The 115,343-nt window shown below is 73.4% G+C and carries 90 protein-coding genes and 1 pseudogene (2 of these 91 running past the window's edge); 30 read left to right on the forward strand and 61 right to left on the reverse strand.

Translation table 11 applies throughout. The features are described 5' to 3' along the window. Positions 1-194, forward strand: the 3' end of a protein-coding gene (locus ABT296_RS06190; protein ID WP_351923771.1) for a 3-hydroxyacyl-CoA dehydrogenase NAD-binding domain-containing protein. 1,969 nt of this gene lie to the left of the window's left edge; 194 of the gene's 2,163 nt are visible here — the last part of the coding sequence; the start codon falls outside the window, past its left edge; its stop codon occupies positions 192-194. Further along, complete coding sequence (locus ABT296_RS06195; protein ID WP_351923773.1) at positions 187-1,203, forward strand: NAD(P)H-dependent flavin oxidoreductase; 1,017 nt, start codon at positions 187-189, stop codon at positions 1,201-1,203. The genes ABT296_RS06190 and ABT296_RS06195 overlap by 8 nt, the downstream gene beginning before the upstream one ends. A gap of 66 nt (positions 1,204-1,269) precedes the next feature. On the opposite strand, the gene ABT296_RS06200 is transcribed toward ABT296_RS06195, so the two are convergent. Then, positions 1,270-1,662, reverse strand: coding sequence for a MerR family transcriptional regulator (locus ABT296_RS06200; protein WP_351923775.1), 393 nt, complete (start codon positions 1,660-1,662; stop codon positions 1,270-1,272). Positions 1,663-2,092: 430 nt separating this feature from the next. Between ABT296_RS06200 and ABT296_RS06205 the strand changes: the two genes are divergently transcribed. After that, a complete protein-coding gene (locus tag ABT296_RS06205; protein WP_351924099.1) occupies positions 2,093-3,583 on the forward strand; it encodes a SulP family inorganic anion transporter in 1,491 nt (496 codons plus the stop codon). Here the strand turns inward: ABT296_RS06205 and ABT296_RS06210 are convergent. After that, a complete protein-coding gene (locus tag ABT296_RS06210) occupies positions 3,555-4,568 on the reverse strand; it encodes a hypothetical protein (RefSeq protein ID WP_351923777.1) in 1,014 nt (337 codons plus the stop codon). The genes ABT296_RS06205 and ABT296_RS06210 overlap by 29 nt on opposite strands. A gap of 89 nt (positions 4,569-4,657) precedes the next feature. Beyond that, on the reverse strand, positions 4,658-6,127 hold the full coding sequence (locus tag ABT296_RS06215; protein WP_351923779.1) for a hypothetical protein: 1,470 nt from the start codon (positions 6,125-6,127) through the stop codon (positions 4,658-4,660). Between the two features lie 346 nt (positions 6,128-6,473). Here ABT296_RS06215 and ABT296_RS06220 point away from each other — a divergent pair, with 346 nt between their 5' ends. Then, positions 6,474-8,054, forward strand: coding sequence for a sodium/solute symporter (locus tag ABT296_RS06220; protein WP_351923781.1), 1,581 nt, complete (start codon positions 6,474-6,476; stop codon positions 8,052-8,054). Between the two features lie 127 nt (positions 8,055-8,181). On the opposite strand, the gene ABT296_RS06225 is transcribed toward ABT296_RS06220, so the two are convergent. Further along, on the reverse strand, positions 8,182-9,147 hold the full coding sequence (locus ABT296_RS06225) for a bile acid:sodium symporter (RefSeq protein ID WP_351924101.1): 966 nt from the start codon (positions 9,145-9,147) through the stop codon (positions 8,182-8,184). Positions 9,148-9,357: 210 nt separating this feature from the next. On the opposite strand from ABT296_RS06225, the gene ABT296_RS06230 reads away from it, so the two are divergent. From ABT296_RS06230 to ABT296_RS06245, 4 genes are all read left to right on the forward strand, one after another. Further along, positions 9,358-10,245, forward strand: a complete 888-nt coding sequence (locus ABT296_RS06230) for a dioxygenase family protein (RefSeq protein ID WP_351923783.1) — start codon at positions 9,358-9,360, stop codon at positions 10,243-10,245. Between the two features lie 22 nt (positions 10,246-10,267). Then, positions 10,268-11,305, forward strand: coding sequence for a maleylacetate reductase (locus ABT296_RS06235; RefSeq protein ID WP_351924103.1), 1,038 nt, complete (start codon positions 10,268-10,270; stop codon positions 11,303-11,305). A 227-nt stretch (positions 11,306-11,532) separates the two neighbouring features. Next, positions 11,533-14,280: a helix-turn-helix transcriptional regulator gene (locus tag ABT296_RS06240; protein WP_351923785.1), complete on the forward strand. Its 2,748-nt coding sequence runs from the start codon at positions 11,533-11,535 to the stop codon at positions 14,278-14,280. 55 nt (positions 14,281-14,335) lie between these two features. Beyond that, complete coding sequence (locus tag ABT296_RS06245; RefSeq protein ID WP_351923787.1) at positions 14,336-15,058, forward strand: hypothetical protein; 723 nt, start codon at positions 14,336-14,338, stop codon at positions 15,056-15,058. 9 nt (positions 15,059-15,067) lie between these two features. Here the strand turns inward: ABT296_RS06245 and ABT296_RS06250 are convergent, their stop codons facing one another. Further along, positions 15,068-16,411, reverse strand: coding sequence for a hypothetical protein (locus ABT296_RS06250; RefSeq protein ID WP_351923789.1), 1,344 nt, complete (start codon positions 16,409-16,411; stop codon positions 15,068-15,070). A gap of 191 nt (positions 16,412-16,602) precedes the next feature. Between ABT296_RS06250 and ABT296_RS06255 the strand changes: the two genes are divergently transcribed. Further along, on the forward strand, positions 16,603-19,473 hold the full coding sequence (locus ABT296_RS06255) for an AfsR/SARP family transcriptional regulator (RefSeq protein ID WP_351923791.1): 2,871 nt from the start codon (positions 16,603-16,605) through the stop codon (positions 19,471-19,473). A 21-nt stretch (positions 19,474-19,494) separates the two neighbouring features. Here ABT296_RS06255 and ABT296_RS06260 read toward each other — a convergent pair whose 3' ends face one another. From ABT296_RS06260 to ABT296_RS06270, 3 genes are all read right to left on the reverse strand, one after another. Beyond that, the gene (locus ABT296_RS06260; RefSeq protein WP_351923793.1) at positions 19,495-21,099 is read right to left on the reverse strand and encodes a glycosyl hydrolase; all 1,605 of its coding nucleotides are present in this window, start codon (positions 21,097-21,099) and stop codon (positions 19,495-19,497) included. A 52-nt stretch (positions 21,100-21,151) separates the two neighbouring features. Further along, a complete protein-coding gene (locus tag ABT296_RS06265) occupies positions 21,152-22,018 on the reverse strand; it encodes a hypothetical protein (RefSeq protein ID WP_351923795.1) in 867 nt (288 codons plus the stop codon). An 88-nt stretch (positions 22,019-22,106) separates the two neighbouring features. Continuing rightward, positions 22,107-22,502: a DUF4913 domain-containing protein gene (locus ABT296_RS06270; RefSeq protein WP_351923797.1), complete on the reverse strand. Its 396-nt coding sequence runs from the start codon at positions 22,500-22,502 to the stop codon at positions 22,107-22,109. 157 nt (positions 22,503-22,659) lie between these two features. Between ABT296_RS06270 and ABT296_RS06275 the strand changes: the two genes are divergently transcribed. Further along, positions 22,660-24,093, forward strand: a complete 1,434-nt coding sequence (locus ABT296_RS06275; RefSeq protein ID WP_351923799.1) for a hypothetical protein — start codon at positions 22,660-22,662, stop codon at positions 24,091-24,093. A 64-nt stretch (positions 24,094-24,157) separates the two neighbouring features. On the opposite strand, the gene ABT296_RS06280 is transcribed toward ABT296_RS06275, so the two are convergent. After that, entirely contained in the window at positions 24,158-25,762 is a 1,605-nt protein-coding gene (locus tag ABT296_RS06280) for a hypothetical protein (RefSeq protein WP_351923801.1), read from the reverse strand. Positions 25,763-25,910: 148 nt separating this feature from the next. Here ABT296_RS06280 and ABT296_RS06285 point away from each other — a divergent pair, with 148 nt between their 5' ends. Further along, positions 25,911-26,297, forward strand: a complete 387-nt coding sequence (locus tag ABT296_RS06285; protein WP_351923803.1) for a DUF4913 domain-containing protein — start codon at positions 25,911-25,913, stop codon at positions 26,295-26,297. A 378-nt stretch (positions 26,298-26,675) separates the two neighbouring features. On the opposite strand, the gene ABT296_RS06290 is transcribed toward ABT296_RS06285, so the two are convergent. Continuing rightward, a complete protein-coding gene (locus ABT296_RS06290; protein WP_351923805.1) occupies positions 26,676-27,719 on the reverse strand; it encodes a C40 family peptidase in 1,044 nt (347 codons plus the stop codon). A gap of 172 nt (positions 27,720-27,891) precedes the next feature. On the opposite strand from ABT296_RS06290, the gene ABT296_RS06295 reads away from it, so the two are divergent. Both ABT296_RS06295 and ABT296_RS06300 read left to right on the forward strand, forming a co-directional pair. Beyond that, complete coding sequence (locus tag ABT296_RS06295) at positions 27,892-28,284, forward strand: hypothetical protein (RefSeq protein ID WP_351923807.1); 393 nt, start codon at positions 27,892-27,894, stop codon at positions 28,282-28,284. After that, on the forward strand, positions 28,281-29,480 hold the full coding sequence (locus ABT296_RS06300; protein WP_351923810.1) for a DUF418 domain-containing protein: 1,200 nt from the start codon (positions 28,281-28,283) through the stop codon (positions 29,478-29,480). The genes ABT296_RS06295 and ABT296_RS06300 overlap by 4 nt, the downstream gene beginning before the upstream one ends. Here ABT296_RS06300 and ABT296_RS06305 read toward each other — a convergent pair. The 8 genes from ABT296_RS06305 to ABT296_RS06340 all read right to left on the reverse strand — a co-directional run bounded on the left by ABT296_RS06305 (position 29,410) and on the right by ABT296_RS06340 (position 38,093). Next, complete coding sequence (locus ABT296_RS06305) at positions 29,410-31,194, reverse strand: type IV secretory system conjugative DNA transfer family protein (RefSeq protein ID WP_351923812.1); 1,785 nt, start codon at positions 31,192-31,194, stop codon at positions 29,410-29,412. The genes ABT296_RS06300 and ABT296_RS06305 overlap by 71 nt on opposite strands. Continuing rightward, on the reverse strand, positions 31,191-32,711 hold the full coding sequence (locus ABT296_RS06310; protein WP_502977196.1) for a putative type IV secretion/conjugal transfer ATPase: 1,521 nt from the start codon (positions 32,709-32,711) through the stop codon (positions 31,191-31,193). The genes ABT296_RS06305 and ABT296_RS06310 overlap by 4 nt, the downstream gene beginning before the upstream one ends. A gap of 197 nt (positions 32,712-32,908) precedes the next feature. Next, entirely contained in the window at positions 32,909-34,402 is a 1,494-nt protein-coding gene (locus tag ABT296_RS06315; RefSeq protein WP_351923816.1) for an SCO6880 family protein, read from the reverse strand. A gap of 178 nt (positions 34,403-34,580) precedes the next feature. Next, a complete protein-coding gene (locus ABT296_RS06320) occupies positions 34,581-35,837 on the reverse strand; it encodes a hypothetical protein (RefSeq protein WP_351923818.1) in 1,257 nt (418 codons plus the stop codon). A 1-nt stretch (position 35,838) separates the two neighbouring features. Beyond that, the gene (locus tag ABT296_RS06325) at positions 35,839-36,597 is read right to left on the reverse strand and encodes a DUF8175 domain-containg protein (protein WP_351923820.1); all 759 of its coding nucleotides are present in this window, start codon (positions 36,595-36,597) and stop codon (positions 35,839-35,841) included. A 17-nt stretch (positions 36,598-36,614) separates the two neighbouring features. Beyond that, complete coding sequence (locus ABT296_RS06330; RefSeq protein ID WP_351923822.1) at positions 36,615-36,917, reverse strand: hypothetical protein; 303 nt, start codon at positions 36,915-36,917, stop codon at positions 36,615-36,617. Positions 36,918-37,002: 85 nt separating this feature from the next. Beyond that, positions 37,003-37,266, reverse strand: a complete 264-nt coding sequence (locus tag ABT296_RS06335; protein WP_351923823.1) for a hypothetical protein — start codon at positions 37,264-37,266, stop codon at positions 37,003-37,005. Next, positions 37,263-38,093, reverse strand: a complete 831-nt coding sequence (locus ABT296_RS06340) for a hypothetical protein (RefSeq protein ID WP_351923824.1) — start codon at positions 38,091-38,093, stop codon at positions 37,263-37,265. Before ABT296_RS06340 ends, ABT296_RS06335 begins: the two co-directional genes overlap by 4 nt. A gap of 170 nt (positions 38,094-38,263) precedes the next feature. Here ABT296_RS06340 and ABT296_RS06345 point away from each other — a divergent pair, with 170 nt between their 5' ends. The 3 genes from ABT296_RS06345 (at position 38,264) to ABT296_RS06355 (ending at position 40,672) form a co-directional block, all read left to right on the forward strand. After that, the gene (locus ABT296_RS06345; RefSeq protein ID WP_351923825.1) at positions 38,264-39,058 is read left to right on the forward strand and encodes a lytic transglycosylase domain-containing protein; all 795 of its coding nucleotides are present in this window, start codon (positions 38,264-38,266) and stop codon (positions 39,056-39,058) included. A gap of 41 nt (positions 39,059-39,099) precedes the next feature. After that, positions 39,100-39,966, forward strand: coding sequence for a hypothetical protein (locus tag ABT296_RS06350; protein ID WP_351923826.1), 867 nt, complete (start codon positions 39,100-39,102; stop codon positions 39,964-39,966). Between the two features lie 160 nt (positions 39,967-40,126). Continuing rightward, complete coding sequence (locus ABT296_RS06355) at positions 40,127-40,672, forward strand: sigma-70 family RNA polymerase sigma factor (RefSeq protein WP_351923827.1); 546 nt, start codon at positions 40,127-40,129, stop codon at positions 40,670-40,672. A gap of 20 nt (positions 40,673-40,692) precedes the next feature. Here ABT296_RS06355 and ABT296_RS06360 read toward each other — a convergent pair whose 3' ends face one another. The 10 genes from ABT296_RS06360 to ABT296_RS06405 all read right to left on the reverse strand — a co-directional run bounded on the left by ABT296_RS06360 (position 40,693) and on the right by ABT296_RS06405 (position 63,702). Next, positions 40,693-43,563, reverse strand: a complete 2,871-nt coding sequence (locus ABT296_RS06360; RefSeq protein WP_351923829.1) for an AfsR/SARP family transcriptional regulator — start codon at positions 43,561-43,563, stop codon at positions 40,693-40,695. A 107-nt stretch (positions 43,564-43,670) separates the two neighbouring features. Beyond that, a complete protein-coding gene (locus tag ABT296_RS06365) occupies positions 43,671-46,451 on the reverse strand; it encodes a hypothetical protein (RefSeq protein WP_351923831.1) in 2,781 nt (926 codons plus the stop codon). A gap of 4 nt (positions 46,452-46,455) precedes the next feature. Next, a complete protein-coding gene (locus tag ABT296_RS06370) occupies positions 46,456-47,562 on the reverse strand; it encodes a hypothetical protein (protein ID WP_351923833.1) in 1,107 nt (368 codons plus the stop codon). Further along, positions 47,562-48,638: a protein kinase family protein gene (locus tag ABT296_RS06375; protein WP_351923835.1), complete on the reverse strand. Its 1,077-nt coding sequence runs from the start codon at positions 48,636-48,638 to the stop codon at positions 47,562-47,564. Before ABT296_RS06375 ends, ABT296_RS06370 begins: the two co-directional genes overlap by 1 nt. Beyond that, complete coding sequence (locus tag ABT296_RS06380) at positions 48,632-51,193, reverse strand: hypothetical protein (protein ID WP_351923837.1); 2,562 nt, start codon at positions 51,191-51,193, stop codon at positions 48,632-48,634. The genes ABT296_RS06375 and ABT296_RS06380 overlap by 7 nt, the downstream gene beginning before the upstream one ends. After that, positions 51,190-54,768 carry a tubulin-like doman-containing protein gene (locus ABT296_RS06385; protein WP_351923839.1) on the reverse strand — a complete coding sequence of 1,193 codons (3,579 nt, stop codon included), beginning with the start codon at positions 54,766-54,768 and terminating at the stop codon, positions 51,190-51,192. The genes ABT296_RS06380 and ABT296_RS06385 overlap by 4 nt, the downstream gene beginning before the upstream one ends. Positions 54,769-54,881: 113 nt before the next feature. Then, the gene (locus tag ABT296_RS06390) at positions 54,882-57,167 is read right to left on the reverse strand and encodes a vWA domain-containing protein (protein WP_351923841.1); all 2,286 of its coding nucleotides are present in this window, start codon (positions 57,165-57,167) and stop codon (positions 54,882-54,884) included. A 408-nt stretch (positions 57,168-57,575) separates the two neighbouring features. Beyond that, complete coding sequence (locus ABT296_RS06395) at positions 57,576-58,772, reverse strand: hypothetical protein (RefSeq protein ID WP_351923843.1); 1,197 nt, start codon at positions 58,770-58,772, stop codon at positions 57,576-57,578. After that, positions 58,769-61,717, reverse strand: coding sequence for a DEAD/DEAH box helicase (locus ABT296_RS06400; protein ID WP_351923845.1), 2,949 nt, complete (start codon positions 61,715-61,717; stop codon positions 58,769-58,771). The genes ABT296_RS06395 and ABT296_RS06400 overlap by 4 nt, the downstream gene beginning before the upstream one ends. Further along, positions 61,711-63,702, reverse strand: a complete 1,992-nt coding sequence (locus ABT296_RS06405; protein ID WP_351923847.1) for a phosphorylase family protein — start codon at positions 63,700-63,702, stop codon at positions 61,711-61,713. Before ABT296_RS06405 ends, ABT296_RS06400 begins: the two co-directional genes overlap by 7 nt. Positions 63,703-63,732: 30 nt before the next feature. Between ABT296_RS06405 and ABT296_RS06410 the strand changes: the two genes are divergently transcribed. Continuing rightward, positions 63,733-65,031 (forward strand): M48 family metalloprotease, encoded by a 1,299-nt coding sequence (locus tag ABT296_RS06410; RefSeq protein ID WP_351923849.1) that lies wholly within the window; start codon positions 63,733-63,735, stop codon positions 65,029-65,031. Next, positions 65,019-65,570: a GNAT family N-acetyltransferase gene (locus tag ABT296_RS06415; protein WP_351923851.1), complete on the forward strand. Its 552-nt coding sequence runs from the start codon at positions 65,019-65,021 to the stop codon at positions 65,568-65,570. The genes ABT296_RS06410 and ABT296_RS06415 overlap by 13 nt, the downstream gene beginning before the upstream one ends. Before the next feature lie 26 nt (positions 65,571-65,596). On the opposite strand, the gene ABT296_RS06420 is transcribed toward ABT296_RS06415, so the two are convergent. Then, a complete protein-coding gene (locus ABT296_RS06420) occupies positions 65,597-67,141 on the reverse strand; it encodes a M28 family metallopeptidase (protein ID WP_351923853.1) in 1,545 nt (514 codons plus the stop codon). 224 nt (positions 67,142-67,365) lie between these two features. Between ABT296_RS06420 and ABT296_RS06425 the strand changes: the two genes are divergently transcribed. After that, entirely contained in the window at positions 67,366-67,947 is a 582-nt protein-coding gene (locus ABT296_RS06425) for a TIGR04222 domain-containing membrane protein (protein WP_351923855.1), read from the forward strand. 66 nt (positions 67,948-68,013) lie between these two features. On the opposite strand, the gene ABT296_RS06430 is transcribed toward ABT296_RS06425, so the two are convergent. Beyond that, the gene (locus tag ABT296_RS06430; RefSeq protein WP_351924105.1) at positions 68,014-68,934 is read right to left on the reverse strand and encodes a GlxA family transcriptional regulator; all 921 of its coding nucleotides are present in this window, start codon (positions 68,932-68,934) and stop codon (positions 68,014-68,016) included. Positions 68,935-69,063: 129 nt separating this feature from the next. Between ABT296_RS06430 and ABT296_RS06435 the strand changes: the two genes are divergently transcribed. Further along, positions 69,064-69,657, forward strand: coding sequence for an MBL fold metallo-hydrolase (locus ABT296_RS06435; RefSeq protein ID WP_351923857.1), 594 nt, complete (start codon positions 69,064-69,066; stop codon positions 69,655-69,657). A gap of 32 nt (positions 69,658-69,689) precedes the next feature. On the opposite strand, the gene ABT296_RS06440 is transcribed toward ABT296_RS06435, so the two are convergent. The 7 genes from ABT296_RS06440 to ABT296_RS06470 all read right to left on the reverse strand — a co-directional run bounded on the left by ABT296_RS06440 (position 69,690) and on the right by ABT296_RS06470 (position 75,410). Beyond that, positions 69,690-70,034: a hypothetical protein gene (locus tag ABT296_RS06440; RefSeq protein ID WP_351923859.1), complete on the reverse strand. Its 345-nt coding sequence runs from the start codon at positions 70,032-70,034 to the stop codon at positions 69,690-69,692. A 183-nt stretch (positions 70,035-70,217) separates the two neighbouring features. Beyond that, the gene (locus ABT296_RS06445) at positions 70,218-71,228 is read right to left on the reverse strand and encodes an aldo/keto reductase (protein WP_351923861.1); all 1,011 of its coding nucleotides are present in this window, start codon (positions 71,226-71,228) and stop codon (positions 70,218-70,220) included. Positions 71,229-71,371: 143 nt separating this feature from the next. Further along, complete coding sequence (locus tag ABT296_RS06450) at positions 71,372-72,295, reverse strand: phytoene/squalene synthase family protein (RefSeq protein ID WP_351923863.1); 924 nt, start codon at positions 72,293-72,295, stop codon at positions 71,372-71,374. Further along, positions 72,292-72,516, reverse strand: coding sequence for a hypothetical protein (locus ABT296_RS06455; protein WP_351923864.1), 225 nt, complete (start codon positions 72,514-72,516; stop codon positions 72,292-72,294). The genes ABT296_RS06450 and ABT296_RS06455 overlap by 4 nt, the downstream gene beginning before the upstream one ends. 216 nt (positions 72,517-72,732) lie before the next feature. Beyond that, the gene (locus ABT296_RS06460; protein ID WP_351923866.1) at positions 72,733-73,143 is read right to left on the reverse strand and encodes a DUF6086 family protein; all 411 of its coding nucleotides are present in this window, start codon (positions 73,141-73,143) and stop codon (positions 72,733-72,735) included. A gap of 84 nt (positions 73,144-73,227) precedes the next feature. Continuing rightward, positions 73,228-74,337, reverse strand: a complete 1,110-nt coding sequence (locus ABT296_RS06465) for a hypothetical protein (protein WP_351923868.1) — start codon at positions 74,335-74,337, stop codon at positions 73,228-73,230. After that, positions 74,334-75,410: a beta propeller repeat protein gene (locus ABT296_RS06470; protein WP_351923870.1), complete on the reverse strand. Its 1,077-nt coding sequence runs from the start codon at positions 75,408-75,410 to the stop codon at positions 74,334-74,336. The genes ABT296_RS06465 and ABT296_RS06470 overlap by 4 nt, the downstream gene beginning before the upstream one ends. 269 nt (positions 75,411-75,679) lie before the next feature. On the opposite strand from ABT296_RS06470, the gene ABT296_RS06475 reads away from it, so the two are divergent. Continuing rightward, a complete protein-coding gene (locus ABT296_RS06475; protein WP_351923872.1) occupies positions 75,680-76,510 on the forward strand; it encodes a calcium-binding protein in 831 nt (276 codons plus the stop codon). A gap of 126 nt (positions 76,511-76,636) precedes the next feature. Here the strand turns inward: ABT296_RS06475 and ABT296_RS06480 are convergent, their stop codons facing one another. The 10 genes from ABT296_RS06480 to ABT296_RS06525 all read right to left on the reverse strand — a co-directional run bounded on the left by ABT296_RS06480 (position 76,637) and on the right by ABT296_RS06525 (position 87,303). Beyond that, the gene (locus ABT296_RS06480; RefSeq protein ID WP_351923874.1) at positions 76,637-77,584 is read right to left on the reverse strand and encodes a sigma-70 family RNA polymerase sigma factor; all 948 of its coding nucleotides are present in this window, start codon (positions 77,582-77,584) and stop codon (positions 76,637-76,639) included. A gap of 29 nt (positions 77,585-77,613) precedes the next feature. Continuing rightward, a complete protein-coding gene (locus ABT296_RS06485; RefSeq protein WP_351923876.1) occupies positions 77,614-78,813 on the reverse strand; it encodes an NAD(P)/FAD-dependent oxidoreductase in 1,200 nt (399 codons plus the stop codon). Positions 78,814-78,928: 115 nt separating this feature from the next. Further along, complete coding sequence (locus ABT296_RS06490) at positions 78,929-79,435, reverse strand: hypothetical protein (protein ID WP_351923878.1); 507 nt, start codon at positions 79,433-79,435, stop codon at positions 78,929-78,931. 210 nt (positions 79,436-79,645) lie between these two features. Beyond that, complete coding sequence (locus ABT296_RS06495; RefSeq protein WP_351923880.1) at positions 79,646-80,779, reverse strand: phosphotransferase enzyme family protein; 1,134 nt, start codon at positions 80,777-80,779, stop codon at positions 79,646-79,648. Next, positions 80,776-81,579: an ABC transporter ATP-binding protein gene (locus ABT296_RS06500; protein ID WP_351923882.1), complete on the reverse strand. Its 804-nt coding sequence runs from the start codon at positions 81,577-81,579 to the stop codon at positions 80,776-80,778. The genes ABT296_RS06495 and ABT296_RS06500 overlap by 4 nt, the downstream gene beginning before the upstream one ends. After that, positions 81,576-82,457, reverse strand: a complete 882-nt coding sequence (locus tag ABT296_RS06505; RefSeq protein WP_351923884.1) for an ABC transporter permease — start codon at positions 82,455-82,457, stop codon at positions 81,576-81,578. Before ABT296_RS06505 ends, ABT296_RS06500 begins: the two co-directional genes overlap by 4 nt. Further along, the gene (locus ABT296_RS06510) at positions 82,454-83,524 is read right to left on the reverse strand and encodes an ABC transporter substrate-binding protein (protein WP_351923886.1); all 1,071 of its coding nucleotides are present in this window, start codon (positions 83,522-83,524) and stop codon (positions 82,454-82,456) included. The genes ABT296_RS06505 and ABT296_RS06510 overlap by 4 nt, the downstream gene beginning before the upstream one ends. A 163-nt stretch (positions 83,525-83,687) precedes the next feature. Then, positions 83,688-84,632: an ABC transporter substrate-binding protein gene (locus tag ABT296_RS06515; RefSeq protein WP_351923888.1), complete on the reverse strand. Its 945-nt coding sequence runs from the start codon at positions 84,630-84,632 to the stop codon at positions 83,688-83,690. 66 nt (positions 84,633-84,698) lie between these two features. Further along, complete coding sequence (locus ABT296_RS06520) at positions 84,699-86,099, reverse strand: LLM class flavin-dependent oxidoreductase (RefSeq protein WP_351923890.1); 1,401 nt, start codon at positions 86,097-86,099, stop codon at positions 84,699-84,701. 493 nt (positions 86,100-86,592) lie between these two features. Further along, complete coding sequence (locus tag ABT296_RS06525; RefSeq protein ID WP_351923892.1) at positions 86,593-87,303, reverse strand: GntR family transcriptional regulator; 711 nt, start codon at positions 87,301-87,303, stop codon at positions 86,593-86,595. A 206-nt stretch (positions 87,304-87,509) separates the two neighbouring features. Between ABT296_RS06525 and ABT296_RS06530 the strand changes: the two genes are divergently transcribed. From ABT296_RS06530 to ABT296_RS06540, 3 genes are all read left to right on the forward strand, one after another. Next, positions 87,510-88,481 (forward strand): sulfurtransferase, encoded by a 972-nt coding sequence (locus tag ABT296_RS06530; RefSeq protein WP_351923894.1) that lies wholly within the window; start codon positions 87,510-87,512, stop codon positions 88,479-88,481. A gap of 115 nt (positions 88,482-88,596) precedes the next feature. After that, positions 88,597-88,977, forward strand: coding sequence for an antibiotic biosynthesis monooxygenase family protein (locus tag ABT296_RS06535; RefSeq protein ID WP_351923897.1), 381 nt, complete (start codon positions 88,597-88,599; stop codon positions 88,975-88,977). Between the two features lie 90 nt (positions 88,978-89,067). Further along, positions 89,068-89,922: an aldo/keto reductase gene (locus ABT296_RS06540; protein ID WP_351923899.1), complete on the forward strand. Its 855-nt coding sequence runs from the start codon at positions 89,068-89,070 to the stop codon at positions 89,920-89,922. Positions 89,923-90,055: 133 nt separating this feature from the next. On the opposite strand, the gene ABT296_RS06545 is transcribed toward ABT296_RS06540, so the two are convergent. Continuing rightward, positions 90,056-90,586, reverse strand: a complete 531-nt coding sequence (locus ABT296_RS06545) for a GNAT family N-acetyltransferase (protein ID WP_351923901.1) — start codon at positions 90,584-90,586, stop codon at positions 90,056-90,058. 165 nt (positions 90,587-90,751) lie between these two features. On the opposite strand from ABT296_RS06545, the gene ABT296_RS06550 reads away from it, so the two are divergent. Continuing rightward, a complete protein-coding gene (locus tag ABT296_RS06550) occupies positions 90,752-91,630 on the forward strand; it encodes an ABC transporter substrate-binding protein (RefSeq protein ID WP_351923903.1) in 879 nt (292 codons plus the stop codon). 40 nt (positions 91,631-91,670) lie between these two features. Here the strand turns inward: ABT296_RS06550 and ABT296_RS06555 are convergent, their stop codons facing one another. From ABT296_RS06555 to ABT296_RS06580, 6 genes are all read right to left on the reverse strand, one after another. Continuing rightward, positions 91,671-94,403: a SpoIIE family protein phosphatase gene (locus ABT296_RS06555; RefSeq protein ID WP_351923905.1), complete on the reverse strand. Its 2,733-nt coding sequence runs from the start codon at positions 94,401-94,403 to the stop codon at positions 91,671-91,673. Between the two features lie 130 nt (positions 94,404-94,533). Beyond that, positions 94,534-94,818 carry a pyrimidine/purine nucleoside phosphorylase gene (gene ppnP / locus ABT296_RS06560; protein ID WP_351923907.1) on the reverse strand — a complete coding sequence of 95 codons (285 nt, stop codon included), beginning with the start codon at positions 94,816-94,818 and terminating at the stop codon, positions 94,534-94,536. Between the two features lie 131 nt (positions 94,819-94,949). Beyond that, entirely contained in the window at positions 94,950-97,148 is a 2,199-nt protein-coding gene (locus ABT296_RS06565; protein ID WP_351923909.1) for a bifunctional serine/threonine-protein kinase/ABC transporter substrate-binding protein, read from the reverse strand. Next, on the reverse strand, positions 97,148-99,454 hold the full coding sequence (locus ABT296_RS06570) for a bifunctional serine/threonine-protein kinase/ABC transporter substrate-binding protein (RefSeq protein WP_351923911.1): 2,307 nt from the start codon (positions 99,452-99,454) through the stop codon (positions 97,148-97,150). Before ABT296_RS06570 ends, ABT296_RS06565 begins: the two co-directional genes overlap by 1 nt. Next, on the reverse strand, positions 99,454-100,302 hold the full coding sequence (locus tag ABT296_RS06575; protein WP_351923913.1) for a hypothetical protein: 849 nt from the start codon (positions 100,300-100,302) through the stop codon (positions 99,454-99,456). The genes ABT296_RS06570 and ABT296_RS06575 overlap by 1 nt, the downstream gene beginning before the upstream one ends. A 115-nt stretch (positions 100,303-100,417) precedes the next feature. Continuing rightward, positions 100,418-100,879: a hypothetical protein gene (locus ABT296_RS06580; RefSeq protein ID WP_351924107.1), complete on the reverse strand. Its 462-nt coding sequence runs from the start codon at positions 100,877-100,879 to the stop codon at positions 100,418-100,420. Between the two features lie 130 nt (positions 100,880-101,009). Between ABT296_RS06580 and ABT296_RS06585 the strand changes: the two genes are divergently transcribed. The 5 genes and pseudogenes from ABT296_RS06585 (at position 101,010) to ABT296_RS06605 (ending at position 107,508) form a co-directional block, all read left to right on the forward strand. Continuing rightward, positions 101,010-101,849, forward strand: coding sequence for a helix-turn-helix transcriptional regulator (locus ABT296_RS06585; RefSeq protein WP_502977197.1), 840 nt, complete (start codon positions 101,010-101,012; stop codon positions 101,847-101,849). A gap of 180 nt (positions 101,850-102,029) precedes the next feature. After that, a pseudogene (locus ABT296_RS06590) lies at positions 102,030-102,896 on the forward strand (ABC transporter ATP-binding protein); the annotation flags it as partial. 359 nt (positions 102,897-103,255) lie between these two features. Beyond that, positions 103,256-104,320 carry an iron-siderophore ABC transporter substrate-binding protein gene (locus tag ABT296_RS06595; RefSeq protein ID WP_351923917.1) on the forward strand — a complete coding sequence of 355 codons (1,065 nt, stop codon included), beginning with the start codon at positions 103,256-103,258 and terminating at the stop codon, positions 104,318-104,320. Next, positions 104,317-106,419, forward strand: coding sequence for an iron ABC transporter permease (locus tag ABT296_RS06600; RefSeq protein WP_351923919.1), 2,103 nt, complete (start codon positions 104,317-104,319; stop codon positions 106,417-106,419). Before ABT296_RS06595 ends, ABT296_RS06600 begins: the two co-directional genes overlap by 4 nt. Positions 106,420-106,458: 39 nt before the next feature. After that, entirely contained in the window at positions 106,459-107,508 is a 1,050-nt protein-coding gene (locus ABT296_RS06605) for a peptidase C39 family protein (RefSeq protein ID WP_351923921.1), read from the forward strand. A 4-nt stretch (positions 107,509-107,512) separates the two neighbouring features. On the opposite strand, the gene ABT296_RS06610 is transcribed toward ABT296_RS06605, so the two are convergent. The 7 genes in view from ABT296_RS06610 to ABT296_RS06640 are tightly spaced (at most 14 nt apart) and all read right to left on the reverse strand, a layout consistent with a single transcriptional unit that may run on beyond the window. Beyond that, positions 107,513-108,871, reverse strand: a complete 1,359-nt coding sequence (locus ABT296_RS06610) for a GH39 family glycosyl hydrolase (RefSeq protein WP_351923923.1) — start codon at positions 108,869-108,871, stop codon at positions 107,513-107,515. Further along, positions 108,868-109,677 (reverse strand): polysaccharide deacetylase family protein, encoded by an 810-nt coding sequence (locus tag ABT296_RS06615; RefSeq protein WP_502977188.1) that lies wholly within the window; start codon positions 109,675-109,677, stop codon positions 108,868-108,870. Before ABT296_RS06615 ends, ABT296_RS06610 begins: the two co-directional genes overlap by 4 nt. Next, positions 109,674-110,798 (reverse strand): GNAT family N-acetyltransferase, encoded by a 1,125-nt coding sequence (locus ABT296_RS06620; protein ID WP_351923927.1) that lies wholly within the window; start codon positions 110,796-110,798, stop codon positions 109,674-109,676. Before ABT296_RS06620 ends, ABT296_RS06615 begins: the two co-directional genes overlap by 4 nt. Positions 110,799-110,810: 12 nt before the next feature. Then, positions 110,811-111,866, reverse strand: coding sequence for a glycosyltransferase family 2 protein (locus ABT296_RS06625; protein ID WP_351923929.1), 1,056 nt, complete (start codon positions 111,864-111,866; stop codon positions 110,811-110,813). An 11-nt stretch (positions 111,867-111,877) separates the two neighbouring features. Beyond that, positions 111,878-113,308 carry a lipopolysaccharide biosynthesis protein gene (locus tag ABT296_RS06630; RefSeq protein ID WP_351923931.1) on the reverse strand — a complete coding sequence of 477 codons (1,431 nt, stop codon included), beginning with the start codon at positions 113,306-113,308 and terminating at the stop codon, positions 111,878-111,880. Positions 113,309-113,322: 14 nt separating this feature from the next. Further along, on the reverse strand, positions 113,323-113,736 hold the full coding sequence (locus tag ABT296_RS06635) for a hypothetical protein (RefSeq protein WP_351923933.1): 414 nt from the start codon (positions 113,734-113,736) through the stop codon (positions 113,323-113,325). After that, positions 113,733-115,343, reverse strand: partial view of a glycosyltransferase gene (locus ABT296_RS06640; protein WP_351923935.1) — the 3' portion only. 213 nt of this gene lie beyond the right edge of the window; 1,611 of the gene's 1,824 nt are visible here — the last part of the coding sequence; the start codon falls outside the window, past its right edge; it ends in the stop codon at positions 113,733-113,735. Before ABT296_RS06640 ends, ABT296_RS06635 begins: the two co-directional genes overlap by 4 nt.

A 115,343-nucleotide genomic window follows, 5' to 3' on the forward strand; every position in this document is an offset into this window, starting at 1 on the left:
CCAACGTCGGCTCCGTCCAGGGCATCGGCTTCCCCGCCTGGACCGGCGGCGTCCTGCAGTACGTCAACCAGTACGAGGGCGGCCTGCCCGGATTCGTCGCCCGGGCACGGGAGCTGGCCGCCTCCTACGGCGACCGGTTCCTGCCGCCGGCCTCCCTGGTGGCGCGCGCCGAACGCGGCGAGAGCTATGTCTGAGCCCGTACGGACGGCCCCCCGGCTGCGCACCCGGCTGACCGGCCTCCTCGGCATCGAACACCCCGTCGTCCAGGGCGGGATGATGTGGGTCGGCCGGGCCGAACTGGCCGCCGCCGTGTCGGAGGCGGGCGGCCTGGGCATCGTCACGGCGCTCACCCAGCCCACCCCGGCCGACCTCGCCCGCGAGATCGAGCGCACCCGCAAGCTCACCGACCGGCCCTTCGGCGTCAACCTCACCATCCTGCCGACGATCACACCGCCGCCCTACGACGAGTACCGGCGGGCGATCGTCGACTCCGGGGTGACCATCGTCGAGACCGCGGGGTCGAGTCCGGAACCGCACATGGAGTACTTCGCCGCCCACGGCGTACGGGTGATCCACAAGTGCACCAGCGTCCGGCACGCCGTCAAGGCCGAGCGGCTCGGCGTGGCCGCGGTGTCGATCGACGGATTCGAGTGCGCGGGGCACCCGGGCGAGGACGACATCCCCGGCCTGGTGCTGATCCCCGCGGCCGCCGACGCCCTGACGATCCCGTTCATCGCGTCGGGGGGACTGACCGACGGCCGCGGTCTCGCCGCCGCGCTCGCGCTCGGCGCGGACGGGATCAACATGGGCACCCGCTTCCTGTGCTCCACGGAGGCGCCGGTCGCCGAGGCGGTCAAGCGGCGGATCGTCGGATCGAGCGAGCTGGACACCCGTCTCATCTTCCGCGAACTGCGCAACACCGCCCGCGTGGCCCGCAACTCGGTCAGCGAGGAGGTCGTCCGGCTCCTCGCGGAAGGCGGTGCCTTCCCCGACGTACAGCCGCTGGTCGCGGGCGCCCGCGGACGCCGCGTCTTCGAGGACGGCGACCTGGAAGCGGGGATCTGGTCCGTGGGCCTGTCCCAGGGACTCGTCCGGGACATCGCGCCGGCCGGTGAGCTGGTCCGGCGGATCGTGGCCGAGGCGCGGGAGGAGGTCATGCGGGTGGCCGGCCTGTTCGACGTGTCACCGGCGGCCGTCGGCTGACCGGGCGCCCGGGTCGGGGGGCGACCCCTTACCCGGGCGCGGCCCCTTACCGGGGAGTCGGCCCCCTCACCCGGGCAGCCGGGCGCGCAGCGTGGCGGCGAAGTCCTCGGCGCGGGACAGCTGTACACGCAGCTTCTCCACCTGCTCCGCCGCGCCCTGTTCGTAGCCGCGCACCCGCTCCAGGAGCACCTCTCGCTCGTCCGCGGCGAGTACGGCGCCGGAGTCGAGACGGTCGGTGGCGTCGAGCAGGTCCCGCATCTGGTCCAGGGTGAAGCCGAGCGGTTTCATCCGGCGGACGACCATGAGGCGGGCGACGTCGCGCTCGGTGTAGAGGCGGAAGCCGCCCCGGGAGCGCGCGGAGGGGACGACGAGGCCGGTCTCCTCGTAGTGCCGGATGGTGCGCAGGGACAGCTCGGTGCGCGTGGCGACCTCGCCGATCTGCATGTGCTTGGCGTCCACGTCCCTGCTCCTGGCCTCGCCGGTACGACCGTCACCCCGACCGGGGCGCGCCCATCTCTACCCTAACGTTAGGGTAGAGTCGCCGGTGGTGAGGGCGGCCCACGGCTGCCCCCGTCCGTGCCGTGTCGGGCCGGTGCCGTCCCGACGAAGTCCCGATTCTCGCAGGAGACACGCGTGCGCGGGCACCTGGCGCCCGGCGCCGCGGCCTGCCCGCCGTGACCCGCGGTCCCCGGACATGAACCCGCGGCGCCCGCCGTGACACCGCCGCATCCCGGACGTGAGCCGCGCAGGCCACGTCCGTACCCGCTTTCCCCGCCGACGCCGACAGTGCGCCGGCCTCCCTCCGCACACCCCGTCCCGCCGCAGGGTGCGCACGAGCACGACAGGTTCCGAACTCTTGTCCTCCGCAACCGATGTGAACGCGGCCGCCGTGACCGCCGCCGACCGCCTGCGCGGCCTCAGGCCCGACTGGCTGTCCGACCCGAAGGTCTGGCGCACCGAGGTGCTGGCCGGTCTCGTGGTCGCCCTGGCGCTGATCCCCGAGGCGATCTCGTTCTCGATCATCGCGGGCGTCGACCCGGCGGTCGGCCTGTTCACCTCCTTCACCATGGCGGTCGTCATCGCGGTCGTCGGCGGCCGCCGCGCGATGATCTCCGCGGCGACCGGCGCCGTGGCCCTGGTCACGGCACCGCTCAACCGTGAGCACGGCCTGGGACACCTGATCGCCGCCGTCATCCTCGCCGGTGTCCTCCAGGTCGTCCTCGGCGCGCTCGGGGTGGCGAAACTGATGCGGTTCATCCCGCGCTCGGTCATGGTCGGCTTCGTCAACTCGCTCGCCGTGCTGATCTTCATGGCGCAGGTGCCCGAGATGACCGACGTGCCCTGGCCGGTGTACCCGCTGATCATCGCCGGTCTGGCGTTGATGGTGTTCTTCCCGAGGATCACGACCGCGGTCCCGGCACCCCTGGTGTCCATCGTCATCCTCACCGTCATCACCGTCGGCGCGGCCCTCGCGGTCCCGACCGTGGGGGACAAGGGCGCGCTGCCGTCCTCACTGCCCGTCCCCGGCCTGCCGGACGTGCCGTACACCTGGGACACGCTGACGACGATCGCCCCCTACGCCCTCGCCATGGCGCTGGTCGGCCTGATGGAGTCCCTGATGACCGCCAAGCTGGTCGACGACATCACCGACACCCGCTCCGACAAGACGCGCGAGTCGATCGGCCAGGGCGTCGCGAACATCGTCACCGGGTTCTTCGGAGGCATGGGCGGCTGCGCCATGATCGGCCAGACGATGATCAACGTGAAGGTCTCCGGGGCACGTACCCGGCTGTCCACCTTCCTCGCGGGCGCCTTCCTGATGGTGCTCTGTGTCGTCTTCGGGCCGGTCGTCTCCGACATCCCGATGGCCGCGCTCGTCGCCGTCATGATCATGGTGTCGTTCGCCACCTTCGACTGGCACTCGATCGCCCCCAGGACCCTGCGGCGGATGCCCGCCGGGGAGATCGCCGTCATGGCCGTCACGGTCGCGTGCGTCGTGGCCACGCACAACCTCGCCGTGGGCGTCGTCGTCGGCTCGGTCACCGCCATGGTGATCTTCGCCAAGCGCGTGGCCCACGTCGCCGACGTCACCTCCGTCACCGACCCCGACGGCGGCACGGTCGTCTACCGGGTCACCGGCGCCCTGTTCTTCGCCTCCTCCAACGACCTCGTCGGCCGGTTCGACTACGCGCGCGACCCGGAACGGGTCGTCATCGACCTGTCGGCCGCCCACATCTGGGACGCGTCGTCGGTGGCCGCGCTGGACGCCGTCGAGCACAAGTACGCCCAGCGCGGCAAGCGCGTGGAGATCGCCGGCCTGAACGACCACAGCGCACACCTGCACGGGAAGCTCACGGGCGAACTCGCCGCGGGCCACTGACGGCCTCTCCGGGCCGGGGTGCCCTGCCCCCGTTCCAGCGGTCGGCCGACACCGGCGCCCGCTCCAGGGTCCGTTCGAAGACCTCCGTGTCGAACCGGAACCGGTCGTGGGACCTCGGGGCGGGCGGATCGTCGCGCAGGGCCCCGGCCGCCACGGACCCGGCGCCGGGGAGGGCCGGCTCCGCCTCGGGGAAGGCCAGCCGGAGCCACACGCCGAACGGGAACGGCACCGGGTACGCGTCGGACCGGCCGGGCGGGGTCCAGACCTCGCCGGTCTCCGGATGCGAGGGGACGAGGAGAATCCCGGCGTCCGAGGCGGGGGCGGGCAGTTCCGGTCCGGCGAGCACGGCGTGCCGGGTCGGCGGACCGGCCGGTAGCAGTGCGTCGAGGTCGCGCTGGAACATCTCGGCCGCGAGACCGTCCGGGACGGCGACCGCCCGGCCGTCCGAAGCCAGCAGCAGATGGGCGAGCGCCTGCCCGCCCGCCGCCACCCACCGCGGACTCCAGTGCCACCGGTCGCTCGCCCCGAACGGTGACGCCCAGGGAGCGATCGGCTCGAACGGGGGCACACCGTCGTTGCGCGCCACCAGCTCCGACCACGAGCGCGGACCGTCGTGCCCGCCCGGGACGCTCCGCCGGCGCACCGCGTCCGGATCGAGCCACAGCGCCTGCCACAGCGAACAGTCGTCGATCCGGCTCGCCACCGGCAGACCGCATGCCTCGCAGGCCGTGTTCGGGCCCTCGCCCCCGTCGAGGCCGCAGCAGGCACTGCCGAGGCCCTGGGGGATCAGTACGACGCCACGCGCGTCACCCGGCGCGACGACGGACGCGCCGGACGCCGCTTCCACCGCGAACGTCCCGGAGTCCATGAGTACGGGCAGCTGGAGCCCGTTGCCGTACTGCTGATGGGCGTGGAGTGGCAGGACCACCCTGGTCAGCGGCACGGTCAACTCGGCGTCGCAGCGCGCGCACACGAAAACGTACAAACTTCCTCCGCTCGGGAAACGGAGGCATCGTCGCAGGCGGACGGGGCCGGGCCAAGGTGTTTTCGTCCGTGCTTCGGACCCTTCGGGCCCTACAGGCCCGCGTGGGTGAGCAGCCACTCCATCCGGTGCACCGGAAGGTGCGGCGAGGCCGCGGCGGCCTCGGCCACCTGGTCCGACGGGTCGGCGAGGAGTCGGTCCAGGGCGGGGAGGGGGAGGCGGGGGTGGGGTGCGACGGCCCGGCGGACGCGGGCCTCGGGGTCGGCGGCCAACTGCTCCGCGAGTTCCGGCGGGAGGTCCGGATCGCGGGGTGCGAAGGAACGGAGCCGGGGTTCGTCATCGGCGGCGAAGCGGCGCAGGGTGGACGTGGGGAAGGACAGGACCTGCGCCGTGTCCCACCAGAACGTGAACTTGTCGTTGCGCCGGTAGCGGCGCTCGATGCTCTCGGCGGTCGCGGGATCGACGAGGTGCGGGGCGGTGTGCGCCATCGTCAGGCGGACGATCTCCTCGTCGTCGAGCAGTCGGGCCACCGCGGCGTCGGGCAGGTCCGTGCCGGCGGCCGCCGAGACCCGGAAGCAGACGTACGGCGAGTCGACGTGCGGCAGCGGATCGGCGGTGACCCAGGGGAGGCGCAGGATGCGCAACTCGTTGCGGGCGGAGTGGTTCTGGAACCACTGGAGGACGGTCGCGTCGTCTGCCTCCGGGCTCGGGTCGGGCAGTGTGCGGGAGAGTTCGTCGACCGAGGCGTGGATGCGCGCCCGCTCGTCCTCCGGTGTGTCGGGGCGGGCGAAGACCCGCACGCGGACGTTGAGGGCCGGGTCGACGGCGAGCAACTCGCGGACCGACGGCGGCAGACGGGGGTGGCCGGCGAGTTCGGCACGCACCTCGCTGTCCGGATCGCCGACGAGCCGCCGGAGGGTGTCCGCGTCCAGCGTGGCGTGCGGGACCGCGCCCGCCCGGGTCACGGGGTCCGCGAGCAGGGCCGGGAGAAGGTCCGCGGGCGGAACCGGGTGCGGCAGCCGGGCGTAGTACGTGGCACAGGCCGCGGCACGGACCTCGGTCTCGGGATCGGTCAGCAGCAGGCGGCGGACCGGTTCCGGCGCCCCGGTCCAGTGCCTGGCCAGCGCGGCGCGGATCTCGGGGACGGGGTCCTCGGCGAGGCGGGCCCGCAGGTCCGGCGGCATGTCGCGACTCTCGGCGAGGCTCTTGCGGACCTGGGGGTGGGGATCGTCGACGAGCCGCTCCAGCAGGTGCCGGGGCGCGGTCGCGGCGCGGGCGGCGAGTGCGGACCGGACGGATGCGTCGCTGTGACCGGCCAGCACCAGGCGGAATCGGTCCGGCAGACGGTCGTTGAGGGCCAGGCCGTGCAGCAGTCGGTGGTCGTCTGTCGCGATGATCTCGGTGATCATGTCGTCGGTGAGGTCGGGGCGCTGCGCCACCCTCCCCATGCCTCGCCGCCAGGCGAACAGCCGCCGGACCAGGGCGGACGGGAGGGCCGAGTTGGCCGCCAGGCCGTCCAGCACCTTGTCGAGGTGGATCGGTGTCGGGGCGTCGGCGTCCATGGGGCGAGGATGCCAGGTGGGCTCCGCGCCGATGCGGCCGGGGCGCGCAGCGGCAAGACGTGGCCTGAGCGGACGAGGTCGTCGGGCCGGACCTCGCCGCTCGCCACCCGGGGCGCCGTGCGACGCGCCCGGTCTGTGCCCGCGTACACGTCCTGTCCGCGCGTGTTGTGCACCGGCCTTGCGATGTCCCGCCAGCCTGGACGGCGTGTCGGGCGGCTGATGGCATCGCCGCCATGTCAGCACCATCACCTGCCCCACGGCACCAGCGCGCCTTAAGCCGTCCCACCGCCCACACCGATGCCGCCCACGCTCATGCCCTCAACGCGGGCCCGGGGAGGTGGCGTTGATGGGTACCACGGACGGGCAGTCCCTCGCCGCCATGGTCTTCCTGGTCTTCGTCGCGGTGTCCCTGCTGCTGTGCGGGCTGGCCGCCGCGGACCTGGACGAGCCCGAGCACTTCTACGCGGGCGGCAGCGCCGCCTTCGGCCCGGTCGGCAGCGGACTCGCCGTCGCCGGTGACTACGTCTCGGCCGCCACCCTGCTCAGCACCACGGGCGCGGTCGCCCTCGACGGCGCGGACGGCGTCCTGTTCGCCATCGCCACGGTGGCCTCGCTGTGGCTCGTCATGCGCGTCATGGGCGAACACCTGCGCCGTGAAGGCGTGTTCACCCTCGGGGACTTCATCAAGGACCGGCTCGGCGACCATACGGCGGGCCGCGCCCTCGGCATCGCCGCCCTCGTCGTACTCACCCCGATGCTCCTCGTCCAACTGTCGACCGCCGGCCACATCATGGCCGCCATGTTCGGCCTGCCCGAGGGGGCGCTCACCGGCTGCACCATCGGCAGCGGGGTCCTGATGATCAGCTACGCCGCGTTCGGCGGCATGCGCGGCACCGGCTACATCCAGATCCTCAAGGTCGCCGTGGTCCTCTTCGCCGTACTGCTGGTCGCCGGACTCGTCCTGGCGCGCTTCGGCTGGTCGCCGCCTGCGCTGTTCGCGGCGGCGCGGGACCAGTCGGGGGCCGGCTTCAACTACGCGGTCCCCGGGCTGCACTTCGGGCACTCCCTCCTCGGCCGGCTCGACCTGATCGGCTTCGGCGCGACCCTGCTGCTGGGCGCGGCGTGTCTGCCGCACCTCACCATGCGGCTGCACCCGCTGCGCGACGCCCGTACGGCCCGCCGCGCCGTCGGCTGGGCCGTCGGCCCGGTGGCGGTGGTGTGCCTGGGTGTGGTGGTGGCGGGGCTCGGCGCGTGCGCCCTGCTCGGCCGGGACGCGGTGCGGGCCGCCGACCCCGGCGGATCCACCGCCCTGCTGATGCTGACGGGCGCCCTCGACCCGACCGCCGCCGGCACCCGGCACAGCATGCTGTTCGCGATCGTCGCCTGCGCGGTGTTCGCGACCACCCTCGCCGCCGTCGCCGGCATCACCCTGGCGGCCGCGGCCGGACTGGTCCGGGACTTCGCCAAGGAGCCCGGCGGCGTACGGCCCACCCGGCGCGCCGGCCGCGAGGTCCGCCGGGCCCGCACGGGCGTCGTGCTCTTCGGCGCCGCCGCCGTCGTCCTGGCCGTGCTCCTGCGCGACCGCGGCACCCTCACCCTGATCTCGCTGTCCCTGGCGGCCAGCGCCTCGGTGCTCGCGCCGATCCTGCTGTACGCGCTGTTCCTGCCCGGGTACACGGCGACCGGCGTCCGCTGGACCGTGTTCGGAACCCTGCCCCTGATCGTGGCGCTCATGGTGATCTCGCCCGCGTTCTCCGGCGCCCCGACCGCACTCCTGCCCGACCGGGACTTCCATGTGTTTCCGTTGCAGACACCGGGGCTCATCACCATCCCGGTCGGCTTCCTGCTCGGTCTCATGGGCCGGGACCGCGACCGCCCGCAACGCCCGGCCCGGGGCAAGCGACTCACCGGCGCGGGCGCCCGCTGACGGCACAGTCACCCACCAGCCTGGTCAGGGCGGGCCGGGGTCGGGTGGGTGCGCGGGTAGAGGAGGGGGTGGCGGTGGTCATGGGGAAGTGGGCAGCCCGCGGCGGACGCCGGCCTGCGGGGCGTTGTCAGCGTGCGGTCGGTCCCGTCGGTTCGTCCGTGGGGACCAGGCGGGGGACCAGGCGGACGAAGGCGACCATGCCGAGGACCTCGACCATGGTCTGGGTGACCACGACGACCGCCGCTACGGCCAGGTCGCCGGGGAGTGCCAGGGCCAGGGGGAGGACCACGAGCGAGTTGCGGGTCGCGCCGGTGAACACGATCGCCCGACCGGCGGGTGCCGCCAGGCGGAACAGCCGGGCCACGGCCCTGCCCGCGAACGCCATCACCACCAGGAACACGACGTAGAACGGGACGACGGCGACGACGTCGGCCCGGCTGTCGCCCAGCTCGGGCACCTGGGAGGCGACCACCGTCAGCAGCGTGGCGGCCATCAACGGCACCATCGTGGTGGTCGCCCCGGCAAAGACCCTGGCGCCCGCCGGGCGGCGCGCGGCCCACGCCTGCACCGCCCACGCCAGGACGAGCGGGACGACGATCAGTACGACGAACGCCTCGACGAACGGGCCCGCCTCGACGACGTCGGCCAGGTCCGCACCCATGAACAGGTACAGGAACCCCGGCAGCAGCAGCATCTGCGCGACCAGCAGCACCGGCGTCGCGGCCAGCAGACGGCGGCTGGAGCCGCCCGCCAGCCCGGAGAAGACGATCACGTAGTCCACGCACGGGCACAGCAGCACCAGCAGCACACCGAGCCGGACCGCCTGGTCGGCGGGGAGGAACGTGAACATCGACGCGACGACCAACGGCACGACCACGAAGTTCACCGTCACCGCGGCGGCCAGGAACCGGCCGTCCCGCAGGGAGCGGACCAGCTCGGCGGCGGGCACCTGGAGGAAGGTGACGAACAGCAGCGCGCCGAGCACCGGGTTGATCGCGTGTTCCAGCCCCGGCCCGAGACCGGGCGCGGCCCACCCGAGCAGTCCGCCGACGGCCAGCGCCGTCAGGTAGATCGCGACCTGGTGGTGTTCCATCCGCTCGACCGCGCCCCGCGGCCCCTGCTGCGACACCCGCACCGCTCCCTCGGCTCCGTGGGCCGCCCACGGCGACCCCGGGTCTCATCCTCACAGGTCACCGCCCGCGCCAGCGCCACGCCCGCGCACCGGCGGCCCCGGGGGTATCGTGCGCGCAGGGCGGCGCCCCGTCGCAGGTCGGCGCGTGGTCCGCCGAGCGGGAGGCATGACATGGATTTCACCGAGGAGTCGACCACCGGCGCGGTCGTCGAGAGCTTCGCCCGGACCGCCGACCCCCGGCAGCGGGAGCTGCTGGAGGGGCTGGTGCGCCATCTGCACGCCTACGTCCGCGAGGTCCGGCCCACCCTGGCCGAATGGGAGGGCGCGGTGGACTTCCTCACCGCGGTCGGGCAGAAGTGCGACGCCACCCGCCAGGAGTTCATCCTGCTCTCCGACGTGCTCGGCGTCTCCAGCCTGGTCGAGACGCTCAACGGGCAGGAGAACGGCACCGAGAGCACGGTCCTCGGGCCCTTCCACGTCATGGAGTCGCCCGCCCGGGACACCGGCGACACCATCGACCTGCTCGGCGCCGGCCCGCCCTGCGTCGTGGAGGTCCGGGTCACCACGGCCGACGGCCACCCGCTCGCCGACGCCGCTGTCGACGTGTGGCAGTGCAGTGCGGAGGGCTTCTACGACGTCCAGCAGCCCGGCGTCCAGCCGCCCGGCAACGGACGGGGACTGTTCCGCACCGACGCCGACGGCCGCACCTGGTTCCGTACGGTCGTGCCGAGCCACTACCCCGTCCCGACCGACGGGCCCGTCGGAGCGCTGCTGGAGGCCGCCGGACGGCACGCCTACCGGCCCGCCCACCTCCACTTCATCGTGCGGGCCGAAGGCCACCGCCCGCTCACCACCCACCTGTTCGTGGCGGACAGCCCCTACATCGACTCCGACGCCGTCTTCGCGGTGAAGCGGAGCCTCATCGCCGACTTCGCGGAGGTCGACGACGAGACGGAGGCCCGCCGTCACCGGGTCACCGGCCCCTTCCGGCTCGCACGGTTCGACATCGTCGTGGAGCCCGCGGACGCACCGGCTTCGGAGGCCGACCGTGTGGAGTGAGTTCACCTACCAGGCGCTGCCGATGCGCGTCGTCTTCGGCGCCGGACGTTCGGCCCGGCTCACCGACGAGGTGGCCGCGCTCGGCCTGGACCGGGTCCTGGTCCTGTCCACACCGGGGCAGCGGGAACTCGCCCGGCAGGTGGCCGACGGCCTGGGAGACCGCGCCGCGGGCGTCTTCGCGGAGGCACGGATGCACGTACCGGCCGAGACGGCGGCCGCTGCCTGCGCCGTCGCCGCCGAACTCGGCGCGGACGGCTGCGTGGCGGTCGGCGGAGGCTCCACCGTCGGCCTCGGCAAGGCGATCGCGCTCCGGCACGGCCTGCCCGTCGTCGCCGTGCCCACCACCTACGCCGGGTCGGAGATGACACCGATCTGGGGGCTGACCGAGAACGGCGTCAAACGCACCGGACGCGACCCGGCGGTCCTGCCGCGCAGCGTCGTCTACGACCCCGAACTCACCCTCGGACTCCCGCCCGCGATCTCGGTGACCAGCGGAATCAACGCACTCGCGCACGCGGTGGAGGGGCTGTACGCCCCCGACGCCTCACCGATCGTCTCCCTCATGGCCGAGGACGGCGCCCTCGCCCTCACCGAGGCACTGCCCCGGATCGCCGCGGGCGGCGGCGCGGACCTCGACGCGCGCAGCCGCGCCCTGTACGGCGCCTGGCTGTGCGGCGCGGTCCTGGGCGCCACGACGATGTCCCTGCACCACAAACTCTGCCACGTCCTGGGCGGCTCCCTCGACCTGCCGCACGCCGCGGTGCACACCGTCATGCTGCCGCACACCCTCGCCTACAACCAGCCCTGTGCCCCCACCGCCGTCGCCACCCTCAGCAGGGTTCTGGGCGGGGCACCCGACCCCGCGCGGGCCCTGTGGGAACTCACCCACGAACTCGGCGCGCCGCGATCCCTCCATGAACTCGGCGTGGCGGAGGGCGACATCGGCACCGTCGTGGAACAGGCCCTGGCCAACCCGTACGCCAACCCGCGCCGGGTCACCGCCGACGGCCTCACCGCACTCCTGCGGCGCGCCCTGGCCGGTGAACCGCCCGTAGCCTGAACGCTGTTCGCCGTCGCCCGGTGAACCGCTTTCCGCCCGAACGCCGTTCGCCCTCACCGGCGCCGCGACCACGAACTCCGCCGACGCCACGGCGAATTGTGCAAGCACCGTGCAAGTCGCGGCGAAATTGCGGAGGATGGGCCCTACCAGTGGAGGGCCGGGTGCACTGCACAGGAGGGCAGCGTCGCCATTGACTTCGACACCCGACCTTGCTGAAAGGTGTCCGGGTGACACTCAAGGGGCGCGTCCGGGAACGTGAGACCCTGGGCCGGTTCGTCACGAACCTGCGGGACGGCATGAGCGGTGCCCTCCTCCTGCGCGGCGACGCGGGAATCGGCAAGACCGCACTCCTGGACCACACCGCCGCCGAGGCCGCCGGCCTCTGCGTCCTGCGCGTGGCCGGAGTCGAGGCGGAGTCCGGGTTCCCCTTCGCCGCGCTGCACCGGCTGCTCGTCCCCTTCCTCGACGGCCTGAAGGAACCCGGCGCCCTGCCCGACGCCCAGCGCCAGGCGCTGCGCGTGGCCTGCGGACTGGCCGAGGGCCCGGCCGCCGACCGGTTCCTGGTGGGACTCGCCACGCTCACGCTGCTCGCCGAGGCGGCCAAGGAACGGCCCGTGCTGGCCTGCGTGGACGACGCCCAGTGGCTCGACACGGAGTCCCTGGACGTCCTCGCCTTCGTGGGCCGGCGCGTGCACGCCGAGGGCGTCGGACTGCTCTTCGCCGCCCGCACCGGCTTCGACGCCCCCACGGGTCTGCCCTGCGACGAAGTCGGCGGTCTGGAGGACGAGTCCGCCCTGGAACTGCTCCGCGAGACCGTCCCCGGGCAGCTCGACACCCGGGTCGCCGCGCGGATCGTGGCCGCCACGGCCGGCAACCCCCTGGCCCTCGTCGACCTGGGGCGGGAGCTGTCCGGCGACCACCTCTCCGGAGGGCTCGCCCTGCCCGAACCGCTGCCCGTGGGCCCCCGCCTGGAGGCGCACTACCTGCACAGGGTCGCCGAACTCCCCGCACCGACCCGCACCTGGCTGCTCCTGGCCGCCACCGAGCCCGCCGGCGACCTCGGGTACCTCGCCGGCGCCGCCGACCGGCTCGGCATCGGCTGGGAGGACTCCGGTCCGGCCGAGTCCGCGGGACTGGTGGTGGTCCGTGCCACCGCCCGGTTCCGCCACCCCTTGGTGCGGTCCGCCGTGTACGGCGGCGCGACCAGCGTCGAACGGCGGCGTGCGCACCGCGCGCTGGCCCAGGTCACCGACCGCCCGGCCGACGCCGATCGACGCGCCTGGCATCTGGCGGCGGCCGCCGTGGGCCGGGACGCCGCCGTCGCCGACGAACTGGAACGTGTCGCGGACCGGGCGGGCGCCCGAGGCGGCTACGCCGCACGCGCCACCTTCCTCACTCGCGCGGCCGAACTCACCCCCGAGGGCCGGACGAGAGCGGAACGCGTGCTCGCCGCGGCCGAGGCGGCGCTCCGCGCCGGGGCACCGCTCCAGGCGGAGGCGCTGCTCGACGGCATCGACGGGGAACTCCTCGGCGACCCGGGACAGGGCCGCGCCCACCTCGTACGGGCCAACACGGGCCTGGCACTGGGCCGTGCGGACGCGTTCGCGTACGCGCCGGCCCTGTGCGTGCGCGCCGCCCGACTCCTCGGCGCCGACGCACCGGACCTGGCACGGCAGGCACTCCTCGGGGCCGTGGAACGCGTCATCACGGCCGAGCACCTCGTGCGCGACACGACACCCGCCGAGATAGCCCGGACCGTGCACACCCTGATACCCCCCGCCGAAGAGGCGAAGGGCCTGGACCTCGTCCTGCGCGGCTTCTCGGCCCTCGTCACCGACGGCTACGAACGAGCCGTACCGCACCTGCGGCGGGCCTGCGCCACAGTCCTGGACCCGGACACCCCCGACGAGGAGGTGCTGCGCGGCTTCCTGCCCACCGTCACCATGTCGATGATTTTGTGGGACGAGCCGACACACACCGCCGTGATCGCCCGCGGCGCAGACGTGGCCCGCCGCACCGGCTCCCTGTGGCAACTGGACACCGCGCTGTACTGCGCCACGATGTCCGAGACCAACCTCGGTGAACTGGGCTCCGCCGGGGTCCTGTTGACCGACGGGCACCAGATCCGCTCCGCGATCGGCGCGAACGACGACGTATGGGCCATCTACCGGCACCCCGAACTCCTCGCCTGGCACGGTGAACACGACGACCTCGACGCCGTGCTGCACGGTTCCAGGGAGGCCGCCACCTGGCTCGGCAGCGGGGCCGTCGAATCCATCGCGGGCACCGCCATGGTGGTCCTCGCCCTCAGCCGCGGCGACTACGCCCGCGCCCGCACCCTCGCGCAGGAACTGATCGACCAGGACGAACTCGGAGTCCACTCAAGGCTCCTGCCTCACCTCGTGGAGGCCGCCGTGCGCAGCGGCGACCGGGTCCTCGCCACCCACACGATGAAGACCCTCGCCTCGCGCGCGGCGGCCTCCGGCACGCCCTGGGCCCTGGGCCTGCGCGCCCGCTCGGCCGCCCTCCTCGCGGACGACAGCCACGCCGAACCGCTCTACCGGGAGGCCGTCACCCTGCTCTCCGGCACCAGAGCCCGCTCCGACCTCGCCCTGGCCCACCTGCAGTACGGCGAGTGGCTGCGCCGTCGCAAGCGCCGCAAGGCCGCCCGCGAACAACTCAGCTCCGCCGTCGACCTGTTCGACGCCATGCGGGCCACGGGGTTCGCTTCGCGCGCCGCCCGCGAACTCGCGGCCACCGGGGCACCCGCCCACCGCGGAACGGCCGGAGCGTCGAGCACGCTCACCCCGCAGGAACTCCAGATCGCCCGCCTCGCCAAGGGCGGCGCCACCAACGCCGAGATCGCCGCCCAGCTGTACATCAGCGCCAGCACCGTCGACTACCACCTGCGGAAGATCTTCCGGAAGCTCGACCTGACCTCCAGGCGGCAACTCCGCCAGGCGTGGGACGACTGACCAGTAACATCCCAGGTGCGGCGGGTGGTCGGGTGCACAGGACGGGGAGAGCATCGTGGCAGGGGCGATCGGCGACATCGTGCTGGGTCTCATCGCCAGTTTCCTCAGCGGTCTGGCGGTCTGGCTCTGGCATCGCGGGAAGCACAGCCGGGACTTCAGGCTGAGGTCGCGCCTGGTCGGCGCCCGCCCCGGCGACACCTGTTTGCTGGTTATGAACAACACGCACGACGCGCCGGGTTCCACCCACCACCACGATGTGCAGGCCCTCATCGAGGCCGCCGTACTCGCCCACGGCCTGAACTGCGAGACGGAGGTGGTGAGCAGCGACGCCTTCCACGGCAGCAACGTCGACCGGCCCGAGTTCTGCATCGGCGGCCCCCTCGGCTCCAACGCGCGCAGCGCGGGACACCTCGCCCAGAACGTCCCGGGGGTCTTCTTCCACTCCTTCGACCACCCGGAACATCCGCTGGCCATCGAGGCGGGCGGCGAGACGTACCGCTGGACCCGGGGTGTCGACGAGTACGCGCTGATCGCCAAGTTCACCGGCCCCGGCGGAAACCGTCCCGTGCTGCTCATCTGCGGCCAGAGCGCACTGGGCAACCACGCGGCGGCCTACTTCCTCCGGCGCTCCTACCGTGAGATCGCGGCCACCGTCGCCGCCACGGAACGGTTCTGCCTGCTGGTGCGGATCCCCTCGATCGCCACGTACGGCTTCCACGGGGTCCGGCTGGAACGCGACCTCGCCTCCGTCGCGTTCGCAGGCCCGGCCGCCGTCTGAACCAACGGCTCACACCCGGAACTTGACGGCCTCCAGCCAGCGTGTGTTCTCCAGTGTGCCGCCGAACACGAAGTCGGGCCGCTTCTCCGCGCAGCCCTCGCCGCCCCAGTCGTAGCCGCGGACCTTGGCGGTCTGGCAGATCTGCCCGTTGCCGATGTTGATGGCGAAGCCGGTCATGTAGGGGGCGCTCTTTTTGGTGCTGCCGATGTAGTTGTTCTTGCCGTCGGCCTTGATCGCGGTCCAGCTCGCCATCCACTCGCCCTGGCCGTCGGTCGAGTCCGGGTTGTGACGGAAGGCGTTGGCGGCCGACCCGCCGGCGCCCGCCACGGCGTAGTTGATGGCCTTGATGGGCTTCTCCTGGCCCGTGGTACCGGCCAGCGTTCCGTCGCACACGGGCTTCTGCCAGCCCTGCCCCGACAGGTAGACGCGGTAGCAGATGTGCCGCCCCGAGGGGTCGCTCCTCGCCAGGCGGTTCACCGCGGTCGCGGCGGTGTCCTGCGGGGGCTTCACGGTCACGGTGGAGCGCGGGGGAGTGGCCGTCACCGTGACGGTGTCCGAGCCCCCGCCCGCCCCGGGTGCCTTGTCCTTGGGTGTGCTCTTCGGCCTGGGCTTCTTCTTGACGGGCGACCCGCTGGGTGAGGGCGACATGCTGGGCGAGAGCGACACCGTCGGTGTCGGCTCGGGCGGTTCGGCCGACGCGCCGGGAGGGGGGCCCGCCTCGTCGTTGGCGCGGGCGGTGCGGGTGTCGTTCCCGCCCTCGGACCCGCCGCTGCCCAGCATCACCAGCGGCACGATGATCAGCGTGGCCACGCCGAGGGCCACGGGGCCGACGACCAGGGGCCGGTGGAGCAGGCCGGGCGGTTCGAACTCGTCGTCCGACTGGCGCGGTGTGTTCCGGCGGTTGATCCGCAGCAGAGGGGCCGATGACGGTACCGCTGCCGGCTCGGTTCCTGCTTCCGGCTCGGGTTCGGGCTCGGGTTCCGGCGGCGCGGGGATCGGCAGCGGTGGCCGCGGGGGCCCCGCCGTCGGCTCCGGGGGTGCCGGTACCGCGCTGTCGACCTCGGCGTCCCGGCCGACGGATTCCGCCCCGCGTTCCTCCAGCAGTCGGCTCGACCCGTCCACCGTGACCTCGACGTAGGCCACATAGCCCACCGAGGGGTCCGAGATGTCCGCCGTCACGGCGGAGTTCCGCTCCTGGGCGTGCCGGTGCAAGGTGTCGAGGATCACGCTGTCGAGGGTCGCTCCTTCGGCCGGCGACACGGGCTCGCCGTCGATGGTGGCGGAGTTCTCGCCGGAGATGACCACCTCGAAGTGCGCGGTGGGCTCGTCATCCGTCTCTTCGCCCCGGTCCATGCCCGTTCCTCCCTGACGTCGGTCGCCGTGCGGCCTTGCGAGGGACCACGGGAGCGGCCCCTCGAACCGCAACGGGCGAAAGGACGGCCCCGGTTCAACTCACCTCCACACCTCAACAGGTGTGACACAAACGGCATGTGACGTTCCACCCGCAGAAACACACTGCACCCACCGGTCAGTAGAGTCCCGGCATGAACGTCTACGAGAGTTCCCCGCGCTTCGCCGTGTTGGGGCAGGTCCGGGCTTGGCGCGGTGATCGGGAGCTGGATCTCGGCTCACCTCAACAGAGGGCTGTCCTGGTGGCGTTGCTGCTGCGGGGCGGACGTCCGGTCACGCTCGGCGAACTCCTGGAGACGGTGTGGGGCGAGGACCTTCCGGCGGCCGCCGTGTCCGTACTGCGTACCTATGTGTCGCGGCTGCGCAAGGTGCTGGAGCCGGGGCGGGACGTGCCCGCGTCCGAGCGTGTGGTGGTCTCGGTGGGGGACGGGTACCTGGTGCGGACACCCGAGGGTGCCCTGGACCTGACCGTGTTCGAGCAGAGAGTCGCGCGGGCGAAGAAGTTACGGGCCGCCGGACGGGTCCTCGATGCCGCGGACCTGTTGCACACGGCGCTGGACGGCTGGCAGGGAACGGCCCTCACCGGTGTCCCCGGCCCGTTCGCCGAGGCCGAGCGAAGCCGGCTGGCCGAGGCGCGGCTCGCCGTACTGGAGGCCCGCCTGGACGCCGATCTCGAACTCGGCCGCCACGGCGAGGTGATCGCCGAACTGATCTCCCTGACCGGCTCCCACCCGCTGCGGGAGCGGCTCTGCCAACTGCTGATGCTGGCGCTGTACCGTTCCGGCCGACAGGCCGAAGCGCTGGAGTCCTACCGCAGGACCCGCGGACTGCTCGCCGCCGAACTGGGCATCGACCCCGGCGCGCCCCTGAAGGACCTGCACGAACGCATTCTCGCTGCCGACGCCTCCCTGGACCTGGAGCCGCCCGCGCGGCCCGAGCCCCCCGCCGAGGCGATACCCCCGGCTCCCGTGACCGCTGCCAGACCGGCCCAACTTCCTGCGGATCTGCCGGTGTTCGTCGGCCGCCACGCGGAACTCGACCGCATACGCGCCCTGTTGCCGGAGCACGGCGGACCCCCGGGCACCGTCGTGATCAGTGCGATCGGCGGCATGGGCGGCATCGGCAAGACCACGCTGGCCGTGCGCTGGGCGCACGAGATCGCCGACCGCTTCCCCGACGGGCAGCTCTACATCAACCTGCGCGGCTTCGACCCGACCGGTTCGATCGTGCCGCCCGAATCGGCGATCGGCGTCTTCCTCGGCGCACTCGGCGTCCCACCGATGAGCATCCCCGCCGGTCTGGACGCCCTGACCGCGCTCTACCGCAGCATGCTCGCCCAGCGCCGGGTGCTGATCGTCCTCGACAACGCCCGCGACGCGGGACAGGTCCGCCCCCTGCTGCCCGGCTCTCCCGGCTGCCTCGTCATCGTGACCAGCCGCAATCAGCTCACCGGCCTCGTGGTCGGCGAGGGCGCGCATCCCCTCACGCTCGATCAGCTGACCTCCGCGGAGGCCCGCGAACTCCTCGCGCGGCGGCTCGGCGGCGCACGCGTCGCGGCCGAGCCCGAGGCCGCGGACGAGATCCTCCGGCAGTGCGCCCGGCTCCCGCTGGCCCTCGCCATCGTCGCCGCGCACGCCGCCGCGCACGCGGGCTTCCCGCTGAGCGCCATCGCCGAGGAACTCGCCGACAGCCACGGCAGCCTCGACGCGTTCGCCGGCGGCGACGACATCACGACCGACCTGCGGGCCGTGTTCTCCTGGTCGTACAAGGCGCTGTCCGCACCGGCGGCACGCCTCTTCCGGCTGCTCGGCCTGCACCCGGGCCCCGACATCTCCGCGCCCGCGGCCGCGGGCCTCACCGGGCTCCCCGTGCGCGAGACCGCCGCCCTGCTCGTCGAACTCACCCGGGCCCATCTGCTCACCGAGCACTTCCCGGGTCGCTACACGCTGCACGACCTGCTGCGCGTCTACGCCGTCGAGCGCGTGCGGGCCGAGGAGGACCCCCAGGAGCGGGACCGGGCCGTGGAGCGGTTGCTCGCCTGGTTCCTGCACACCGCCGACGCCGCGTATCCGCACCTGACGCCGACCCGCAAGCGGATCCCCCTGGAGCCGCCGCCGGATCTGTGCCGTCCGCTGGAGTTCGCCACCTACGACGAGGCGCTGAACTGGTGCGAGACCGAACTGCCGAACCTGGTCTGCGCGGTGCGCGAGGCAGCGGGCTCCGGCTTCGCCGACCTCGCCTGGCGCCTGCCCGCCGTCCTGTGGGGGTTCTTCTACCTCCGCAGCCATCTGCACGAGTGGCTGTCCAGCGCCCGCACCGGCCTGTCCGCCGCGAGTGCCGCGGGTGACCGCCGGGGCGAGGCCCAGGCCCTCGCGGACACGGCCGCCGCGCTGCGCAGCAACGGCAGGCTCGACGAGGCCATCGACCTGTACCACCGGGCCATGGCGGCCCACCGGGAGATCGGGGACGTCCACGGCCGGGCCGCGGCCGTGTCCAACCTGGGCGACGCCTATCTGCAAGCCGGACGGCTCGACAAGGCCGTCGAGTACACGCGCCGGGGGCTGGCCCTCGACCGCGCCCTCGACAGCGCCTGGGGGGTGGGCATCGCCCTGACCAACCTGGGCGACACCTACCAGCGGCTCGGCCGCTACGACGAGGCCCTCGACTGTCTGGGCGAGGCACTGACCGTGCTGCGCGCCAGCGACAACCACTGGGTCACCGGCGTCGCCCTCGACATCCTCGGCACGGTCGACCACCGGCTGCACCGGCTCCACGAGGCCGTCGACCACTACGACCAGGCGCTGGAGGCGCACCGGAAGGTCGGCAACCGCTGGGGCGAGGGGCACACCCTGAGCAACCTCGGAGACGTCCAGCTGGCCGCCGACCGGCCGGAGGCCGCTCGCGCGAGCTGGCGGCGGGCCCTGGAGATCCTCGCGGAGTTCGACCACCCGGACGCCGAGAAGGTCCGCGAACGGCTCGGCCGCCTGGAGGGCGCCGCGCACTGAGGTCCTCGCATCCATCCGGGCCTACCTCGTCGGGTCCGCGTCGCGATAGGCGCGGCCGCTCGCGTTCGGGGTCGTGCCGTCGTACAGGCCCGTCGGGGCGGTCCGGGTGGACAGGGTGAACCAGGCGTACCGTTCCACGAAGTCCAGGCCCTCCAGCATGCGCGTCGACGACTCGACGAAGGCGGTCTGTTCCCCCTCGCTCGGGTAGCGGGGCGGGTTCTGGGAGAAGTCGATGAGGCCGTACTCGGTCAGCCAGATCGGCTTGCCGTAGCGGTCGTGGACGGCCTGGAGATAGCCGCGCAGCTGGTTGGCGGCGTCGGGGCCGAAGTCACCGCCGTACCAGTGCAGGGGGATGAAGTCGACGCGCAGTCCGCGCTCGGCCGCTCCCCGCATGAAGCGGTCCAGCCAGCCGTCGGCCACCTCGCCCCCGTAGGAGACCGCCGGGGCGCCCAGGCGCAGTCCGGTGGACTGGAGCCGGGGCCACAGGTCCAGGGCCTGCTCAGGCGTCAGGTTCGCCTGGTCGGCGCGGTCCGGCTCGTTGAAGCCGAGCAGTGCCGTGCCCTCGTTCGCGGCCATGCCCAGTTCGGCGTCGGTGACCGAGCCGGGGCCCCAGATCATCGGGACGTACTCGACGCCGTCGGGGCGCGCGACGGGGCCCGTGGAGGAGGCCCAGTTGTAGTACCAGTGCGCGCCGGAGTCGGTGAGCGCCCGGGCGGCGCCGTCGACGGGGTTGAGGCTGATGCCCCGGCGCCGGGAGGCCGTCGTGTCGCCGCCGGGGGAGGTCGTGGGGGTGGCGGGTGTCGTCGGGGTGTCACCGGTTCCGAAGGTGACGGTCATGCCGCTGCACTTGGTGCACTGATAGACGACCCGGTTGCCCGCCTCGGCGTCCTGCTTGGACCAGCCGTACGCGGTGGGGCACTTCTCGGCGATCATGTCGCTGTACGCGGTCCTGGCGTCCCGGTTGGGGTTCACGCACACCAGTGCCGCCCCGGTGGCGGGGTCCTTGACCAGGTTCTCGGCCGGGCAGGCGGACAGCATCTCCTCGGCGCAGCCGGCCACCGCACACTCCCCGGCCTCCGGCAGGGGCAGGTTGTCGGGGGTGATGGTGATGGGTACGGAGACCGCGTTGACGTAACTGACGTTGTACCAGGGGGCGAGGGGATCGGCCGGGTCGAAGTTGAACTCGGCCAGACCGGTGGGCTCGTCGCCCAGGGAACAGTGGTCCGGGTAGGGCCCGCAGTCACCGACCGTGCAGTGGAAGGTGCTGCCCGCCTCGCCGGTGCAGCCCTGCCGGGCGAAGAACTTGCCCCGCCAGTGCCCGGCGCCGCTGTGCTCGGGGATGGTGATCGTGGCGGACTGACCCGGCTCCAGCATCGGCAGCCCGGTGAGCGCGGCGGACCCGTCGGCGTTGACCGTACTGCCCACCCAGATACGGCCGTCGGTGCGGTTGCGGAAGGTGAGGGTGTGCTCGGCGGTGCCCGCGAGGGCGGCCGGGGCGCCGTCGGCGGCCGCCCGGCCGGACCGGTCGCCCTGGAGGGTGAGGGCGGTGGCGGTCACCGCGGCGATGACCAGCAGCAGGGCCGCGAGCAGCGCGGCAGGACTGCCTGTGCGGCGAGGGGTGCGCATACGAGCGGGCCCTTCCCATGGTGGCGGTGGCATGAATCGGCGGGGGGTTCGTTCAGGACAGCCGGGGCTTGGAGGCGTTGGCCCGGTGGAGGGGGACGGCGGGGGTGGGGGCGGCGCCGTTCTCGCCCACGGGAGTCCGGCGTGGGGACGTCCTGGACTCGTCGACCTGCCTTCGCAGGAGTTCGCGCCCTTCCCGGCTGAGCAGATGGTCGGCCTCGGGCGCCTGCGACCGGGTCCGTCCCTCCCCGTCGCCCCGTGTTCCCGACTGGCGCTGCCAGCGGTTCTGAAGCTCCGTCATCTGTTGGGCATCCCGGGCCATGATGGTGTCCCGGGCCCTGTCCATGGCTGTCTCGGCGCTGGGTGTCTCCCGCAGGGACTCACGAAGGTGCGCGTTTACGGCGTACTTCGCGATGGTCGGAATGCTCTGCGGGGACCGTTCGAAGGCCGCCTTCAAGGTGGCGTCGTTCCGGACCAGACGCAGCATCGCGTCCTCGAAGGCCATGCGTGACTCCGGCCCGAGCCGGTCGATCTTCTTCTCCAGGCCCGCCATCTCCCGCCGAGCCGTCAGTTCACCGGCGGACGGCTGCCTCGGCCCGGCGTGCGGGCCCGGGCCGGCGGGCGGACCGTACCCGGCAGCGGGGGCGAAGGACGGTTCCGGCGCGTGCTGTGCCTGCGGTGCGTGCGACGACTCCGCGCCCGGCGCCGACTGCGATCGGCCGGTGAAGCGGTCCCACAGGCGGCGCAGTTCCTCCGCCAGGTCCTCGAAGAGGCTCGCCGCCTCCTCGGGGTGGTCCGCGGCGCCGCGGCGCGCCTGGCCCATCATCAGGTCGGCCCTGGCCACGTCCCGCGCCAGCGCGACTTCGGGGCGTTCCTTGGTCAGCCGGTTCCGGGCCGGGGACGCCGGGTCCTCAACCGTCACGGTGCCCCCTCTCTTCACGGTCGGCGGTGCTGACACGAGCGACAACGGGCGGGGTGGGGCGAACGGTTCAACGGGCGGACCGGTCCGTCTACCCCGAGTACGGGTCCATCGCCGGGGCCTCCTTGCTCCGGTGCGTGCCCGGCTTGCAGCCGGCGAACGGGCCGGACGGGTCGCGCAGCGCGGCCATGACGTGGCCGAGGTGGTCGCGGTGCCAGGTCGCCGGTCCGGTGGCGCCCGAACCGGGACCGGTCAGCTCCTGCCAGGCCATCCACAGCCCGTACAACTGCGCCACGGCCTCCGGATGCTTCCACCAGCTGCTGCACCAGGGGGCGTTGGAGCCGACCTCCCTGCCGTACACCGGCAGCAGCAGATGGCGCACCCAGAGCGTCAGCCGGTGCAGTCCGTCGTCGTACTCGGAGCCCTCCAGGTAGAGGATGAAGGCGGGACCGTCCTGCTGCTCGGTCGGCTCCGGCGCGAGGGTCATGTCGGCACTCCGGGTTCTGTGTCGAGGTCGTCGTCGCCGCTACTACGGCCCCGGACCGGCGGAGGGTTCATCCGCGCGGCGCTGAACCCGCGCGCGGGCGCGGTCCGTTGTGCGGGTGAGTCGGCGGCGCCCGGCCGCCGGGCGGAGAGGAACGCGCATGCCCGATCGGAACCCGGTCACCGAACCGGAGAAGGTGCAGTTCATCTGGTTCGGCGAGGAGCTGAGCGACAACGCGAGACTGGGACTGGCGGCGCTGAGCCAGCGGTTCCCCAACTCGCAGAAGGAACTGGTGGTGATGCCCCGCCGGTCTCCCGGCGAGACCGGACGCCTCCGTGTGGAAGAGCTCATGCAGGGGTACGGCGCCGAGGCGGAGCAGCACGGCGTCGAGGTGGTGGACATCCGCGACCGCACCGGCCAACTCGCCGCGGCCGTCGGGCCGAAGTACAACAAGCAGACCCTCGACGACATCTTCAGCATGGAGATGGGCAACCGGGGCGCCATCGCCGCCAAGGACCTCGCCACCTTCGCGCTGCGGGGCACCGAGACGGGACTGAGCGTCGACCTGTCACACCACCGTATGACGGAAACGGAGTGGGACGCGGTACAGAACTCCCCCCGGTTCTCCCCGGAAGTGGTCGCGCCGTTCGACTACTCCACCGCCGAGTTGAAGGTCGTCGACCTGTCACACGGCGCGGACGCCAACATGCGGCACGTACTGAACGCGAGCTTCATGCCGATGACGCAGCAGCACGACGACGCCGGCATCGAACCGCAGATGATGCCCCACCTCGACGTGTTCGCCATGTACACCCGTGCGGGGACGAAGGGGCAGGAGGTGGCCAAGGCGGCGGCGAGTCAGCACATCGGTTACCTCGCCCAGATATCCCAGAACGAGGTGGGCAAGGACAACGTCAGCTTCCGACCGGGGGACGACAACAAGCGGTTCCGTCCCGACAGCATCAATCTCGCCGACGACAACCTCCTGGGCGCCAAGTACAACACCCAGGACCCCAGCCGGGTCGACATCATCGGCCGCATGGCGGTCAGCGCGCTCGCCGACGGCATCCACCTCGTCTACGGCAGGCCCGTGACGCCGCCCGGACAGACCCAGCAGGACATGCCCGTGCTCCAGGTGGATCAGCAGACCTGGAGGGACGTCACGATGCAGGCGTACCAGGTCGGCCAGGTGCGGGTGCTACCCCAGCTGAGCCTGGGCAAGGACAACCAGAACAGCTGGCGCACCGATCCCACGAACGATCCGGGCCAGGTGACCGATCTCGCCATGGACCGCAACGTCACCCTGGTGCAGGCCAGCAACTTCGGCGTCCGCGAGGCGGCCGCGCTCGGCATGGAAGGGCTGAACAGGCCGGCGCACCTCCCCTACGAGGTGCACCAGTCCACCTCGGCGGACCACTCGCCGCGGCGCACGCCGAGTCCCCCGACCGAGGTGGACGTGAACCAGCTCCGCCAGCAGGTCGCCGCGATGACCATGCCCCGCACCCCCTCCCCGGAGGGACAGGGCCTGACCGACGCCGCCGTCGCGCCGCCTCCCGGGCAGGCTCCGGTGAGGCGGGCGGCGAGTATGGGCTGAGAACCGGAGGCGTCGCCCCCGCCCGTGCGAGCCGGGCGGGGGCGACACCGTCGGGTGTCCGGTGTCACCGCTTCTTGGGCGCCGACGGCCCCGGGGCCCCCGCCATCCACTTCATCCAGCTGGGCGGCTCGGCCCGCTTCTTGTCCTTGTGCCGGCGCTCGGAGGATTCGCCGTGGTGCCGTGACTCGCGCGACTCCCGCTGTTCGGCCGGCGGGTCGCTGGGCACCCGCTCGGCCCGTTGGAGGGCGGGCCCGTCGTAGTCCGAGGAGGCGGTGCTCGGGGTCTTGCTGACGTTGCCCTGCCCCGGGTTGAACGATTGGACGTTGCCGACCGGAGGGAGGGGCTGTCCGTAGCCCGCCCACGTTCCGCCCTGGGGCACGGAGGTGCGCGCGAGGTCGCTCACCGCCACCTGGGGCGGGAAGTACCCGCCGGGCGACGGAGGAGCCATCTGGGAGAAGTCGTCGGCCAGCTGGGACACGTCGTACTGTTCCTGTGTGGTGGCGGCCATGGACCGCTCCGGCGAGCTGGAGTCGCTGCCCCTGCGCTCCTGCTCCGCCTCCAGGGCCCGGAGCTTGTAGTCGAGGGTCGCGCTCGCCAGCAGCTCCGCGCCCTGCCGCGCTCCGGCACTCGCCGGCGAGGTACGCCCGGCCAGCGCCTCGTCGGAGCCGTTCCTGGAGAGCTGGTTGGTCACCACCCGGGAGAGCTGCTCGGGGCTGGAGGAGATGACGCCGGCGATCTGCGGGGGAGCGGACCCCGGGTCGGACAGGACGACAACCGTGTACGGCTTGTCGAAGACCTCGTGGAAGTTGTGCAGCGAGTACTCGTCCGAGGACCCGCTCGAAGCGCTGTCCGTGGAGCTCTGGGCCTCTGCGCGCTGACGGTTGTGCCAACGGGTCTGCTTGGTCCAGAACTCCGGGTCCGTGGGCCGGGGCAGATTGTCGAAGGAGTCCTGCGATCGCACGTCGAAACCCGCCACCGTGTCCAATGTCCAGGTACGCGAGTCGGTCGGGTCCCCGACGATGTTCATCACGTTGACCCGCAGCGGGGGGACCTCACCGGCCTCGATCCTGTCCCGCAGAAGCGGCCACTCCAGACGGGTCAGCACGCTGTTGTCGACGATGCCGTCCAGCACCAGCGCCTTCACCGGTCCGTCCAGACCGTCCACGTAGTGGGTGGAGAAGTTCTCCCAGAGCTTGCCCATGGTGGGGGAGTCCGACCACTTCTCGAACCCGAAGTTCTTCCCGTCGAACAGCTTGCCCGGGACCGACGTCTCCAGAATCAGCCCCTGGTCCGCGGCTGCCCGCTTCGCGGCGGGACCCGGCTCGGTCTTGGACCACAGGTACCCGTGGGCGGCCGCCTCCTCCGCCTTGGCGGCACGCGCCTCGCGGAAACCGTGGTCATTGCGGTGCGCGCGCCACCAGGAGGCCGGGACGTGAAAGGCGTGCTTGCGGTCGAACTGGCCGATCAGCGCGTCGACCTGCTGCTGCCCCGTCCAGTTGGCGTTGGGCGTGTGCCCCTGGCTGATCCAGGTGCCCTCCTGCTGGAGCTTGTCGAGGTAGCCGTTGAGCGAGGTCATGAACGTCGAGTCTTTGTGCAGGTTGTAGCGGCGCAGGCTCTGGTTGAGATCGGCTCTGTCGCGGTCGAACTGTGCCTGGTTGAAGCCCGCCATCGTGAGCCCTCCTCTTCGACGGTGCCGGACGGGTGTTGTGAGTCCCCAACGGGCCCGGATCCGGGTGCGGTTCAACGGGCGTCGGCTTGAACCGCTTGTCGCACACGGGCGTTGTCCTGCCGACACCCCGCGCGCCAGGGAGGCACCCATGAGATTCATCCTGTACCAGGAGGGCACGGAGTACGGTCGCACGCTGCGCAGGCTGACCCTCTGGGTCCACCATGTGCTGCTGCCGGTCTACGGCAGGGAGGTCACCTCCTCGGCCCCGTGGTGTTCCCGCTGGTGGGAGCATCCGGAGGCGGTGGCCCAGCTGCACGCGCTGTGGCTCGCCTGGGAGGAGCTGACCGAGTCCGACACTCCCGGCAGCGGGCCCGTCACCTGGCACCGGGACTGTCTGGGGCCGGTCATGCACAGCCTCAGAGATCCGGCCGGCCCGTTCGCGGGCTGCAAGCCCGGGGCGCACCGCGTGAAGGAGAAGCCCCCCGTCGACGCCGTCGACCCGTTCGGCGGGGCGTCCGAGGACCCGGAGGAATGAACCGAACCCGGCCACGGGCCGTTGTGCCTGCCGAACCGGCACCGTCGTACGACCGGGCCGGCATCCCGCAGTGGACAGGTCTCGGAGGTAAGCCCATGCCAGTACCGCAGCCGGCTGTTCCCCTGCCCCCGCAAGGGCTGTTGGCACGGCGCCGTCCCCGGCCGCTCCCGCCGGACCGGGCGACCGGGCGGCCCGGTCCCGCGCCGCGGCTTGCCCCGGCGCCGCTGCCCGCCGGACTGCTTCCCCTGCCGCCGGGATTCGAGCCGGTCCCGGAGACGGCCGCGGCCCAACGGCCGGGCAGCCACCACCGGGCGTCCGCCCGGCGGGCGGGCTGAAACCGGCGCCGAGCGGTGAGGGGCGGCCCGCCCCTCACCGCGCTCACGCGTCCGGCCGCACCACCCCGAGGATCTCCATCGACGCCACCGGCGAGATGTACACCCAACGCCCCGGTCGCGGGGCCTGGATGACCTCGCCGTCGCCGATGTAGAGGGCCACATGGCTGGCGTCGTCGTAGTAGATGATCAGGTCACCCGGGCGCATGTTCTCGACCGGGACGCGGGTCAGTTGACGCCACTGCTCCTCGGAGGTGCGGGGGATGGTGACACCCGCGTACAGCCAGGCCTGGGAGGTCAGGCCCGAGCAGTCGAAGGAGTCGGGGCCCTCGGCACCCCAGACGTAGGGTTTGCCGATCTGCCGGGTGGCGAAGGCGATGGCCTTGCGGCCCGCCTTCGTGGCCTCGGTGCCGACCTGGTCGAGGATGCCGGACTCCTCCCACTCCGCCTGTGCCTCCTCGGCCTCCTTCTCCTCCAACTCGGCCAGTTCCCTGCGCTGTTCCGCCTTCAGGCGGGACTCCAGCCGTTTCGCCGACGCGATGTTCTTCTCGATCGTCCGGCGCTCGGCGGCCCGTGCGCGACGGCTGCCGCGCAGGGTGTCCAGCTCCTCCGAGGCGTCGGTCTTGCGGGTGCGCAGGTCGTCCTCGGTGTCGGCCAGCGCGGTCAGCACACCCAGGGTGGACTGCTGCGCCCGCCGGGCCAGCGAGGCGTTGTGCAGGGCGTTCTCGGGCTCGCTCGACAGGGCGAACTGCACCTCGGCGGGCAGGCCGCCGGACCGGTACTGGGCGCGTGCCGCGGCCCCGGCCAGCGAGGTCAGCCGGTCCAGCCGGGTCTCGGCCGCCGTGATCCGGGCGGTCAGGGTACGGACCCGCTTCTCCTGCGCGGTCACCTCCTCGTCGACGGCGTTGTACTTCTCCGTGGCGCGTTCGGCCTGGCGGTACAGGCGGCGGAGTTCGGCCTGCACCTCGGGGAGGGTCGAGGGCTCGCCGTGGGCGGGCTGCTGGACCGTCGCCGTCAGGACGCAGGCCAGGGTGACGGCGACCGCCGTCCGGCGGCCGTGGGCGTGCAGGGTACGGCTCAGCTGGCTCATCCGGCCGGAGCTCCCTTCGTGGACCGGGTACGGGACGTGGTTCGTCATGGATCGTTCGCACAACGCGCCCGCACCGTCCGGTGGTTCAACCCGGGTGAACCGGTGCCGGTCCGGGGCCCGTTGTGCCCTGCGTGGCAGCCGGGGCGGTGGCCGGGACGGTGAAGGGACGTGCATGGACGCGAAGTTGCTGCTGCTGGCACTGAGTACGGGGTTCGGCTTCGGCTTCCTGGTGCTGGCGGTGCGGGCCTCGCTGGCGGCGGTCGGGCTGTGGACGCGCGGACTGCGCGTGCCGGGCGTGGTCGCCGCGCGGGCCGCGGCGGACCGGCGGCCCGGCGGACTGGTGGTGTTCTCCGACCACCTCGGGCGGCGCCTCGTGCTCGATCCGGGCCGGTACGGGCCGCTGTGCGGGCTGCCGCCGGTCGGCGGCGAGGTCGTCGTGGTCTACGCGCGGCGCCGGCCGACGGCGGCCCGGCTGTGGACCCTGCGCCATCTGCTGGCCCCGTCGTTCGGGTGGTTCGTGTCCTCGACGGTGACCTTCGGAGCCGGTGTCGTGGTGGCGTCGTGACTGCCACGGGCTCCAGCCCGCGTCTGGGCGAACTCGACGTGCTGCGTGGCTTCGCCCTGTTCGGCATCCTGCTGGTCAACGCGCAGATGGCGGCCGGGCCCTGGCCGGCGTCCGGCGGCGGGCCGGACGCCTCGGCGCTGGACAGGGGAGTGGCCTGGGCGGTGACCGCGCTGGCCGCCACCAAGTTCTACCTGCTGTTCTCGTTCCTGTTCGGCTACGGCTTCGTGCTACAGGAGCGGTCCGCCCGGCGGGCCGGCACCGCCTTCGCGCCCCGCCATCTGCGGCGCGCGGCGGGGCTGTTCGCGCTCGGCGCCGCCCACGCCGTGCTGCTGTACCCGGGCGACATCCTGATGGCCTACGCGGCCCTGTCCCTGCCGCTGTACGCACTGCGCGGACTGACCCCGCGCGGCGCCCTGCGCCTCGCCGCCGGTCTGGTGGCGGCGTTGTCGGCGCTGCTGCTCGCCTACGGACTGGCGACGGTCGCGCTCACCGGGCCCCTCGCCCCCGACCGGTCCATGTTCGAGGCCGCCGTCGCCGCCCACCGCGGTGACGCCCTGTCGGTGCCGGCCGCCCATCTGCGGGACCTCCCGGCGGCGATCGGCGCCAACCTCCTGTTCTCGGCCGACATCCTGGCGGCCTTCCTGGCGGGCCTCGCGGCGGCCAGGGCCCGGCTGGTCGAACGGCGCGGCCGGGACCGGGCATGGCTGCGCGGCGTCGTCGTACGGTGGCTGCCGCTCGGCCTGGCCGGTGGCGTGGTCACCGCCTGCTGTGTGAACGGGCCCTGGGACAGCCGCTGGTTCCACGTCGGTTACGCGGTGGCCGTCCTGACCGCGCCCGCGCTGACGGCGGCGTACGCCTGCGGGCTGCTTCTGCTGGTGGGGGCGGTGGGCCCGGCGGCGGCCCGTCCGCTCGCCGCCGCCGGGCGCCTGGCCCTGACCCACTACCTCACCCAGTCGCTCGTCCTCGCCTGTGTCTTCACCGGCTACGGCCTCGGCCTCTACGGCCGGACCGGCGCCGCCGCGGTCCTCGCGGGCTGCGTCGTGCTGTACGGCGCCCAACTCGCCCTGAGCGCACGGCTGTCGGGGCGGGTGCGGTACGGGCCGGCGGAGTGGCTGCTGCGGACGGTCACCCGGGCAGGGCGCCCTCCCGCTTGCCCAGGTCCACTCCCGGCAGACGGCGTGCGGCACGCTCGGTGATGGCCGCCGTCTCCGCCTTCGCCGCCGCCGAGATGGCGGCCGCACCGGGCTCCTTGTACCAGGGGCGCAGCCGGATCAGGGCGGGCCGCACACCCGTGGCGAGGAGCAGCGCGGTGCCCTTGGGCAGGGCACGGATGCGGTCGGGCGGCAGGACGGCCTCCTGACGGTAGGAGTAGGAGCGGGACGTGCCGTCCTTGCTGCGCGACACGCTCGGGGTGCGCACGTCGTGCTGGCCGACCAGCGTGGAGATCTTCTGCACGAAGTCGGCGTCGTCCAGGCCCGCGCCGAGGAGTTTCACGGTGGCCGCGCTCCACAGCGCGTCCATGCCGACCTCGCCCCACACGCGGGCGCCCTGCCGGTAACTCTGGAGCAGGGTGACGACGTTGATGCCGCGGGAGCCGAAGTGCGAGTACAGGTCGGGCAGATCGGAGATCCGGCACACGTTGGCGGCCTCGTCCAGGACCGCGGTCAGCGGCGGATCGAGCCGGCCGCCCATCCGTTCCGCGGCGACCACACCCGCCCGCATCGTGGCGTCGGCGAGGCCCGCGATGACGCCCGCCGCGGACCCACCGCCGTCCTTGGACAGCAGGTAGAGGGTGTCGTGGCCGAGTACGTGCTCGTGCGGGCGGAACTCGGGCAGCTCGGGGTCGGGGGTGACCCAGGCGAGGATCTCGGGGTCGAGCAGACAGGAGACGGTCTGCCGGGCCGTCTCGAAGATGCCGTCCCGGGTCTCCACGGCGCCGCGGACCGTGCCCTGCAACTGCTCGGCCATCGCGATCAGACCGGAGTCGCGCAGCAGGTCGACCGGGGTGCGGTCGGCGGGGTCGGCGAGCCAGCCCAGCAGGTCCACGACCGACGCCTTCCCCCGGGCGGCGGCGAGGAACAGCGCGGTGAGGGTGTTCTGGGCGGCCGAGATCCAGAAGTCCTTGCTCGCGGTGTCGTCGTTGACGGACGCCACGAAGTGCCCGGACAGCCGGCGGGCGCCCTCGATGGTGTGGCACTCGCCGAGCAGGTTCCACCACATGGCGCGCGGGGTGTGCGCGATGCCCTGCGGGTCGAACGTCCACACCGTGCCGGCCTCCTCACGCGCGGCGCGGGTGACGGCGTACACGTCCGACTTGTTGGACGTGAGCAGCACGGCGCCCTGGGCGCGCAGCACCCGGGGCACGGCGATACCGGTGGACTTGCCGGCCCGGGGCGCCATCAGGTCCAGTTCCACGTCCTCGTAACTGCTGCGCAGTTCGGGGCCGCTCGGGTCGAGGTCGCCGAGGAGGTTGCCGGTCTCGTCCGGGTGGACCTCCTGGCGGCCCTTGAGGCTCGGGCGCAGTTCCCGGGCGCGGGCCTCGATGCCCTTGGGGCACATCGCGGCCAGTTCACGGCGGCCCGCCAGGCCCTTGGGGCGGGACGCGCGGTTCATCAGGAGCCGTACGAGAAGGGCGACGGGGACCGCGATGAGCGCCAGCAGGGCGAACATGCCCGCGTAGACCGCGGCGGCCGGCGCGGCGGGCCACAGCGAGGCGGGGCCGTCGGTGGTGAGGCGGACGACGGTGGACAGGGCGAACGGCGGGCCGTCGAAGCCGTGGCCGGTCAGGCCCGCGCCGAGGGTGCCGCCGGACCAGACCACCCCGAACAGGGCCAGGCCCGTACCGGCGAGCCCGACGATCGCCCAGGGCAGTTGCTCGTGGTAGCCGCCGCCCGCGTGCGGACCGCTCATGCCGTCCACCTCCCGTCCGCCACCGTCGCGCCCGGCAGATGCGGGGCGTCGTCCTGGGCGGCCCGCGCGACCCGCGCCGCGGCCCGGGACACGGCCTGCTCGACGCTCTCCTCGTTCGGCGTCCAGCGGGTGTTGGTGTTGTGCAGTCTGCGCTCGGCGTCGGTGATGGCGACCTTGATGGGGATGCCCGGCCGGCCACCGACCTTGATCAGGAACCGGCCGCGGCCCGGCGGCTCCTCGTGCTCGCCGGAGACACCCCAGCCCGGCGGGGACGACCAGGACGACACCAGTTCGATCTCCCGCCGGGACAGGCCCACCACCTTCCCGAGGTCCTCCATCTCGGCCCGGGGCAGACCCGCGCACACCACCATCCCGGCCCGCTCCACGAAGCCGCGCGCCTTGGCCCGGTCGGAGTCGGTGCCCAGGGCCTCGGCGTCCTTCAGGGTGTGCGTGATCTTGGCGTCGCCGAGGCCGAGGGAGCGGTTGAGGCGGGTCAGGGCGTCGATGCGGTCGACGATGCCGGAGGCGGCCCGCAGCGGGCGCCACAGCTCGTCGAGCACGGTGAAGAACCAGCGGCGGGGCGTGAGTCCGGCGTCCGCGAGGGCGTGCGAGGCGGCCACCGCGCCCAGTCCGTCGGACCACGCGGCGAGCATCGCGGCGGCGGTCAGCTGGGTGTCGGCCTCGCCGATGCCGGAGATGTCGATGCACACCGCCGGGGCGGCGGGATCGATCCGGGTCGACGTCTCGGAGGAGAAGGTGTCGCCCAGCGGGCCGTCCAGGATGCCGAGCAGGGAGCGGTGCAGCGGGTCGACGGCGTCCCGGTAGCGGGCGTCGTCGCCGCGGTCCAGGGTGACCGCGCGGACCCGGTCGGGGCCCTCGGTGAGCACCCGCAGCAGATCGGGCAGCAGCACCGTGGAACCCACCGGGGTGCGTTCGCGCAGATGGTGCAGGCAGGCGCTGAGCACGGACTGCTCGTGGTCGTCCATCGGCCGGCCGCGCACGATGGTGATGAGCGCGGCGACCATGTTCAGCACCCGGCCGTGCGTCTCGGCCTTCAGCACCTCACCGGCCTCGCCGCCGATCCGCGCGGCCGCCTCGCCCATCGCGCCCGGGTCGAGGACGTTGATGCCGCCCCGCCCGCGCCCGATGGAGATGACCTGCCCGCCCAGCGCCCGCACGGTGTCGGCGTAGTCGGGCTTGAGGTCGCCGAGCACCAGCGGTACGACACCGGTCGCGGCGAGCCCGATCAGCATCCGGTTGACGAGCGTGGACTTGCCCAGACCCGGCATCCCGAGCATGAACAGCGACGGGTTGGAGATGTAGCGGGCCCGGGTGAACCAGCTCAACGGGTCGCCGCAGACCGTGGCACCGGTGAACAGGTGCTGCCCCAGCGGTACGCCCGTCATGGGCGACCCGGAACCCGCGGCGAACGGCCACATGCCGCACGCCTGCACGGTGGTGGCGCGCCACATGGTCGGCGGGTCCATGTAGCCGACCCGGCCACCGCCGGGACCCATCCAGCCGCGGGGCGGCACATACAGCTCCCGGGGCCGGGAGGTCTTCGCCGCCTTCTTCTGGGAGGCCCGGCCCGGCTTCGCCGGCTTCTGCGTCCAGGACGGGTCCCGCGCGTCCACGCCCGAGGCGAGCGCCTCGCGGGCCCGCTTCTCGGCGAGCCGGTCGGCCTGCTCGGCCTTCTTCTCCTCGCTGCGACGGCTCACAGCGCCTCCTGCAGTTCGTGCGGGATGAGGGTCTGCTCCCACGGGAGGATCCCGGCGGGCAGGGTGCAGGTGAACGCCGCCGCCTGCATGCGGTCGGCGGGCCGCATCAGCACCCGGGACGCGGCGGTCAGGTTGCGGATCGTGACGCTGGCGTCGGCCAGTTCCGAGGCGCTGTCGACGGTGACCGTCAGCATGAGCGAGAACTCCACCAGCCCCGCGCCGGACGCCTCCTCCGCCGCGGTCTGCTCCGCCGCCCGCATCTCCGAGGCGGCGCGCGCCTGCACCATGCCCCGGCCGGACGTCGCCATGAACTGGGCGCTGCGCCGGTCGGCCTCGACGATCCGCGCCGACGTGGCCGGGTCGATGGGCCGGTAGACCAGCGCGACCCGCTTGCGGCGGGTGCCGGGGGCCGCCTCCAGCAGGCCCCGCAGCACCGAGGAGCGGACCGTGCCGCGCGGCGCCAGCGTCAGCAGCCAGGTCCGGGACACCCCCGAGTCGTGCTGGTAGCTGTTCACCGTCTCGACCGCGGCGGCCGGTCCCGCGTCGTCCCACTCCAGGCCCGTCCCGCCGTGCCGGGCACGGGCGTCCAGGACGTCGGCGGCGACCGCCGGGTCGTAGGCGACCCGCACGACCTCGGCGATCCGCTCCGCCGACAGCGGGTACGCCGAGCCGCCGCCGGCCGCGACCAGCCCGCTGAGCAGGCCCGGGACCCGGATCGCGAGGTCGGAGATCACATCCTCCGGCTTGCGCCGCTGACCGGGCGGCACCCCGTAGGTGAGGGTGACGTAGGTGTGCATCTCCGAGGAGGCGGTCGGATAGCGCTCCACGACCTCCTCCATCACCGCGCGGGCCGCGGCCGGCGCGTCGGGGTGGATGCGGGGCAGCACCTCGTGGGCGAGCCGGGTGCCCGAGTCGGGGGCGGTCTCCACGATCAGCGAGGCACCGCGCAGCCCGGGCTCGTGGGCCAGCCGGGCCAGCCACTCGCCCCACAGCGCCACCCACACGTCGACCTGGTCGGAGTCGACCAGCGCGCCGCCGTCGGGGTCGCAGCCCAGCACGATCGTGTACAGGTTGCGGGCCGGGTGGTGCAGGACGCCGAACGGCCGGTCGTAGGCGTCCCGGCTCTCCGTCGCGGTGACCTTGTTCAGCAGGCCCGGCGGGCGGAACCGGCCGCCCGGCCGGGCGGACAGCGGACCGGAGACGTACAGGTGCGCGCCCTTCGCCTTGCGGCGCCACCAGCCGATGCGCAGGGTCATCAACTGGTAGACGTTGCGCCCGTCCTGGGTGCGGATGGCCAGCGGCACCAGGAACACCGTGACGGGCACCGCCACGACCAGCGCGGCGTACAGCGAGACCAGCGAGGCGAGCAGGGTCAGGACCAGTCCGCCGAAGACACCGAAGGTGCCGACGAGACCGAGGGGGCCGAGCCCCGGCCGCCGTGGCCGGCGCCAGTTCCCGTAGGTCGGATGGGTGACGGCTTCCGTGGACATGAGGGTCCGGTTTCCCTTCGATAAGTGACGGTGGCGCGGGGCCGGCCCGGCAGCGGCCGGAGGAGCGCGCGCAGTGGGGAAGACCGCCGAACTCCCAGGGGGGAGCGGGAGTTCGGCGGTCGATCGGAGGGCGGCGCCGGGAGCCCGGGGGGCGGGGTCCCGGCGCCGCCGGGCGGGGTCACCTGCTGCCGTTGTGCCCCATCTCGCCGTCGGCGCCGTCGATGGCGCCCGTGACGGTGCCGCCGACGACCTGCGCCGCGGTCACCGCGGCGGCGACCGCCGCGCCGGCCGGTCCTGCGGCCGCCGCGGCCCGGCCCGCGCCCGCGGCCGCTCCCGAGCCGCCTCCGCCCGCGCCGGCCCCGGAGGGTCCGCCCCAGCCCGAGCCGCTCGAACCGGGCCCGCCCTGCGACCCGTTGCCGCCCGCCGGGCCGCCGGGACCGGCCGCCCCGGCCGCGCCGCCCTGAGAGCCGCCCGAACTGCCCGCCCCGGACGGGCCCTTCGGGCCGGTCCCGCCGGTCTGGCCCCCGGAACCGCCGCTGCCGCCGCCCCCGCCGACCGGACGGGCGCCGGTCGCCAGCGCACCCGCCGCCGACAGCGCCCCGGACACCGGGTTGCCGCTGCCGAGCGCGGCCGTCGCCGGCACCACCAGCTTCAGCAGCGCGGGCAGCGAGATCGCGGAGAGCAGCATCAGACCGATACCGGCGATGCGTTCGTTGACGTCACCGCCCTGACCACCCTGGCTGATCATGGCCGAACCCGAGTACAGGACGAGACCGGCGGCCGGCTTGTACAGCAGCCAGGCGATCATCCAGCCGATGTGCTTGCGCCACCAGCCCGATCCCCAGTCCGTCATCGAGGCCGCGGCGGCCAGCGGAAGCGTGCCCAGGAGGATGATCATCACACCGAGCCGGATGTACATCAGGATGGTGTGGATGATCCCCGAGATCAGCAGCAGGAACGCCAGCACCAGCAGCAGGAACGACTGGATGGTGCCACCGCTGCTGCACGCCCCGACGTTCTGCAGCTGCGCCTGCGCACCCGCGTTGAACAGGTACGTGGCGTAGTCGTCGGCGACGGCCGCGGCGGCCGTGACGACGGTGGTGGCGGCGCCGGAGACCACGATGACCCGCAGGATGCCCTTCAGGGCGGTCACACCGGCGGTGCCGCGCCGTTCCAGCGCCATCCGGATCGAGGCGAAGATCAGCGAGCCGACGGCGAGGTAGACCACCAGCCACTGGGTCTGGCTGCCGATGTCCTTCGCCGTCGCCGTCCCCGTCAGCGTCGGCACTCCGGTGATCAGGGCCCCGAACACCGCGATCGCACCCGCGAGGATGGTGTTCGCGATCAGCTCGATGACGGTCCCGATCGGGTTGCCGAGAAAGTCGAAGAAGCCCTTGATCAGGTCGATGACCGGATTGCCGGTCGGGCAGTTCACTTCAGTCCCCCCACAGGGTGTAGCCGCTGGTGTTGCCCTGGACGGCCGTCACCGGCGAGTGCAGGGAGCCGTCGCTGTTGGGCAGGACCTTCCAGTCCCCGCCGCTCCAGCGCACCGCGATGGTGGTCGCCGAGTAGCCCTGCGTGGTCCGCAGGAGCAGCTTCACGTTCGCCGCCGTGCTCCGGTACGACGTCACCGTGAAACCGGCGTACGAGGCGACGGCCGCGTCACCGGTCTCCTCGCCGCTGTCGATGTCCTGGACGGTCGAGCGCTGGAACTCGAACAACTCGCGTCCCCGCCCGTCGACGACCTGCTGGTCGGTGACGGTCCGCCAGCCGGAGCCGCTCATCTGCGACGGGATGACATGCGCCGCGAGCACCGCGCCGAGCGGCGTGCGGGCGAAGCACCAGTGCAGGCTGCCCGTCGTGACGACGGGCCCCGCCGAGGCGGAGAACGGCACGCGGGTGATGCCGAGCGTCTGCCAGCGGACGTCCTCGGGCGGCGCCTCGGGCAGCGCGTCACCGCCGCCGTCGTCCGTACGGCATCCCTTCGGGCGGCCGTCGCGCAGGGCGGTGTCGCCGGACAGCGGGCCGGCCTCCGCCGCGCGCGCGGTGTCCGCGCCGGTGTCCCGGCCGGACGTCAGCGCGACGATCCCGCCCAGCACCAGCACGACGGCGATGAACCCCGCCGACACCTGCCAACTGCGCTGCTTCCAGTACGGCTCCGGCTCCTCGGCCCACCGCCTGCTGCGTTTGAACATCTCGACCGCCCGTCGGCTCAGGCGAAGACGAAGCTGACCAGCGGACCGGCGGTGGCCACCAGGACACAGCCGCCGAGCACCATGCCGAGACGGCTCATGTGCTCCGAACTCTCGCCGCGCTTGAGGGAGATGGCCATCATCGCGCCGGTGATCAGCACACCGGCCACACCGGCCGCGGTGCCCGCCCAGGCGGCTATGCCGAGGACCGTGTTCACCTTGGTCTTGAGCGCGTCCGGCGCGCCGCTCGTCGGCTGCGGCACGCCGCCGCCGGGGGCGGGGGCGCTGAGGATGATGTTGGACGCTTCGAGCAGCAGGGACATGCGGTTCTCCGGGAAGTAGGCGCACTGCGGGAGCAGTTGCGCGGGAGCGGGACTGGCAAGGCGGTGAGCCGGGGAGCGCGGGAACTCAGGGACCGAGGAGCGACAGGTCTCCGAGGAACGCCACGAGAGGTCCGGCCGACGAGGCGACCAGACAGGCGAGGGTGACGAAGAAGACCCCGCGGAAGTGCGAGCTGCCCTCGCCGGGATCGCCCCGGTTGAGCTGGAGGGCCATGTTGATGCCGACGATCAGCAGTCCGGCGACACCGGCGGCCGTGGCGCACCAGGCGAGCAGGCCGAGGATCTCCCCGGCGCCCGCGGGCGGGGTGTACGCGGCGAGGAATGCGCTCACGACGCGGTCTCCTCTCTGCGTCCCGCGCCCGCCACCAGCTCGCCGAGCGAGACCAGTTGGCGGGGCGGGGACTTCGGGCTGCCGCCCAGGCGCCAGGCCGGTATCCACGGCACCCGGTGCACGTGCGCGGCCGAGCGCAGCACCCGGATGCGCCGGAGGAGACGCAGCGGCAGCCGGCCGGGGGCGTCGGCGACGAGGACCACGCAGAGCAGGTCCAGGCCCTGCGGGGCGTTGCCCTCCTTCAGCGCGCCCAACGCCTGCGACACGGACCGCAGTCCGCCCGCGCTGGTGCGTCCGACCAGCAGGATCCGTCGCGGCTCGCCCCGCGAGGGCTGCGGCCAGCGGACCCCGAGGTCCACTCCGCCGAGCGCCTCGGCCAGGGAGGTCGCCCCGGCCCCGCCGTGCGCCTGCACCCAGCCGACCTCGCCCCGCGAGCCCCCGCGGCCCGTCGCACCCCGCCGGGGCTCACCCCAGGAGGGCTCGGCGGCGGAGGCGGGCGCGGTACGGCGGGCCGGGGCGGCGGGAGGGGAGACGTGGGCCGGGGCCGCGGCCCGCACGGGGGCGGCGGGGGCGGGGGCGACCGTCGTGGTGACGGTGCCGGAGTGCGGGGCAGGCGCCGGTGCTGTGGTCGTGACGCCGGGCGCCGGGGCCGGGGCGGAACCCGGCGCGGCGGCGGGAGCCGCGGCCGCGTGGCCGTCCGGCTCGGGGGCCGCGACCGGTGCCGTACCGGCCGGCGCCCCGTGGGGCGCCGGTCCCGCGGGCCGGGGGGACTTCGGTCCCCGTACCCATCCTGACGGGCCCGACGGCGTGGCCGAAGGTGTGCCCATGTGTGCTCCGCCCCCCTCTTCGATCGTGCGCGTACTGCTCTGACTCATCTGTTTTCCGCCGGTTTGAACTTATTTGCTCCGGGGCCCGTTTGGATCTGCCGAGCCCGTCGGACAGCACAACGGGCCGTCCGGGCACAGCGGTTCAAGGTGAGGGGAAGAAGGCGCAGAGCATGGGTTCCGCATCGGGAGACAACGCAGGGGGCGGCACGTCGACAGCCGTCCGGAACACCATCGCCGCCGGCACCGGCTGCGGTTGCATGCTGTCGCCGGTCGCCCTGGTCCTCACCGTGATCGTCGTGATCATCATCGGTGGCTTCGGGGTGCTGCTGGCCCCGCTCATCGCGCTGATCCTGCTGTTCGGCGGCGGGGGCAGCGACTCCGACAACCAGAGCACCGCGAACGAGGTCATCACCTCCCTCCAGGGCGACGGCTCCGGCGAACTGGACACCTCCACGGTCCCCGAGGACCTGGCCGAGCCCATCGAGGAGGCCGGTGAACTGTGCGGCGCGATCGGGCCGATCGTCATCGCGGCCCAGATCGAACGCGAGTCGGGGTTCGACGCCTCGGTCGTCGGACCCGACGGCGAACTGGGCCTCTCGCAGCTGCCGCCCACGGTCTTCACCGAGTACGGCGAGGACGACGACGACAACGACAAGGTCTCCGCCCTCGACGCGGAGGACTCGATCATGGCGCAGGGCCGGTACATGTGCGCTCTGGCCGAAGAGGCCCAGCAGCTGGTCGACAGCGGTGAGGTCATCCAGGGCGAGACCACCAACAGCGTCCTGGACCTGGCGCTGGCCGGCTACCACATCGGAATGGACGCCGTCCGCGCGGCCAAGGGCGTGCCGAACACCAACGAGGCCCAGGGCTACGTCCTCGCGGTACGGGCCCAGTTCGCCAAGTACGAGGGCATCGCCGCCCCGCCGGACGGCGCCACCCCCGGTGTCACCCCCGACGCCTCCTGACCGCCCGAGTCAGTCCCACTTCCCCTACGAGGAGAGCAGCCATGGCTCATTTCGAGGTGCACATCACCGACGAGGACCGCGCCGAGATCGACGGAAACCCCCTCGTCCCCGAACCGGGACAGTCCGTGCACGAGGCCGTGCTCGACCGTCTTCAGCAGTACGCCGAGGAGCGTGCCGCCGCCGTGGAGGCGACCGTCAACGAGGGTTACGGCGCGGCCCACTTCGTCCTCCAGGTGCACCCGGACGGTTCGAGCCGCGTCCTCGACCCGGAGGATCCCGCCGAGGAGACCCCCGAGGAGATCTCCGAACAGGCCCCCGTCACGCACCTGCCGGAACAGCCCGAGCCCGAGGCATCGGCACCGCGCCCCGAAGACCCCGCTCCCGCACCCGTGTCGGCCATCGCCACCGCCGTCTCCCGGGCCACCGCCCGCGCCACCGCCCTTGCCCCGCTGGTGCGGTCCGACCTGCCCGCCGAGCACGCGGAACGCATCGACCGCATCAACGCGCTCGCGACCCGCGGCAGCCTCGACGAGGCGTACGCCGAGGCCGGTGCGCTCCGCGAGAACCTGACCGGCGCCCTGGGCGCCGACCACCCGCACGCCCTGGAGGCCCGGTCGATGGAGGCGTACCTCGCCCATCTGCGCGGCGACCACCGGGAGGCCACCGTGCTGGCCCTCGGCGTGGCCCGGATCCGCTGCGGCGCCGGGGACGGCCAGGCGCCGGCGGAGGTGGCCCGGGCCGCCGCGGCCTGGCAGCGCATCGACGACGACCGGGCCGCCTTCGTGCACGGACGTGAACTGCTGCACATGTGGAGCCAGTTGAACCTGCGCGGACTGCTCCCGCCGGCCGACGCCGCACTCGTCGGACAGGTCCGCAGACACGTCGACGCCCTCGCGGAATACGCCTGAGCCACCGCATCGCACCACCCCTGACCTGCTCGTCCATCGAGTCGTACAACCGACGTCAAACGAACGTGGAACGCCCCTGGCGACACTCCGTGCCCAGCCGACCCCCGGACTCCCACAAGTCCCCGGAGGGGTCGCCCATTTCACGGAGCGGGAGCACACCATGAACGTGACGGTCATCGGCTCGGCGGGCGCCGCGACGCAGGAGGAACGGGCCCTGCGCGCCCTGTACGAGGAACACGGCCCCGCCATCTACGCGTACGTGCTGCGCCTGCTCAGCGGGGACACGCACCGCACGGAGGACATCGTCCAGGAGACGCTGCTGCGCTGCTGGACCAAGCAGAACCTCGTCGACGACGAGGGCATGGCGGTGCGTCCCTGGATGTTCCGGGTCGCCCGCAACCTCGTCATCGACGGCCAGCGCACCCGGGCGGCCCGACCGCAGGAGGTCAGCGGCGCCACCTGGGTCAGCGAACTCGGCACCGACGCCGACGACATAGACCGGCTGCTGTCCTCCATCGTCGTGCAGGACGCCCTGAGCGTCCTGACGCCCGCACACCGCGAGGCACTCCGGGCGACGATCTTCGCGGACCGCACCACCCAGCAGGCGGCCGAGGCCCTGGGCGTCCCCCAGGGCACGGTGAAGTCCCGTGTGTACTACGCCCTGCGCTCCCTGCGGACGGCACTGGAGGAGCGGGGCGTGCGGTAGGCCCGGCGCCCCGGGTGCGCCTACGGGTCCAGTTCGCGCAGGTCCCGCCGCACGTCGTCCGCCTCCGCGTGGCCGGCCGCCTCCAGCAGCGCGAGCGCCGCCGCCCAGGCCTCGCGCGCCGGCCCCGTGTCGCCGACGGCCCGGTGCGACTCGGCGAGGTGACGCAGGGTGTCGGCCTCCAGGTAGCTGCTGCCGATCTCCCGGTACAGCTCCACCGCCCGCTCGAACCGTGCGACGGCCGCACCGTACTCGCCGAGGTGGTGGTGGGCGTAGCCGACGCTGTCCAGCGCGGACGCCTCACCGCCCGGATCGCCGACCTCCTGTTGCAGCAGGACGGCCTTCTCGCAGTGTTCCAGGGCCTGTTGGTGGTCCCCGAGCAGGATGTACGTCCAGCCGATCTCGTTCAGCACCCCCGCCTCGCCGCTGCGGTGGCCCAGGGAGCGGTACAGGGCCCCGGCGTGCGCGTAGTGGTCGAGGGAGACGTCGTGGCGTCCGACGCGGTTGGCCTGGTAGGCCAGTGCCCGCCGGGTGCGGGCCTCACCGAAGGCGTCGCCCTCCCGCCGGAAGAGGTCCAGCGCCCGGCCGAGGTGGCGCAGCGCCTCCTCCTCGTGCCCGAAGCGGGTGTGACCGAAGCCCAGGCTGCGCAGGGCGTGCGCCTGCCCGACGGGATCGTCCAGGGCGCGGGCGGAGCGCAGCGCGGCCCTGCTGATCTCCATCAGGTCGTGCCAGTAGCCGAGCCGGTCGAAGTGCAGGTCCAGGGCGTACGCGGTACGCCACGCGTGGTCGTGACGCCCCGTGGCGGTCGCGTGCTCGACGACCGAGCGCAGTACGAGGCGTTCGGCGCGCAGCCACGCCATCGCCCGCTTGCTGTCGTTGAACCGCAGCGGCTCGCCGTCCGTTGTGCTCGCCGTCAGGGGGACTGTCTCCCGGAACGGGGCGAGCACGGCGGAGGCGTGGTGAGCGGTGTGCAGATAGTGGTCGTGCATCCGCAGCAGCACCGTGTCGCGCTCGGCCGCGCTGTCCTCGCGGGCGACGAGTTCACCGGCGTAGGCGCGCAGCAGGTCGTGGAAGACGTACCGGCCGGGCGCGTGCTGGATGAGCAGGCTCGCCCCGCACAGCTCGGCCAGCGGCGCGCGCACCCCGCGCCGGTCCACGCCGGCCAGCGCGGCCGCCACGGCGGCGCCGAGGTCGGGCCCCGGATGCAGGGCGAGCCGCCGGAAGAGCGCCGCGGCCCCGGGCGACAGCGCCTGGTACGACCAGGAGAACACGGCACGGGCGTCGGAGCCGATGTCGTCGCCGCGCGCGAACGCGTCCAGGCCACCCTGGCCGGCGCTCAGTTCCCGGGCGATGTCGGCGAGCCGGAAGCGTGGGTGGAGCGCGGCCCGCGCGGCCACGATGGCCAGCGCCAGCGGCAGCCCGGCGCACCGCCCGGTGATCGCCGCGACCGCCTCCGGTTCGGCCTCGACCCGGGGCGCGCCCAGCCGCCGCACCAGCAGCTCCCGCGCCTCCCCGTCACTGAGCAGCCCCAGCGCCAGCGGCCGTGCCCCGTGCCGGGCGACCAGGCTGGTGAGCCGGTTGCGGCTGGTGACGAGGGCGAGACAGCCCGGCGAGGCGGGCAGCAGCGGCCGTACCTGCTCGGTGTCGCGGGCGTTGTCCAGCACGATCAGCACCCGGCGGTCCGCCAGCAGCGTCCGGTACAGCGCGGTCTGCGCGTCGAGCCCCTCGGGCACGGCCTGCGGAGCGACTCCGAGCGCGACCAGGAACGTCGAGATCGCCTCACCGGGGTCGGTCAGCGCACCGCTCGGGTCATGGCCGCGGAGGTTGACGTAGAGCTGACCGTCCGGGAAGCGGTCGGCGACCCGATGGGCCCAGTGCACGGCGAGGGTGGTCTTGCCGACCCCGGCCATCCCGTCGATGACCCCGACCGCACAGGTCCCGGAGGGGAGTACCTGGTGCGGCGATCCAACTCCGCCCTGATTGTCAGTCAGCAAGGCTGTCACACGGGCGAGTTCGACGCCACGTCCGGTGAACGTCGCCAGATCCGCCGGGAGTTGCGAGGGGCGCACCCTGGCGGTCCCGCCCCGGTCGGGCCGGGCGGACTCCGGCCGGGGCGCGCTGTCGGCGGGGGTGTCCAGCAGGCGGGCGTGCAGGGCGCGCAGCGAGGGCCCCGGTTCCAGGCCCAGTTCGTCGACCAGGGTCCGGCGCGCTCTGGCGTAGGCGTCCAGTGCCTCCGTTCGCCGCCCGCACCGGTCCAGGGCGACGATCAGCAGCTCGCTCACCGACTCGCGCAGCGGGTGCGCGTCACGCAGCGCGAGGAGTTCCGGCACGGCCGCCTCGGGCCGGCCGACCTCCACCTCCAGCCCGAGCCTGAACTCCAGCGCGCCGAGCCGTCGTTCGGCCAGGTCGAGGCGCGCGGCCTCGGCGAACGGCCCCGGCACCCCCGCCAGCGCGGGGCACGACCAGTCCGCCAGCGCGCTGTCCAGCGCCCGGAGCGCCAACTCCCCCTCGCCGGCATCGCGGTGCCGCTCCGCCAGCGTCACCGCACGCGTGCTGTCGGCCAGGTCGGTGGAGAGCAGCCCTGTCCGCAGGGCGTACCCGTCCCCGGCCGAGACCAGGACCCGGAACGGCTCGCCCTTCTCCCGCCCGGGTTCGAGGAGCTTGCGCAGCCGGGAGACGTACGTCCGCAGCACCGGGACCGCCCCTGCCGGCGGCGTCGGCCACACCCCGTCGACGAGATCGGCCGAACCGACCGCGTTCCCCCGACTCAGCAGCAACATCGCCAGCACCGCGCGCTGTTGGGGTGAGCCGAGTGCCAGCTCCCGGTCGCCGCGCCAGGCCCGCAACGGTCCGAGCAGGGCGAACCGGAGTGGCTCTGTTGTTGTTTCCTCCACGGTCGTGGACCGTAGCGGCCCTTTTTCCGAACGTCAGCTCGAACCACCATTTCCCGCCAGGCACACGGGCCACATGTGCGAGGTGAGGGCGGCCGCCTCGCGGCGGGTCATGTGAACCACCAGAAGAGCAGGGGGAAGACCACCAACAGGGCCACGACGATGGCGATGATCTTACGGGTGTCGTCCTGCTGTTCCCGGTGCACGGCCCGTCCGGCCCGCCGCTCGCTCCTTTGGCCCGCCGTCGCTACGGACGTGGAGGGCCGCTCGTCCGCCCGTGGCGCCGCTTCCTCCCAGGGGCCGAGCCGGGCCAGCTCCCGCCAGACCGTCGACGGCAGCTCCGGCGGAGTGTCGGGGCGGAACGCGGCCCGCTGCCAGAACCGGCGCTGTTCGGCACCCGATTCGCCCTCGCACGCGCGGACCATGGTCGACAGACCGTTCCTGAGATAGGCCTCCTGCGCGTGCGGCCGCACCGCCCAGCGGAACATCCGCACCGCTCCTGCCGTACCGCCGTGCTTGCCGTCGCCCTGGGAGGCGAGCGCGGTACGCCAGTCGTGGTGCAGGAACATGCGATGGCCGAGCAGGATCGCGGCGAGTCTGAGGGCCTCCGTGAGGGTGCGCCAGGTGGTGCGTTCCTCCAGGGCGTTCAGGAGCAGGACGGCGTGCTCGGGCTTCAGGCCGGGGTGGTCGAGGGTGCTGCACAGGTCCCGGTCGGACAGTCTGCGCAAGGTGTCCGCGGTCTCCTGCGAGGTGCTGGGTGCCGAAGTGTCGGCCGGCCTCGTCATCCACTCCAGGACGTATTCGCTGTCCCTGCCCGGCCGCTGCTGGTACCACTGCGGCGACACCCACTTGCCCAGTCGCCGCAACTTCCTTGCCCTGAGAGGCAGTTGTGGGTCAGGCTCCTCCGCCCGCGTGGGCATCGGCGGCTCGCCCGGCCCGGTGGCCACCGGCGCCGGGCGCGGTGGCGGCGGGGCGGTGTACGGCTCGGAGAGATCGAGGAGAGGGCGGAAGGGGTCGGGCGTACGGTCCGCCGAGACGTCGGGCGCGGAGGGGGCCGGGGGTGGAGCGCCGGACGCGGAACCGCTGTCGGTGAAGGAGGCTCCGGCCGAGGCGGCTTGACCGGGCGCCGGTGCGGGATGCGTGCCGTACGGATCGGTGCCGTAGGGGTTGGCGCCGTACGGGTCGGGCGTCTCGGGCCGGCCGTTCCCCGCGCCGTGGTGGCGGGAGGAGGAGCTGGGCGGCCACCCTCCCTCGGACGGGGTGTTCGGCACGGAGGGAGCGCTCGGCACGGAGGGCGACCAAGCCGCCGACCACTCCGCCGAGGAACTGAACGAACCCGGTACGCCACCCGCGGGCGGAGCCGTACCGGAGCCGGCCGGCCCTGGGCGCCGAGGGGACTGGCCGCTGTGCGCCGGGGACTCATGCGCCGGGGAGGTCCGCGGCGGGTACGGAGGGGCCGAGGCGGTCTGCCCCTGAGCCGGGTCGCCCGCCGCGACCGGCCACGGGGCCGGACCGGCCGGGGCATGCGGCTCCTGCCACGACTCCGGTCTCGGCGCCCGAGGGGGAGTGCCGTGGGGCGCGTGCTCGGCAGCGGACGCCGGAGGCGCGATCACCGGTGCCGGCGGTGTGCCGCCCCGTTGGACGGTCATCTCTTCAGGAGCGTGCCCCTGCTCGGCCTCCTGTACCTCGCCCTCCTGGAGCTTGCTCTCCTGGACCTCGCCCTCCTGGACCTCGGACGCCGCCGCCGTCACTTCGGCATGCCGCCCGGAACCACCGTGTCCGGCGGGCTCCGGCACACGACCCCCCGGCCCCGCAACATCCGCCCCGGACGCCCCGGCCGACTGCTCCGCCCCCCGCACCGTGCCGCCCCCGCCCGCCCGCAACGACCCACGCGGCCCCCCGTCCCCGAACCCGCCGGTCGACTTCAGCAGGTCGATGCCGGGCCGCAGCCCTCCGGTCACCGCTGTGCGGTCCGCGGACAGATCGCCCCGCAGGGCACGTTCCAGCGTCGCCAACCGGTCCCGCAGGCTGCGCGTGCACGGGCTGTGACACGCCTTCAGCACCTCGCCCAGCCGCTCGGGACGCTCCGGTTCGCGGAGGAACAGGGCGACCAGTTCGGCCGCCACCGCCCGGGCCTGGTCCTGGACGGCGTCGGCGAACGTGATCCGCTGCGCCGCCGAGCCGCCCACGGCCGAGCGCGGCCACTCCGGCACGCACACCAGCCGCAGACCCGCGCGCTCCTGCGTGTCGAAGCTCGCGAACGTGAACGCCTCGTCGCCCAGCCACGGACCGAGCATCGAGCACAGCCCCCAGATCAGCAGCGGCGCGTAACTGGACTCCTCGTCCTTGGAGATGTCCCGGCGCCGGAACGTCAGCCGATGCTGCGGCGTTCTCAGCAACTGGGCCACGGCCACTTCGAGCCGGTCGGCGATGTGCGGCACGTTCTCGACGTACAGGGGCCGCGCCGCCCGGAACTGCCGCCGCAGGACGTCCACGGGGAGCGGGTCGAGCCGCCCGGTGGCGTCCTCGGGAACCCCCGTCCACTCCCAGTCGCCGGTGGACAGACTGATCGACTCACGCGCCGTCAGTACCCGGGGGCTGCCGACCAGGGCCCGCGAGACGGTGCTGTCCCGCCCCCGGGCGTCCTGGGCCGGCCGGCGGTGGATCAGGACCGCCTCCCTCGTCCCCGGTACCAGACGGCGCACCAGGCTGGAACGCCTGCTGCCCTCGCCCTCCACCCGCAGCAACGGCGCCAGCAGCGATTTGAGATCCTCGGCGCGCTGGTCGCCGCAGGAGTACGCGGCGGCCGCGATCCCCGTCACGTACTGGTTCTGATTGCCCTCCCAGCGGAACAGCAGCTGGTCCAGGGGCTCCGCGGAGCTGTCCACCACCGACTCAGCCCCCCGCCACCGCGGCGGACGGCCGGGCGTCCTTGGTGAGCATGCCGCACATGGCGAGCACCGACACCAGCGGGCCCAGCACCCGCCGCGACCGCACCCCGTGCGGGAACGTGTTGTCCTGGGCGCTGCCGCCGGTCGCGGAGGCGAAGTGCAGCGTGCAGCGCAGGGCGCTGTCGAAGGGCCGCAGCCAGCCCGGCCCGGCGTGCCGGCTCAGGAACGCGTACGCGTCCCGGCTCTCCTCCTGCAACAGACGCGGGTCGAACACGGTGTCGGAGGCGTCGTCCGTCAGCCAGCGGTCCACCGGCGGCTCGAACCGCAGCAGATCCGCCTTGCCCACCACCAGGGCCGAGGCCACATTGAGGTAACCGCCGCTGTGCGGCAGCCGGTCCAGCACCGTGTCGAACGCCGGGTCGCTGCCCGTGACGGTGAGCCGGGCCTGTCTGCGCGGCTCGTCGAGCTGCGGCATACGCAGCGCCAGCAGCGGGTCCACGACGAACACGAGGGCGTCCACCCCGAGCAGGAACCGCAGCAGACTGTCCGTCCGCAGCAGATCCTCCCCGCCCAGGTCGAAGAAGGCCACCGGCCGCACCTGGCCGTCCGCACCCGTCAGCAGCAGCGCCTCCACGAACTCCGCGAACGACGTCTGCCCCGTCGCCTCCAGCTGCCGGCCCTGCCGCAGCCGGGCCACCCGCTCCCGTACGAACTGGGAGTGGTCCGCGTGGTTCACGGACTGCCACTTCACCCCGTACGGCTTGAGACCCCCGTCGATGACCTCGGCCACCATCTGGGTGAGCAAGTGGCTCTTGCCGCTGCCCGACGCGCCGATCATCGCCACGGTCAGCGGCCGCCCGTTCGTCAGGTACGGCACGGGCACGTAGTGCGGCTCGGACGTGCCGTCCCCCGCGCAGCTCTGGAAGGCGACGCGCAGGATGTCGGGCCGCTTCAGCGCGTTGGTCAGCTCGGAGGGGTCCAGCCGTTCGTACTGGAGGGTCTCCGAGCGGCGGAACAGCCGTGCCTCGTCGTAGCGCATGGTCTCCAGGCAGTACGGGCACAGGATCTGCCCCGGCTCCAACGGCGTCGCCGACTGCGTCATCACTGACATCACTGTCCCCTCATGTCGCGGCCGCCGGCCTGTCCGCCGAACCAGGGCCGTCGCCTGCCACGGGTCTCCCGGGGCGGCGCGGCGGTGGTGCGGGAGGCGCCCCGGGCGGGTGCCTCCACGCCGTGCCCGTAGCCGTACGGGCCAAGACCCGCGTCCCTGCGTTTGCGTTCCATCGCCCGGTCGTACTCCTGCCGCAGGGGTTCCAGCGGGTCGGGGCTGGCCTCGACCTGGGCGGCCGGGTCCTGCCCCGGCATCAGCAGGGAGAGCACCTCGGCGGGTGCGGGGCGGTCCGCGGCCAGCGGCGCGAAGGCCTCACCGAGCGGACGCTCCAACGACCGGTAGGCGGACAGGTCGCGGGGCGGCCCCTCCGGGTCGCCCTGCTGTCCCGTCGCCAGCTGGTAGACGATCTGGGCGACGCTCCACAGGGAGTCACGCGGGTCGGCGCGGCCCACCCCGTGCCGCTGCTCGGGCGGCGCGTACGGCGGCACACCGACGGGCACCCGCCGCGAGCCGACCCGGGCCACCGCGCCGAGGTCCCAGACCTGGGCCCGCTTGCCGTCCCAGCGCACCGCCGCCGGCACCAGACCCCGGTGCACCAGCCCGAGGCCCTCCAACAGCCTCACGGCCAGCACGAGATCGCGTTCGATGGTGCGCTGCTCGGTGGTGGAGATCCCGTACCCCAGCTGCGCCGCCGCGTCCCCCCGCGGCGCCTGGTACAGCACGAACGGCTCCTCGGCGTCCATGTCGTACCCGACGAGCGAGGGGAACAGGCTCTGGTACGGCTGGCCGTAAAACGCCCGGTGCACGCACAACGCGGCCCGGATCTCGGCCTCCAGCTTCCGCGGGCCCTCGTCGTCGGTGCCGTCGACGGTGCAGCTCAGCCGCACCGCGCGGACGCTGCCGCCGAGCAGGACGTCGTGCGCGGCGAGCGGGGGAGGGGTCGTCCTGCGCCGCTCCCCGCCCAGGCGGGAGAGCACGGTCTGACGGGTGCCCTGCGGGCTGATGAAGGTCAGCCGGACCGGTGCGCCGTCGAGTTCGCCGAACCCCGGCTGTCCTGTGCTGTGGTGGGTCACCATGATGTGCCGTCGTCCTCCCGGCGCCGCGGCCCGCCGCCGGCGCCTTCCGTATGAAATTCCTGGCCGTCCGCACGGTCGTCCCACGCGTCGGCGTACTGGCGGACGCTCCTGATGACGCCGTGCCGCAGCGGCACCAGCCGGAGCGTGCCGCTGTAGCGCCCGGGGAAGGCGGCCAGCGTGGTGGGCCCCTGCGCCTCGACCGCCGCCTCCTGGCCCGGCTCCGGGCGCGCGGCGGTCGTGTTCGGTGCGAACCTGATCTGCCGGACGAGGGCCGGGTTCTTGCTCAGCAGCCCCGACTGTTCGGCGGTGACCAGCTCGACCGGCTCCACGCCCCGCTCGTCACCGAGGTCGTCCACGGGCCGGCGGGGTGCGATGCCGAGGAGGGCCTCGGTGTCCTCGGACCGTCCGTCGCGCCGGGCGAACGGCGGGGGCGCGATCACCCCGTGCCGGTCCAGGTGGCGGCGCGCGGTCGTGAACATCCGGCGCAGGCCCGCGTCCACGGTCTCCGACTGGGCGGCCGCGCCCCTTCCGCGCTGCCCGTTCTCCCAGTGCGGCTCCAGGGCGGCGAGGACGGCCGCGCCGAGGTCACCGCGCAGGGTGTCCACCAGGGCGGGGCCGCCGTCCCCGGCCTCCCGGCCCAGCCATCGCGGCCCGGAGAGCGGGTCGGTGTCCTCCCCGGTGCTCCAGGCGACGTCCAGCGGATCGGGGGCGCCGGCCGGGAGCGCGTCCTGCCAGCCGTCGCCCGTCTCGTGCCGGGTCCGGGCCGCCCCCGCCTGCTCGGCGAAGTGCTCGGCGGCCTCGGCGGCGGCCCGCAGGGCACCGGCGGTGGTGCGCGCCAGGTCGGCGGTGTAGGTGCGGTGTTCGGCCGCCCACCAGCGCCGCGACGCGCCCTCGGCGAGCAGCCGGTCCAGTTCGCCGAGCAGGGTGGTGGCCTCCGCCGCGCCGGTCCGCCGCCACCAGTCGTCGACCGCGGTGTACCAGCAGCGCATGACCAGCAGGCAGGCCAGGACGAGCGCACAGCCGAGACCGGCCGGCGCGGCCCAGGCCGGCAGTGGCCGCGCCTCGGCCAGCAACGCCCCGGCCGCAGCGCCGGGCACCAGCGCGAGAAGTACGGTCAGGGCGGCGGAAGCCGGATTGCCGCGCGGCCCGCCCGGGCGGTGCAGCCCCGCGCGAACGCATCCCCCCGCGGCGACCAGCAGTACCACCAGCGCCGCCAGTGTGCCGGGCCAGGCGGCGAGAGCGGAGAGCAGTCCGGCGCCGAACGCCGGCAGCGCGGTACGGGAGAACGAGGCCCGGACCGTGAAGGGGTGCCGGGGCGACACCCGGTCCAACCGGGAGGCGGGCAGACGCTGTTCGGCGTCGGTCAGCACCTCGGCACCGGACGCCGGGGCGATCTCCTCCGACAGCGCCACCAGACCGGCCGACACCTCCCGCAGGGCGGTGCCCTGCTCCAGCAGGCTCTCGGCGCGGGCGCGCAGCGAGCCGCGCAGTTCCTCGCGGTTGCCCCCGTACTCGGGCAGCACCACCTCGGGCCCCGCCGGGCCGCCGCCGGACCGTGGCCCCGCGGCCGTGTCCAGCGGTGTGTCGTGCTGGAGTATCTCCACGACCAGCCCGCGATGGTGCCGCAGCGCCGCCGCGGCGTCCTCCACGGCCGCCGCCGCCCGGCGCCCCGGGCCCGCCTCCAGCAGTCCGCCGGGTCCGCGCAGCCGCAGGTGCGCCGACCGCAGCGCCGCGATCGACTCCGTGCACCGTCGGCGCGAGGCGTCGAGCCGCCCGCCGGGCAGACAGCGCGGACGGTCGGCCTCGCCGGGCCCCGACAGCAGTGTCCCCACCGGGCCCGGCAGTTCCGGGCGGGCCGGCCCGGTGAGGGGATCGGCGGAACCGGCCAGGCGTTGCAGCGCCTCCGTCCAGGCCCGGGCCCGCGCCGCCGGCGCCAGGTCGTGCTCCAGGAACCGGACCGCGGGCACGGCGACGGAGTCGTCCAGCCCGGACAGGGACGCCAGGACCGTGTCGAACAGACCGCCCAGGACGTCGACGAGTACGGCGAGGGCGGCCGGGTCGTCGGCGGCGACCTCGGGGTCACCGGCGATCCGGGCGGCCCGCAGGTCCCCCACCCACAGCAGTCCGCAGTCCCGGTTGCGCAGCGCGGCGGGCCGGGTGAGCCGCGGTCCGAGCCCCGCGGGCGGGGCCGGCGCGGGTTCGTCGCCGAGGACCGCCAGGGGATCCCAGGCGTCGACCGGCCGGGGCGGGTCGGGCCGCTCGGTGTCGGGCAGGGCGCCGACCGCCAGGGCGAGGACCGAGGACTTCCTGCCGTAGCCGATGGCCTCCTCGTAGACGCCCTGGTGCGCGGTGAGGCCGTCGGGGGTGTCGACGAGGAGGAAGCGGTAGTGGCCGTTCGCGGGTTCGGGCCGGCCCGCGTCCCGCAGCCGGCCGTTGACCGCGGCGCGCAGCTCCTCGGGGCCGTCCGGCACCTCCGCACCCGGCCGCAGGTCGAGGACGATCAGCGGACCGGTGGGGGAGCCGTCCCCGGCGTCGGTGTGCACAGGGCGGTTCACTCCACGTCCTTCCAGGGGTCACCGGTCTCGCCGGCGGAGTACGGGGTGCCGTCGGCCGGCCGGTCCCCGACGAGTCCGGGACCGCTCCAGGGGGCGTCGGTGTCGTCGCCGGGCCAGCCGTCCGGGCCGCCGCCGTCCGTGCCGTAGGCCGGGGCGAAGGGCGGCAGCGGCAGCTCGGCGGAGTCCGCGTCCTGCGCCGCGCCGTTCACCCCGGCGGTGTGCGGGGCGGTGCCGTTGCCGCGGAGGTCGAACGGGAAGGCGGGGTCACCGAGCGGCTCGGCGCCGGACCAGGAGGGGGCCGTGTCGTGCCGCGGTCCGCGGCTGCCGTCGCGCGTGCCGTCGAAGGAGGCGGCCGCGCCGAAGGAGTGCTGCGCGGGCGGCGTCGGGTCGGGGCGTCCGGCACCGCCGCCCGGACCCGTCGGCGGTGTCCGGCGGCTGCGCTCGGACGCCTCCGCGTCCATGTCGAGCTGCACCTCGCGCAGGGTGCGCAGGGTGGGCGCCAGGGCGTGCTTGTCGGTGAACGGGGTGTCCAGCGCGGCCGGCAGCAGTTCGGTCCAGAACTCCAGCAGCGAGGCCGCCCACTCCGTCGACGGGCCGCTGGAACGGGCCATCCGGTCGTGGATGAAGTCCACCTGACGCGGCGCCAGGTCCTCCACCAGGTGCACGTACAGCTCGTGGGGAGCGTCCCCGGAGGTCGTCATCCCGCCGTAGCCGCCCTCCATCAGGGCCTTGCAGTACGTCTCCACGATCTCGCCCTCGTCGAGCAGCGCGACCTGCTCGTAGGCGTGCAGCAGCCGGGCCCAGCCGGAGATGCCGTGCCGGGAGGAGTCACCGAGCCGCAGTTCGATGCCGGGCAGGTTGGCGCCCTCACCGCCGTGCAGCCGGACGAGCACCTTGCGGGGGTTGTCGACGTCGCCCTCGACGACCTCCACCTGCCCCTTCCACAGGGCGCACAGCAGACGGTGCAGGATCTCCCTGCGGTCCTCGGGGGTGCTGGCCAGCCACTCGCCGCCGTAGCCGAGGCGCTGGCGCCAGTCGAGGTAGTCGCCGGCCACCTCGACCTCCTGGGCCTTGGCCCACCGCGACAGCACCTTGCGGACCTCGGGCACCTCGGTGAGGCTCATCTCCCGGCGGAACAGCACCACCGTGATGGAGTCCGTCTCGACGCCGTTGAACTCGACTGAACCGCGGGGCAGCGACAGGTACTTGTGGAGGAACTCCTCGACGCTGTCCTTGGCCTGCGAGACCGGGTACACCACGAGGACCTTCAGCGGGCCGCCGCCCTCGGGTACGAACCCGTGCGGGATAAGACCGGCGATCTTGGACCGGAAGTCGTCCAGGGCCCGCTTGCCGACCTCGTCGGCGGCGCTGCTGACCCCCGCGGCCGCCTCCAGCAGCTTCCCCATCGACGGCAGCAGCGGACGCTCGTCGTGCCGGACGCCGCTCTCGGCGAAGAGTTCCTTCACCCGCTGCTCGATCGCCGCCTTCACCGGGGCGATCGCCGCTTCGGCGTTGCGCCGCCCGAGCAGGCGGGCCGCCTGCCACTGGTCGCCCGCCACCATGGAGTGCACCAGGCCGGCCTCGTCGTCGGTGTCCCGCAGGTTCTCCCGCTTGGTCAGCCGCTCCCGCACGTCGTCGTAGAAGTCGGTGAGGCTGTTCTGCGGCGGCAGCAGGTAGGAGACGCCGGTCCGGTCGTCGTACAGCTCCAGCAACTGTTCCTTGTAGGACCGGGGTTCCTCCTCCTTGTGCTTCTGGAAGGTCTCCACGAGCTGGGCGATCTCGGCGACGAGCGCGGAGGCCCGCGAGCGCCAGCGCTGTTCCTCCTTGCGCCACGCCTCGTGCCAGATCACCTTGGTGCGCATCGCGTACCACTGGTCCTGCGCCTCGCGGACGCGCACCACCTCGGGGTCGCCCCACTGGCGGCGGGTCAGCGGTCCGGCCAGACCGTCCTTGATCCGCGGCACGCTCGGCGGCTGCACGGCGCGGTCCCCGGAGGGTTCGCGGCTGCGGTTCTCCAGCATGCCGAGCACCCCGATGCGGGTGACCGGGTCGGAGTCGCCGGCGACGCCCTTGACGATGCGTTCGACCTGGAAGGGGTCCATGGTGCGCAGCGCGCGCTCCAGGGCGGTCTGCGGGGAGAACTGCTCGGCGAGGACCGGGGCGCGGCGGGCCACCCGGCGGCGCAGGTCGTCCAGCAGGGCCTGCATGTCGCTGAGGCGGGTGCGCAGCGCCTTCTCGATGGCGGGGCCGCCGCGGGGCGGTGTGCGGGGTTCGGCCACCGGCAGCGACTCACGGTTCCACAGCTCCTCCAGGCCCGCGTCGGCGAACATCCGGCGCACGGTGCCGGCGTACTCGTGACTGGGCTGGGCGGAGCTGTCGGAGAGCCGGCCGACGCCCTGGGCGAGCAGCCGCGCGGAGACCAGGTCGGCGAGCGGTTCGACCGGCACGGTCATGGAGGCGACCAGCGCGGTGGACACCCCGCGGTGCCCGATGCCCGACTTGGCGCGGATACGGCGCTTGGCGTCGCTGTTGATGAAGCTGGAGGCGAAGGTCTGGTGCTCGTCGTCGCGGTGCGGGGTGTCGCCGAGTTCCGCGCCGATCAGCGACATGATCAGGGACACCATGGAGCGGCGCAGGTCCTCCGGCCGGATGCCCGCGGTCCTGCTGAAGAGGAACGCGGTGGGCATCACTCCGGCTTCGAGGCGGACGACCCGGTCGTTGGGGTAGCGGATCGTGGTGGTCGAGGCGTGGTCGACGTCGCCGATGACGTCGTCGGCGGTCGGCACGTTCTGTTCGTCGACGAGCCGGAAGAGGTCCACCACGGCCCGGGCCGCGTTGAGTTCGGCGTCCCGGCCGCCGCCCTTGGCGAGCGGGAAGGCCGAGGGCATCACGACGAGCGGGTAGATGCGCACGCCGGAGAAGTTCTTCTCCTTGAACGCCTGCCCGATGAAGTGCAGGTAGTCGAGGAAGATGCCGGTGCCGGTGCCGCCCGCCACCGAGAAGGCGACGAAGACGTCGCATCCGGTGATGGGCCCGCCGCGCAGCCGGCTCAGTTCGCCGCCGGAGCGGCCGATGCTGTCGATGGCCTGCTGCAACGGCGCCATGACGGGGGTGAGGTCGTCGCGCAGCAGGGTGCCGAAGAGGGCCGCGCGTCCCACCGTGGGCAGTGCGCCGGCGCCGTTGCGCAGCGGGGTGATCTTGGGTTCGCCGTTGCGCGGCGGCAGCCAGTCGTGGGTCTCGCGCGGCAGGGCGGCCCGCAGCTCCCGGGTGACGCTGGGGGAGCTGTCGTAGCCGGGCAGCAGGTCGTGGGTGGCGCGGGCGGTGCGCCGGTAGGCCGCCTGCAGCGAGGGTTCCACGCTCATGTGGGGCAGCCGGGCGAGTTCGGCCTCGCTGTAGTCGGCGTAGACGAACTGGAGGCATTCGGGCAGTTGGTAGCGCTGGGTGATGCCGGCGCCGGTGAGGGCGGTGCCGTCCGGCCCGCACAGCTGCGCCCGCAGCCGCCGTTCCAGTTCGGCGCCGACCAGCCCTCCGGTTCCGCCCAGGCCGACGAAGAGCATCGGCTGGTTGATTCTCATTGGTGTGGCCTTCCGGCAGTCGGGCCGCCTGGGGGCCCGGTCCTTGGTGGTCGACGCCGGCCGCCGGGCACGGGTGGGATGCACCGTGCCGTGCGGCGGCCGGGGTCGTGGTGTCAGATGTCGGGGTGCTGGGCGTCGGCCGTGTAGGGCGACCACAGCTCCGGCGCGTCGGACGGTGTGGTGGGGGCGTCGTCGACGGCCTTCAGGACCAGGTCGTCACCGATGCGCAGGCCCTGTCCGGGGGCCAGGTTCTTCTCCACGTTCCCGTCCGGCATCCGCAGGTCGGCGCCGCCGTCGGGGTTGCGGCGCATGCCCCAGGAGCCGTCGTCGGAGCGCTGGACGCGGGGGCTGTCGCTCTCGGTGTCGACGATGTCGAACCGGTACCAGCTCTCCCGCCCGGGGGTGACCGGGTGGCTGGCCAGTACCCGGCCCCAGGCGTCCTCCAGCACCAGGGTGCCGCGCGGCCGCCGGGCCGCCCTGCGGCGCAGCCACAGGAGGACGAGGACCACGCCGGCGAGGGCGAGGAGGCCGAGGGCGAGGGCGCCGAGGCGGCCCCACCGGTCGAGCGCGTCCGGTACGGCGCGCACCGTCACGGTGTCCAGGAGCGGTCCGGCCAGCACGGTGCCCTTCTCGTCGGTGACGAGGATCTTGCCGCCGAGCGCGCTGCCCTCGTCGGTGACGGGGAAGCTCAGCTCGTCGGCCTCGCCGACCTCCAGCCGGACGGTGACGTGGTGTCCGCTGGTGCCGGCGGGCACGGTGACGCGCTGGGGTGTCAGGCGCAGTCCCGCTCCCTTGGTGTCGGCGAAGGCGAGGGACAGGGTGTGGGCGCGGGAGTCCCGGTTGTCGACGGTGAGCCGGGCCTCGTGGGTGTCCCCGGGGTGGAGCCGGGCACCGCCGAGGGCGAGGACCGCCTCCAGGCGCTGGTTGGGCTCGGAGACGGCGGCCGGCTGGGACCGTACGTCGGGGTCGAGGCCCACGGCGGAGACCCGCGACTCGAAGGTGAGGGAACCGCTCGCGCCGTCGGGGACGGTGACGGTGCCGGAGAAGCGGCCGTCGCCGGCGCTCTCGTCGGCGCCCCGGCCGTCGTCGGCGAGGCGGATCGGCACCGCCCGCCCGATGCCCTCGCCGCCGAGGCTCCCGGTGACCTTGATGCCCTTGAGATCCCGCTTGTCCAGCCGGGTCTCCTGGCGGGTGAGGATCGGCACGAACACGTCGACCTCGCTGCCCGCGGCGGGGGTGTAGGCGCTCAGGGAGATCGTGGAGCGCACCTCGCCGTGCCAGAGCGCGTTGACGGAGGCGGAGCGCTCGCGATGGTCCTCGGGCGCGTCGAGCCTGACCGTCCAACGGCCGGCGAGGGGGCGGGTGATGCGCAGCGACTCGGTCGCCCTGCCCTGTCCGGAGAAGGTGTACGTCGAGTCCTCATCGCGGTGCGAGGGCTTGATCTCGCGGCCGTCGGGGGCGATGTAGGTCGCGGTGACGGCGGGGTCACCCTTGGAGACGACGATGGTCCCCTCGGTGGCGAGCGGTGAGATACGGACCGTCAGGTCGCTGGGCGGCCGGCCCTGTTCCCCCTTCTCGTGGTAGAGGCAGCGGGCGGAGGCGAAGGTGGTCTGCAGTTCGGCGTCGAGGTTCTCCCCGTTCACGAGCCGGGCCTGCGGGCGGGCGTTCGGGAGGTTGACGCAGCCGGCCTGGTAGCCGGCGGCGGCCATCCTGCGCAGTGCGTCCTCGTTGGCCTCGCCGAAGCCGAGGGGCCAGATCTGCACCCGGGCGTCGGCGGCGTCGGCGAGTACGTCGTCGAGGTCGGCCTTCGCGGCCTCCTCGGCGCTCTTGTCGTCGAGGTCCTCGTACTTGAGGCTGTCCCGGACATCGAGCTTGCCGTCGGTCAGCAGGAACAGCACGCGTGGGGTGTCGGCGGGAAGGGTGCCGAGATCGGTGACGGCCTGGCGCACCACCTCGATGAAGTCGGTGCCGGCCCCCTCGTCCTTGGCGCGTCGGCGCAGTGCCGCCGCGCACTCGGCGATCTTCTCGCGGCCGACGGTGTCGAGGGCGCGGGAGGGGCAGACCTTGTCGACGGCCGCCTGCCCGGGCTTCTCGGCGCTGGCGAAGCCGAGCACCTCCATGGTGGAGTCGTTGGACGGCTCGCCCATCGCGATGGCGTTGACGGCCTCGCGCTCCCGGTCGATCTCCCCTTCCTTGAGGCTTGCCGACTGGTCGACGGCGACGACGTAGTTCACGGGTTTGTCGGCCTCGGTCTCACCGCGCGCGGGCGCCGCCGCGCCCGCGGACACCGACAGTTCCGCTGTGGCCAGGAGCACTCCGGCGAGGAGTGCGGCGAGGCGCCGTGCGGCCGGGCGGCGGGCCGCTGTCGCGGCGCGTGGGTCCCGGAACGACCGGCTCATGGTTGTTGTCACTCTTGCTGTGCTCCCCACGGCCTCGATGCGAGGCCTCCCTCGTGAGCCGGGCCTTCCGGGTGGTCCTTCCGGAAAGGCCGCGCGTCCTGCCGGTCCGCGTCCCTGGGCCGCTTCCACCAGACGACGCCCTCTCCCCAGGGGCGGCTCGTGTGGCGATCACTTTAATTTCATTGGCCGATCGCCATGTTGTATTTCGGCGACACTGTTTGAAAATTGCCCGATGTCGCTCTGAAGGAATCGCGAATGAATTGCAATGCGCTTTACATGACTGCTTCTGATCACATTCGATCGGTAAATCGCGGGTGTCGAAGTCGCTCACCGACGCCCTTGCGCCAAATCCGCTCCGCGAGGATTCCGGTTCGCCCGGACGCGGTCCTTCCGGGGGCGTGACGGCGGTCAGCTCTCGGACAGGATGCGGCGCAAACGGTCACCGAGCGCTCGGCTTCCTTCCGCGACGGCCATCGCGCACAGCGCCTCGTCGTCGAGCGGACCCAGCCCCAGACGGGCGGCGAGCGGCCCCAGCCGGTTCCGTACGGCTGACGGCGAGCGCGCCGTACCCAGATGGTCCCCGACGCGGCGCACCAGCTCCCGGCGCCGGGCCCGTACGTCCTCGCACCACAGCTGGAGCAGACCCCCGCTCGGCAGGGTCACCAGCGACCCCATCGGGGGCAGTGCCTTCTCGCCCGCGGCCAGGAAGGCGTCCTCCGCCAGTGGCACCCGGTGCGGGCCGTTGCCGGCCCGGCGCGGCCGAAAGCCCACCAGGCTCCTGGTGCTCAGCCAGCGCCCGGACTCCTCGTCGAAGTTCGCCACGGCGCTCTCGTGTGCCGTCGCCAGGGCGGCGAGGGCGGCGTCGGAGGTCTCCAGCGCGCGTCCGAGCCGGGGGTCGTGCCCGCCCCGCAGCGGACGGGGGCAGACCAGGTGCCGGGCGCCCTCGGGGCCGCGTGCGACGTGCACGACACAGGCGGGCAGGTACTCCACCTCGTACCCGACGACGGACTTGACCTCGATGGCCGAGGGCAGGTTGTACCGTCTGCGCTCCTCGTCACCGAGGCCGGTCAGCTCCGCCACCGCCTCCGCACGGAACCTCTGGGCGCGCAGTGGGGGGACGGCGCCGCTCCCCCGAGCCATGTGCGTCGGGCCCGCACCGGTCCGGCGGTAGTACGCCCCGGTCAGCGGCTCGGACGAGAAGCCGTCGAAGTACAGGACCCGGCGGTCGTCGACCTGGACCGTGTACAGCTTCCCGTCCCCCAGGGACCGTCTGCCGAGTGCGGTGAGGGCGAGCGAGCCGTCCTCGCCCTCGACGTCGCCGACCGACACCAGGAAGGCCAGCGCCTGCCGGACGAGCGCCCCGTCCAGCGAGAGGAACAGGGCGAGTTCCTCGGATCCGGTGATCCCGGCCTCACCGATGCTGCGGATCAGAAAGTGGTCGATCAACTGGTAGGGCTGCGCGTCCGTGACCTTCGCCAGCACATCGACGCGCCACACGGGAAACATCACGGTGTGCGCCGACAGGGGCGGGGCCCCGAGCGTGAAGGCGGCGTGCTCCGCCGCCCGGCCGGGGTGGAAACCCAGCGCGGCGGTACGGGGGTTCATCGCCTCGCCTCCCGCACCCGGGTCCGCGGCAGGAGGGCGCGCAGGTCCCGGTAGGGCAGCAACTGGCCCTGCCCGTGGACGTGTTCGCGCAGCGCCCGGGCGAGGTCGCCGAACGCGGGGTCCGTGGCCCGGGTGAGCGTGCTCAGGTCGCCGACCAGCACCAGTTGCCGTCGCGCCCGGGTGAACGCGACGTTGGCCCGCCGGAGCTCTTCGAGGAAGCCCACCTTGCCGTCGCCGTTGCTGCGGGTGAACCCGTAGAGGACGACGTCCCGTTCGCCGCCCTGGAAGGAGTCCACCGTGGCCACGTCACCGCCGCCGGAGGCCGACGGGGCGAGCCGGGAGCGGATCAGGGCCGCCTGCGCGCGGTAGGGCACGATGACCGCCCACTCCTCGTCGTGCTCGGCGTAGTGCTCGGCGAGGTCCGCGAGCAACTCGGCCTCGACGGTGTTGAGGTAGCCCCGCACGCCGTCCGCGGTGCGGGGCGGCCGGCTCTCGGCACGCTCGCCGCGCGGCAGGTCCGAGGTGTCGATCACGACGAACGGGCTGCTGAAGAGCCGGGAGTTCACCGGACCGCGCCCGTACGGGGTGGTGAGCCGTCCGTCGTAGAAGGCCCGGGAGCAGAAGTCGGCGACCTCCCTGGGCATGCGCCGCTGTTCCCACAGACAGGCGACGGCGTCCTCGGGCAGACGTTCCCGGGCCAGTTCCAGGACGCTCCCGCCGGTGAGCCGGGCGGCCTCCGGCCCGGACTGGTCCCGCGCCCAGCGCAGGAGCCCCTCGTCCTGGAACGGGGGCAGTTGGCGGTCGTCGCCCACGAGCACCGCGCGCCGCGCCCGCACCAGCGGGACCAGCGCGTCCGCGGTGGTGATCTGCCCGGCCTCGTCGACGACCGCGAGGTCGAACTCCACCCCGGTGAGCAGGGCGGGCCCCGCGGAACCGGTGCTGGTCGCGCCGACGACATGGGCGTAGCGGATCAGTTCCGCGTGCAGTTGGTCGGTGGCGTCCGAGACCTCGTCGTGCCACTGGGACAGCAGCTCCCGGCGGGCCTTCAGCAGTGGAGCCGCCTCGCGCGCCCAGGCCGCGAACGCCGTCAGCGACTCGTGGGCGGGCGGCTCCGCGCCCTCGGGGAGGGCCGGCGCCCCTCCGACGGGGCCCAGCAGCCTGTGGCAGTGCCGGGCCCGGCCTGCGGCGTCCGCCCGCAGCTCACGGCACTCCCGCGCGGCCTCCCGCAGGGCCTCGTGCGCCGGCCGCACCCGCGGATGGTCGCGGGTCGCCGCCTCCAGCGCCTCCTCCGCCTCGCGCCAGGCCAGTTCGGCGTGGGCGGTGGCCGCCCGCCGTGCCTCCGACGCCGCGGTCGCGCGGGTCAGGAGCCTCGCCCACCACCACAGCCGTAGCCGCCCGGCCGGCGTGCGGCGCTCGGCGGCCCGCCACCGGTCCAGGCGTTCCGCGCGAGCCCCGCGTCGACGGGCCACCCGCTCCTGCCTTGCCCGGGCCTTGGTCAGACGAGCCTCCAGGCGGTCCACCCGGCGCTGCGCCGGACGGTCCACCGCCCGTATCGCCGTGCGCCGCGCCGCCCTGGCCGCCTCCTCGGCCCGCATCGCGGACTCCAGCCGGTCGAGGGCGTCGTCCAGGGCCCGCGTCCACTGCGCGGCCCGGCCCCCGTCGTGGTGGCGCAGGCGGTTCCCGACCCGGTCGAGGATGCCCTGCCGCAGCGCGGCGGCCCGGGTGTGCAGGAGGTAGGGGCGGGCCTCCTCGGAGACCCGGCCCTCATGCCCCACCCGCACGATCAGCAGGTCCTCGCCGAGCCTGCCCAGCACGTTGTCCACGGCCGCGTTGCTGTGCGCGGTGACCAGGACGCGCCCCGAGCGGCCGCCCTCCCGGGTCACCGCGCGCACCACCTCGGTGATCACCCGGGTCTTCCCGGTGCCGGGCGGGCCGATCACGACCGACAGATCCTCGGTGGCGAGCGCGGTCGAGAACGCGGCCCGCTGCCAGTCGTCCAGCCCTTCCGGGGGGTTGCCCCGGGTCCGGTTCGTGCGCGGGGACCGGGTCCCGGCCAGCACCGACAGCAGCCGCGGATTGCGGGCGGTGCCGTCACGGAGGGCGGCGAGTGCCTCGGAGCGGCGGGTGTGGGCGGTGCCGTTGGCGACCCGCTCCAGCTCGCCCTGCTGCGGCAGTTGGGCCCAGTCGACGACGCGGTCGAAGGCCACGGTGACGTGCTCCTGCGGGTCGACGGCCACGACCGTGCCGCGCAGTCCCGGCTCCCCGCGCACCTGCACCACCTCGTCCGGTCCCGGCGCCCGTCGGCCGCGCAGCGCGAAGGTGTACACCGAGCGGCCGGTCAGGCGCCGCTCGGCCGCCGGGTGCGCCGCCCGGTACACGTACGGCCCCACGGCGCGGGCCCGATCCCGCTGGATCTCCAGCTCCTTGTCGACCACGCGGTGCAGGTCGTCCAGCAGCCGCCCCTCGCGCCTGCCCGCCTCCGAGCCGCCCTTCGCGCCCGCCATGTCCTTGCGCAGGAGTTCCCACTGCCCGGTCAGGGTCTCCCAATGGCTCTCGGAGTCGTCCGGAACCGCGCCGGGCGAGTAGCGGGTGGTCCATGCGGTCGGCCTCAGCAGCAGACAGCCCTGGTCCAGCGTGTGACGGTCCTTCACGCGCAGCAGCCGCACGGTGACCATCCGGTAGCACCGGGCCGGTGCCGTACCCGTCCCCGCGTCGGGCACCAGTACGGCGACGACGTCGCGCCCGTACAGCACGAGCCCCGTCCGGCCCCGGTGCTCGTTGAGCACGGCCGATACCTCCGCGTGTGCGCCGAACTCCGCCATCAGGTCCTCCACACAGCCGGGCAGGCGGGGGCGGGTGCGGTGCAGGCGGCTCATCTCCCCCTCGGCGGAGTCGGTCGGCAGGACGACCAGGGGCCCCGGCAGGGCGACGGTACGGGTCAGCATGCCGTCGCGCCTTCGCCCGTCGCGCCTTCGTCCGCCGTACGGAAGCCGTCCGCACGGGCCCGGCGGACCGCGGTCTCCACATCCGCCGCGCTCCGCCGCAGCCCCTCGGCCAGCGCCGGCCCGTTCGGACGTGCCGCAGGGTCGGGATCGAGCGCCGTGTCCAGCAGGCGCTCCAGGCTCGCCGGAGCTTTTGGAACGTGCACGCGCAGGGGCACGACCGCTTCGGTGTCCGGCGCCTCACCGCTGATCAACCAGTAGGCGAGCGAGGCCAGTTGGCAGACGTCCGTGGCCGCGCCGATCTGGTGCGGGCGGAAGTCCCCCGGCCACTGCTCGGGTGCCCGGTGCGCCGCCGGCCCCTCACCGGGCACCGGCGAGCGGAACACCAGGCCCAGATCCCTCAGGTGCAGCGCGCCACCGTCGACGAGCAGGACGGCGTCCGGTTCCAGGCAGCGGTGGGCGAACCCCGCGCGGTGCAGCTCGCCCAGGGCGTCGGCGAGGTCGGCGAAGCCGGTCAGCACCCGGTGCAGCAGGCCGTCGCGCAACGGTCCGGTCCGCCCGTACGCCTCGGACAGGGTGGGCGCCGCGCCGATCGCCCTGTGGCCGGCGGCGGGCCAGGGCAGGGACAACAGGGCGCTGCGCGGACCGAGGGTCCGGTGGACTCCGGCGGCCGGCAGGCCCGGTCGCGGGGTCAGCTTCCGCAGCAGGTCGTTCTCGTGACGCAGGGCCGACAGGGCCTCCTGCGCGAAGCGGCCGCGGTCGTCGACGACGTCGACGCGGCGCAGCCATACGTGACGCTGCCGCCCGCGTGCCTCGGCGGGGCCCACCCGCAGGGCGCGGGCACCCAGCTCCCGGGCCGAGCCGTCGGCGAGGGAGCGGCGCACCAGCGCCTGCTTCTCGAGCGCGTAGTCGGCTCCGCCGACGTCCACGACCTCGTCGGCGGCCCAGGTGCCCCGGCGCGGCGGCCGGGGCCGCGGACCGGGGGGCCGCGTGGGCACGGGCTCCGGTGCGGCGACCGGCTTTCCCGGGCCGCCCGGGCCCTGGCCGTCCCTGAGCCCCCGGATCATGCCGATGGCGAAGGCCGCGGCGTTCCGGGCGGCCAGGGTCTGTCCGCCCTGCCGGTCGGCGACGCGCTTGGCGCCGTCCGCCCGGTCGCTGATGCCGCGGACGGTCATGGCGCAGTCGCGGGACATCGCCGCCGCCCGCGCCATCCCGGCGCTCTCCATCTCGATGGCCACGGCGTCCTCGTAGTGGGCGCGCAACTGCTTGCGCAGCGGGGACGGGGTGCTGTTGAGCACGACCTCGCCCACGGCCACCGGATCGAGGTGCACCCGGGGCGCCGACGCTCCGGCGCCCGGCGCCCCGGCCCAGTCGCCCTTGCTCGTCCTCCTGGCCAGTTGTTCCAGGTCGTGGGCCAGGTTCCAGGCGTTCGGGCGGGCCCGGAAGACCCCGGCCTCCTCCTTGCCGCCGTGGACGGCGTACACCTTGGTCGCCACCACGACGTCGCCGAGCGCCACATCGTCCTTGAGGGCGCCGGCCACGCCCACGAACATCACCATCCGCGGCGCGAACAGCTGCACGGCCTTGGCCGTCACCACGGCCGCGCCGTCGTTGCCCCGCCCGATCTCGGCGAGGGCCACCTGCCAGGGAGTGCCGTCGACCCAGCCCGTCAGGTACTGGGTGCCGATGTCGTCCTCCCGCCGCCAGTCGCATCCCGTCAACCGGGCCCGGACCGCCTCGAATTCCACGGCAAGAGCGGTGAGTACGACGACGGTCCCGCCATTTCGCACTTCTGTTCGCGCATTTCGCACTGTTCCCCCCGGATGCTTCCTCGTGCAAAGCACGGTCACTGTATCGACGGCGGCGGAGCGGTCAGGGGGGAATTCCGGTAATGCCACGCACCTCGATCTCGAACGCGTGAACGGAATTCGCGCCGGGAATCGCGCTTTGCCGGAACGGCCCCCGCGTGATCGACTTCGACCTGTCATGTACAGGGATTCCTGGGGAGGGGTGTGTCGATGACGGTCGCCACGGAGGGGAGGACACAGCGGTGTCCACAGTGCGGGGCGGAGGTCAGCCCCGATGAACGGTTCGCCGTATGGTGCGCGGCCTGCGACTGGAACGTGGACCCCGCGCGGCCCGAGGAGCGCCACGGGTGGCTGGAGAGGGCACAGCGCGCCCAGGCGCGAAGACACGGCGAAAGACTGTTCGCCGAGATGACGGCCGACGGCGGCCCGCGCGCACGGCGCGACATCGCCGCCCTCCTCGCCCGCGCGGTCGCCCTCGCCGTCCACGGCCTCACCCTGGCGCTGGCCGTGGCGGGCGTCTGGTCCCTCCTGTCGGGAGGGGTCCCCGGGATCGTGCTCGGCCTCTTCCTCCTGCTGCTGGCCTGGGCGCTCAGGCCCTGCCCGAACCGCCTGCCGGACGACGCCCCGGTCCTGCGCCGTGCGGACGCCCCCGAACTCAACGCGAGCGTGACGACGTACGGCCTGCGCGGCCGACGGGCCCTGCTGCTGGGCCTGCCGCTCTGGGAGATCCTCACGCCGCCGCAGCGGATCGCCCTGCTCGGCCACGAGATCGGCCACTTCGGCAACGGCGACACCCGGCACGGCCTGATCGTCGGCACCGCCCTGCGCTCACTCACGTCCTGGCGGTACTACTTCTCGCCGACCCCCGAACCGACCCTGGTCCAGATGGCCGTCAACCTCGTGACCCTTGTACCCGGCACCCTCGTCCTGGGCGTCCTGCTCCTCCTCGACCGGCTGACGCTGCGCGCCGCACAGCGGGCCGAGTACCTCGCCGACCGCGTCGCCGTCCGCGCCGGGTCCGCCGAGGCAGCCGTGGGACTCATGGACCGGCTGCTGGTCGTCGACTCCGCCGCCGTGACCCTGCGCCGGGAGGCCAACGGCTCGGCCAAGGGCGCGAGGCGCCCCGCCGCGGACGCCGCGGAGGCGCTGTGGCACAGGCTCGCCGCCGACATGGCGTCGATCCCTGAACACGAGTACGAGCGCCGACGGCGGGCCGGCGCACTGCGCGGCCACAGCGTCGACGCGACGCATCCCCCCACGCACCTGAGACGAGCGAGCCTGCTCACCGCGGCGCCGGCCCCCGCGGCGGTCGTCATGGACAGCGGACGGGAGCAGCGGATCGCGGCCGAACTCGCCGACGCGCGCGGCCGGGTGACACAGCGGATCCTCCGCCACGGGTTCGCCGCCCGACACCGGCCGTGGACCGAGGGGACCGGACCACGGGGCCGGCGAAAAGCACCCGATCACGCCGGAACACGGGTGTTACGGTCCCGTGCATGGCCGAACTGATCGCTCCCACCGCGCGGTTGCACTCCTCCTGGCTCGCCGCCCGCGAGGAGCGGTGGCCCGCCGCCTACGAGGACGTGTCGGGGCTGCGCCTGGCGGGCGACGACGACCTCGGCAGCGCGGCGGGGTTCGCCGCGTGGACCGAGCGGCTGCGGCAGCAGTCCGACCCGTCGCTGCCGCTCCCCGAAGGACGGGTCCACGCCACCCACTGGTGGATCGTCGAGGGCGAGACCTTCCTCGGCGCCATCGACCTGCGGCACCGGCTGACCGCCTTCCTGCTGGAAGCCGGCGGCCACATCGGCTACCACGTCCGGCCCTCCGCCAGGAGACGCGGACTGGCCACCTGGGCGCTGGGCGCCGTACTGCGCGAGGCGCCGGGACTCGGCATCGACCGGATCCTTGTCACCTGCGACGACACCAACGTCGCCTCGGCCCGCACCATCGAACGCAACGGCGGTGTCCTGGAGGACGTCCGCCACACCGCGGCCGGGCCCAAGCGCCGGTACTGGATCGCGGTGACGGGCGCGGCCGCGACCCCCTGACGGGAGCCGCGGCCGCGCCGGCGCGTCTACTCGGCCACGTGCCCGTGGCCGTCGTGCAGGCCGCCGCCGCTGCCGGAGTCGCCGCCCGTCGGGACGGACTCCACCGGCACGCTCAGCGGCGCCAGGTCGTACGCGTAATGGCCGACCGCGTCGGCGATGACGTCGATGTTGACGTCGAACGCCCGCATGTTGATGTTGCTGATGTCGTCACCGGCGCCGTGGTAGTTGACGTCGTACGCCACCCCCGCCTGCCCGCCGTACTTCGCGGCCTGCGCCTCGGTCTTGATGCCCTCCGCGCCGGTGAAGGTGCCGCCCGAGGGGATGCCGACCTCGATGAACGGTCCGTAGTCGGAGCGGCCGGTGAAGTCGGTGCCCTCGTGCGGGATGTTCCTGGAGTCGAGGAAGTCGTTGATGCCCTTCTCCAACTGGGCCGAGCCCTCGGGGCCGGGGCCCGCGCCGACCGCGTCGGAGTCGTCGCCGTCGTACACGAAGTACGCGGCGTTCGGCGAGGCGATCATGTCGAAGTTCAGGTAGAGCTTGATCTGCTCCTTCTGCTCCTCCGTCAGCGAGGCGACGTACGCCTCGGAACCGAGCAGCCCGAACTCCTCGGCCGACCACCAGGCGAACTTCACCTTGTTCTTGACCTTGCCCTGGGACTTGGCCAGCTCCTGGGCGACCTGGAGGATGCCGGCCGATCCTGAGCCGTTGTCGTTGATGCCGGGGCCCTCGGAGACCGAGTCCAGGTGGGCCCCGAGGAAGACGGTGTTGTCCGCGTCGCCGCCGCGGGTCTCCGCGACGACGTTGTACGTCGTGCGGTCCTCGCGCAGTTCGCGGACGTCGAGCGTGACCTTCACCGGGCCCGCGGCGGCCTCGGCGGCCAGCGCCTCGCCGTCCGCCTGGGTGACACCGCCGGTGGGGATTCTGCCGAGGGTCGCGTCTCCGATGGTGCCGTTGAGGGCGCCCGCGGTGTTGTTGTATATCACCGCGCCGACCGCGCCCGCCTCGGCGGCGTTGGCCTGCTTGACGGCGAAGGTGCAGCCGCCGCGCTTGATCAGGGCGATCTTCCCGGTGAAGGCGCCGGCCGCGAAGTCGGCGGGCTCGCAGCCGTTGGTGCCGTCGGCGTCCACCGGGGCCACGGCCACGTCCGCGGTCACCCCGCCCTCGGGGCTGCTGGCGGTGTACGTCATCAGCTCGACCGGGATGTCGCGCGGCGTCGGCGAGACCACGGACAGGGTCTCGGCGATCTCCTCGGTGTACACGAAGTCGAACTCGTGCCGGGAGGTCTTGTAGCCGGCGGCCTTGAGCACCGCCTCCACGTACAGGGCCGACAGCTTGTGGCCCTTGGAACCGGCCACCCGGGTGTCGTCGTTGTGGTCGGCTATCGCCTGGAACACCTTCAGATGCCGGAAGGCGTCCTTGGCGGTGGACTCCTTGACGAGTTTCCTCGCCAGGGCGTCGCCCCGGTTGGGGTGGTCGCTGCCCGCGGTGGCGGGTCCGGCGACGAGCAGCGGGGAGACGAGTGCGGCGGCGGCCAGGGTGGCGGTCACCATCGCTCTTCGACGTGCGGACATAGAGGTCCTCTCACGACTGGTCAGCAGACAGGTCGACAGATCGACTGATCGGCGGAACACGGTGGAGGCACGTTAACCCTGTGACTGCCCGCTGCCAAGGAGCAGTTCGACCGCCCATCACCCCCGCTTAGCTCAAGTGTTGCTCTGAAATGGCCGGATACGAGGTTGCGCGATCCGCCGCCGGGCGACACTCCCGGCAGACATCGGGTACGGAGGGGGTCCGCATGGGAATGAGGTTCCGGCGCTCGGCCGAGGCGCCTGCGCAGCCGCTGGACATCTACGACATCGCCTTCCTGGCGGGCGGGGCGCCGCGGGTGGCGGACGCCGCGCTGATCGCGCTGTCCGAACGAGGACTGCTCAGGCTCAGCGGACCCCGGGTGCGCGCCGCCGACGGGGCGTCCGCCGAACATCCCGTCGAGCGCGCCCTGATCCTCGCGTGTCTGCGCAACAGGGGCATCACCTCCGTCCACACCGAGCTGCGGGGCTCGGCCGAGGTCGAGGAGATCGGCCGCCGCCTGGCCGGGCAGGGCCTGGTGACCGGGTCCCGGCGGCGCCCGACCCGGCTGGGCCGGCGACGGCTGCGAGCCGCCGAGGAGAGCGAGGACCTGCCCGGGTACGTCCTCGGCGGCGCCGCCGTCCTCCCGGACGGCCCGGTCCGTCGCCGCGTCCTCGGGGCGCACCCGATCCCGCAGGGCCTCGGCCGCTCCCTGGCCCGTATGGGCAGGGCCCTGGACCGCGACTCCGAACCCGACTCCGCCTCGGACGGCGGCCACAGCTGCGGAGGCGGAAGCGGGGGCGGTGACTAGGGGACCGGCCCCCTATTTCGCGTCCTGGGCCGGAAGTCCGTACGCCCCGCACGTCCGGCGGCCGGTTCAGGTCGTCGGCCGGGTGGCGCGGGTGAACGCGCGGCGGTAGGAACGGGGCGGAACCCCCCGGCGGCGCACGAACCGCTCGCGCAGCACGGAGGCGCTGCCGTAGCCGACTTGCCGTGCCACTTCCTCGACCGGCAGGTCGGTGGTCTCCAGCAGTTCCTCGGCGCGACTCAGCCGCAGCTCCCGCAGCCAGGCGTGCGGTGTGGTTCCGGTGGCCGCGGTGAACCGGCGCGCGAAGGACCGCTTGCTCATCACGGCCCGTCGTGCCAGCTCCACGACCGGCAGGGGCTCGTGGAGGTGCTCGCGCGCCCAGGCGAGCACCTCGGCGAGCCGCTCGTCCTGGCCGTCCTCCGGCACGGGGGCGGCCAGGTACTGCGTCTGCCCTCCGTCGCGGTGCGAGGGCAGGACGACGTCGCGGGCGATGTGGTTGGCGAGGGTGGCTCCGTGTTCGCGCCGGATCAGGTGCAGGCAGAGGTCGAAGCCCGCGGCCGCTCCGGCACCGGTGCTGATCCTTCCCTCGTCGATGTAGAGGGCGTCGGCGTCGACGGTGACGGCCGGATGGCTGCGGGCGAGGAGTTCGGCGAACCGCCAGTGCGTGGTGGCCCGCAGGCCGTCGAGGAGACCGGCGGCGGCGAGGGCGAAGGTGCCGACGCAGTGCGCGGCGACCAGCGCGCCCCGCTCGTGGGCGGCCCGCAGGGCGGCGAGGACGGCAGGTGGCGGCGGCGTACGGAATCCGGCTCCCGGCAGGACCAGGACGAGATCGGCGCCGGCCAGCCGGTCGAGTCCGTGCGTGACCGCGAGCGGCACGCCCACGTCGGTGGGTACGGGCCCGGGGCGGTCGCCGCACAGGGCGAAGTCGAAGCCGGGCGCGGCCGGGCCGTGCGGTGCGAACACCTCGGCGACGATGCCGACGGCGAGCATGCCGACCCCCGGCGGGGCGTAGGCGGCGACGGTCGTGAAGGGGGGCACGCGCGGAGTGTGGCACATTTCCTGCGATCAATGGCATCAGTGCCAGTCGTACGCGGCTAGCGGGCTCGCCAGGATGGAGCCATGACAGACACGCAGCTCGGCCGCAGCGCCGAGTACCAGGTCCTGACCGTCGGTTACACCCTGTCCACCGGCCCCGGAGTGGCCGCCACCGTTTCCTATGTCTCCGACGCGGACCGGCATGTGATCGTCGATCCCGGCATGGTGGCGAGCCGCGACCGCATCCTGGGACCGCTCGCCGAACTCGGCCTGGGCCCCGAGGACATCACCGACGTGGTCCTCAGCCACCACCACCCCGACAACACCATGAACGTGGGCCTGTTCGGCCGGGCCCGGGTCCACGACCACAAGGCGATCTACGAGGCGGACCGGTGGACCGACCGGGACGCCGAGGGCTACGAGCTGACGCCCTCGCTGAGATTGCTCCGCACTCCCGGACACAGTCCCGAGGACATCACGCTCCTCGCGGGCACCGGCACCGGCGTGGTGGCCTTCGTCGGAGACCTGTGGTGGCGCCCGGACGGTCCGGCCGAGGACCCGGTGGCCCCGGACCGGGAGACCCTCAGGACCTCCCGGCTCCGGGTGCTCGACGCCGCCGACCGGATCGTGCCCGGCCACGGCCCCGAGTTCGAGGCGGACGACACGGCGCCGCGATGACCCGAACGACCTTGCCGGTCGGGGGACTTCGGTCAGGCGAAGTGGTGGATCCACCGCTGGAGCGCGGCGTGCGTGGTGTCGTCGAGCCGGGACAGGACCGCGATGGCGTCGAGGTCCCCCGGCATCGGGGCGATGCCCGCGGTGGTGAGCGCGGCGTGCAGTTCCAGACGCCGGCGGTCGGCCGGTTCGAGGGGAATCGACAGCCGGCTCGCCGGGTCGGGTGCGGGCAGAAGGTAGTCGCCGTCGTACTGGTCGCCGCCGAAGGCCGTCGGCGCCGGTTCGAGGAGGTCCTCGGACATGCGCGCGGCGGGGAAGCGGTACGGGTCGAGGTCGTGCAGCGCCGTGGTGCCCACGGTGAATGCCTGAAGTCCAGTCACTTGTGCCTCCTCGGTCGTAATGCCGTTGGTGAGGTGGACGGGCAGGCGGGCGAGGGCAGTTGCGGTGCGGCGCGCGGTCCACCCGAATGTCCCCTACGGCATCTCGTCACATGACAGATGAACCAACAGACCGATCCACCGACCGGGTTCGCGTGGAGGGCGTGAGTGGTGCGGTGGCGGGGCTCAGGCGTTGTTCGGGAGCGGTGCCGCGGGGCTGACCAGGCCGGCGGCTCGCAGGTCGGTCCAGAACGCGGCCGGTACGTTCTCGGCGAGCGCGGCGGTGTCCTCGGCGATGCGGCTCGGCCGGGTGGCGCCGGGGATGACCGCGGCGGACGCCGGATGGGCGAGGGAGAACTGGAGTGCGGCGGCCTTGATGCTCACGCCGTGCTCGGCGGCGAGCGCCTTGAGCCTGCCGACCCGCTCGACGATCCCGGCCGGCGCCTGCTGGTACTCGAAGTGGGTGCCGCCCGCGAGGACGCCCGAACTGTACGGGCCGCCGACGACCATGTCGACGTCCTGCTCCTCGGCCATCGGCAGCAGGCGCTGGAGGGCGTGGTCGTGGTCGAGGAGGGTGTACCGGCCGGCGAGGAGGAAGCCGTCGGGCCGGGGCTCGTCCAGGGCGAGGGTCAGCTCGATCGGCTCGGTGCGGTTCACGCCGAGGCCCCACGCCTTGATCACGCCCTCGTCGCGCAGCCGGGACAGCACGCGGAAGGCGCCGGTGCGGGCTTCCTCGAACTTCTGCAGCCACTGGTCGCCGTGGAAGTCCTGGGCGATGTCATGGACCCAGACAATGTCGAGCCGGTCGGTGCCGAGGCGCTTGAGGCTGTCCTCGACGGAACGCTCGGTGGCGGCGGCGGTCCACTCGTGGACGATCCGGTTCGGGTTGCCGTGCTCGAACAGTCCGCCCTTCTCTCCGAGGTCGCGGGCGGCGGGTTCGTGCTCGTCGAGGATGACCCGGCCGACCTTGGTGGAGAGCACGTAGGAGTCGCGCGGCTTGGTCGCGAGGACCTCGCCCAGCCGGGTCTCCGCGAGGCCGGCGCCGTAGAAGGGGGCGGTGTCGTAGAAGCGGGTGCCGTGCTCCCAGGCGGCTTCGACGGTGGCCCGGGCCTCGTCGTCCGGGATCGCGCGGAACATGTTGCCGAGCGGCGCGGTGCCGAAGCCGAGACGGCCGGGGAGAGTTTCCTTGAGAGACATGGCTGCCTTTGTGGGGGAGGGGCGGGCAGGAGGGCCTGGCCCGCCGGTCGTGCGACGCCGTCATTGCTTGCCAGCGCGCCTTACTTGCAATGACAATACTTGCATGCGCGGGCTAATGTAAAGTTGGCGTCCGTGTCCCCCGCTCAGCGGCTCCGCAGCCGCCGGGCGAGCAAGCCCTGGCGAGCCAGCACCCCGAGCGTCCTCACGACGGGCGGCCGCACTTCCCCGGCGAGTACGGCGCCGCCCTTGCGGCGGAGTGCCCCGAGCCGCAGTTGCTGCACGGAGACGAGGGCGCTGACGAAGGGCCGGTACTCGGCGTCGACCAGGCCGGGCAGCGCCCGGGACTCCTGGAGCACGTCGCCCGCGAGCCGCGCCTGCGCGGCGACCAGCCGGCCCACGGCCGCAGGGTCCGCAGCCCGCGCCCGCAGCCCCTCCGGCGTCAGTCCGTGCTCGGCGAGCGTGGCGCGCGGGAGGCCGATCTGCCCCTTCTCGGCGTCCTCGCGCAGGTCCGCCAGGTTGTCGATGCGCTGCCAGCCCTCGATCAGCGTGCGGCAGTGCCGCTGGAAGTGCGCGTACCGCGTCGATTCGCGCGGCGGGGCGATGAGGGAGGCCGTGAGCATCAGAGCGGGCAAGGAGTACCGGTCCACGTACGCCTGGAAGTCGTCCTCGGTGTCGAAGCCCGTCCAGACCGCCTCCACCGCCGCTCCGTCGAGGAAGTCCCGTACCCGGACGGCCAGATGAGGATGCCGTCGGACGGTGTCGGCGAGGACCCTCAGTGTGGGGTTCGCGGAGTTCTGGTCCAGTGCCTCCGTCACCTCGCGGTCCCAGGCGAGCAGCGCCTCGCGGCGGACGTCCACGTCACCGGAGTCGATCAACTCGTCCGTCTCGTGCATGAAGGCGACGGCCGCCACGACGGGCGGGTGGAGCCGAGCGGGCAGCAACAGGCGTGCGGCGAGATAAGCGTGAGGATCGAACCGCCGGACGGTCCGGCGCTGGGCGTCGTAGTCCCGACGCAGCTCGGGATCGCGGACGCCGGCGCGGTCCAGGGCCACGGACCATCTGGTCACAGTTCTCCTCCTCGAGGCGGGCGGGGCGGGCGAACGCGGTCGGGGCGGAGCCGATCCCGGGTCTCGCCCGCGGCGATCCGCTGCTTGTACCGCCCGAGGCTCCGCCGCTCCTCCCGGGTCAGATCCGGTATGAGCTTGTCGGCCTCCGCCCAGGCCGCCGCCCGGGCGGCGCGGGCGGCTCGCCAGTCCCGCCGCTCGACGGCCTCGCTCAGCTCCTTCATCGCGGCAAGGAGAGGTTTACGGGCCTCCTTCTGTCCCCTGGAGAACCCGGGCTGCCGCGATGCGGCCTTGCGTACTTCCCAGGCGGGGCCCCCGGTGAGGAGGTGCACGCGGGGGCGCGCTCGGTTCGTCATCAAAGCCTCGTTCGGGTCGGAGTGGCCCGGTCAGTCTCGCAGTCGGACGACCGCGCCCTCGAAGAGACCCTCGGGTGCGAAGGTTCAGCGAGCCATGCTGCGGTCCAGCTCCCGCGCCCGGTCGTCCAGCGCGGTGGCGGGCGCGGCGGACGCGGTCCGGGGATCGGCGGGGCCGGATTCCGGTGCGGGCAGCGCCACTTCGATGCCCGCGCGGCGAGCGAGGGCGAGCGCCGTGGCGACGAACCCCTCCGACAGCGCGAGGATCACCGAGTGCCCCGTACGGCAGTGCCGGTCGACGAGGGCGCGGGTGAACTCGGCGTACCGGCGCGGGTCGACCTCCAGGGTGTCGGGGTCGCCCCAGTGTCTGCCCTGGCCGATGCCCGACGGCAGGCCGAGTTCCGCCTCGAAGACGGCGAGTTGCCGCAGGAAGAGGCGGCCCGCACCGCTCGACGGGTTCCACAGGGTCTCGTCGCCCATGTCGAAGTACATGCTCATCGCTGATCCCCCGTGCTCGGCGCTCCGGCCGCCACAGTAGAAGAGCGGCCGGAGCAGGGCATCCCGATTGCCCGTGGGAGGACGTCAGCCGAAGCGCAGCACCCGCGGGGCGAAGGTGTTCTCGGGGCCGGCGGCGCGGCCGACGGACCACACCGACGAAGTCCCGGGCACGGGCGCGAGGTTGAGGGTCTGGGAGTCCCCTTCCCCCGGGACGGCGGGTTCGGAGTGCTCGGCGAAGGACTGCCCGTCCCAGGCGAGGAAGTCCGGTCCGGGGATCAGCGGGGGAGTGGTGCCGGGCGGCCCCCACTTCTGCGAGCGGGCCATGGAGACCCAGGCCAGGCCGCCGGAGCCGGACGTCGCCAGCGAGGTGACGGAGCCGAAGTCGGCGGGCACGGGGACCCGGCTCCAGGTCTGGCCGTCGAAGCGGACCAGCAGGGGCGGGATGGGGCGGCCGACCGGCCCGCCGACGAACCCGGCCGTGCCGCCCGCCCACACCTCCGTGGGGGAGACGGCCAGCACGGTGCCCACCGCCGAGCGCGGGAAGCCGTCCACGACCGTCTGCTGCCACGCCTGCCCGTCCCAGTGCGACACGGCCGCCCCCGAGGCGGTCGCGCCCGCGGCCCAGACGTCGTCGGCCGCCCGGATGTGCAGCCCGTACACGGCGCCCGAGGGCACCGGCAGCTCCCGCCAGACGCGCCCGTCCCGGCGCAGCAGCACCTGCGCGCCGTCCCGGGAGCCGATCAGCCAGGTCTCACCGCCCCCGGAGACGGCCTTGGTGAGCAGGACACCGCGCGGCGCCCGGCTCTCCGACCAGGAGGTGCCGTCGAAGCGGAGGAGGCGGGCGGCGCCCGCCGTGTCCCGGCCCACCGCCCAGACGTCGCTCGGCGAGGTCGCGGAGACCGACAGCAGTTCGCCCTGCCAGCCCGCCCCGGGCACACCCTGGCGCTGCCAGCCGCTGCCGTCCCAGCGCAGCAGCAGCGGGAAGCCCGGCGCCTCGCGGCCGACGGCGTCGGCGCCCACCGCCCACGCCCGGTCCGCTCCCAACGCCACGGCCTCGTTCAGCGCGGCCTGCGGGCGCACCTGCGCCGGGACCGGAACATGCTGCCAGGAGGCGTTCTGCGCCGCGGCCGGACTCAGGACGCCCAGGAACGTCAGGACGGCGGCGACGACCGTCACTGCAAGCCGGCGTGTCATGGGCGGCCTCCCAGCCACTCGCTCATCAGGGTCGGTTTCGAGCCGTAGATCTCGACCGTCCCGAAGGACAGCAGCCCCGCCCCGGCCCTGGCCAGCGCGCGAGGCTTGACGTCGATCGCGTTCGTGCGTTCCGGGCCGTAGGAGAAGGTGGTGCGACGGCCGTCCACCCGCGCGTACTTGGACTGGAACGCCCGGTCGCTGCGGACCGGCAGCCACAGCGCGCCGTCCGGTCCGCGCACCATCGCCTCGGTGAACGTGTCACCGAGCGGGGGGTAAGTGGTGCGCCACGTATGTCCGTTGAAGGTCATCAGGTAGGTGCGGGGCACGCCGTCGGTGTACTGGCTGCCGCCGATCACCGCCCGGCCCGAGGGCTCCAGCAGGATCGTGTGCACATTGCTGTCGGGCGGCAGCGGCACCCGGGCGTCCCGCCACTCGGTGCCGTCCCAGCGCAGGATCGTCGTGCCGTCGGTGGTGTCGGCCTGCGCCCAGACGTCGGTGGCGGTCCGCGCGGTGATGCCCATCAGGTACAACACCCCTTCCGGGGTGGACTGTTCGGTCCAGCCGGTGCCGTCGTGGTGCAGCACCTTCAGCCCGGTGCCGTCCTCGCCGACCACCCACGCGCCGCCCGGTACGGCGGTGAAGTCCTGGTAGGTCCAGAGGGTCTGGGGCAGCGGCAGGGACGTCCACCCGTCCTCCGCCCGGCGCAGGATCTCCCCTTCTCCGCCGCGGTTGTGCAGGATCCACACCTCGTCGCCCACGAACTGCACCTTGCCGAGCCAGCCGAGTTCGTCGGCGCCCGGGAACGTGCTGTCCCGGTTCCACGCGGTGCCGTTCCACCGGTAGAGCATCGGCCGCAGTCCGTCGGCCGCGTGCTCGTACCCGGTCGCCCAGGCCTCGCCGGGTCCGCGGGCCGCGAGATCGGACACGGTCAGCGGTACCGGCGCCGAGGGCGGCACGGGCAGCGCCGACCAGCCCGGTGCCACGGCCGCGCCCGGCGGGGCCGCGGCGGCGGGCGTCACCGCCGCGGCGCACGCGAGCAGCAGACAGACGAGGAACGTACGGAGACGGCGCACGGGACCTCCCCAGAACGTGAAGGCCGCTCAGCTTATTGGCATGTCCTCGTCTGTCTATAGATGCGGGAGACAGGATTCGCGCCTTCCCCGGAAACGCGCCGAGCGCTCGCGCCAAGGGCCGCGCCGAGTTCCCTGGAGAGCGGGGGCAACGATCCGGCCGCTTCGGCAGTCGTAGGGGGTACGCACCACCGTCAGTCGGGGTGCGCCCCACCAACACCCCTGATTCCGGAAGGTGTTGGTGCCCATCGCGTCATTCTCGGGAGGGTCCCATGAGCCGCTGCACCGCATCACCGGACGACAGAGGCGCCACCGCCGTACGACGGCCCGCCGCTCGCGCGGCGAGCCGGGGCGCTGTGGTCGGCGCCGTGGTGGTCGCGCTGGCGGGGGCCGGCGCCACGACCGGTGCCACGGCCGACACCACGCCCGCCGACCCGGTGGTCACCGGCGCCACGGTCAACTCCGGGCACGACGTCATCGTGGGCACCACCAACGACGTGTCGTTCCCGGTCACGGTCACCGGAGCGGACGACTCCGGCCTGTTGTTCGTCGACGTGGACCTCAAGGGGCCGAACGGCGGCTTCTACACGACCGACGCGTTCTGCGAGACCGCGACGGCCTGCACCACGTCCTTCACCGTCAACGCCCACCTCCGCCCGGGCGGCGACGACCCGGTGGACCTGGCCAACGCCCAGGCCGGCACCTGGAAGGTCGACGCGCTCGTCGACAGCCACGACGGGGCCTCCGTCTTCGCCCCCGGTGTCACCTCGTTCGGCCTCAAGCGTGCCGCTCGCCTCACGGTCGACGCCGCGCCCGAACCGGTCGCCAAGGGCGCCGCCATCACCGTCACCGGCAAGCTCGTACGGGCCAACTGGGACACCTACCGGTACGCGGGCTACACCGGCCAGGCCGTCAAACTGCAGTTCCGTCCGAAGGGCAGCGACACCTACACCACGGTGACCACCGTGAACACCAACAGCACCGGCAACCTGCGCGCCACGGTCAAGGCCGCCCAGGACGGCTACTGGCGCTGGAACTTCGCCGGAACCACCACCACCGGCCCCGCCAAGGCGGCCGGCGACTACGTCGACGTACGCCCCTGACGGAGCGGCAGGGGCGGGTGCGCCGCGACCCGCCCCTGCCGCGGCCCGACCCCGCCGCGACCCGACCGTGCCGAGACCCGACCGTGCCGAGACCCGCCCTGACCCGGAAGGCGCCCGGCGCCCGGGTCACCACTCGGCGACGAGCGGAGTCTCCGGTTCGTGCCGTCGCCACGCCTCGGTGAGGCGGACCAGACGGGCAGCTGCCGCGATGCCGCGGACGCAGGCGATCCGCGCGCCGGCGAGGTCGAAGGTGACCGCGCCGGTGACCTGGTCGCCGACCACGAACAACAGCGCCGGGGCGCCGTTGACCAGGGCGTAGTGGATGGCGGGCGTGCCCCCGGACAGCCGCCGCTTTGCGGGCGAGGGCTGGAAGCCCGCGCGCGCGACGGCCGCGATGCGCTGTGCGGTGTCGTACCGCAGCAGCTTCTCGGTGAGGCCGGCGCCGTCCGAGATCGCGGTCGCGTCGTCGGTGAGCAGCGCCACCAGGCGTTCGGTGCGGCCCGAGGAGGCCGCCGCCAGGAACTCCTCGACGATCCGGCGGGCGGACGCCGGATCGGCCCGACCGTCCCGGCGCGCGGCGGTGATACGGCGCCGGGCCCGGTGGAGGTGCTGCTGGCTCGCGGACTCGGTGATGTCGAGGATCTCGGCGATCTCGGCATGGCCGTAGGAGAACGCCTCGCGCAGCACGTACACGGCGCGCTCCTGCGGCGACAGGCGCTCCATGACCGTCAGCACGGCCAGCGACACCGATTCGCGCTGCTCGAAGGTGTCGGCCGGACCGAGCATCGGGTCGCCGTCGAGGAGCGGCTCGGGCAGCCAGGCTCCCGCGCTGCGTTCGCGGCGGGCCTGCGCCGAGCGCAGCCGGTCCAGGCACAGGTTCGTGACGACCTTGGTCAGCCACGCCTCCGGCACCCGGATGTGCTGCCGGTCCGCCTGCCAGTGCAGGAACGCGTCCTGCACGGCGTCCTCGGCGTCGACGGCGGACCCCAGCAGCCGGTAGGCCAGGGAGGCCAGCCGGTTCCGGTTGGCCTCGAACCGGCCGGTGTCGAAGCGATCGGTGACGGTGTTGTCCACGTGGATCACCCTAGGCAGTTCGCGGGCGCTCAGGCGAGCGCCTTCTCGTCGGCCCGCCGCACCACTTCGGCCAGGCGGTGCCTGCGCCTGGGGAGGCCGAAGGTCGGGTTGGAGTTGGCCCACAGCGACATCCTGAGAATGCCGGCCTTGACGCGCGCCGCCTTCCGCCCACCCAGGTACTTGGGCTTCGCCCGCCCCTCGGCGTCGACCATCTGCAGGATGCCGTCCAGCCGCCCGAGGCTGATGTGGTTGCCCAGGTACTCCAGCTTGGTCCGCGCGGCCTTGCGGCCGGTCAGGTCCGCGACGGCGGCGGCCGTGGCCCGCAGGGCGGTGTAACCGGCGGAGGCGCAGGACATCGGCAGGGGGCGGCCGTTGTCGCCGACCGCGTGGGCGCTGTCGCCGACGGCGTAGATCTCCGGGTGCGACACCGACCGCATGGAACCGTCGACGACGACGCGGCCCTCCTCGGTCACCTCGAGCCCACCGGCCGCGGCCAGCGGGCCGACGGTGAAACCGGCCGTCCACACCGTCGCGTCGGACGCCAGGACGGTGCCGTCGGCGCACAACACCCGTTCGGCCTCGACGGATTCCACGACCGTGTGCTCCAGGACGGCGACCCCCAGCCGGTCGCAGGCCCGGCGCAGGTGGTCGCGGGCCCCGGCGGAGAGCCGGGCGCCCAGCTCGCCGCGGGCGATCAGCGTCACCGACAGGCCGGGGCGGGCCTCGGCGATCTCGGTGGCGGTCTCGATACCGGTCAGACCGTCGCCGACGACCAGTACGGCGCCACCCTCGCCGCGCTCGTCGAGGCCGTCCAGACGCTCGCGCAGGCGCAGCGCGGAGGGCCGGGCGGCCACGTCGAAGGCGTGCTCGGCCACACCGGGGACACCGCCCTCGGCGCCGCGGCTGCCGAGGGCGTAGAACAGCGTGTCGTAGCCGACCTCGCCACCGCCGTCCGCGTCGGCCACGGCGACGGTCCGCCGCCCGGGGTCGACGGCGGTGACCCGGGCCACCCGCAGCCGTACCGGCGTGCCCGCGAAGACCTCGGTCAGCCGCGGCGCCGCGATCCGGCGGCCGGCCGCCAGCTGGTGCAGACGCAGTCGCTGGACGAAGTCCGGCTCGGCGTTGACCACGGTGATCTCGGTGTCCTCCGGGGACAGCCGGCGGGCCAGCAGCCCGGCCGCGGCGCAACCTGCGTAGCCGGCGCCGAGGACGACGATGCGGTGCTTCATGGGGTTCTCCTGTCGGTTCGCTTGCTGTCTGCGGGTTGAGCGGGACAGCGCACCGATTCCTGACAGGAATGGTGTGTGACGTGGGTCACATGAACCTGGGGGCCCTCGGCGAGGGTCAGGAGGGCTGGTGCCGGCCCTGGTGGGGCGCGTCGTGGTGGTGCGGGCTTCCGTGGGTGCGGGCCAGTTCGTGCATGGCCTGGTAGAGGGCGAGTTCCAGGGCTTCCGGCGTGTTGAGGGTGCCGCTGCCGTCGGGCGGACAGATCCAGCGCAGGTCGCCCCAGCGGCAGTGCGGCGCGGGTGCGGCGATCCACGCGCCCGCGGTGACGTAGCGGATGTCGTGCCCGGCCCAGATGCTGGTGGGGGCCGGCGGCAGGAAGAAGCCGACCTGCTGATGTCGGCTGTCCAGGAGCGCGGGGCCGGGTTCCAGGCGGGGCAGGCCCGCCAGGATGTCGGCCGCGTGCAGCCCGAGACAGGCCGGGACGATCAGTACGTCCCAGAACCGTCCGGCGGCCAGCAGATGGACGCCGGTCGTACCGCGCTGCCAGTCGTTCTTGCACGCCCGGGGGTCGGTCGCCGAGGCGGCCAGCCACTCCATCGCGTTCGTCCACCGTGCCAGTGCCATCCCAAACCTCCTGCGTCGTGTCGGGCCCGGGAGCCCGGCAGGTCAACGGCTGATCCGACCGCTTGCCTCGAGAGGAAGTGCTCAGTGAAACGAGGCGCGCGAGGTACGAGAAGGGGACGTGCACGCAGTTCACCGCATACAGCGAGCGCCAGCGCGCGGAGGGGGCAGATATATGCGGCCGAGCGCGCCTGGGCGCCCCTCACCCGCACTTCACCGCGTGGTGAGATTCCGGGCCGTGCTCCGCAGGTGGGCCAGGGCGTGGCGGCCCGGTTCCGTGGTGAACCAGCTCGTGTGGTCGGTGAAGTAGGCGCGGGCCAGCCCGGTGTTCTCGGCGGAGCGGGTCACTTCGTGGAAGTAGTGCATCTCCGACAGCGCGTACTCCGCGTTGACCAGGGGCAGCAGTGCGGGCAGCGCCTCGGCCTCGGCCTCGGTGAGGGGGCGGACGGCGGCGTAGCCCTCCAGCAGGGCCGTGAGATGGGTGTACTGCACCGGCACGGACCCGCTCGGCAGGTCCAGCCAGCCGAAGACGTTGCGTTCCAGCGCCACCGCGAGGTCGTGCACGGCCGTCGTCCGGTCGCTGAGACTGAAGTCGAGGACGGTCGCGACGGTCTCCGTGCCGCCGGTCGTGTCCCACAGCAGGTTGGAGGCGTGCCAGTCGTTGTGGGTCCACAGCGGACGGAGGTCGGGCAGGAGTGGGGCGAGTTCCGCGTGCAGGGGCAGGTGCCAGCGGGACAGGTCGGCGTCGAGGGGGGCGGCGCACAGCGCTTCGGCCAGCGGCGGCCGCTCGGCCACGTAGGAGGCGAGGGCCTTCTCGGGGTCGGGGGCCGAGAAGATGCGGAAGGAGGACACCAGCGGCTGGACGCGGCGAAACGGCGCGTGGTGGCCGGCGGCGGCCAGATGGAGCCCGGCGAGGGCACGGCCCGCCTCACGCGCGTGGTGGGCGGAGGCGAACGGCGTCCAGGACAGGGCGTCCTGGTAGAGATCCGTGCCGGTGCCCAGCGAGTGCACCTCGTAGGTCCACTCGCCGCGGGCCGTGAGTCCGAGGACATCGACGACGGGAGCCCCGTGCGAGCGCAGATGCCGCAGGAAGGCGTGCTCCTCCTCCAGCCCGGCGAGCGTGCGGACACCGGCGTGGTGGCGCTTGAGGAAGACGCGTGCTCCGTCGTGCTCCACCACGGCTGCCGCGGACAGCGGCCGGGGGCTGTGCCAGCGCAGTCGCGCGGGACCGCCCAGCACGTCCGACGCCTCTTCGGTGGTGAGGGGTGCCCAGTCGGGTTCGGCCCGTTCGTAGCCGAGGCCGTGGGTGGCGGGCGGTGCGGGTTCCGTCGTACCGGACGCGGTCATGGCCGGACTCCTGTGGGGGTGGCGAGCGCGCTGAGGACGCGTTCCTCGATCTCGGCGGCCCTGACGGGATCGAGGGCGCGCGGCCCGTCCCCGCCGCGCGAGGGGGGACGCGGCACCTCGATGCGCGCGGTCACCGAGGCGGGCCGCGGTGACAGGACGTGGATGGTGTCGGCGAGCAGGACCGCCTCGCGGATGTCGTGGGTGACCAGCACGACGGTCCAGCGGTAGGTCTGCCACATACGGGCGAGCCAGCGCTGGAGATCGTGGCGGGTGAGGGAGTCCAGGGCCCCGAACGGCTCGTCGAGCAGCAGAAGCGGGCGTTCCAGTACGACGGTGCGCAGCAGCGCCGCCCGCTGGCGCATGCCGCCGCTGAGCTGACCGGGATAACTGTTCTGGAAGCCGTCGAGACCGAACGCCTCGAACAGGGCGGCGGCGCGACGGCGTGCCTCGGACCGGCGTACGCCCTGGGCCTCCAGCCCGAGGGCCGTGTTGGCGAGCACGGTGCGCCAGGGGAACAGGAGGTCCTTCTGCGGCATGTAGGCGACGCGGCCGGAGCGGGTGCGCGGCGGTTCGCCGTCGACGAGGACGTCCCCGGCCGTGGGCCGGTCCAGTCCCGAGACGAGGTTGAGCAGGGTGCTCTTCCCGCTGCCGCTCGGTCCGATCACGGCGGCGAACTCACCCGGCGCGACGGACAGTTCGACACCGCGCAGGACGTCCAGCCCGGGGTAGCCCTTGTCGACCCCGCGCAGCAGGAGCCGTGGGTCGGGAGCGGCGGGGAGGCCGCCTTCGGTGGTGCTCATGGGTGTTCCTTCCGCCGGGCGGTCCGCTCCCACGGCAGGGCGAGACGCTGGATCAGGTAGGTCGCGGAGAACAGGGCGATGCTCAGGGCCGCGGTCACCGCCACGGCCGCGAAGACGAGGTCGGTGCGGAAGGCGCTCTTCTGCGCCTGCATGTAGATCCCCAGTCCGTTCTCCGCGCCCGCGTACTCGGCGAACACGGCGCCGACCACGGCGTAGGTGATGCTGACGCGCAGCCCCGCGAAGAAGTACGGCATCGCGCTCGGGACGCGGACCATGAGGAACGTACGCGTCCGGCCGGCGCCCAGGGAGCGCAGCAGGCGCATGGCCTCGGGGTCGGCGGAGGCGAATCCGGCGGCGAGGTTGGCGGTGAGCGGGAAGAACGTGACGAGCGTGACCACCAGCATCTTCGGGAACAGGCCGAAGCCGAACCAGATGATGAGCAGCGGGGCGACGGCCACGACGGGGATGGTCTGGGAGGCGACGAGCAGGGGGTACAGGCCGCGGCGCGCCCAGGTGGAGAAGTCCAGCAGGGTGGCCACCAGCCAGGCGGCGACGAAGGACATGCCGAAGCCGGCGACGGTCTCCTGGAGGGTGGGCAGTGTCGCGTCCCAGAGGGCCTGCCGGTTCTCCCAGCCCTGCTGGAGCACCCGCCAGGGGCTGGGCAGGACGGTGGGGTCCACGGCGGCCGCGCTCGTGTAGGACTGCCACACGGCCAGCACCGCCGAGACGACGAGGAGCGGAGGCAGGGTCACGGAGAGGAGGCCGCGCCCCCGGCGCTCGGCGGTGGCCTTCGGGTGCCGGGGCGCTTGGGCGGCGGGCTCGTCCTCCACGGGACGTTCGGCGGTTCGGGTACCGCCGGCCGCGGGGGCGCCGGTCACGACTTCTCCGGGAGGTAGTCGTTGGTGAACCACGAGGAGGTGTCCGGCGCGGCGGTCAGCTTCTTGCCGTCGGCGTCGTCGAGCAGCCCGGCCTCGTACTCGAAGTCGGCGAACGCGCTCCAGCGGTCGGCCGACTGGGTGCCGAGCGAGCCGTCGGGGGCGCGGTAGTAGGACTCGGCGAGCAGTTCGGCGCTCTCGTTCACCAGCTCGGTGTTGGTCAGCACGCTCTTGTTCGCCTCGACGAGCAGACCGGCGGCCTTGGCGGGATGGTCGACGGCGTAGGCGTAGCCCCGCTGGACGGCTGCGAGGAACTTCTTCGCCGTGGCCTCGTTCGCCTCGAGGTACTGGTCGGAGGAGGCGATGAGGGTGGAGTAGATGTCCGGGAAGCCGTAGTCGGTGAGTTCGAAGTTCTTCAGCGGCTTTCCGCTGAGCTTCGCCTCCAGCCCCTCCCAAGTGGGCATCGGCATCGCGAAGTCGGCCTTGCCCGCGTACAGGGCGGCGTAGGCGGAGGTGCTCAGGGAGACCGACTCGAAGTCGCCCCTGCCGCCGGCGTTCTTGATGACGGACTCGAGGAGGGGCTTCTCGTACGCGGCTCCGAAACCGGCGTAGGTCTTCCCGTCCAGGTCCTTGGGGGAGTCGATGTCGTCGCGGTCGGCGGAGACCGCGACGGTGACGTTGGTCTTCTGGGTCACGGCGTACACCGAGGTGATGTCCTGGCCGGCCGACCGGGCGGCGGTGAGGCCCTCCTGGTAGGAGATGCCGAAGTCCGCCTTGTGGCTTGCCAGGAGTGTCTCGGGCGAGGTCGAGCCGTAGGGCACGATCCGGAGGTCGATCCCGGCGTCCTCGAACCAGCCGAGCTGCTCGGCGACATAGATGCCGGTGTGGTTGGTGTTGGGCGTCCAGTCGAGGGCGAGGGTGACCTCGGTCAGACCCTCGGCGTCGCTCCCGTCGGAACCGGAGTTCGAGGAGCAGGCCGTGACGACGGTCAGGGTGGCGACGGCGACGGCCGTCAGAGCGATGCGGACGGACCGGCGGCGCGCGTACGGCAACGGGCGGGACGGATGCACGGGACGGGCTCGATTCTTGTGGCGGGCGGGGTGGTGCCCGGTACGGAGGGGAGACTGTGGGGGCTGTGGGGCGCGGCCGGCTGGGAGCCCCGGACCCGGTGGTGCGGCGTGGACGGTGCCCCGCAGGCCGGTACCTGACGGGTGGAGGCTCATGGGCCGGGGTTCACGCGCCGGACCGGGCGAACGGGGCCGTGGCGTCCTCGGGCAGCAGGTCGTCGCGGTAGGCCGCACGCCAGCCGTCAGCCGTCGGCAGCACACCCTGTGCGGCGAGCCAGTGGGCGTAGGGGCCCATGCGGTCCTCGGCGATGGTGCCCCAGCGGCCCTGCTCGTCCGTCCAGGTCGGAGCGACCAGTTCGAGTGAGCGGGCTATCAGCGGGCGGGGGAAGTAGGGGATGACCCGTTCCAGCAGGGCCAGCGTGGCGGGCCGGTCGGCGGCCGCCGCGGCGAACCCGCGCGCGGTGGCGGCGAGGAACCGGCGTACGGCGTCGGGATCGTCCCGCACCGTCTCCTCGTGCGCGCCCAGGAGGTAGCTGTGGTAGCGCGGGGCGCCGATCTCGTCGACGGGCCAGGTCAGACGGCGCTCCTCGGGCAGGCCGCCACGCAGGGCGTCCCAGGACCAGTACACGCCGAACGTGGCGTCGGCCTCGCCGGACTCCAGGTCGTCGACGGTCAGTTCGCGAAAGCCGGCGTCGACCGTGACCACCGCGTCCGGATCCCCGCCGTCCGCGGCGACCAGATGGCGGACCAGGGCACGCCCCCGCGGTGTCGGGTTGTACGCGAGACGTCGTCCGGCCAGGTCCCGGGGGCGTTCGATGCCGCGCCCGGTGACGGTCTGAATGGCTTCCAGGGCACGGTGGTTGACCGCCGAGACCGCGACCAGCGGCTGGCCCTGCGCACGGCGCACGAAGAGGCGGTTGGGCGGGAAGAGCCCGAAGTCGCACTGCCGCGCGGTGAGGTACTCCAGGGTGTCGCCACGGCCCGGGTCCTGCACGGACAGTTCGACCTCCAGCCCGGCCTCCCCGTACCAGCCGCGATCCCGGGCGACGAAGAATCCCGCGGAGTTGGGCCAGGGGTGGAAGTAGTCGAGCATGACGCGGATGTGGGACACGGGGGCTCCGGAAAGGGGTGGCGGAGGGGGAGGGATCGGGGACCGGGAGGGACCGGGAAGGGACGTTCAGGTGCGCCGGTGGCGGGCGCCGGGGTGGTCACCGGCCAGTCGGGTACGGCCGGGGCCGTGGGTGTGCTCGCGCAGGGTGGTGCCTTCGTACTCGGTCCACACCCGCCCCCGGCGTTGCAGCTCGGGGACCACGAGGTCGACGAAGTCGCGCAGCGTCACCGGGGGGACGGGATCGGCGATGTTGAACCCGTCGAGGTCCGCCTCGTCGGCCCACCGCTCCAACTCGTCGGCGACGGTCCGCGGTGAGCCGACGAGGACCGGCCCGCCACCGCCCACCCCGACGAACTCGGCGATCTCCCGGGGCGTCCAGGTGCGGTCGGGGTCGAGGCGGGTGAACACCTCCAGCAGACCTCGGATGCCTTCGGTGTCGGCGTACTCGAGCGGCGTGTCGGGGTCCAGCTCCGACAGGTCGATCCCGAGCAGGGCGCTGTAGCGGGCGAGGCTGCCCTCCAGGGACGAGTAGGAGCGGTACTCCTCGTACTTGGCGTGGGCCTCGGCGTCGGTGGGGGCGACGACGACGGTGGCGATGGCGAAGAAGCGCAGCTCCCGGGGGTCCCGCCCGGCCTCGGCGGCACTGGCGCGTACCGAGTCGACGAGGGTCCGGGCCAGGGCGGGACTGTACGCGGACAGGAAGACGCCCTCGGCGTGCCGTCCGGCGAAGCGTCGTCCGGCGGTTGACGTGCCGGCCTGGTACAGGACCGGGGTCCGCTGGACGGACGGTTCCGACAGGGCGATGTCGGGGACGGTGAAGTAGGTGCCCCGGTGGGCGACGGGGTGCACCTTGGAGGGGTCGACGAAGACACCCGAGTCCGCGTCGCGCACCACGGCGTCCTCCTCCCAGCTGCCCTCCCAGAGCTTGTAGACGACCTCCATGAACTCCTCTGCCACGGCGTAGCGTTCGTCGTGGGGGATCTGCCGCTCCAGGCCCAGGTTGCGGGCGGCGCTGTCCAGGGCGGAGGTGACGATGTTCCAGCCGACGCGTCCCTCGCTGAGGTGGTCGAGGGTCGTCATCTTCCGGGCGAACGCGTAGGGCCGTTCGTAGGTGGAGGAGACGGTGACCGCGAAGCCGAGGCGGCTGGTCGCGGCGGCGAGGGCGCCGACGAGGAGGAGCGGGTCGTCGGTGGGTGTGTTGATGCCGTCGAGCAGAGCCGCCCGGGTGGAGCCCTGGTACACGTCGAGGGGTCCGAGGGCGTCGGCGATGAACAGGGCGTCGAACCGGCCGCGTTCGAGGATCCGGGCGGTCTCGATCCAGTGGGAGAGATCCCGGTAGCGGTGTGCCTGGCTGTCGGGGTGGCGCCACAGACCCATGGCGGTGTGGCCCACCGTGGACTGACGCAGGCCGTTGAGACGTATGCGACGCGGTCCTGAGCCGGAGGCGGACGGGGCGGTGGCGGGCACGGGATGCTCCAGATCGACGAGGTGACGCTTCGGCGCGGGCCGACGACAACGGGCCCGCGCGCAAGCGGAGTTGGAGGCGAGGCCCGGTGCGGGCCGGTACGCCGGTGAAGGGGAGCCCGGGTCGTCGCCCCATGAAGGGGGCGGGCCTTCCGCGGACCGCGCGGATCGGGCGCGGGGGTCACGCGGATGCGTTGACGCCGGGAGACAAGGGCCCGGCAACTGCGCGGGCGGGTCAGCCGGCGGTACAGAAGGCGCTGGCGCAGCGTCCGAGATCGACGTGGCGGCGCAGGGTGAGACGAGGGCCGAGGCGGCCGGGGGAAAGGGCGCGGAGAGGGGCGATACCGCGTACGGGGTTCGGACGCATCCGCTGCTCCTTTCCTGCTTCGAGACGGTTTGTCACTAGATCATCTGATCTGGTGGCGGTGAGCCTAACACCCGGGCCTGTCGGCCCGGCCGGCGCTCCGCATACAGAGACGGGGCGTGCGGGGGCGGGTCATGAGGGACCGTCCTCGTCGGCACCGACCAAGGCGTTGATCCGGTGCTCCAGGCTGCGGCGCAGGTGGGCGCGGGTGGCCTCGCGGGCGCGGTCGGCATCGTGGTCGTGCAGGGCGCGAAGGATCACCTCGTGCTCCTGGTGCAGCGGTTCGGTGCCGCCGAAGGCGGAGGGGGGTCCGCTGTCGTAGATCCGCAGCCGGGCCGTGAGCTTCACCAGCAGTTCGGTGATGGTCGCGTTGTGGCCGGCCTGCCAGAGCAGTTCGTGGAAGCGGAAGTTGGCCGCCCGGGCGGCCGCCTTCCCCTCCTCGGTGTCCGCCTGGAGGATCAGCTCGTGCTGTCGGCGCAGCCGGGCGAGGTCGAGTTCGGTGGCCCGCAGGGCCGCGGAGGCGGCGGCCTCCGCCTCCAGCGCGATGCGCGCCTCGTAGATCTCCACCACGTCCTCGGCCGTACCCGAGCGCACCCGGAAGCCGCGCGGTGCGCGCTCCAGCAGCCCGTCGTGCTCCAGCAGGGCGAGCGCTTCACGCATCGGGGTGCGGGAGACGCCGTAGTCGCTGCTCAGGGTCGTCTCCATGAGGGGCGAGCCCGGAGGGAACCGGCCTTCCATGACGTCCTGACGCAGCCGCCAGTACAGCTCCGAGCCCGAGGGCGGGGCCTCGGTGGACGCGTCCTGGGCTCCCGGGGCGGGAGCGGACGGAGTGTGTCGCGGCATGGCGGTCCTCGGTCGTCCGGGCCGGAGCGCCCGCGTCCGACGACGGGGCGGCGCCGACCCGAAGGGGCGGATACGTGCTGAGGCTACCGTACAGCAAACGTATCCACGCGTATACGCTAGTCGGGAACGCTGCCCCGTCCACGAGGGGACGCCTCCCGGCCGGGCGCGCGCCCCGCCCCTTCGACCGGCTTCTCGAAAGGCACCGCATGAACCTCGGCACCCGCACAGCGCACCGCGAGGGAATCCTGATCGACGCCGAAGCGCTCGGCCGCCTGCTCGCGGCCGAGGGACTTCCGCCGGGAGGCCGGCCCCGGGCGGCGGGTCCGGCGGCGGCCGGTACTGCGACCCCGGTTCCGCTGCTCGTCCTGGACGCCACCGTGGCTCTCGCGTCGCCCTCGCACGACGGCGACTACCGCGCCGCCCCGGGGGCCGGCGCCTGGGCCGAGGCGCACATCCCCGGCTCGCTCCACGTGGACCTCCTGAGCGCGTTCACCGACCCCACGGCGCCCTACCACTTCGCCCACCCCTCCCGAGAGGCCGTTCGGCGCGAACTGGCCGCGCTGGGTGCCGACGAGAACACCACCGTCGTCCTCTACGACCAGGGCTCGCTGCAATGGGCGGCCCGCCTGTGGTGGGTGCTGCGCGACGCCGGTGTCCGCGCACGCGTGCTGGACGGCGGACTCCCCGCGTGGAGTTCCGCGGGGCGGCCGGTGGCCACCGGTCCGGCCCCGGAGCGTACGGTGCGACCGCCGCTCGGCGACCCGTTTCCCCGCGCGACGGCGGACGATCCGGCACGGCCGTCACTGTGGATCGACAAGGACGGCGCCCGTGCCGTCGGTGAGGGCCGGGTGCCGGGCCTGCTGGTGTGCGCACTGAGCGCGGCCCACTTCGAGGGCACCACGCCCACCCGCTACAGCAGGCGGGGCCGGATCCCCGGCAGCGTGAACCTGCCCGCCCAGGACCTCCTCGACACCGACGGCCGCCTCGACGTCGACGCGATCCGGCTGCCGGACCGGGCCGAGGGCCCGGTCGTCCTGTACTGCGGCGGAGGGATCTCCGCGTCCCTGGCCGCGCTCGGCCTGACCCTGACCGGCGTCGAGAGCCTGGTCGTGTACGACGGGTCGCTGGAGGAGTGGACGGCGGATCCCGCACTCCCCCTCCTCGCGGGCCCGGCCTGAAACCGACGGGGTCCAGGCCGGTCCGCTCGTCTTTGGTCAAGAGTTGGATCCCGTACGTCTCCCTTTCGGGAAAGACGCTGGTCGGCCGTGTGCACCCGCCCCTACGGTTTGCGTCATGAGCGATCACGTCGATACGCCTGTCATGCCTGTGCCGGCCTTTGAACCCCCTTACTACGCCGCCGTGTTCACGGCGGTGCGGACCCAGGACCAGAGCGGTTTCAGCGAGACGAACGAGCGGATGGAGGAGCTGGTGAGAGCCATCCCCGGGTATCTGGGCGCGGACTTCGCGCAGAGTCCCGGCGGACTGGGCATCACCGTCGCCTACTTCCGCGACGGCGACGCCCTCCAGCGGTGGCGGACCGACGCCGAGCACCGCGCGGCCCAGCGGCGCGGGCGGGCCGAGTGGTACGAGAGCTACACGCTGCATGTGGCACGGGTGGAACGGAGTCACGGATTCGTGCGCACGGAGGCGCCGCAGGGTCCGGCCGGAGGCTGAACTCGGGCCCCGCGCAACGGACATGGCCAACGCCGTTGATCGCGACCGCTGTTAGCGTGGGTCCACCACCGACGGGGGCGAGACGGCGCAATGGCTACGACCATGTTCGACATCGGCGGAGATCTCGGGGTGCGGCGGCTCGGGTTCGGGGCCATGCATCTGCCGACCGGGCCCGCCGCCGACCGCGAGCGGTCCCTCGCCGTCGCCCGGCGGGCCGTCGAACTGGGCGTCACCCTCGTCGACACCGCCCACCTGTACGGCGGCGGCGCCAACGAGGAACTCCTCGCCGAGGCCCTGCACCCCTATCCGGACGGGCTGCTCGTCACCACCAAGGTCGGTGTCGCGCGGACGGGCCCCGGCGGCGACTGGCGGCTCGACGGGCGGCCGGAGATCCTGCGCGACCAGGTCGACCAGGCGCTGCGCAGACTCCGCGTCGACCGGATCGAGCTGCTGCAACTGCACCGCGTCGACCCCGAGACGCCCATGGCCGACCAGCTCGGCACCCTGCGCGAACTCCAGGCCGAGGGCAAGGTCGGCCGGCTCGGTCTCTCCGAGGTCACGGTCGCCGAACTCGAAGAGGCCCGGGAGACCATCGACGTCGTCAGCGTGCAGAACCGCTACAACCTCCTCGACCGCGAACACGAACCCGTACTCGAGGCGTGCGAGGCGGCGGGCATCGCCTTCCTGCCGTGGCGCCCGGTCGCCGCCGGAACCACGGGGGAGAGGGCCGAGATCGCCGCCGTGGCGGCCGAGTGCGCCGCCACGCCCACCCAGGTCGCCCTCGCCTGGCTCCTCGCCCGCTCCCCGGTCCTCCTGCCGATCCCGGGCACCACCCGGATCGACCACCTGGAGGAGAACCTCGCCGCCGAGGACGTCCGGCTGACGCCGGCGCAGCGCGAGCGCCTGGACCGGCTCCGGGAGCAGCCGGCGCACGGCGGGGACTGACCGCTCACGCGGCCCGTTCCAGCCGGCGGACGAAGGGCCCTGACCGCTCACGCGGCCCGTTCCGGCCTGCGGACGAAGGGCCCTGACCGCTCACGCGGCCCGTTCCGGCCTGCGGACGAAGGGGGCCGACCGCTCACACGGCCCGTTCCATGCACACCAGCCGATCCCGTGTCTCCCACGACTCGGTGACGGCGAAACCGAACCGTTCGTACAGCGAGATGGCTCCCGTCCGCCAGTCCCACACCGACAGCCGCACCCGGCCCACGCCGCTCTCCGCGGCCTGCGCGAGTGCCGCGCCCAGGAGGTCCGACGCGACGCCCAGGCCCCGGAACGCCGGGACCGTCCACAGTCGCTTGATCTCCGACCGACCGCCGTCGGGCGCGGTCACCACCAGGCAGCCCACCGTCGCGCGCCCGCTGACGGCGATCAGCACGACATCGTCCGCGAACGCGGTCCGGGGGTCCGCGATCTCCGCCCGGTAGCGGGCCGGCAGCGGGCCCACCTCGGTGACCGCCGTACCCCTCTCGGCCTCCGTCCGCAGGTGGTAGGCCTTCTCGGCCTCCGTCCGCGCATGGTAGGCGGCGAGCAGGGCGGTCAGCCCGTCCTCGCCGGACAGCGTCAGGCCCGGACGGCGGACGACGGAGACCTCGCACCGGTCAGTCATGGCGCCAGCATCACACGACCGGAGCCCGCCCCCGCCACGGCCTCCCGGATCCGGCGGAGCATCGGGACCGGTGCCGCCGCAACCCTCCCCGCACCGCTCCGGCAGTCGTATGGTTCGGGTTGATTTATGGTGATTCCAGAGGATGCCCCTACCGGAGGTGCAATGATGCGCGCCGCGGCAGCGACCGTCTCTCTGGCCGTCGGCATGGCGCTCATCGTCGCGACAGCGGCCTGCGACAAGGGTGGGTCGGAGGCGAAGGACACCGAGTACGGCGACTGCCCGGTCTCGGGGGAGTACGGAGAGTTCCGTCTGACACCCCGGACGGCGGGGGCCCTCACGGTCAAGACGACCCTGCCCGCACCCGGCTGGTGGAACGGCGACACCCCGGAAACCGTGAAGAGCGGCTACGAGTACTGCATGGCCGCCAACATCGCCTACCGGTCCGGACTGGACCGGGTGAAGGTGGAGAACGCGCCCTTCCCCGAGGTCGTCTCCGGCCGCACCACGGACTTCGACCTGGCGCTCGCACAGATCACGATCACCCCGGAACGGGAGAAGGTCGCCGAGTTCTCCCCGCCCTACCTCTCCTCGACCCTGGGAGTGCTGATCAGGGACGGCGAGGACATCGACGAGGACAACATCCGTGACGTCCGTATCGGGGTCGCCGAGGGCACCACCGGCGAGGCGTTCGTGGAGAACCGTCTCAAGCCGACCCGGCCGGTCACCGCCTACGCCAACGACCCGGAGATGGTCACGGCCCTGGAGTACGGGCGGATCGACGCGGTCGTCCACGACACGACCATCCTGCTGGCCTATCCCCAGGAGCAGGAGCGAAAGGTGCGCCTGGTGGGCCAGTACCGGACCGACCAGGGCTACGGCGCCCTGTACCCGAAGGGGTCGCCCGACAAGGACGAACTGGACCGGATCATCCGGCAGCTGATCGACGACGGGACGCTCGCCAAACTCTCCGCCGTCTATCTCGGGGCCGCCTTCGGCCAGGACCCGGCCAAGATCCCGTACTTCAAGGTCGTCGACAGCTCCTGAGACGGGTCGCGCCCCCGGGGCGGCGGTTGCCCGCCCCGCCTCACAGGTCCGCCATCAGCAGCGCCCCCAGGTCCCCGGCCGCTGCGGCGTCCAGCGACTGCTCGGCCCAGATGATCTTGCCGCGGTCGGTGTAGCGGGTCCCCCAGCGCCGCGACATCTGCGCGACGAGGAACAGACCCCGGCCGCCCTCGTCGGTGAGGGTGGCGCGCCGCAGGTGCGGGGAGGTACTGGTGCCGTCGCTGACCTCGCAGATCAGGCTGTCGCCGTCGTGCAGCAGACGCAGGCCGATGGGGTTCGCCCCGTACCGGATGGCGTTGGTGACCAGCTCGCTGAGGATCAGCTCGGTGGTGAAGGCCGCCGCGCCCAGTCCCCAGGACTCCAGCCTCGCGGTGGCCTCCGCGCGGATGCGGGAGACGGCCGCCGGATCGTCGGGCACCTCCCACTCCGCGACCTGGTCCGGGTCGAGCAGCCGGGTGCGTGCCACGAGCAGGGCCACGTCGTCGCCGGCCCTGGTGCGCAGCATCGCGTCGAGCACGGCCCGGCAGGTGTCGTCCGGGCTCGCGCCGTCCGTCCGGGCGAGCGCCTCCCGCAGCATGCCGAGACCGACGTCGATGTCCCGGCCCCGGGCCTCGACCAGGCCGTCCGTGTAGAGGACGAGACTGCTGTCGGCGGCCAGGCTCAGCTCGGCCGTCTCGACGGGCAGCCCGCCGCCGACCCCGAGGGGCGGGGCGACCGGGATGTCGGGGAAGGACACCGAGCCGTCCGGCGACACCAGCGCCGGACCCGGATGGCCGGCCCGGGCCAGGACACACTCCCCGGACACCGGGTCGTAGACGGCGTACAGACAGGTGGCGCCGGTGACCGCGTCGGTCTTGCCCTGGGCGGCGGCGTCCTGGTCGATCCGGGTGACCAGGTCGTCCAGGTGGGCGAGCAGCTCGTCGGGGGCCAGGTCCAGGGCGGCGAAGTTGTGCACCGCGGTCCTCAGCCGGCCCATCGTCGCCGCGGCGTGCAGCCCGTGTCCGACGACATCGCCGACCACCAGGGCCACCCGGGTGCCCGGCAGCGGGATGACGTCGTACCAGTCGCCGCCCACGCCCGCCTGGGCGGGCAGATACCGGTGGCCCACGTCCAGGGCGGACAGCTCGGGGAACGAGCCGGGCAGCAGGCTGCGCTGGAGGGTGACGGCCGTGGTGTGCTCGCGGGTGTAGCGGCGCGCGTTGTCGATGCACACGGCCGCCCGCGCGGCCAGCTCCTCGGCGGGGGAGAGGTCGTCCGGTTCGAAGGGGCCCTGTGCCGAACGCCAGAACTCCACGACCCCCAGCCACTGGCCGCGGGCCTGGAGCGGCACCGAGATCATGGAGTGGATGCCGTAGTCGATGACCCGCTGGGCCTGGGGCGGGTCCTGGGCCCGCCATCCGTCGGCCAGGTCCAGATGCGCCACCAGGACGGGCCGCCCGGTGGTCATGCCGATGGTCACGGGGTTGTCCGGCACGTAGCGCATCAGCGTCCCGACGCGGTGCAGGGGAGCGTCGTCCCGGATGCCGCCGGCCGCGATCCGGCGCATGTCCAGATGCGCCCCGGTCGGCTCCTCGCCGAGCAGTACGGACTCCACCAGCTCCACGGTGGCGAAGTCGGCGAACCGCGGCACCGCGACCTCGGTCAGCTCCTCGGCGGTGCGCTGCATGTCGAGGGTGGTGCCGATCCGGGTGCTCGCCTCGTACAGCAGCCGCAGCCGCCCGCCGGCCACGTCCGCCTTGCCCGCGAGGGCGCGCAGCTCGGTGGTGTCACGCAGGGTGGCCACGCTGCCGCCCCTCGCCCCCACCGGCCGCACGTTCACCGCGAGCAGGGTGTCGCCGGCCAGGAAGACCTTGTCCGTGGCCGCGCGGCCCGAGACCAGCAGCCCGGCCAGGTCCTGGCTCAGCCCGAGCCCGGTGACCGGCTTGCCCTCGGCGCGCGGCGGGAGGGCGAGGAGCCGGCGCGCCTCGTCGTTGACCAGCAGCAGTCTGCCGTCGCCGTCCAGGATGAGGACCCCTTCACGGACGGCGTGCAGCACCGCGTCGTGGTGTTCGTACATGCGGGTCATCTCCACCGGCCCCAGGCCCCGGGTCTGCCGCCGCAGCCGTCCGCTGACCAGGGCCGAGCCGCCCGCGGCCAGCAGCAGGGCGACCCCGCCGGCGGCGAAGATCACCGGCAGCTGGTGCTGGACCACGTTGGTCACCTTGTCGACCGTGACGCCCACGGTGACCAGGCCGACCGCGTTGCCCTGCTCGTCGAAGACGGCCACCGTCGAGTCGACGGCCTTGCCCAGACTGCTGTCGAAGGTCGTCTGGTGCGGCTCGCCCTCGAGGGCCTCGCCGTAGGAGGTGGAGACGTGTTTGCCGATCTGGTCCGGGTCCGGGTGCGTCCAGCGGAACCCGTACGGGCTCAGCGCCACGACGTAGTCGACGCCGGTCTCCTTGCGCACCGCCTCGGCGTGCGGCTGGAGTGCCGCCGTCGGATCGTCACTGGTCATCGCCTCCGCGGTGCCGGGGGCGTTCGCGAAGGTCTCGGCCGCCACCAGGGACCGGTCCCCGGCCTCCTGGATGGCGCGGTTGCGGTCCTGGATCACCAGGACGATGAGGGCCGTCGCGATGAGCAGCAGGACGACCACCAGCTGGGCCAGGAACACCTGGCCCGCGACCGTGCGCGGCTTCAGCCTCGACAGCGCCCGGCGGACGGCCGAGCGGTGACGGGGCTCGGGTGCGGCTTCCGGCGGCGCGGCCTTGGGCGGCATGCGGTCACCCCGTCGGCTCGACGGAGCGGATTGCCCAAGTTCGCCCATTTTCTCAGTATCAGCGAACCGGCCGACGGGCGCGGCCCGTGGGCGGGCCCTCATCGGCCCGCCCACGGCTGTGCGAGCGGGATCAGTCCAGGTACTCGCAGAGGTACGCGGTGTCCACGGCGACCTTGAGCCGGAACTTGCTGTCGGCCGGGACCGGGAACCGGGTGCCGGCGTGGAACTCCTCCCAGGCCTCGGCGCCGGGCAGCTGCACCGTCAGCGCGCCCGAGACGACGTGCATGACCTCCCGCTTGCCCGTGCCGAACTCGTACTCGCCCGGAGCCATGACGCCGACGGTCGTGGGGCCGTTCTCGCCGGTGAAGGCGATCGACTTGACCGTGCCGTCGAAGTACTCGTTGACCTTGAACATGGGCATCCTCCGCGGAGCTGGACAGCGTGTCGCCGACCCGTCACACGTCGGCGTCGGTATCCGGCCGGGCGATGCTAACGGCAACGATCACCGAGCGGCGGCGGCCGTCCACGCAGCGGACCGGCGCCCCCTCACGACACCGCGGCTTCCTGGTACTGGCCCAGGTACCGGAAGGCGCCGTCCACGGCCTGGAACTCGAACATGGCGTCGTGGTTGTAGCCGAAGCCCTGCTGGTACCTGACCGTGCGGGTGATGCCCGTGTACCCGATCTCGGGCATGCGGCGGGCGATCGCGCCCCGCTCGGTGAGCGCGGTGCCGCCCTTGTCGCAGGCCCGGGCCAGGAACATCACGGCGTCATGGGCCTCCGCCGCGTACCAGCCGGGGTCGCCGCCGAAGCGGGCGCGGTGGGCCTCGGTGAACGCCCGGCCGGAGGGGCGGGCGGTGGGGTCGGTGAAGGTGGTGGCGAAGACCCAGTCCTCGGCGGCGGCACCGGCGGTCGTGAGGAACCTCGGCTCCATGGCCCGCTCCGTCGCCATCCGGGCGCCGGAGAAGCGGTCGTCGGCGAGCGCGGAAGCCAGTCCGGCGGCCCGGGCCGCGTCGCCGGTGAAGACGACCGCGTCCGCGCGTGCCGACCGCGCCTCGGCGGCGAGCGCCGCGTAGTCGATCCTCCCGGCGGCCACCTGCGTCACGATCGCGGCCCGGCCGTTCTGCCGCAGCGACTTCTCGGCCTGGTCGCACACGGACCAGGCGAAGTCGCCCTGTGCCCTGTCGTCGACCAGGAGCACCCGGCGGGCGTCGGCGCGGTTGCTGAGGTAGCGGACGCAGGGGGCGGCGAGGAGCGGATGGGTGACGCTGAGCGCGGCATGGCAGTAGAAGACGTTCAGGCCGAACGTCGAGGTCCTGGTGTCGACGCCCACCGAGACGGACACGACGGGCATCACCGCCTCCGTGTACGTCTGCTCGGTGGCACGGAAGCAGGCGTCGCCGGTGGGACCCAGTACGGCCAGTACCTCGGTGTCCTTCGCCAGCCGGGCCGCCAGCTCGCGGGCCCGCCCGGTGTCGCCGCCGTCGTCGTACGCCCGCAGCTTCAGCCGGAACGGGTGGTCGTCCCCGGCGTTGAGCTGCTCGACCGCCAGCCGGGCGCCGTTGAGCTGCGCCTTGCCGCTCGCCTCTCTGGCGCCGGTCAGATCGCCGTGGAAGGCCACGAGCAGTTCGGGGCGGGAGGGGCCGGTTCCGGAGGGCGTGGACCCTTCCGGCTCGCCCCGGGTGCTCCACCACCAGGCCCCGCCGCCCGCCGCGAGGAGCCCCGCCGTGGAGCCGACGCGCAGGAAGCCGCGGCGGCCGATCGCGCGCGGGGTGGGGCCGGTGGCGGCCACGGCCGTCACCGTCACGGCTTCCGGGGTCGCGGGCGCGGACACCTGGGTCGGTTCGATCGCGCCGATGGTCAGGACGGCCGCCGACCGGTCGTTGATCAGCCGGGTGACGGCCGCGGGCAGCCAGTCGGAGAACTCCGGGGAGCCCTGTGCCCCTTGCGTGAGCGTCGTGCGGAGCCGCGCGAGGTCCGGCCGTTCGGACGGGTCCTTGTGCAGGCAGGCTCTCAGCACGGGCGCCAGCCCGTCCGGCAGCGCCGCCGGATCGGGCTCCTCGTACACCGTGCGCAGCAGCACGCCCGCCGCGCCGCCGCTGCCGAAGGGCCGCACCCCGGTCGAGGCGAACGCCAGTACGCACCCCAGCGAGAACACGTCGCTGGGCGGGCCGATCTCACCGGCCCCGGCGCGGGCCTGCTCGGGGGAGAGGAAGCCGGGGGAGCCGACGATCACACCGCTGGAGGTGAGCGCGGTGCCCTCCGGCGCGCGGGCGATACCGAAGTCGATGAGCCTCGGCCCGTCCGGCGCCAGCAGGACGTTGCCCGGCTTGACGTCGCGGTGCACCAGACCGGCCGCGTGCACCGCCTGGAGCGCCTCGGCGAGCCGGTCGCCGAGTACCCGCACGGAAGTCGGCGTGAGGGGTCCGAACCCGTCCACCGCCTCGCCGAGCGAGGGCCCCGGCACGTACGAGGTCGCCAGCCACGGGGTCTCCGCGTCGGCGTCCGCGTCGAGCAGCGGCACCACCCAGCGGCTGTCGACCTGCCGGGCGGCCTCGACCTCACGGCGGAACCGCGCCCGGAACCCGCTCTCCTCGGCGTACGAGGACCGGACCGTCTTCACCGCGGCGATCGCCCCGCCCGGCGCGCGGGCGAGGAAGACCACGCCCATGCCGCCCGTGCCCAGTCGCCGCAGCAGCCGGTAGCGGCCGATCCGGGACGGGTCGCCTCCCCGCAGCGGCTCCATCAGAAGGCGATCGGTGCGGGGCCGTCGTACACGAAGGCGCCCTGGTCGACGCGCCAGAGGAAGCCACCTGTGCTGTCGATGACCATCATGCCGTTCTTCTCGAAGGCGAACGTCTTGGTGATGCCCTCGTACTTGCCGGCCCGCACGGCCGCGAGCAGATTCTGCCGGGTGCGGTTCTTCGCCGACAGGCCGGCGAGGGCCGTCAGGAACATTCCGCTCACGTCGTAGGCCTCCGCCGCGAAACGGGGCGGCGCCTCCTGGAACCGCCTTCGGTAGGCGGTGGCGAACTTCCGTGCCTCGGGCTTGCGGCTGGGGTCGATGGTGGTGGCCACCATCACCCACCCCTCGGCGGCATCCCGGGCCAGCTTCAGGAAGCGGTCGTCCAGCAAGGCCGGGCCGGACAGCCGCGCTCCCCGGAAGTCGCGGTCCCGCAGCGTCGCGGCGATCAGCGCCGCCCGGTCGGGCAGACCGGCGAAGAACACGGAGTCGGCGCGGGCGGAGAGCACCGAGTCCACCGCGGTTGTGAAGTCGCGCCGCATCGAGCTGACCACTTCCGGCACCGACGGGTAGTCGACGCTGCCGAGCGAGTTGCTCAGGGAACTGCCCAGATTGGTCCCGTAGTTGCCGGCGGAACGGTCGACGACGATGCCGACCTTGCTCGAACGCACCGTGCCCCGCAAGTAGTTGCTCGCATAGACGGACAGCACAGCGTCGGGCAGCCGCGCGTGCAGGAACGAGCGGAAACCCTGGAGGGACAGGGCGGTCGTACCGGGAGACACGGCCACGACCGGCAGCAGCCCGGCGTCGTACGTCGCGAGGGCGGCCTGCCCGGTGTCGTCGGTGGTCGGGCCGACCACCGCGAGGACCGCGGGGTCGTCGGCGAGTTCGGTGGCCAGCCGGGCCGAGACGGCCGGATCGCCCCCGTCGTCGACGGCCTTCACCTTCACCGTGAACGGGGCGTCGTCCCGTGCGTTGAACTCCTCGGCGGCGAGGCGCAGTCCGCGCTCCTGTGCCCGGCCCGTCTGCTGGTGGGGGCCGCTGAGGTCGCCGTGCAGCGCGACCGTGTGCACAGGCCGACGCGGCGACGCGACGGAGCCCTCGCCCCCCGAGCCGCCGTCACGGGCCGCCGCCCACCAGACTCCGCCCCCGCCCGCGGCCAGTGCCACGGCCCCGCCGGCGAGCAGCAGGAAGCGGCGGCGGGCGGCCGGACGGGAGTCCTGCGGGTCCGCGGCCGCGGACGACTCGCGTGTCCCGGGCTCGTCCGATCCGGACGACGCCTGCGTCTCGGGGTCCGCCGGTTCGGCGGAGCCCGGCGTCTCGGCCGATGCCCCGGCCGGGGCCAGCGTGTGCTCGATGTCGGGCAGCGCGAGCGCGGCGGCCGAGCGCTCGGCGATCAGCCGCGAGACCGGCTCGGGGAGCCACTCGGACGGCACCGCGTCGTCAGGTGCCACCTCGTCCCGGGGCGCGCCCTGGGACGCCACCGCGTCCCCGGTAGGCCCGTCCGTCGTCAGCTCACGCGCGATTTCCGCGGCGTCAGGCCGACTCGCGGGATCCTTCTCCAGGCAGCGGCCCAGCAGGCCGAGCAGCACCTCCGGCGCCCCGTCCAGGTCCGCCGGGTCGTGGACGGCCCGGTACAGCAGGGCGTCCAGTGCCCCGCTGCCGAACGGCGCCCTGCCGGTCGCCGCGAACGCCAGGACGCAGCCGAGGGAGAACACGTCGCTCGCCGGGCCGGTGCCGTCCCCGCTGCGCCCCTCGGCCTGTTCGGGGGAGAGGTAGCCGGGGGTGCCGACGACCATGCCGGTCGCCGTGAGCGTCCGGTCCTCGGGCGCGCGGGCGATCCCGAAGTCGATGAGTCGCGGCCCGTCATGGGCGATGAGCACGTTGCCCGGCTTCAGGTCCCGGTGGACGAGACCGGCCCGGTGCACCTCGCCCAGTGCCTCGGCCAGCCGCCCGCCGAGGTGCCGCAGACCCCGCTCGGACAGCGGCCCGTACGCGGTCACGGCCTCGGCGAGCGAGGGCCCCGGCACGTACGCGGTCGCCAGCCAGGGCGCCCCGGCGTCCGGGTCGGCGTCCACCAGCGGCACCACCCAGGGGCTCGCCACCCTCCGGGCGACCTCGACCTCACGGCGGAACCGCTCCTTGAAGCCCGGCTCCTCGGCATACTCGGCGAGCAGCACCTTCAGCGCCACCAGCGCGCCGCCCGGCGTGCGCGCGAGGTACACCACGCCCATGCCTCCGGCGCCGAGCCGCCCGAGCAGGCGGTGACCGGCGATGCGCGCGGGATCGGACGAACGCAGGGGTTCCATCAGCCGGCCTTCCCGAGCAGGTACTCCACGCTGTTGATCATCGTGACGTTGGCGGTCGACGCGAAGGTGCTCAACTCGTTGTTCGTGTAGCCCTCGGCGCCCTTCACCGACACCCCCAGGGTCACCGTGCCCACCCGGGTGACGTACCAGAGGTAGGTCCGCTCGCTCTTCCCTGCCAGGTACGTGCCGATCTCCACGACCTGGTCGTCGGCATAGGTGTTGTTGCCCTGGCCGAACGGGGTGGCTGCTGACTGGAGTTCGGTGATCGATTCGTCGCTGCGGACCTGCTGCCGACGGCAGCGCATCGGCTCCTCCAAGGTGGATGCCAGATGTTCGTCGGCGTCGCGCACGCTGGCGTGCACGGTGACCGCCGCCGTCACCTTGAGCTCGCCCTTGCCGCCGGTGGCGGGGAGTTCGCTGTAGCGGGACCGGGAAGCCAGGACGGTCCTGGGCAGCGGCTGCCGCTCCCACCGGCACTCCTCGTCGAGTACGGCCACGGTGCCGGGGGTGCTCGCCGCCTGCTGCTGGGCGCGGAAGTCGGCGCCCCACGCCCGTGGTTGGAGCACGACGGTGTTCGCCAGCTGTTCGGCCCGGCTCCTGGTCCTGGGCACCTTGGCGGGATCCGCCCTGAAGGGTGTCGTCGGTGGGGCGGCTTCTTCGCCGGAGGCCGGAGCGGAGGCGGCGGCGGAAACGGCGGCGGATTTCGAGGGCGCCGGAGTCCTCGACTTCGCCGCCTTGTCGTCGTCCCCGGAACCGCAGCCGCTGAGCAGCAGGGCCGCCGCGGCCACCGACACGACGGTTCCGCGCCGCCAAGTCCTTCTGCGCGCAACAGAATTGACGTACGTCATCCCCGCCCCCTCGTCCGCGAGCCCCCGCTCGCGCCCGGTGATCGTATCGACGGACGCGCGTCGCGGGCGTTCGGTTGCACGAACATGAACGGAACTGCGCATCCCGGGGTCCGCCTCACTCCCGTCGGTGCGGTCCGTCCGCTCCGGTCGCCTCGCACAGCAGGGCGGCGATGCCGACGGCGGTCCTCTCCCCGGCCCGCTGTCTGATCAGGCCTTCCTTGGCCGCCGCACGAATCCGTATGCGCGCCGTCACGCCGTCGGCCCGCACCACCCGCGCCGTCACCACGACCGGATTGAGACCTGCGGCACCCCCACCGACAACGGCGCGAAACGTCGCCTCCTCGTCGTTACCGGAAGGCGCGGCCGGCGTGAATCCGGCAGGGCGGCCCGCCCCTTCCACCACCCGGCGGACGCGTCTCACCGCCTCCTCGAACGGCAGCGGAGCCGACAGTTCGATCTCGTGGACGTTCTTCCGCATGAGCCCGGCCACGGCCCGCACCAGGCGACCGCCGACGGCGCCCGTCGCACTCAGTGCGGCCAGTTCCTCGGCCAGCATCCGGTCCTCGCCCTGGTCCATGGACACCCACCCCCCTTCCCCGCATGACCGTACTCCCGGAGGCAGGTGCACCGACGGCGGCCCCGAGCCCGCGCTGGATAGAATCGCTCGCATGATCGAACCGGCCTGCGGCGGGCCGGCCGGCCCCGGGATCTGGCGGCGCGACGCGGACACCGTGGTGGTGCCCCCCGCCGCGCTCCCGGAACAGAACGTGGCGCCGTACGCCATCACCTCCGGGCTGCACGTCCCCCGCGTCCCCACGGAGTGGTCCGCGCACACGCACCGGCTGCACGAACTGGTCTGGGTGCGCGGCGGCACGCTCACCTCCCGGGTCGGCAACCGCATCTTCACGGTGTCCGAGGGGAACGGGCTGTGGATGCCGGCCGGAACCGTCCACGCGGGCCGCGCGACCGCGGGCGCGCGCTTCTACGGCGCCTTCCTCGCCCCCGACCGCACACCCCTGGCGTTCGGGGAGCCGACGGCGATCGCGATGACGCCGCTGCTGGAGTCCCTGCTGACCCACCTCTCCCACCAGGGCCTCGAAGCCGGCGCCCGCACCCGCGCGGAAGCGGTGGTGTTCGACGTACTGCGGCCCTCGGAGCGCCAGTTCGCCCTCCGGCTGCCCGGTGACGCACGTATCGACGCGATCGCCGAGACCCTGCTGGACGATCCCGCCGACCCCCGCTCCCTGGAGGAGTGGGCGCGGCAGCTCGACGTCAGCGACCGCACGATCACCCGGGCGTTCCGCCGGAGCACGGGTCTGTCGTTCGCGCAGTGGCGCCAAGCGCTGCGTGTGCACCGGGCGTTGATGCTCCTCGCCGACGGCTTCGACGTCACGACGGTCTCCGAGGTGCTCGGCTACACCCGTCCCAGCACCTTCATCGCCGCGTTCCGGCGGGTCATGGGGACGACACCCGGCGCCTTCCACGGGGCGGGGGACTCCTCGGAAGAGGGTGTCCCGAATCGCGTATCGGCTGTCCCGAACTGCTGATTGTCGACACCGGAAGCGAAATATAGCCTTCGTCGAGTTAGGCAACCCTTAGTTGATGTTCGGCGGGGGCGGTGCTGGTCTCCGCTCCTGTCCGGGCCCGCGGTCCGGTCGGCGTGAGCCGGTGGAGACCGGTCCCGGGGGTGCCGCACTCGTGCCCCCTACGAAGGTCCGGACCTCCCGATGCCCCTACGCCCCTCCCGGCGCGCCGTGCCCGTCGCGGACGTTCCCGCCCCGCCGCGGGCCGCCGCCCTGAACGGGACCGGCCTCCTGCTGCGGCACGGCGGCCGACCCGTCGTCCACGGAGTGTCGCTGACCCTGCGGCCCGGTCACGTCACCGCCCTTGTGGGGCCGAACGGCAGCGGCAAGTCCACGCTGCTGCGCGCCCTGTGCCGCCTGCACCCGCTGAGCGGCGGCCGGGTGACACTCGACCGTGCCGACGCCGAGGCGCCCGAGTCCGAGCGGGACACGGCGCTGCTCGGCAACCGGGACTTCGCCCGGGAGATCACGCTCTTCTCCCAGTCGAGGCCCACGCCCCAGGGGCTGACGGTCCAGGAGGTCGCCGCATTCGGCCGCCACCCCTACCGGCGCGGCCTCGCCGGACCGACCGCGCGGGACCGCGCGGCCGTCGAGCACGCCATGACGCTCACCGGAGTGCGCGACATGGCCGAGCGGCCCGTCGGCGAACTCTCCGGCGGCGAGATGCAGCGCGTGTGGCTCGCCGCCTGCCTGGCCCAGGACACCGGCGTCGTCCTGCTGGACGAACCGACCAACCACCTGGACCTGCGCTACCAGATCGAGACCCTCGACCTGGTGCGCGACCTCGCCGAACAGCACGGCACCGCCGTCGGGATCGTCCTGCACGACCTCGACCAGGCCGCCCGCGTCGCGGACACCCTCGCCCTCATGGCCGCCGGACGCGTCCACGCCGTCGGACCACCGGCGACCGTGCTCACCGCCCGGAACATCGCCGAGGTCTACGGCATCACGGTCGAGGTCGAGACCGCCCCGCGCACCGGCCGCCTCCGCATCGACCCCGTCGGCCGCCACGACCAAGTCGCCGGCAAGCCCGCCGGCCGCCCCGACCAGGCCGCGGGCAGCCCCGTCGAGCCCTCCGACCACGCCGTCGGCAGCCCCCTCGCCAGCCCCGACCCGACGGGCTGTCCCCACCCGCCCGGCCGCCCCGACCCGACGGGCTGTCCCCACCCGCCCGGCCGCCCCGACCCGACGGGCTGTCCCCACCCGCCCGGCCGCCCCGACCCGACGGGCTGACCCCAACCGCCCGGCGGCCCACCACACCAAGCACGCGCCACCAGCCGGCTCGTGTCAACAACCGCGCGCCCGCGAAGCGAACGCGTGCCGCGAACCGCGCGCCACCCGACGCGCGACCCACAGAAGGAGAGACCCTCATGAACCGCGCCCACCGCCTCGCGGCGGCAGCCTCCGCGGGGCTCATCGTCCTCGCGGCCACGGCCTGCGGCACCACCGACGTCGACGAGGCCACCGCAGCAGCCACCACCAGCGCCTCACCCGCGTCCGAGGACTGCGCCCAGGACACCACCACCACGGCCACCGGGCCCGTCTCCCTCACCGACGGCGTCGGACGCAAGGTGGAACTCGACAAGCCCGCCCGGCGCATCGCCGTACTGGAGTGGCAGCAGATCGAGGACGCCCTCACCCTCTGCGTCACCCCCGTCGCGGTCTCCGACCCGAAGGGATACCGCACCTGGACCAGCGCGGAGAAGCTGCCCGACGGCGTCACCGACATCGGCACCCGCGAGGAACCCGACCTCGACACCCTCTACGCGGCCAAGCCCGACCTCATCGTCGTCGAGGCGTTCGACGCCGACGACGAGACGATCGCGAGGCTGGAGAAGCGCGGCGTCCCCGTGATGGCCACCAAGGGCGCCGACCCCGAGGACCCGATCGGGAACATGCGCGACGTGTTCGCCATGATCGGCGAGGCGACCGGCCGCACCGAGCGCGCCGACAACGTCCTCAAGGAGTTCGACGACCACCTCGCCACGGCGAAGCAGCAGGTCACCGACGCCGACCTGCCGACCGACGAGTTCGTCTTCTTCGACGGCTGGCTCGACGGCGGCAACCTGACGGTCCGTCCGTACGGGCAGGGCGCCCTGTTCACCGAGATAGGCGAGGAACTCGGTCTGAAGGCCGCGTGGACCGACGCCGTGAACGACGCCCACGGCGACGGCGGCGTCGACCCCTCCTACGGCCTGGCCCAGACCGACGTCGAGGGCCTCGCCGCGGTCGGCGACGCCAACCTCTTCTACGCCAACGACGAGGGCGCCGGCGGCTACGTCGCGGCGCTCGGCAAGAACCCGATCTGGAAGTCCCTCCCGGCCGTGAAGGAAGGCCGCGCCCACTCCTTCCCGCCCCGTGTGTGGGGCGCGGGCGGCCCCCGCTCCTGCGCGCAGGCGATCGACGCCTACGTCGACGTCCTCGACAAGAAGTGAGCGCGACGCACACCGCGGCGCCCGCCGGGGCGAAGCCGCCGCGCACCGCGCGCGGCGGCCGCCTCTCCGGCGCCGCCGCCCTGGCCGCCCTCCTCACCGCGACCGTCCTGGTCGGCCTGTGGCACCTCACCCAGGGCACCTCGGGCGTCGGCGTCACCGACCTGCTGCGCCACCTCGCCGGAGCGCGCGAGGAGTCCGGCGGGGCACCGGTCGGGGAGATCCTCACCGGCTCGCGGCTGCCCCGGCTCCTCGCGGGCGTGGCGGTGGGCTTCGCCCTCGGCTGCGCAGGCGCGCTGCTGCAGTCCGTCACGCACAACACGCTCGCCTCGCCGGACACCCTCGCGGTCACGGCCGGCGCCTACTTCACGCTCTCGGCCGTCGCGGCCCTCGGCCTGACCGTGTCCCTGTGGGCGTCCGGAGCCGTGGCCTTCGCCGGCGGACTCACCGCGGCCGTCCTCGTCCTGCTGCTGGCCGGCCGGGCCGCCGGGACCTCGGGCACCCGACTCGTCCTCGCCGGGTCCGCCATGGCCATGGCCCTGGACGCGGCCACCGGGACGCTCCTGATCCTCTTCCGCGAGAACACCACCGGCCTGTACGCCTGGGGCAGCGGCTCCCTCGCCCAGCTGAACATCGACGCCTCGACGCGGGCCTTCCCGCTGGTGGCCGTGCTGCTGTGCGCCGCGCTGGCCCTGTCGCGCAGGCTGGACGTGATGCGCCTGGGCGACGACACCGCGACCACCCTCGGCGTGCCCATCCGCACCACCCGGACGGCCGCGGTGCTGTGCGCCGTGCTCCTGACCAGCACGGCGGTCACCCTCGCCGGCCCGATCGCCTTCGTCGGCCTGGGCGCCCCCGTACTGGCCCGCCTGATCGCCGGACGCGTCCACGCCCTCCGCCGCCACCTCTACCAACTCCCCGCGGCCGGACTGTCCGGGGCGCTGCTCGTCCTCCTCGCCGACGCGGTGCTGCGCGCGGTGCAGGGCGCCGACGGCGCCGCCTCGATCCCGACCGGCGTCCCCACCGCACTGCTCGGCGCCGTGGTGATCGTCGTCCTCGCCCTGCGGCTGCGCGACACCGGCCAGGTGCGGCAGCCGCCCGGCGCACGCGTCGCCGTACGCTCGCGCCGCGCGTTCCTCCTGGTCGTCGGCGGGACACTGGCACTGCTGGCCGCGACCGTCGTCGTCGCGGTGCTCGCCGGAAGCCTCTGGCTGCGCACGGGCGACCTCGTGCTGTGGGCGCGCGGCACCGCCCCGCCCCTCATCGGGCAGGCCCTCGACGACCGGGTGCCCCGGGTGCTCGCCGCCGTCCTCGCGGGCGCCGCCCTCGGCCTCGCCGGATGCGTCGTGCAGGGCACGGTGCGCAACCCCCTCGCCGAGCCCGGCGTGCTCGGCATCACGGCGGGCGCCGGCCTCGGCGCCACGGCCGTCGTCACGTCGGAACTGCCCGGCGGGCGGCCCCTGCTCATCACCGCCGCCGTCGTCACCGGGCTCGCCACGTTCGCCCTGATCGCCCTGCTGGCCCGGCGCGGCGGCTTGCTCCCCGACCGGTTCGTCCTGATCGGCATCGGCTGCGGCTACGGCATCAGCGCCGTCACCACCTTCCTGCTGCTGCGCGCCGACCCGTGGAACACCCCGCGCATCTTCACCTGGCTCTCCGGCACCACGTACGGGCGCACCTTCCCCGACGTCGTACCGGTCGCGGTGGCCCTGGCACTCGCCCTTCCGCTGCTGCTGGCCATGCGCGGCAGGCTCGACCTGCTCGCGGTGGACGAGGACACCCCGCGCGTGGTCGGCGTCCCGGTGGAGCGCACCCGCTTCGTCGCCCTGTCGATCGCCGCGGTGCTCGCCGCGCTCAGCGTGATCGCGGTCGGCGTCGTCGGCTTCGTCGGGCTGGTCGCCCCGCACCTCGCCCGCTCCCTGGTGGGTGCCCGGCACGGCCGTGTCATCCCGGTGGCGATGCTCCTCGGCGGCGTCGTGGTGTGCGTCGCCGACGCCCTGGGCCGCACCGTCGTCGCCCCGTCCCAGGTCCCGGCGGGCCTGATGATCGCCCTGGTCGGCGGACCGTACTTCCTGTGGGTGCTGCGCCGCTCCCGCGCCTGACCCCGAGCGCCAACCCCCTTAACCCGCACAGGAGTTCACTTGCCCCCGCCCCTGCCCACCGTCGCCCCCTTCGACGCGGACACCGCACACCTCCAACTCGGCCCGCTCGCCGACGAGGTGCCCGAACGCTGGCGCACCGTCGACCGCTCCCACCATCGACCGCGCCTGGTGTCCTTGCCCGGCGCCGAAGGGGCGGGCAGCGCCGCGGCCGCCCTGGTGACGGCCCGCCCGGACACGGCCTACCTGAAGATCGTCGACGCCGTCGGCGACGTACGGGCCGTGGTCGACGCCGTCGTGGAACATGCGGCGCGGCTGGGCCTCGCGCAGGTCAAGTGGGAGGGCTGGACGGCGGACCCGGACCTCGCCCGAGCCGCCGGATTCAACCCGCTGACGCCACCGCTCGCCCAGCCGCAGGACCCGCCGACCGGCCACGTCCGCTGGCTGTCGGACACCGCGGTCACGGAACCCCCGTACTACGGCCAGACCACCCACTTCACCTGCGGCGCGGTGGCCGCCCTGGTCGGGCGGACCCTCACCGGGGCGCTGAGCCGGGACGACCTGGACCGCCGGGCCGAGCTGACGCTGTGGCGCGACGCCACCAACTTCCCGGCCTGCGAACCGGTCGGCCTCGGCCTCGCCGTCCACCGGGCCTGGCCCCAATCGGCCGTCACGGTCCACCTCGACAGCGAGGACCCCGTCCTCCTGGACCACCTGCCCGACCCGGAACGGTCCTGGCGCGCCCTCCTCCAGGACACCTCCCGCGCCGAGGCCCGAAGGACCGGCGTCCCCGTCGACCCCGCCCCACTGCCCCTCGCCACGATCCGCACCGCCCTCGAACGGCGGGAGCCGGTCCTGCTCCTGCTCTCCCTGGACCGCATGCACGGGTACGACGTGCCGCACTGGGTCCTCTGCCACGCGGCGGTACCGGGCGCCCTCGTCATCGAGGACCCCTGGTCCGACACGGCCAAGGGGGACACCTGGGTCGACGCCCATCTGCTCCCCGTCCCCGACGACTCCCTCGACGCGATGTCGACCCTGGCACCGGGCCCGTTCCGCGGCGCCGTCACACTCGGACCCATGCCACCCTGAGCCCTCACCCGCCGCCGTCGAGCCACCGCACCTCATAGCCCCCCAGACCGGCGGACCTGCCGTCGACCGTGACCCGCGCGGGCCGGTCCAGGGTGTTGACGACCAGGGTGGCCCCGTCGTCGCCGAGCGCGAGCACGGCGGACGCGTCGGGGCCCGCCAACTCGACCGGCCGGTAGGCCGTTCCGGGCGGGAACTCGGCGGCGAAGCGCTGGACGAGGGCCATCATCGGCAACCCGTCACCAGCCGCACCCTGCGCCGCTCCCGCGCGGGGCCACAGGCAGGAGACGCACCGCCCGTCCCGCCGCTGCGCGTTCCAGAAGAACGCGGTCTCGGCGCCGCCCTTCGCGATGGCCATCATCCCGGCGGTCTCGACCGCCAGGCGGTGCGGCTCGGTCCAGGCCCGGCGGGCACCGGTCTCCTCGCCCGGCTCGGTGTAGTACTCCGCCCACCACAGCGGCAGCGAGGTCTGCCGCCCGATCCACCGGCCCACCGCGGTGAACTTCCGCGTCGCCCCGAACTCGTCCGGGCGGGCGACACCGCCGCGCGCGTAGCTGGAGCCGTCGACCACGACGAAGTCGGCCCCCACCTTGTGCTCGTTCCAGTACGTGAAGGCGTCCAGCACCCGCTGGTCCACCGTGCCCCACGGCCCGGAGAGGGCGGAGGCGTACCGGGTGTGCCCCGGCGGGAAGCTGTCCATGTTGAGGTAAGGCCCGCCGACCAGGATCCTCTCGTCCACCTTCTTCAGGGCCCGGTGGACCTTGTTGTACAGCTGCGTGTACCCCTCGTGGTTCCAGCGCTGCCTGCCGTCGTCGAAGAAGCCCTTGAACTCGTTCCAGACGACGAAGTGCCGTACGTCCGGATACCGTTCGGCCACCTTCGCGGCGAGGGCGGCGAAGTCGTCGTAGTGCTCGGGGCTCGGGGCGGTTTCGAGCGAGCGGCGGGACCAGTCGGTGCGGCCCGGGGTGCCGCCCTTCATCCAGTCCGGCGCGCAGCACAGGGTGATGACGGGAGTGCCGCCCGTCTTCCGGATGAGCTCGATCCGCGCGTCCAGGGCCCCGAAGTCGTAGCGGCCCGGGGACGGTTCGGGGTTGTCGGCGCCCCAGCCCATGAGGTGCTGGTTCTGCGGCAGCGACCGCGCCGACAGCGAGGCGAGCGCCGTGTCGACGAGGGACGCGCTGGTGCCGTCCGCGGCGCTGTACTGGGTGTGCGTGACCCCCCAGCCGAGCGAGGCCGGGACGGCTGCCTCACCCTTGCCGGACTGGCTGCCGCACAGCGCGGCGACGAGGGCGAGGACGGCGATCACCGCGAGGGCGGCGCCGGCCCGCCACCGTACGGCCCTCGACTGTCCCGCCCGATGGATCACTCCCGGACACCTGCCCCGACCGTCCTGCGCGCGAGCCGCCGGGAGCCGCGCACCAGCGCGTAGCCCTTCGTCAGGGTCCGGTCCACGGCGAAGGTACGGCCGACGGCCCGTCCCTCCACCAGTCGCGTGAACTCCCGCAGTCCGGTACCCCGTCGTACCGTCAGTCTACGGAGGGCCAGCGGGCCCTGCCGCGGGTCGGCGAGGGCGTTGCCCACGGCCAGGGACTGGGCGAAACCGGCCCGGTGCACGGCCTGCCGCACCCGGCGGTCGGAGTAGCCGTAGGGGTAGGCGAAGGACGTGGGCGCGACACCGGTCTGCGACTCGATGATCTCCTTGCAGCGCTCCACCTCGAACCGCAGCCGGTCCGCCGGGAGCTGGTCCAGCTGCGGATGCGTGTGGCTGTGACCGCCGATCTCCACACCCCGCGCGGCCAGTTCACGCACCTCGTCCCAGTCGAGCATCCGGTCCAGGGCGGCGCCGTCGATCTCGTCCGGGCCGCGCAGCCAGCCCGTGGTGACGAAGACGGCGGCGGGAAAGCCGTAGTGGAGCAGCACCGGCAGGGCGTACCGGTGCACGCCCCGGTACCCGTCGTCGAAGGTGATCAGCACGGGCCGGCGGGGGAGTGCCGCCCGGCCCCGCCAGGCCCGCGCGAGGTGCGCGGTGGTGACGGGCGTGAAGCCCCGCTCCTCCAGCAGTTCCATCTGGTTGGCGAACATCCCCGGGGTGACGGAGAGCGTACGGATCGCGTCCGCCGGCACGTCCGAGACACCGTGGTACATGAGGATCGGGACGGGCCGGGTCATCATGCGCTCCTCATGTGCGTGGCACCCCAGGTGCGGGCCCGGCCCATCCGCTTGAGGAGCCGGTCGGCGGGCCCTCGCAGTTCCGGATGGGACACGACCGTGTTGCGCAGCGCCCGCACCGGGGCCCGGCGCGCCCGGTGGGCCAGGGCGACGGGATGGCGCCGGACCGCCCAGCCCTCGGAGACGTGCACGTCGCCGGTCTTGAGGGCGTCCTTGTGCTCGCGCTGTCCGCGTCCCAGGTCGAGATAGGAGATGCCCTGTCCGGCGGCGCCCTGCGCCATCCGCAGATGCAGGGTGACGCCCGGGGAGTACTTCGCGAACGTCGGATCGTAGGCGGTGAACCAGCAGGACAGGATGTGCTGCGACCGCAGGCCGAAGTGCGCGGCGGCCGGCCGCCCGCCCGCGTACAGCACGGAGAGGATGCCGGTGCAGGCGTCGGCGCGGGTGTGGAACAACTGCTCCACCAGCTCGGTGATCCAGGGGTGCGCGAAGCGGTCGCTGCGGCCGGTCCTGCGGTACTGCGCGGACTTCCAGTCCATGAGGGTGCGCAGCATCTCGGGGTCGCGTTCGTCGTGGACGTAGCGGACCTCGCCGAAGGCCTTGGCCAGTTTCCGCTCCTGGGCCAGCCGCACCCGGGTGCCCCGCGCCGACCGCTCGCGCAGCCGCGCGACATAGGCGTCCCAGCCGTCCGCCACCTCCATCACGGGGGAGGCGTAGGTGCCGGTCACGGACTGCTCGAACGGCTGCTGCCCCTCGGCGAGATGGTCGAACTCCCAGATGGCGAGACCGCAGGCGCCGAGCAGTTCGCGCGCGTCCCACCGGAATCCCGGCAGGTGCACCAGCCCCTGGCAGTCGGACAGGCCGAGCCCGACGGCGCGGCCGACGCCCGTCAGGGTGCGCTGGTAGGGGAAGAACGCGACCGGTTCCCCGGTGGGACCGTCCTCGCGCAGCACGGCGACGCGCACACCGCGCCTGCGCCAGCCGACGGCGAGGGCGAACTCGGGTGCGAGGAAGGGGTTCGCGAGCTGTGTGGAACCCCCGGCGTGCGCCTTCGACTGAAGGGTCGTCCAGGCGGTGCGGTCGGCACCGGTCAGTTCCTCCGGCCGGTACACACTGATGTCCATGACGGGTGTCCTTCAGGTCGCGGGGTGGCCGACGGGGGGCCGCTCACCGGCGGGAACGGGCGCGGGCGGGCGGGTGCCGGTCCGGGCGGGCGTCTCCACCACCCAGGATGCGGAACGGCCGCGGCGGGCGCGGATCACGCCGACCAGGTAGCCGAGGGCGGCGCTCGACACTCCGACCACGATCGCCGCCGCCCGGCCGGCCCCGCCGCGCTGGCCGAGCAGGCAGTCGCGGACGCCCCGGACGACACCGGCGGGCAGTACATGCGTGGTGTAGCGGCGCTCGGACTCCAGGCCCTTGCGCACGCCGACGTGCCGGGTGACCTGGGCCTTGGAGAGGCCCTCGGCGTAGGTCCGGCGGCGGAAGTAGGCGAACCGCTCCCGGACCGGGGGCACCTTGTGGTGGATGACGGCGTGGTGGTCGAGGAGCAGTACGGCGTCCGGGACGGCCTGGGTGAGCCGGATGCACAGCTCGGTCTCCTCGCAGCCCAGCGGATGTTTGTCGCCGTCGCGGCCGATGCCGACGGCGAAGCCGCCCACCGCGTCGAAGGCCGTCCGGCGGAAGGAGGCGTTGCCGCCCAGCACGTTGCGGACCGGTGTCCGCCCCGGGGGCATCCCCTTGTACGCGCAGCCCACGACCCAGTCGAATTCGGCGGGAAACCAGGCGGGGCGCCGCCCCGAGGCCCATGCCGGTACCGTCCGTCCGCCGACGGCCATCACCTGCGGGTCGGAGTAGGCGTCGGCCATGTGCCGCAGCCAGTCCTCCTCCGCGACGGCGTCGTCGTCGAGGAAGGCGATGACCGAGCCCCTGGCGGCGGCGATCCCGGTGTTCTTCCCGGCGGACAGGCCCTGCGGACCCGCGTTCGGCATGATCCGCGGGACCGGCCCGCCGCCCCGGCCGCCGTACTCCTCGCGGAGCCGGTCGAGCAGGGCCGGGTTGTGGTCGACGACCAGCAGGGTCTCCACGGCGGGCAGCGACTGGACGCGTACCGAGTCGACGGCGGCGAGGATGTCCTGCCACCGGTCCTCGGTGTAGACACAGATGACGACGGAGACATCGGTACCGGGCACGGCACTTCTCCTTACTTCCGCCGGTCCGGCTCGGGTCCGCCGGGCCGGGCCTCCTCGGGCGTGGGGGTGGGTGGGGTGGCCGACGCGTCCCCGGGCCGCGGGGGCAGCCACTGGGAGCGCCGGACCAGCAGATAGAGGGCGAGCAGCGTCAGGGCCACCAGCCAGGCCAGCCCCCCGCCGGCCAGACCCATCCGGGGCAGCAGCACCCCGGCCAGGCCCAGGACCAGGGCGCACAGGGCCAGTTGGAGCCCGACGACCGTGCCCATGCGGCGGCGCATCCGGGCCACGTCCACGACGACGCTCACCAGCAGGTTGGGCAGCGCGGACAGGGCCAGCAGCCGCAGCAGCGTGGTGCCGTGCTCGGCGTACTCGGGTCCGAAGAAGGCGAGCAGCCACGGCGCGACGACGATGATGAGCAGGGCGCCGCCGGCCATCAGGAGCGCGGAGTGGCGCAGGACGCGGAAGGTGTGCTCGGCGAGCCGTCCCGGCTCGTGCGCGGCCTCGACGATCAGGGAGCTGCCCATGTTCGTCGCCAGGAGGTAGGGCACGTAGCCGACGATCCAGGCGAGCGAGTAGTAGGCGCTCTGTTCCGGGCCGAGGGTGTTCAGCACCAGCAGCGGCACCAGGCTGTAGGCGGCCATGCGGAACAGCGAGCCGATGTAGTCGGCCGTCGCGTAGCCGACCAGCCGGGGCGGGCGGGCCGCCCGCGGGGCCTGCCGCTCGTGACGGGGCACGGCGCGGCGCAGCAGGAAGACGTTGGCGACGAGCAGGGCCACGATCAGGGCGCCGGCCCACGAGATGAGGATGCCCATGAAGAGGGTCAGGGCGGCCGCGGCGGCCAGCAGGAGGATCTTCACCACGGCGAAGATCACGTTCTCGGTCGCCACCCAGCCCGGGTGCCGTACGCCCGTCAGGGCGCCGTCCTGGAGCGCGAAGATCGCGTAGGCGGCGGTGTAGGCGACGAAGAAGAAGCCGGTCAGCGGCGAGAGCAGGAAGTCGAGCCCGGGACTGACGGAGGGCACCAGCAGCAGGAACCCGACGGACACCAGCACACTGCAGGTGATGCTGGCGAAGTAGCAGGTCAGGATGAGGCTGCGGGTGTGGCGTCCGGCGGCCGGCACGAACCGGACCAGGAAGTCGGAGAGGTTGAGCTGGCCGACCGTGGACAGCAGGGTGGCGGCGGAGACGGCGGCGTAGTTCAGGCCCACCGTCCGGTCGTCGTACCAGTGGGTGGCGAGCACCCAGAAGACGGCTCCCAGCACCGCGTTGACGAGGGAACTCATCGCCAGGAGATGGCCGTTGCGCAGCAGCGGCTCGCTCGGCAGGAGCCCGGCGCACCGGGTGCGGACACCGGCCAGGAAGGGGCGCGGGGCGGCCGGCGCCCGCGTCGGGGCCTCGTCCGGGGGCAGCCCTTGGTGTCCGCTGAAAGCCTGGGTGGCCATGGTGTCCCCCGGGCTCACTTCGCGCTGCCGGACAGCGGGCCCTGGCGCGAGGGCCAGCGCGGGGGCGCGGAGGTGTCGTTCCGCGGCAGGCGGAGCCGGGGTGTCAGCACCAGCGCCGAGGTGAGGACCGCCAGGGCGAGCAGCGCCCGTACGGGGCTGAACACCCCGAGGACGAACAGGGTCTCCGCGACCAGCGCGCACAGGGCGACGCTGACGGCTCCGGCGAGGACCACGGGCGCCAGCAGGGCGGCGGGTCCGTCGCCGCGCCTGGGGCCGGGCCCGGTGGCCCACCACAGGGCGGCGAGACCGGGGCACAGGAGGAGGAAGGCGACCGTGGCCACCACCCGCACCGGTGAGGCGTCCGGCAGCGCGGTCGTGGCGAGCGCGACCCATCCGGACAGGGCCAGTGACCAGCGCGGCCGGTTCATCGCGCACTCCCTTGCGAGGGCGGGTCGAAGCGGTAGACGACCGCGTCCGGACCGCGGTAGACCGTGGTGAAGCCGGGCGCGGTCGCGAGGGCGGCTTCGAGCCGGCGGGTGAAGTCGGCGGGCATCGAGCCGTTGAGCCGGACGTCCGCCTCCTGCGCGCGGCTGATCATGACGTACGCCGGGTCGCCGCCGGCGCGGCCGAGGATCGGCTCCAGTCCCGCCACGGGGTCGCGGACCATCAGCCGCTTGGCCTCCAGGCCCTCGCTGGTGAGTTCCGTGCGCTCGTGCTGGTCGTAGCGCATCTCCAGACCGGGAGCGGCGAACGTGACGGAGATGATCAGGGAGCCGGGTGGTGTCCGCGTCGTGACATAGCGGGTGGCGGCGACCTCGTCGGCGGAGAAGCGGTTCATCGCCTCCTTGCTGTAGTAGCCGAACATCAGGCTCCCGACCATGGCGAACAGGACGACGACGACCAGGGGCGTCCGCAGGGACAGCCGGCCGAGGTGCGGTATCAGCAGGGCCGCGATGAGGAAGGCCGCGGCGGGCAGGGCGAACATGTAGGCGCGGAAGGCCATCTCGCCGCCGTAGGCGTTGACCAGGGCGATCGGCAGCGGTGAGAGCGCGAGCAGCGGCATGGGGGTGCGCCGGGTCCAGCGGTGGGCGACGAAGGCCGCGGCGGCGAGCAGGAAGACGCCTCCCGACAGGCCCCGGTCGATCCAGGAGACGACGACCTGACTCGGGGCGGCGTCGGCGAGCCGGTTCAGCCCGGACCAGACGTTGGACTCGGGCTGGGTGACCGCCTTCACGAAACTGCTGAGGTTCTCGACCACATAGGGCCTCGCCACGGTCGCGTACCAGCCCAGGTTGAGCAGGACCGCCCCGGCCAGCGCGGGCAGCACCACCCGCCGGTTGGCCCGGGGGAGACAGAGCAGCAGCAGCGCGCTGATCAGCATCAGCGGGGACAGCTGGTGGGAGGTGATGATCGCGGCCTCCATCACCAGCAGCAGCACGAACAGGCCGGGCGGCCAGCCCCAGGCGCGCGGCACCCCGCGGTTGGGGGTCCGGGAGGAGGGCAGCTGCCTGACGACGAGGGCGATCACGGCCGCGTAGAGCAGGAAGGTGAAGGCCTGCGGGGCGAAGTAGTCCTGGCCCACCCAGGAGCACGAGTAGTAGATCCACACCGCTCCCCAGATCAGCCGGCGGTCGGTGGTGAGCGACCGGTAGATCAGCAGCAGCGGGCCGAGGGTGAGCACGTTGACCAGCACCTGCGACCACAGCGCGTACGCCAGGGCGGACTCCAGTCCGGCGGCCCGTACAAGCAGCGCGTTGAACTGGAAGAACCCGGGCCACTGGTTGTAGATGCCGAGCCCCTCGGCGTCCGGCACCTCACCGTTGTGGCGGACCATCGCGTCGATGACGGCGACGTGCTTCCACGCCCACGCGTAGCGCAGTTCCGAATAGAGCAGGGGCGGGGTGGCGTGGATGACGGCGATCAGGACCAGCGTGTACAGCGCGAAGCAGGAGTGCGGGGTGCGCCGGTCGCCCGCAGCGACGCAGAAGCCGACGATCAGGAGGGTGAGCGCGACCCAGAAGGAGACCGGCAGCAC

This window comes from Streptomyces sp. NPDC000983 (assembly GCF_040299205.1).
Classification (GTDB): Bacteria; Actinomycetota; Actinomycetes; order Streptomycetales; family Streptomycetaceae; genus Streptomyces.

Coding starts and splice junctions, on each gene's coding strand:
- ABT296_RS06195 (WP_351923773.1), top strand. CDS start 187: ATGTCTGAGCCCGTACGGACGGCCCCCCGGCTGCGCACCCGGCTGACC.
- ABT296_RS06215 (WP_351923779.1), bottom strand. CDS start 6,127: ATGGACGCCGACGCCCCGACACCGATCCACCTCGACAAGGTGCTGGAC.
- ABT296_RS06220 (WP_351923781.1), top strand. CDS start 6,474: ATGGGTACCACGGACGGGCAGTCCCTCGCCGCCATGGTCTTCCTGGTC.
- ABT296_RS06225 (WP_351924101.1), bottom strand. CDS start 9,147: ATGGAACACCACCAGGTCGCGATCTACCTGACGGCGCTGGCCGTCGGC.
- ABT296_RS06230 (WP_351923783.1), top strand. CDS start 9,358: ATGGATTTCACCGAGGAGTCGACCACCGGCGCGGTCGTCGAGAGCTTC.
- ABT296_RS06235 (WP_351924103.1), top strand. CDS start 10,268: ATGCGCGTCGTCTTCGGCGCCGGACGTTCGGCCCGGCTCACCGACGAG.
- ABT296_RS06250 (WP_351923789.1), bottom strand. CDS start 16,411: ATGGACCGGGGCGAAGAGACGGATGACGAGCCCACCGCGCACTTCGAG.
- ABT296_RS06255 (WP_351923791.1), top strand. CDS start 16,603: ATGAACGTCTACGAGAGTTCCCCGCGCTTCGCCGTGTTGGGGCAGGTC.
- ABT296_RS06260 (WP_351923793.1), bottom strand. CDS start 21,099: ATGCGCACCCCTCGCCGCACAGGCAGTCCTGCCGCGCTGCTCGCGGCC.
- ABT296_RS06270 (WP_351923797.1), bottom strand. CDS start 22,502: ATGACCCTCGCGCCGGAGCCGACCGAGCAGCAGGACGGTCCCGCCTTC.
- ABT296_RS06275 (WP_351923799.1), top strand. CDS start 22,660: ATGCCCGATCGGAACCCGGTCACCGAACCGGAGAAGGTGCAGTTCATC.
- ABT296_RS06280 (WP_351923801.1), bottom strand. CDS start 25,762: ATGGCGGGCTTCAACCAGGCACAGTTCGACCGCGACAGAGCCGATCTC.
- ABT296_RS06285 (WP_351923803.1), top strand. CDS start 25,911: ATGAGATTCATCCTGTACCAGGAGGGCACGGAGTACGGTCGCACGCTG.
- ABT296_RS06290 (WP_351923805.1), bottom strand. CDS start 27,719: ATGAGCCAGCTGAGCCGTACCCTGCACGCCCACGGCCGCCGGACGGCG.
- ABT296_RS06295 (WP_351923807.1), top strand. CDS start 27,892: ATGGACGCGAAGTTGCTGCTGCTGGCACTGAGTACGGGGTTCGGCTTC.
- ABT296_RS06305 (WP_351923812.1), bottom strand. CDS start 31,194: ATGAGCGGTCCGCACGCGGGCGGCGGCTACCACGAGCAACTGCCCTGG.
- ABT296_RS06310 (WP_502977196.1), bottom strand. CDS start 32,711: ATGGGTCCCGGCGGTGGCCGGGTCGGCTACATGGACCCGCCGACCATG.
- ABT296_RS06315 (WP_351923816.1), bottom strand. CDS start 34,402: ATGTCCACGGAAGCCGTCACCCATCCGACCTACGGGAACTGGCGCCGG.
- ABT296_RS06325 (WP_351923820.1), bottom strand. CDS start 36,597: ATGTTCAAACGCAGCAGGCGGTGGGCCGAGGAGCCGGAGCCGTACTGG.
- ABT296_RS06330 (WP_351923822.1), bottom strand. CDS start 36,917: ATGTCCCTGCTGCTCGAAGCGTCCAACATCATCCTCAGCGCCCCCGCC.
- ABT296_RS06340 (WP_351923824.1), bottom strand. CDS start 38,093: ATGGGCACACCTTCGGCCACGCCGTCGGGCCCGTCAGGATGGGTACGG.
- ABT296_RS06345 (WP_351923825.1), top strand. CDS start 38,264: ATGGGTTCCGCATCGGGAGACAACGCAGGGGGCGGCACGTCGACAGCC.
- ABT296_RS06350 (WP_351923826.1), top strand. CDS start 39,100: ATGGCTCATTTCGAGGTGCACATCACCGACGAGGACCGCGCCGAGATC.
- ABT296_RS06355 (WP_351923827.1), top strand. CDS start 40,127: ATGAACGTGACGGTCATCGGCTCGGCGGGCGCCGCGACGCAGGAGGAA.
- ABT296_RS06370 (WP_351923833.1), bottom strand. CDS start 47,562: ATGTCAGTGATGACGCAGTCGGCGACGCCGTTGGAGCCGGGGCAGATC.
- ABT296_RS06375 (WP_351923835.1), bottom strand. CDS start 48,638: ATGGTGACCCACCACAGCACAGGACAGCCGGGGTTCGGCGAACTCGAC.
- ABT296_RS06385 (WP_351923839.1), bottom strand. CDS start 54,768: ATGAGAATCAACCAGCCGATGCTCTTCGTCGGCCTGGGCGGAACCGGA.
- ABT296_RS06390 (WP_351923841.1), bottom strand. CDS start 57,167: ATGAGCCGGTCGTTCCGGGACCCACGCGCCGCGACAGCGGCCCGCCGC.
- ABT296_RS06395 (WP_351923843.1), bottom strand. CDS start 58,772: ATGAACCCCCGTACCGCCGCGCTGGGTTTCCACCCCGGCCGGGCGGCG.
- ABT296_RS06400 (WP_351923845.1), bottom strand. CDS start 61,717: ATGCTGACCCGTACCGTCGCCCTGCCGGGGCCCCTGGTCGTCCTGCCG.
- ABT296_RS06405 (WP_351923847.1), bottom strand. CDS start 63,702: ATGACAGGTCGAAGTCGATCACGCGGGGGCCGTTCCGGCAAAGCGCGA.
- ABT296_RS06410 (WP_351923849.1), top strand. CDS start 63,733: ATGACGGTCGCCACGGAGGGGAGGACACAGCGGTGTCCACAGTGCGGG.
- ABT296_RS06415 (WP_351923851.1), top strand. CDS start 65,019: ATGGCCGAACTGATCGCTCCCACCGCGCGGTTGCACTCCTCCTGGCTC.
- ABT296_RS06420 (WP_351923853.1), bottom strand. CDS start 67,141: ATGTCCGCACGTCGAAGAGCGATGGTGACCGCCACCCTGGCCGCCGCC.
- ABT296_RS06425 (WP_351923855.1), top strand. CDS start 67,366: ATGGGAATGAGGTTCCGGCGCTCGGCCGAGGCGCCTGCGCAGCCGCTG.
- ABT296_RS06430 (WP_351924105.1), bottom strand. CDS start 68,934: ATGCTCGCCGTCGGCATCGTCGCCGAGGTGTTCGCACCGCACGGCCCG.
- ABT296_RS06435 (WP_351923857.1), top strand. CDS start 69,064: ATGACAGACACGCAGCTCGGCCGCAGCGCCGAGTACCAGGTCCTGACC.
- ABT296_RS06445 (WP_351923861.1), bottom strand. CDS start 71,228: ATGTCTCTCAAGGAAACTCTCCCCGGCCGTCTCGGCTTCGGCACCGCG.
- ABT296_RS06455 (WP_351923864.1), bottom strand. CDS start 72,516: ATGAAGGAGCTGAGCGAGGCCGTCGAGCGGCGGGACTGGCGAGCCGCC.
- ABT296_RS06460 (WP_351923866.1), bottom strand. CDS start 73,143: ATGAGCATGTACTTCGACATGGGCGACGAGACCCTGTGGAACCCGTCG.
- ABT296_RS06465 (WP_351923868.1), bottom strand. CDS start 74,337: ATGACACGCCGGCTTGCAGTGACGGTCGTCGCCGCCGTCCTGACGTTC.
- ABT296_RS06475 (WP_351923872.1), top strand. CDS start 75,680: ATGAGCCGCTGCACCGCATCACCGGACGACAGAGGCGCCACCGCCGTA.
- ABT296_RS06485 (WP_351923876.1), bottom strand. CDS start 78,813: ATGAAGCACCGCATCGTCGTCCTCGGCGCCGGCTACGCAGGTTGCGCC.
- ABT296_RS06490 (WP_351923878.1), bottom strand. CDS start 79,435: ATGGCACTGGCACGGTGGACGAACGCGATGGAGTGGCTGGCCGCCTCG.
- ABT296_RS06495 (WP_351923880.1), bottom strand. CDS start 80,779: ATGACCGCGTCCGGTACGACGGAACCCGCACCGCCCGCCACCCACGGC.
- ABT296_RS06500 (WP_351923882.1), bottom strand. CDS start 81,579: ATGAGCACCACCGAAGGCGGCCTCCCCGCCGCTCCCGACCCACGGCTC.
- ABT296_RS06525 (WP_351923892.1), bottom strand. CDS start 87,303: ATGCCGCGACACACTCCGTCCGCTCCCGCCCCGGGAGCCCAGGACGCG.
- ABT296_RS06530 (WP_351923894.1), top strand. CDS start 87,510: ATGAACCTCGGCACCCGCACAGCGCACCGCGAGGGAATCCTGATCGAC.
- ABT296_RS06535 (WP_351923897.1), top strand. CDS start 88,597: ATGAGCGATCACGTCGATACGCCTGTCATGCCTGTGCCGGCCTTTGAA.
- ABT296_RS06540 (WP_351923899.1), top strand. CDS start 89,068: ATGGCTACGACCATGTTCGACATCGGCGGAGATCTCGGGGTGCGGCGG.
- ABT296_RS06545 (WP_351923901.1), bottom strand. CDS start 90,586: ATGACTGACCGGTGCGAGGTCTCCGTCGTCCGCCGTCCGGGCCTGACG.
- ABT296_RS06550 (WP_351923903.1), top strand. CDS start 90,752: ATGCGCGCCGCGGCAGCGACCGTCTCTCTGGCCGTCGGCATGGCGCTC.
- ABT296_RS06555 (WP_351923905.1), bottom strand. CDS start 94,403: ATGCCGCCCAAGGCCGCGCCGCCGGAAGCCGCACCCGAGCCCCGTCAC.
- ppnP (WP_351923907.1), bottom strand. CDS start 94,818: ATGTTCAAGGTCAACGAGTACTTCGACGGCACGGTCAAGTCGATCGCC.
- ABT296_RS06565 (WP_351923909.1), bottom strand. CDS start 97,148: ATGGAGCCGCTGCGGGGAGGCGACCCGTCCCGGATCGGCCGCTACCGG.
- ABT296_RS06570 (WP_351923911.1), bottom strand. CDS start 99,454: ATGGAACCCCTGCGTTCGTCCGATCCCGCGCGCATCGCCGGTCACCGC.
- ABT296_RS06575 (WP_351923913.1), bottom strand. CDS start 100,302: ATGACGTACGTCAATTCTGTTGCGCGCAGAAGGACTTGGCGGCGCGGA.
- ABT296_RS06580 (WP_351924107.1), bottom strand. CDS start 100,879: ATGGACCAGGGCGAGGACCGGATGCTGGCCGAGGAACTGGCCGCACTG.
- ABT296_RS06595 (WP_351923917.1), top strand. CDS start 103,256: ATGAACCGCGCCCACCGCCTCGCGGCGGCAGCCTCCGCGGGGCTCATC.
- ABT296_RS06615 (WP_502977188.1), bottom strand. CDS start 109,677: ATGATGACCCGGCCCGTCCCGATCCTCATGTACCACGGTGTCTCGGAC.
- ABT296_RS06620 (WP_351923927.1), bottom strand. CDS start 110,798: ATGGACATCAGTGTGTACCGGCCGGAGGAACTGACCGGTGCCGACCGC.
- ABT296_RS06630 (WP_351923931.1), bottom strand. CDS start 113,308: ATGGCCACCCAGGCTTTCAGCGGACACCAAGGGCTGCCCCCGGACGAG.
- ABT296_RS06635 (WP_351923933.1), bottom strand. CDS start 113,736: ATGAACCGGCCGCGCTGGTCACTGGCCCTGTCCGGATGGGTCGCGCTC.